The organism is Streptomyces sp. NPDC031474 (assembly GCF_055581185.1).
Genome location: NZ_JBVIJX010000004.1, coordinates 410,674 through 526,016, shown reverse-complemented (window position 1 = coordinate 526,016; position 115,343 = coordinate 410,674). Strand labels below are relative to the sequence as shown.

The window sequence follows — 115,343 nt, the reverse complement described above, 5'->3', positions numbered from 1 at the left end:
TCCCAGGTGACCGGGGAGACCTGCGGCAGCATGAACAGGACGGTGAGCACGGCCACCCACGCCACCGACACCACGCCGATGGCCTTCGACCAACGGCCCAGGTGCCATGGCCCGCGCTGGAAGGCCTCGCCCTTGCGGATGCGCAGCAGCGTCGGGATGACGTACGCGATGTAGAGGCCGATGACGGCGATGGAGGTGACGGCCGCGTACGCGGCCACGTTGATCAGGTACGGCAGGCCCAGGAGCAGTGCGCCGCCGGCCGCGAGCCAGACCGCCGCGACGGGCGTACGGGTGCGCGGGCTGACCGTGTGCCACAGGCGGGAGTACGGCAGTGCCCCGTCCCGGGAGAACGCGTAGATCATGCGGCTGTTGGCCGTCACCGACGCCATCCCGCAGAACAGCTGGGCGCCGATCACGACCAGCAACAGCAGCTTGCCGGCGGTCGCGCCGAGCGCGTCGAGCAGGATCTGGGCGGGCGGCGCGCCGGTCGGCGAGGTGAGGGCGGCGTCGTAGGACTGAATGGCGTACGTGAAGCCGAGCAGCAGGACGAAGCCGGCGATCCACGACGTCCAGATGGACCGCACGATCCCCTTCGGGCCCGCCGTCGACGCGTCGTGCGTCTCCTCCGTCATGTGGGCGGACGCGTCGTAGCCGGTGAAGGTGTACTGGGCCATCAGCAGGCCCAGCAGCACGACGTACACCCCGCTGCCCCAGCCGGTGTTGTTGACGAACTCTCCGAACACGAAGGACGTCGACTGGTGGGTGTCGGGGACGAACGCCAGCGCCCCGACGATGACGCCCACGCCCAGCACGTGCCACCACACGCTCACGCTGTTCAGCAACGCGACGATCCGCACGCCGAAGGTGTTGAGCAGGCCGTGCAGCAACAGGATGGCCACGAAGAGCAGGACCGTCCGGCCCGGGGTCACCTCGAAGTCGAACTGGAGGTTCAGGTACGCGCCGAGGAAGGACGCGGCCCCGAAGTCGATGCCGGCGGTCACCGCGACCTGCCCCAGCACGTTGAACCAGCCCGTGAACCAGGCCCAGGCCGCCGCCGATCGCGGGGGCGCCAGCCGGTGCGCCCAGAAGTACAGGCCCGCGGAGGTCGGATACGCCGAGCAGATCTCGGCCATCGACAGGCCCACGAACAGCGTCATCAGGCCGACGGCCACCCAGCCCCAGGTGATCACCGCCGGTCCGCCCGTGTTCATGCCGAACAGGTACAGCGTCAGGCAGCCCGAGAGGACCGAGATGATCGTGAAGGAGACCGCGTAGTTGGAGAACGCCGACATGCGGCGGGCAAGAACCTGCGTGTAACCGAGCTGGGCCAGCCGCTCTTCGTCCGACAGCCCACTCACTCTGGCGTCATCTGTCATGCCCCCAGCAATTCCCTCACCGGGGGCGTGACACACGTCACAACTTGGCTGAAAGAAGCGGTTAGAAGATTCCCTTGTAGTTCTGCCAGCCGGCGCCGATCTTGACCCGCGCTCCGAATGTGCCGGTTCCGGTGCCGGGAAGCCGGTACAGCCCGCCCGCGGTGTCCCGCGCGACGAGGTCCGCCTTCCCGTCCCCGGTGATGTCCCCGGCCCCGGCGACCGCGTTGTACGAAGCCCCCCAGTTCGCGAACAGCTTCACGCGCGCACCGAAGGTTCCCTTGCCGGTCCCGATGTAGCGGTACAGGTTGTTCGACTTGTCCTGGGCGATCAGGTCACCGATGCCGTCGCCGTTGAGGTCGCCCACGCCGACGATCTTCTTGTACGTCTTCCAGTCGTCGTAGAGCTTCACGGGGGCGGACAGTTTTCCGGCGGCCGTGCCCTTGTACATATAGACCTTGCCGGTCGACGGGTTGCGGGCGATCAAGTCGGGACGGCCGTCCATCGTGAGATCACCCGGCGAGGTCAGAACGTCGAACTGGGTCCAGCCGCTGGTCCCGACCGTCGTGTACGGCGCCGCGGGCGACAACGCGGCACCGCAGCCCGTCCGGTACAGCCGCAGCGCCCCGCTGCTGAGCCGCACGAGGGCGTCGTTGCAGCGGTCGCCGCTCAGATCGCCGATCGGCACCACCCTGATGTCCTTCGGCCAGCCCGCGCCGCTGGCCTGCCCCGAGAACGTGCCCTTGCCCGTGCCCTGTTGGTAGGTCAGGGTGCCCGGGTAGGGCATGGTGAGCAGGTCGCCGACGCCGTCCGGCTTGTTCCCCGGACCCACGTAGTCGTGGAACACGGCGCTGCCGCGCACACGTCTGACCGTGCCCTGCACCTTCAGGGGGCCGCCGACCCCGTCCGCCGGTGTGATCGACAGCGTCCAGTCGTACAGGCCGTTGGGAAGATCCGCCCCCGTCGAATCGACACCCGTCCAGTAGACGCCCAGGCTTCCTCGCACGGCGCCGCCGTCCGCGCCATCGACGCGCTTGCCGGTCGCCTTGTTGCGCACGGTCAGTTCCCAGTCGGCGGCCGGCTTCGACAACAGCACGGAGGTGAGGGTGTTCGCGGCGGGATCGATGCCGATCTCGGTGCTGCTGCGCGGCGCGTCCAGCAGGCCCAGCGGCTGCTGTGCCACGCCGGACGGCACGAGGTGCACCTGCTCCTTGATGTCCACGTAGGCCGCGTTCGCACCGGACTCGTCGACCGTCCAGCGCACGTCCCGCTGTGAGACCTCGGTGTCGGGCAGGTCCCCGATGACCCGGCTCTCGGCCGTACCGTCGGCGACCGTCGTCAGCGTCAGCTTCCCGGCCTGCTTGTCGTGGGTGACGACGTACCCGTCACCGAGCTCGGCCTCGTCGGCCGGCACCGGCACGGACTTCTTCTCCGTTCGGTCGTAGACGCCCGCCCGGCCCTCGCAGGTCCAGTACAACCAGCGGCCCAGCGCCTGGAGTTCGGTGGGAGCGCAGCCCGCGTCGGTGGCGAGGACCTCGGTCGTCCTCCTGGCCGTCAGGTCGTAGGCGGTGACACTGCCCGGGCTCGTGCCCGTGGTCCACAGGATGTTGCCGGAGAGGGCGGCCGGCCCGGGGGTGCGGGTGACGACGGGTGCAGGGTCGATGCTGTCGATCCGGTACACGTACTGCCCACCGGGTCCCGTGTAGAGCAGGTAGCGGCCCGAGACATCGGTGATCCGCCCTTCCTTGGGCAGCCCGGGGCGGCCCCAGACATCGTCCGCATCCGGCCCGTCGACCTCGATCGCATTGGTGGCCCCGTCGCGTGCGAGCCAAGCGATACGGCCGTCGGCCAGGCCCCGGACCTGGGCGCATGCGGCGTCGGCTGCGCAGTCGGCCATGGGGACGGTGGTGGTGAGCTTGCTGCCCTCGCCGAAGGTGGGGGTACCGGACGCGGCGACGGTCCGTACCCGGGCGGAACGCGCCGCGGTGCCGTAGTGCTCCAGAACGACGAGCCGCCCCTGGTCCAGGGACAGCCCCTGGATCGCCAACGGCGGTTTGGGCAGGGCCTTGACCGGCGTGACGACGGGCGGGCCACCGTCCGTGCCCGGGGTGAGGCGCTGGATGCCCCAGTCGTCGTCGCCCGTGCGGCCGATCTTCACGGCGGTGCCGTCGGGCCCGGCCGCGGTCCCGTACGCCGAGGACCGCAGCAGGGTCACCGGATCGCCGCCCGTGAGGGGCTGCGCGGTCGCCGAAGTGGTCCCGTTGACCAGCCAGTCGCCGACGACGGCCAGGTCCTGGGTGGCGTTCGGCCCGTCGCTGACGCCCTTGAGCCTCACCTCGACGGGGGCCGTCGATAGGTCACGCGGGAACACCAGGACCGATGCCTTGTCCTTGGCGGAGACGACGACATGTCCACCGCCCAGGCTCGTGCCGGTGTACCCGGTGGGAATCGGGCCGCTCCAGCCGCGCACCTCACCGGACGCACGGTCCACGGCGATCAGGCCGAACTGCGCGTCCACGGAGGCATGCAGGTACAGCGTCTGCGCGTCCACCGCCCCGCCCAACCCGAGGACGAGACCGGCCGGACCTCCCGTGATCATTCGGTCCACGGTGGTCCCGTCGGGCCCCGGCGTCAGCAGATGCACGTCACGGGTGACCGTACCGTCCTCGCCCAGCACGTTCTTGAAGGCCACCGTCAGGTTGTCGTAGGACGTGAGGTAACCCAACCCGTCCGGGACCTGGAGGCTCCGGGTGGAGCCGTCGGACGCGTCCCAGAAGTCGACCCGGCCATCGCTGTGGTGGTACGCCAGGACGTCGGTGCCGGTCGACATCCCCACCGTTCCCGCAGGCGCCGTCGGCACGGGCACCGACTCGCCGTCCGCGTAGCGCGTCCACAGCAGGCCGCCGGCGCCCTCCAGGCTGTGGAAGACCCCCTGTGCCCCGGCCCCGTCATGGCTGCCGTGGGTCGACGACGACTGGAGCGTCGCGGTCGTGTAGGTGTCCCGCGGTGTCGCCGGCACCACCGTCTCCTGCGGAGTGTCCGCGACCGCCGTCGACGGCAGCAACGGGGTCAGTCCTGCCGCCAGGACGGCGGAGGCGGCGACAAGACGCAGACGTGCGGAGCCATGGCGAGCCAAGAGAGTCCCTCCCCGGGAACAGGACGGAGACGGATCGGACGGCACGCCTCGCCGGCGTCCGCGGGCCCCCAGCCTTCACATCCGTCTCACAAGTCGGCTGATCCTACAGTCGCCCCGCAGCCTCGGAGAAAGGGGTTACCGGAGAAGCGAGAACGCCGTGGCCCCCACCGAAATTCGGTGGGGGCCACGGCGTTCACTCACATGGGCCGGCGACAGCCTTCGCGTCAGCCGTTGCGCTTCCAGCGGGGCTTGTCGTCGCGGCGGCCGGTCGTGCCGGAGCCGGTGCCGCGGTGGTCGTCACGGCGGCCGAACGGGCGGTCGTGGCCGCCGGAGCGGAAGCCCGGGCGGTCGTCGCGACGGTCACGGTTGAACGGACGGTCGCTGCCCCGGTGGGTGGACGGACGCTCGTCTCGACGGTCGCGGTTGAAGCCGCCCGACTGACGGTCGTCGCGGTTGAAGCCGCCCGACTGACGGTCATCGCGGCGGAACCCGCCGGAGGGACGCTCGTCACGACGGTCACGGTTGAAGCCGCCCGAGGGACGGTCGTCACGGCGGAAGCCACCGGAGGGACGCTCGTCACGACGCTCGTCGCGGCGGAACCCGCCCGCGGGACGCTCGTCACGACGCTCGAAGGAACGGCCACCACGGTCGTCACGACGGTCGCGGTTGAAGCCGCCCGACTGACGGTCGTCACGGTTGAAACCGCCACGGTCGTTGTCGCGGCGCTCGAACGAACGGCCACCACGGTCGTCGCGGCGGTCGTCACGGCGGAACCCACCACGGTCGTCACGACGGTCGCGGTTGAAGCCGCCCGACTGACGGTCGTCACGGTTGAAGCCGCCACGGTCGTTGTCGCGGCGCTCGAACGAACGGCCACCACGATCATCGCGGCGGTCGTCACGACGCTCGTAGTTGCCCCGCTCGTCACGACGCTGACGCGGCTGCTCGTACGCGGGACGCTCGGCGATCTGCTCGGAGACCACGGTCTCGGCCGGCGCCTCCGCCACGGTGTTCTGCTCCACGACCGCCTCGGCGGCCGCGACGACAGCCGCCTCCGGGTCCTCGCCGCGCTCACGCGCCACGCGGGCCACCAGACGGTCGGCCTCCTCACGCAGCTCGGTCGCCCGGCGCTGCGCGCGCTCCAGCTCCTTGGCGAGCTGGGAGACCTCACGCTCGGCCTGCTGCGCCGCGTTGCCCGCGGACTCGGCCTGGACCTCCGTCATCGACCGGGCGCCGGTGATCTCGGCGACCTCCGGGTCGAAGGCGGCGCCGCCCTGGATGATGTGACGCCCGGCGTCGACGCCCGCGTCCTCCATCAGCCGGAAGATCTGACGGCGCTGGTGCGGCAGCGAGAGCGACACGACCGTGCCGGTGCGGCCGGCCCGCGCCGTACGGCCCGCACGGTGCAGGTAGTCCTTGTGGTCGCCGGCCGGGTCCACGTTCAGGACCAGGTCGATGCCGTCGACGTGGATGCCGCGGGCGGCGACGTCGGTCGCGACGAGCGCGTTGACGTAGCCGTCCTTGAAGTCGGCCAGCGTGCGGGTGCGCGCGCCCTGGGTCATGCCGCCGTGCAGCGCGTCCGCCTTCACACCGGAGTCGCGCAGCTGCTCGGCGATACGGTCGGCGCCGAGCTGGGTGCGGACGAAGATGATCGTGCGGCCCTTGCGGGAGGCGATCGCGGCGGTGACCGGAGCCTTGTCCTTGGGCTTCACGATGAGGATGTGGTGCGACATGGTCGTGACGTTGCCCTGGGCGCTGTCGACCTCGTGCGTGACCGGGTTGCTCAGGTAGCGCTTGACCAGCGTGGAGATCTCGTTCTCCATCGTGGCCGAGAACAGCATGCGCTGGCCGCCGGCCGGAATCTGGTCGAGCAACTCGGTGACCTCGGGCAGGAAGCCCAGGTCGGACATCTGGTCGGCCTCGTCGAGGACGGCGATCTGCACGTTCTCGAGGGAGCAGGCGCCGCGGTTGATGATGTCGCGCAGCCGGCCCGGGGTGGCGACGAGGATGTCGACGCCACGCTCCAGGGCGTAGATCTGGTTGCTCATCGACGTACCGCCGCAGACGACCTTCATCTTCAGGCCGAGGACGTCGCCGTAGGGCTGCAGCGCGTCCGCGACCTGCATCGCCAGCTCACGCGTCGGCGTGAGGATGACGGCGCGCGGCTTGCGCTTCTCGGTGTGCCCGCCGGCCAGCGTGGCCAGGGTCGGCAGACCGAAGGAGAGGGTCTTGCCGGAGCCGGTGCGGCCACGGCCGAGGATGTCCTTGCCGGCCAGGGCGTCCGGGATGGTCGCGGCCTGGATCGGGAAGGGGGTGGTCACGCCGTTCTGCGCGAGCTTGCGCACGACGCCCTCGGGGAGCCCGAGGTCGGCGAAGGTCTGCCCGGAGGACGCGGCGGAGTCCTCGACCAAAGCCTGTGCGGCTTCGGTCTCGAAGACCGCGGTCTCGGTGAGCTCGATCGCCTCGTCGTTGCTCTCGGGCACGACGGCGTGATCAGTACTGGAAATGGACATGCGAATGCGAAACCTTCCGGAGTCTCGTCGGCACGCGCCCGTCAACTCCGTGTTCGCATTGCATTACGACCGCCTCTATGCGGTCCGCCACGGCTGGGGAGAGTACGCGCCACACGGCGCGCTCTGCGGTGGCGCCGGGCAAATGGGATCAAACGATCTACTACCATACGCACCCTTGGCTCCGAAGGCAAACTGAGCTCCATCACCGCAGCTCAGCAGCCACCCAGGCCCTGCACCCTGCCGTTCCGAGGCCCTGCCCCGAGCCGGCCTAAGGTCCTGTCCTGAATCGGCCAAGGGTCCTGTCCTAGGACGGCGAAACCGCCTCGGGAGCCGCTTCCGGCGCCGCCTCCGGCGCGGGCTCCCGCTCCGCCAGCTGCGGCGCCGGCCCCCCGCCGTCCTCGTGCGCCGAGGCCGACGGCTCGGCCACCGTCGGCTCCGGCGACGGCGGCGGAGGCGACGGCGAGGGCACGGGCGGCTCCGGGTCCGGCGAACGCGTGGGCGCCGTCGGCTGCGCCTTGGTCGGCGTCGCCGCCCCCGGCTTCTCACTCGGCCCCGGCCGCACCGCCCCCGCCGAGGCCGGTGCGCTCACACCCGCCGACGGCGCGGCCGAAGCGGACGCCGACGCGCTCGCCCCGCCCTTGTCGCCCTTCCCGTGCCCATGCCTGCCGCCACCGCCCGCCGCGCCCAGCCCGAACCCACCGCCCGCCCCCGCCGAACCCCCGTCCGGCGCGTGGCCGCCGTGCTGCCCCGCCGGATGCGAGGGCTTGACCCGGCCGCCCTCCTCGTCCCCCACGCTCATACAGCCGGCGGCCGCGGCGACGACCAGCGCCGTCACGGCCAGACGAACGGGTACGTACAAGGGGCGCACGGGGCCACCTCCGCGGCAGGCGTAAGAGTCGACGTGCCCAACTCCCGCCGCCCACAAGAAGACACGCGCGGGACACGCACCCCCTGCCGGACGGCTCAGCCGTAACCGAGAGCGTGCAGCCGAGCGTCGTCGATGCCGAAGTGATGGGCGATCTCGTGCACCACCGTCACCTCGGTCTCCGCGACGACCTCCTCCCGTGACGCGCACATCCGCAGCGTCGGCCCCCGGTAGATCGTGATCCGGTCCGGCAGCACCCCGGCGTACCACTCACCGCGATCCGTCAGCGGAGTGCCCTCGTACAGCCCGAGCAGCTCCGGATCCTCCGCCGGCGGCTCGTCCTCGACGAACACCGCGACGTTGTCCATCAGCCGCGTCAACTCCGGCGGAATCCGGTCCAGCGCCTCGGCGACCAGTTCCTCGAACTCCTCGCGCGTCATCTCCAGCACAGGCCCCATTGTCCGGTACGACCCCGCCGTGCGAAGAGCATGAACCGTCCGCATACCAGTGCCCGGACCGGGGCATACGGCACCAATGGCCCGCGTCCGCGTCCCCGCCGCAGCCCTGAACCGCCTCAAGCCCGCCCAGCGCAGGAACCGCAGGAACCGCAAGAACCGCAAGAACCCCGCTCTTGAACTCGCCGCCCGCCCCAACCCCTGGGCCCGCGCCCTCGGCCTGACCGGCGTCGTCCTCGTCGGGGCCTGGCTCGGCCTGCTGATCGTCGGCAACGTCCGCGTCCCCGTCGGGCCCATGAACACGACCATGACCCTGCGTCCGTCCGTGACCGGCGGCACGAAGATCAACGTCTCCCCGCTCGGCGCGCTCTCCCTGGACAGCCACCACGCCCCCGTGCGCCTCGACGTGAACGTCGACCAGCTCGACCCCGTGCGCTCCCAGGCCCTGGTCGACCACCCCGAGCGCCTCTCCGGCCTCCAGGACGAGGTGGCCCACGACGTCGAGCACGGCACCCTCGACCTCGCCGTCCGCTCCTGCGTCGCCGTCGTCTCCGGCGCCACCGCCCTCGGCCTCGCCGTCTACCGCCGCCCCCGCCGCGCCCTCGCCGCCGGCGGCCTCGCCTTCACCCTCCTGGCCGCCTCGGGCGCGACCGCGTACGCCACCTGGAACCCCAACTCCGTGCTGGAGCCGCGGTTCTCGGGCCTGCTGTCCTCAGCGCCCTCCCTCGTCGGCAACGCGCGCAGCATCGTCACCGAGTTCGACGTCTACCAGCAGGAACTCGCCCGCCTGGTCACCAACGTGACCAAGCTCTACGACGTCACCTCCACGCTCCCCGCCTACCAGCCGGACCCGACGACCGTGCGCGTCCTGCACGTCTCCGACATTCACCTCAACCCCGCGAGCTGGAAGATCATCGCTTCGCTCGTCGAGCAGTACAAGATCAACGTGATCGTCGACTCCGGCGACACCATGGACCACGGCACTGCCGCCGAGAACGGCTTCCTGGACCCCATCGCCACGCTGGGCGCGCCCTACGTCTGGGTCAGGGGCAACCACGACTCCCTCCTCACCCAGCGCTACCTCCAGCGCATGAAGAACGTGCACGTCCTCGACGACGGCCGCGCGGTCACCCTCGCCGGACTGCGCTTCGCCGGCATCGGCGACCCCCAGTTCACCCCCGACCGCTCCACCGTGCCGGGCGCGGACCAGACGCAGGAGGCGGCGGGCGCGCGCCTCGCCCAGGCTCTGCGCGCCCAGAAGGCCGTCGGCACCCCGGCCGACGTGGCCATCGCCCACGAGCCGTCCGCCGCCCGCGGCACGGACGGCGAGGTGCCCCTCGTCCTGGCCGGCCACCTCCACCACGAGCAGACGGAGGTCATGAAGAAGGGCACCCGGCTGCGCGTCGAGGGCTCGACCGGCGGCAGCGGCCTACGGGCCGTCGAGGGCAAGTACCCCGACCCCATCGAGGCGTCGATCCTCTACTTCGACCGCGACACCCGTCGTCTCCAGGCCTGGGACGAGATCAAACTCGGCGGCCTGGGCCTGACGACGGCCGAGGTCAGCCGCCACCTCCCGAAGGAGAACCAACCCGGCGCCGCCCCGTCCCCCAGCCCCTCTCCCACTCCGTCCCCCACCCCGCCCCTCACTCCGTCCGGAACTTCGCCCGCGACCGCGCCCGCAACGCCCTCCCGGACCCCCTCCAGGACGGCCCCGTAAACCGTTTTGGCGATACCCGCCGCCATCCCATATGCTCATGACGTCCCCGACGCGCTGAGAAGCGCCCAGGCGGGCCGATAGCCCTCATCGTCTAGCGGCCTAGGACGCCGCCCTTTCAAGGCGGTAGCACGGGTTCGAATCCCGTTGGGGGCACGCAACACCGTGTGCGACACTGTCGTACGCAACAGCTTGGTCCTGTGGAGCAGTTTGGAGTGCTCGCCACCCTGTCAAGGTGGAGGCCGCGGGTTCAAATCCCGTCAGGACCGCTGAGGTTTCACGTGAAACCTCGTGGCTGGGTAGCTCAGTTGGTACGAGCGATCGCCTGAAAAGCGATAGGTCGCCGGTTCGACCCCGGCCCCAGCCACAAGAACGAGAACCCCCTCCGGGAAACCGGAGGGGGTTTTCGGCGCTCCGCGTCAGGCGAGGCGGCCCCAAAAGCGCTCGCCCAGTCTTTCGCCAAGATGAGATCCTGGATCGCGTATGTCTACGCACCCCGCCCCCGGCGCCCCCGCTCCGGGTACTCCCGCCCTCGCCACTCCCGCCCTCGGCGCTCTCGCTCCCCGCCTGGCCGAGCTGTCCCTGCGCGACGCGCATCGGCTCGGGCGCAGGCTCGAAGGCGCGCGCCGGATCCGCAAGCCGGAGGCCCGTGCCGCCGTCCTCGCCGAGATCGAGGCGGAGGTCGCGCAGGTCGAGGAGCGGATGGCGATGCGGCGCGGCCGTGTGCCGGCCGTGTCGTATCCCGAGCAGCTTCCGGTCAGCCAGAAGAAGGACGAGATCGCGGCCGCCATCCGTGATCACCAGGTCGTGATCGTCGCCGGTGAGACCGGGTCCGGCAAGACGACCCAGATTCCGAAGATCTGTCTCGAGCTGGGGCGCGGCGTCCGCGGCATGATCGGGCACACCCAGCCCCGTCGTATCGCCGCCCGTACGGTCGCCGAGCGGGTCGCGGAGGAGCTCCGGACGCCACTTGGTGAGGCCGTCGGCTGGAAGGTGCGGTTCACCGACCAGGTGAACCCGGACGCCACCTTCGTGAAGCTGATGACGGACGGCATCCTCCTCGCGGAGATCCAGACCGACCGTGAGCTGCGCGCCTACGACACGATCATCATCGACGAGGCCCACGAGCGGTCCCTCAACATCGACTTCCTGCTGGGCTACCTCGCCCAGCTGCTGCCCCGCCGTCCGGATCTCAAGGTCATCATCACCTCCGCGACCATCGACCCGGAGCGTTTCTCCCGGCACTTCGGCGACGCCCCGATCGTCGAGGTCAGCGGGCGGACGTACCCGGTGGAGGTGCGTTACCGGCCGCTCCTCGAAGAGGACTCCGAGGACGCCGACCGCGACCAGATCACCGCCATCTGCGACGCGGTCGAGGAGCTCCAGGCCGAGGGGAAGGGCGACATCCTCGTCTTCCTCTCCGGTGAGCGGGAGATCCGCGACACCGCGGACGCACTGGAGAAGAAGAAATACCGGTTCACCGAAGTCCTGCCCCTCTACGCCCGGCTGTCGCATGCCGAGCAGCATCGGGTGTTCCAGCCGCACACGGGTCGCAGGATCGTGCTGGCGACGAACGTGGCCGAGACATCGCTGACCGTCCCGGGCATCAAGTACGTCATCGACCCCGGCTTCGCCCGCATCAGCCGCTACAGCCATCGCACCAAGGTCCAGCGGCTGCCGATCGAGCCGATCTCACAGGCCAGCGCCAACCAGCGCAAGGGCCGCTGCGGCCGTACCAGCGACGGCATCTGCATCCGCCTGTACGACGAGGACGACTTTCTGGCCCGTCCGGAGTTCACGGACGCGGAGATCCTCCGTACGAACCTGGCGAGCGTCATCCTGCAGATGACCGCGGCGGGCCTGGGCGAGATCGAGAAGTTCCCGTTCATCGACCCGCCGGACCACCGCAACATCCGCGACGGCGTTCAGCTGCTCCAGGAGCTGGGGGCGCTCGACCCGGCCCAGAAGGACCCGCGCAAGCGACTGACGCAGACCGGCCGCAAGCTGGCCCAGCTGCCCGTCGACCCCCGCCTGGCCCGGATGGTCCTGGAGGCCGACAAGAACGGCTGTGTGCGCGAGGTCATGGTCATAGCCGCCGCGCTGTCCATCCAGGATCCGCGCGAGCGCCCTGCCGACAAGCAGACCCAGGCCGACCAGCAGCACGCCCGCTTCAAGGACGAGACCAGCGACTTCCTCGCCTATCTCAACCTGTGGCGGTACGTCCGCGAACAGCAGAAGGAGCGCGGCTCCTCCTCCTTCCGACGTATGTGCAAGCAGGAGTACCTGAACTTCCTGCGCATCCGTGAGTGGCAGGACATCTACACGCAGCTGCGCACGGTCGCCAAGCAGATGGGGATCCATCTGAACGAGGACGACGCGGCCGAGCAGAACGTCCACGTCTCCCTCCTCGCCGGTCTGCTCTCGCACATCGGCATGAAGGACGTGAAGGACGGCAACAAGAACGAGTACCTGGGCGCGCGCAGCGCCAAGTTCGCGATCTTCCCGGGTTCGGCCCTGTTCAAGAAGCAGCCGCGCTTCGTGATGTCCGCCGAGTTGGTGGAGACGAGCCGGCTGTGGGCCCGCGTCAACGCGAAGATCGAGCCGGAGTGGGTCGAGCCGCTCGCCGGGCATCTCCTGAAGCGGACGTACAGCGAGCCGCGCTGGGAGAAGGACCAGGCGGCCGTGATGGCGGACGAGAAGGTCACGCTGTACGGCGTGCCGATCATCGCCCAGCGGAAGGTCAACTACGGCCGGATCGACCCGGAGACCTCACGCGAGCTGTTCATCCGCAACGCGCTGGTCGAGGGCGACTGGCGTACGCACCACAAGTTCTTCGCCGACAACCGCCGGCTCCTCAGCGAGGTCGAGGAGCTGGAGCACCGGGCCCGGCGCCGGGACATCGTCGTCGACGACGACACGCTGTTCGACTTCTACGAGCAGCGGGTGCCCGAACACGTGGTGTCCGGCGCGCACTTCGACTCGTGGTGGAAGCACAAGCGGCACGAGCAGCCCGACTTCCTGGACTTCGAGCGGGAGATGCTCATCCGGGAGTCGGCGGAGGCGGTCACGAAGGCCGACTATCCGGACTCGTGGCGGCAGGGTCCGTTGAAGTTCCGGGTCACGTACCAGTTCGAACCGGGCGCGGACGCCGACGGCGTGACGGTCCACATCCCGCTCCAGGTCCTCAACCAGGTGACGGGCGACGGTTTCGACTGGCAGATCCCCGGCCTGCGCGAGGAGGTCGTCACGGAGCTGATCCGTTCCCTCCCGAAGCCGATCCGCCGCAACTACGTGCCGGCGCCGAACTTCGCGCAGCGTTTCCTGGACCAGGCGGTGCCGCTCCAGGAGCCGCTCACCACGGCGATGGCCCGCGACCTGAAGCGCATGGTCGGCGTCCCGTTCGAGGCGGAGGACTTCGACTGGTCGCGGCTCCCGGACCATCTGAAGATCACCTTCCGGATCGTCGACGAGCGGCGCCGCAAGCTGGCCGAGGACAAGGACCTGGAGTCGTTGAAGCTCCGGCTGAAACCGAAGGCGAGGCAGGCGATCTCGCAGGCGGCCGCGGCCACCGCCGAACGGCAGGGCGGCGAGTCCCTGGAGCGTTCGGGCCTGACGGACTGGACGATCGGCGCGCTCACCCGCGTCTTCGAGACCCGTCGCGCCGGCCAGCCGGTGAAGGCGTACCCGGCGCTGGTGGACGACGGCGACACGGTCTCCGTACGCCTTTTCGACACGGAGGCGGAGCAGACGGAGGCGATGTGGAAGGGCACACGTCGGCTGATTCTGCGCAACATCCCGGTCAACCCGGCAAAGTTCGCATCCGAGAAGTTGACGAACGCCCAGAAGCTCGCGCTGTCCGCGAATCCGCACGGTTCCATCCAGGCGCTGTTCGACGACTGCGCGATGGCGGCCGCGGACCGGCTGATCGCCGACTTCGGCGGGCCGGCGTGGGACGAGGAGTCGTACCGGAAGCTGTACGACAAGGTGCGCGCGGAGATCGTCGACATGACGGTGCGGACGGTCGGGCAGGTGCAGCAGGTCCTGGCCGCCTGGCAGGCCTGTGAGCGCCGCTTGAAGGGCGTACGCAGCCCCGTGCTGCTGGCAAACCTGACGGACGTGCGCGGGCAGCTGGACGCCCTCGTGAAGCCCGGGTTCGTGACGTGGGCGGGCCTGCGCCGGCTCCCCGACCTGATGCGCTACCTGGTGGCCGTGGACCGGCGGCTGCAGCAGATGCCGACCGGCGTGCAGCGGGACACCAGCCGCATGGAGAAGGTCCACGAGATGCAGGACGAGTACGCCTGGCTGCTGGAACAGCTCCCGCAGGGCCGGCCGGTCCCCTCCTCGGTGCTGGACATCCGCTGGATGATCGAGGAGCTCCGGGTCAGCTACTTCGCCCACGCCCTGGGCACGGCGTACCCCGTCTCCGACAAGCGGATCGTGAAGGCGATCGACGCGGCGGCGCCGTGACGGCTCCTGTACTCAGGGTGAGTTCGACCAGCGGGCTCACCCTCCTGTACAGTCCTTCTCGCAGCGCAACGCAACATCAAGTGCCGCAAAACCTGGTCCTGTGGAGCAGTTTGGAGTGCTCGCCACCCTGTCAAGGTGGAGGCCGCGGGTTCAAATCCCGTCAGGACCGCAGTGAACGAGTGAACGAACGAGGCCCGCATCCCGCACCGGGAAGCGGGCCTTCTTCATACCCACGACGCACAACGAACGAGGCCCGCATCCCCACACCGGGAGGCGGGCCTTCTTCATACCCACGACCTGCACCGACCCGCCCGCCACCCTGACCGGAGTGACTCAGAGCCCGGATCTTCGGATTCGGGCTCTTCTGTGTCCCGGGACGCGCCCTTGACGGCGTCACATCGGGCCGGTACCCAGATCTCAGGGCCCGTTCCTGCGTGGCCCCCGTGGAGGTGGGGTATGGCGGCATCGGTCAGGCACGAGACGCGGGCGCTGCTCCGCGCGCATCTGTCGGCCGCGTCGACCTACGGGCATCTGACCCGCCACTGCCCGATCTGCCACCGCTTACAGCGGCTGGCGATGGACGGCGCCACACGGGGCGCACAGGCCCCCGAGGGAGCCGTCGAGGGGGAGAGCCCGTGGGAGAGCCCGTGGGAGAGCCCGTCCACAGCGTGACCGGCGCCGCGTGACCTACCGCCCGGCCCTGGTCCCGCCCAACCCCCCTTTAGCGCACATGAGTCAGAGGCAACAAGGCCCCTGGCATGTGACGGGTGTCACCGCATGAGTTTTGAAAACATGGGTTCTTACCCGTCTCCTACAACTGGTCAATTTTATATGTGCAATTGCACCACTCGGGAGGATGTCCGGAGGAAGTCCGAAGGATGCCCCCAGGAACCCTCCCAGAGCCTCCCCAGAGTCCGACAAGGTCGATCACAGAGTCACCTGATACGACCCGGCGAGGGGGCTCGAGCCGCCTCAAGCACACAAAAAAGATCGCGCTGGACCCGGCGGAGTCCAGCGCGATCGACGACGTTCCCAGTGGGCGAGGGGCCTGTTGGGGCAGGACCCACGTCGCTTGGAGCTGCGTTTCGGGCGTCCGAACAGGTTGGGGGACCTGACGTGTTGCCCGGTTATTCAGTTGTTCAGGCCTCGCTGCGCTGCTGCGGGATGCCCGCAAGCAGTGCGCGGACCTCGGCCTCGCGATAACGGCGGTGTCCGCCGAGCGTACGAATCGACGTGAGCTTGCCGGCCTTCGCCCACCGCGTGACCGTCTTCGGGTCCACGCGGAACATGGTGGCGACCTCAGCCGGGGTCAGCAGCGGCTCAGCATCAGGGGTGCGAGCGGTCATGAGCGGCCTCCTCGGGAGAACCGAACCTTCTCGGTTCTTTCCTCTAAATTCTGCACCTTGACCCGCGTTGCCCGAAATGGCGGACGCGAGTCGAGTCGGTTATAGGACGAACGGCTTGTCCTCGGCACTACAACTACACCATCTGTCCAGCCGCGTCGGCCAAACCGATGGAATTGCCCCCCAGGTGTTCATCGGCGACGGAAGCCGATGGACCATGCCATAGCGGACAGTCACGCCACTGTGACGATCAGTCACAGGGGCGATCAGGAGTCACGAGACCCCCCAAAGCGTGCAATGCTGAGATTTCCCCCCACAGTGGAGCATAAGTAGGCGGAGGAGCCCTCCCCGGACTCCTTGTCCTATTTTGGCACGAGGAGGGGCAAGCGGCGCAAGGGCCGTGTACGTGCGGTCCGTCACCCTTGCGACAAAAGCCCGGATCGGGACCTACGTCCCGTCAGTTCCGTGAAGTGCGGTTGACGGTACGCTGTCCGACCGCTCCCTGGCCGTGACGTACGTCACTTATGAAAGCGCTGTCTCAGCTGTCACATCGTCAGTTCACAGCGGCCGCAGGTCAAAGCGGAGGCCCAGCTCAGTTCGCGGAGCGTCGGTCCCGTACGGACCGCCATCGCTCCACGAGCCGCGCGTACGCCTCGCCGGCCGCCGCGCCGTCCCCCAGCCGCAGCGCCTCGATGCCCTCGGCCACGTCCTTCGCCGAGTGGTCGTCCTCCAGCTCGCCGGCCGGCAGCACGTGCACCAGACCGCCGTAATCCAATTCCACCAGCGAACGCGGGTGGAATTCCTCCAGCCAGCGCCCGACGTCCAGCAGGCCGTCGATCAGCGGCCCCTGGTCCATGGCGTCCTTCAGCGTGCGCAGCGACCGGGCCACCCTGCGGCGCGCCTGCACCATCGGCGTGCGGTAGCGCAGCACAGGGGCCACCTCCGCCGTCCCCTTGCCGTACTCCCGCTCCTCGTCGGAGACGAGGACGAACCAGTTGAGGGGCACCTGCCAGGCGGCCGTACGGATCCACGGGCGGGCGTCGGGGTTGCGTGCCAGCCACCGCTCGTGGTCCTTGGCCGCCTGCAGGCGGACGACCTCGGGGAGCGCGGCCTCCAGGACCGGCCGGGGCAGCTCCTCCGCCAGCTCGCCCAGCGCCAGCCAGCCGCGCAGCCGGGTGCGCCAGGGGCAGACGCAGAGCACGCCGTCCACCTCGGTCACGAACGCGTCGCCGCTCTCCTGCACCGGCACCGCGACCGGCGGGGTGGGCAGCAGGTCGGCCAGCGCGCGGCGCAGCTCGTCCTGGTAGGAGGGGAGCTCGGGGCGGCGGGCGTAGTTCGCCCAGTGGGTGCGTTCGGGCTCGGGGAAGGCGGCCAGCGGCTCGTACACGCGCAGATAGACCGCGTACGGAACGATCACCGAGGACACCTTGGGCACGCCTGCTCCCTCCCCCTTCGGCCGACAAGGAAACCCTGCGAATCGTCGCACGGCGGTATTCCGCGAGAAGGTGATCCCCGACACTGCGAGATCGGCGGGCCACGCAGGCTCTACGCTCGGACCACAGGCCCCGCCACCCTTACGGTGCCTTCGCCCCGACCGCCGCTAGTTACCCGGGAGTCACTACCGTGACCGACGTATCCGGCGCACCTGCTGACGTACTGCACACCCTGTTCCACTCGGATCAGGGGGGCCATGAGCAGGTCGTGCTCTGCCAGGACCGCGCCAGTGGCCTCAAGGCCGTCATCGCGCTCCACTCCACCGCTCTGGGCCCTGCCCTCGGCGGCACCCGTTTCTATCCGTACGCGACCGAGGCGGAGGCCGTCGCCGACGCCCTGAACCTCGCGCGCGGAATGTCGTACAAGAACGCCATGGCCGGTCTGGACCACGGCGGCGGCAAGGCCGTGATCATCGGCGACCCCGACACGATCAAGACCGAGGCGCTGCTGCTCGCGTACGGCCGTTTCGTGGCCTCGCTCGGCGGCCGGTACGTGACCGCCTGCGACGTCGGCACCTATGTGGCCGACATGGACGTCGTGGCGCGCGAGTGCCGCTGGACGACCGGCCGCTCGCCGGAGAACGGCGGCGCCGGCGACTCGTCCGTGCTGACGGCCTTCGGCGTCTACCAGGGCATGCGGGCCTCCGCCCAGCACCTGTGGGGCGACCCGTCGCTGCGGGGCCGCAAGGTCGGCATCGCGGGCGTCGGCAAGGTCGGCCACCATCTCGTGGAGCACCTGCGCGGCGAGGGCGCGGAGGTCGTGATCACGGACGTCCGCGCGGACGCCGTGCGCCGGATCCTCGACCGGCACCCGCAGGGGGTGACGGCGGTCGCCGACACCGCGGCGCTGATCCGCGTCGACGGGCTCGACATCTACGCGCCGTGCGCGCTCGGCGGGGCGCTCGACGACCTCTCGGTGCCGGTCCTGACCGCCCGGATCGTCTGCGGTGCGGCCAACAACCAGCTCGCCCACCCGGGCGTGGAGAAGGACCTCGCCGACCGCGGGATCCTCTACGCGCCGGACTACGTGGTGAACGCCGGCGGGGTCATCCAGGTCGCCGACGAGCTGCACGGGTTCGACTTCGAGCGGTGCAGGGCGAAGGCGGCGAAGATCTTCGATACAACGCTGGACATCTTCGCACGTGCGAAGGAGGACGGGATTCCGCCGGCCGCGGCGGCCGACCGGATCGCCGAGCAGCGGATGCACGAGGCGGCCCAGGCGCGCGGCTGGTGACGTTCCGCTAAGGGCTCCAGGGGGACCCGTCCGAGGGTTTCGGCGGTACCGGCCGGTGGAAAGTTGGAGAGAACTCTCACTCTTCCCGGCGGGTCGGCCGCCGATAAGTGGTTAAAATCGCCACTGACCAGCAAGGACGGGTCGCCTGAAAGGTGCTGTGCAGACGCGCGTGCTACGGGCGACGTACCGTACGGGCGTGGGCTCAGGTACCGTGGGAGCCCTACGACGGGCTCTCTGTGGAGAGACCGTCCTGGATCATGAACGCGTGTCAACCTGGGGCCGTCGAGCCCCGTCGTTGAGGGGGTCGAGCCATGGGGCGCGGCCGGGCCAAGGCCAAGCAAGCGAAGGTCGCCCGCCAGCTGAAGTACAACAGCGGCGGGACTGATCTCTCACGCCTGGCCGAAGAGCTGGGCGCATCGCCATCGAATATTCCGCCGAACGGTCAACCGTTCGAGGACGATGACGATGACGATGAGCAGGACGACGACCCGTACGCACGGTACGCCGAGCTGTACGGGGCGGACGACGACGAGGATGACGGCGAGGACTCCTCGCAACACCGTCGCGGCGCTTGACCTTGTACTGAGCACCCACCCGGTCGGTGGCTTCGGCCACCGACCGGGTCTTGTGCTGCCTACTCGGTCCATCCGCCTTTTAGGCCCACCCGGTCCGGCCGGTCCACCCGGTCCGGCCGGTCGGCTCAGCTCGCGTAGTCGCCGACCAGTTCGGCTCCCGTGGTGTGCGCGCCGCGCTCGGTGATCTCGCCTGCGATCCAGGCGTCGACCCCGCGGTCGGCCAGTGTGGCCAAAGCCACGTCCGCCGACTCCTCGGGCACGATCGCCATCATGCCGACGCCCATGTTCAGGGTCTTCTCCAGCTCCAGGCGTTCCACGGAGCCGGTCCTGCCGACGAGGTCGAAGATCGGGTCCGGGGTCCAGGTGGAGCGGTCCACGGTCGCGTGCAGCGCGTCCGGGATCACCCGGGCCAGGTTGGCCGCGAGGCCGCCGCCGGTGATGTGCGAGAAGGCGTGCACGTCCGTCGTGCGGGTGAGGGCCAGACAGTCCAGGGAGTAGATCTTGGTGGGCTCCAGGAGCTCCTCGCCGAGGGTGCGGCCCAGGTCGTCGATCCGCGCGTCGAGGGAGAGACCCGCCTGGTTCAGCAGGACATGCCGGACCAGGGAGTACCCGTTCGAGTGGAGACCGGAGGACGCCATGGCGATCACCGCGTCACCCGTGCGGATGCGATCCGGGCCGAGCAGCCGGTCGGCCTCCACGACGCCCGTACCGGCGCCGGCGACGTCGAAGTCGTCCTCGCCCAGGAGGCCGGGGTGCTCGGCCGTCTCGCCGCCGACCAGGGCGCAGCCGGCCAGCACACAGCCCTCGGCGATGCCCTTGACGATGGCGGCGACCCGTTCGGGGTGGACCTTGCCGACGCAGATGTAGTCGGTCATGAACAGCGGCTCCGCGCCGCACACCACGATGTCGTCCATGACCATGGCGACCAGGTCGTGGCCGATCGTGTCGTACACGCCGAGCTGCCGGGCGATGTCGACCTTGGTGCCGACGCCGTCGGTGGCGGAGGCGAGGAGCGGGCGCTCGAAGCGCTTGAGGGCGGAGGCGTCGAAGAGGCCGGCGAAGCCGCCGAGGCCGCCGAGGACCTCGGGGCGCTGCGTCTTCTTCACCCACTCCTTCATCAGCTCTACGGCGCGGTCGCCCGCTTCGATGTCGACGCCCGCGGCTGCGTAGCTGGCACCAGTTGTCTCAGACATGACGGTGAGAACTTTCGTGTCGTATGCAGTCGTCCTGCAGGTGATACGGGCTGCCTACGGGCGACGGATCGCGTCGGCCGCGGCCGTGGCTGCCGGACCGGCCGCCAGCTCGGTCTCCAGCAGCTGCTTGCCGAGCAGCTCCGGGTCCGGGAGCTCCATCGGGTACTCGCCGTCGAAGCAGGCGCGGCACAGGTTCGGCTTGGCGATGGTGGTCGCCTCGATCATGCCGTCGATGGAGATGTAGGCGAGGGAGTCGGCGCCGAGCGAGGTGCCGATCTCGTCGATCGTCATGCCGTTGGCGATGAGCTCCGCGCGGGTGGCGAAGTCGATGCCGAAGAAGCAGGGCCACTTCACGGGCGGCGAGGAGATCCGGATGTGGACCTCGGCCGCGCCCGCCTCACGGAGCATCCGCACCAGCGCCCGCTGGGTGTTGCCGCGGACGATCGAGTCGTCCACGACCACCAGGCGCTTGCCCTTGATGACTTCCTTCAGCGGGTTCAGCTTGAGGCGGATGCCGAGCTGGCGGATGGTCTGCGAGGGCTGGATGAAGGTCCGGCCGACGTAGGCGTTCTTCACCAGGCCCGCGCCGAAGGGGATGCCGGAGGCCTCCGCGTAGCCGATGGCGGCCGGGGTGCCGGACTCCGGGGTCGCTATGACCAGGTCGGCCTCGACGGGCGCTTCCTTGGCGAGCTTGCGGCCCATCTCCACGCGGGAGAGGTACACGTTGCGGCCGGCGATGTCGGTGTCCGGGCGGGCCAGGTACACATACTCGAAGACACAGCCCTTGGGCTTCGCGTCCGCGAAGCGGGAGGTGCGCAGGCCGTTCTCGTCGATGGCGATGAACTCGCCGGGCTCGATCTCGCGGACGTAGGCGGCGCCGCAGATGTCGAGGGCGGCGGACTCGGAGGCGACGACCCAGCCGCGCTCCAGGCGGCCGAGGACCAGCGGACGGATACCCTGCGGGTCACGGGCGGCGTAAAGGGTGTGCTCGTCCATGAAGACGAGCGAGAAGGCGCCCTTGACCTGCGGGAGGATCTGGTGGGCCGCTTCCTCGATGGTCAGCGGCTTGCCGTCGGCGTCCTCCTGGGCGGCCAGCAGGGCCGTCAGCAGGTCGGTGTCGTTGGTGGCCGCCACGCGAGGCGTACGGCCGCCCTCCTTCTTCGGGAGGTCGGCCACCATCTCGGCGAGCTGCGCCGTGTTGACCAGGTTGCCGTTGTGGCCGAGCGCGATCGAGCCGTGCGCGGTGGCACGGAACGTCGGCTGGGCGTTCTCCCACACGGAGGCGCCGGTGGTCGAGTAGCGGGCGTGTCCGACCGCGATATGACCCTGGAGCGAACCGAGCGAGGTCTCGTCGAAGACCTGGGAAACGAGCCCCATGTCCTTGAAGACGAGGATCTGGGAGCCGTTGCTGACCGCGATTCCCGCGGATTCCTGGCCTCGATGCTGGAGGGCGTAGAGCCCGAAGTAAGTGAGCTTGGCGACCTCTTCACCGGGAGCCCAGACTCCGAAGACGCCACAAGCGTCCTGGGGGCCTTTCTCGCCGGGGAGCAGATCATGACTGAGTCGACCGTCACCACGTGGCACGCCACCGAGTGTAGGCGAGGTCGTCCACTGGTCCGAATTGGGGATACTCGCCGGTAACTGGATCACTCAGGGGCGAACGCACCCATGATCGACTTGTTTGCGCAGGTCAGACGGCAGATCTGATGATCCAATGGGCGGTCGGGCGCCCCGCGCGGGCGATCCGGCGAAGTCCCGTTCCGGGTGCGCGAGTGAGGTGTCGCACATCGATGGGGCCGGTGGATGCGGGCCGGTCTCATTTCCTGGTCAGCCGGACCTGGTCGCCGTCGGCCGTGGCGAGGGTCAGCGTGGCGCCCTTGACCTCGGTGGTGAGCGCACCCTGACCGAGCGTGCCGGCCAGCGTGCGTTCGAAGGACATGGGCTGGTCCGTGCAGGCCATCCTGGTCGACCGGGAGTCGGTGAACCGGATGGTGTCGTCCCCGACGACGACCTTGGCGGTGAAGTTGTTGCAGCCGTAGTTGCCCGCCGCCTTGCCGTCCTCGATCTCGACGTGCGCCCCGCTGGGGGCACGGTGGGTGGCGCCGTCCACGGTGACGCTGTCGACGTTCCACCGCACCCCGGTGACGGGCTGTTCGGCGCTCACCGAGCCGCTGCCGGGCTGCCCGCCGTCCGCTTTCTCGCTTCCGCAGGCCGCGGCGAGCGGGACGAGGACGGCCACGGCCGTCACCATCATGCGCTGCTTGTGCCTATACGTGTACATGCTGATGTGACGGTCACCGGAGACGACCGGTTCCCCGCACGGCCTCAGTGGCGTCCCGCTACGACATCAGTGGCAGCAGCTCCGCGAGGTCCGCCCGCTCGCCGCTCGCGCCGACCTTCGCCTCCTCGACGGCGTCCTGCCAGGTCACCCGGCCGGTCGCCAGCCGGATCCAGGTCAGCGGGTCGGTCTCGACCACGTTGGGCGGGGTGCCCCGCGTGTGCCGCGGGCCCTGGACGCACTGCACGACGGCGTACGGCGGGACCCGCACCTCCGTCGCGCCGCCGGGCGCCTTGACGGCGAGGGCGTCGGCGAGGAGCCGGGTGGCGGCCGCGAGCGCCTGCCGGTCGTAGGGGATGTCCAGGCCGGGGACGGCGGCGTTGAGGTCGTCGGTGTGGACGACGAGTTCGACGGTGCGGGTGACGAGGTAGTCGGCGAGGGCGATGGCGCCGGTGCGGGCGGCGAGGAGGCGGTCGCCGGGGGCGGTGGCGAGGGCCTCGGTGAGCCGTTCCTCGGTGCGGGCGTAGAGGGCGTTCAGGGAGTTCTGGTCGGGGTGGGCGGCCGCGAGGTCCAGGGTGTCGCCGGAAATTCCGGAGGCTCGGACGGCGGTGGCGAACGGCCAGTCCAGGAGGGCGAGTTCGGCCTTCGGGGGTTCGGGCCGGTCGAGGTTGCGGCTGACGGTCTCCACCGCCATGGTGACGTGCGCGGCCAGGTCCCGGACGGTCCAGCCCGCCAGCCGCGTGGGCAGGGCGAGCTGCTCGGGGGTGAGCGTGGCCACGGCCCGCCGTACGTTCCCGAACTGCGCGGTGACCGCGGCGCGGATCTTGACGGGGTCGTAGGTGCGCGTGCGCTTCTTGGCCGGAGGCATGGCGGTGAGCCTAGCCAGTGCGTGCCGTTCCCTGCCCTGTCACTGTCCGGTGCCGGGGCATGCCTCAACCTGCGTCCCGGATCACCCGAGACGGTATGACGATCACACCGAAGGCCCCGCCGGTGGTGAACCGGCGAGGCCTTCGGCGTCGTACGACTGATTACTTGAGCAGCGCCGGGATGGTCTCCTCGTGGGCCGTGCGCAGTTCCTCGAGCGACAGCTCGAACTCGCCCTGGAGCTCGACCGTGTCACCGTCCACGACGCCGATGCGGGTGACGGGCAGGCCGCGCGCCTCGCACATGTCGTTGAAGCGGAGCTCCTCGGAGCGCGGCACGGCGACGACGGCGCGGCCGGCCGACTCGGAGAACAGGAGGGTGAAGGCGTCGAGCCCGTCCGGCACGACCAGGCGGGCGCCCTTGCCGCCGAGCAGCGCCGACTCCACGACCGCCTGGATCAGACCGCCGTCGGACAGGTCGTGCGCCGAGTCGATCATGCCGTCGCGGGAGGCGGAGATCAGGATCTCGCCGAGCAGCCGCTCCCGCTCCAGGTCGACCTTGGGAGGCAGGCCGCCGAGGTGGTCGTGGACGACCTGCGACCAGGCCGAGCCGCCGAACTCCTCACGCGTGTCACCGAGGAGGTAGAGCAGCTGGCCCTCCTCCTGGAAGGCGACGGGCGTGCGGCGCGCGACGTCGTCGATGACGCCCAGCACCGCGACCACGGGGGTCGGGTGGATGGCGACCTCGCCGGTCTGGTTGTAGAGCGAGACGTTGCCGCCGGTCACCGGGGTGCCGAGCTGCTGGCAGGCGTCGGCGAGTCCACGGATGGCCTCCGCGAACTGCCACATCACCGCCGGGTCCTCCGGCGAGCCGAAGTTCAGGCAGTCGGAGACGGCGAGGGGCTTGGCGCCGGTCGTCGCCACGTTCCGGTACGCCTCGGAGAGGGCCAGCTGCGCGCCCGCGTACGGGTCGAGCTTGGCGTACCGGCCGTTGCCGTCGGTCGCGATGGCGACGCCGAGGCCGGTCTTCTCGTCGATGCGGATCATGCCGGAGTCCTCGGGCTGGGCGAGGACGGTGTTGCCCTGTACGAAGTGGTCGTACTGGGACGTGATCCACTTCTTGGAGGCCTGGTTCGGGGAGGACACCAGCTTCAGGACCTGGTCCTTCAGCTCCTCGCCCGTCTGCGGCCGGGGCAGCTTGTTCGCGTCGTCGGCCTGCAGGGCGTCCTGCCAGTCCGGGCGGGCGTACGGCCGCTCGTAGACCGGGCCGTCGTGGGCGACGGTGCGCGGGTCGACGTCGACGATCTTGCCGCCGTGCCAGTAGATCTCCAGGCGGTCGCCGTCGGTCACCTCACCGATGACGGTGGCGATGACGTCCCACTTGTCGCAGATCTCGAGGAAGCGGTCGACCTTCTCCGGCTCGACGACCGCGCACATGCGTTCCTGCGACTCGCTCATGAGGATTTCCTCGGGCGAGAGCGTCGAGTCGCGCAGCGGTACGTCGTCCAGGGTCACGCGCATGCCGCCGGAGCCGTTCGAGGCGAGCTCGGACGTGGCGCAGGACAGACCGGCCGCGCCGAGGTCCTGGATGCCGACGACCAGCTTCTCGGCGAAGGCCTCCAGGGTGCACTCGATGAGGAGCTTCTCCTGGAAGGGGTCGCCGACCTGCACGGCCGGACGCTTCGACGGCTTGGCGTCGTCGAAGGTCTCGCTCGCCAGGATCGACGCGCCGCCGATGCCGTCGCCACCCGTACGGGCCCCGTACAGGATGACCTTGTTGCCCGCGCCGGACGCCTTCGCGAGGTGGATGTCCTCATGCCGCATCACACCGATGGCACCGGCGTTGACCAGCGGGTTTCCCTGGTAGCAGGCGTCGAAGACGACCTCGCCGCCGATGTTCGGCAGGCCCAGGCAGTTGCCGTAGCCGCCGATGCCTGCGACGACGCCCGGGAGGACGCGCTTGGTGTCGGGGTGGTCGGCCGCGCCGAAGCGCAGCGGGTCGACGACGGCGACCGGCCGCGCGCCCATCGCGATGATGTCGCGGACGATGCCGCCGACGCCGGTGGCCGCGCCCTGATAGGGCTCCACATACGACGGGTGGTTGTGCGACTCGACCTTGAAGGTGACCGCATAGCCCTGGCCGACGTCGACGACGCCCGCGTTCTCGCCGATGCCCACGAGCAGCGCATCGGACTGGGGAGCCTTCTCGCCGAACTGGCGGAGGTGCACCTTGGAGGACTTGTAGCTGCAGTGCTCGGACCACATGACGGAGTACATGGCGAGTTCGGCGCCGGTGGGCCGGCGGCCGAGGATCTCCACGACCCGCTCGTACTCGTCCTTCTTCAGGCCGAGTTCGGCCCAGGGCAGCTCGACGTCGGGGGTCTCGGCCGCGTGCTCGACCGTGTCCAGAGGCGTCCGGCTCATGCGTTGACCAGCTTCTTGAGGATCGAGGTGAAGAAGGGGAGACCGTCGGTGCGGCCCGACCCGACGAGCGGCTCCACGGCGTGCTCCGGGTGCGGCATGAGGCCTACGACGTTGCCGGCCTCGTTGGTGATGCCGGCGATGTCGCGGAGGCTGCCGTTGGGGTTACCCCGCTCATCGGCGACTCCGTCGCGGGCCAGGTACCGGAAGGCGACGCGGCCCTCGGCCTCGAGCTTGTCGAGGGTGTACTCGTCGGCGACGTACCGGCCGTCCATGTTCTTCAGCGGGATGTGGATCTCCTGGCCCGCCTCGTAGTCCACGGTCCAGGCGGTCTCCGCGTTCTCCACCCGCAGCTTCTGGTCGCGGCAGATGAAGTGGAGGTGGTCGTTGCCGAGCATCCCGCCGGGAAGCAGGTGGGCCTCGGTGAGGATCTGGAAGCCGTTGCAGATGCCCAGGACCGGGAGGCCGGCCTTCGCCTGCTCGATGACGGTCTCCATCACCGGCGAGAAGCGGGAGATGGCTCCGGCGCGCAGATAGTCGCCGTAGGAGAAACCGCCGGGCAGCACCACGGCATCGACCTGGTGGAGGTTCTTGTCCTTGTGCCAGAGCGCGACGGGTTCGGCGCCCGCGAGGCGGATCGCCCGCTGGGTGTCCCGGTCGTCGAGGCTTCCCGGGAAAGTGACGACGCCAATACGAGCGGTCACTTCGCGGCTCCCGCGACTGCTTCTTCCGACTCGACCTTGACCGTGAAGTCCTCGATCACGGTGTTGGCGAGGAAGGATTCCGCAAGATCGTGGATGCGGGCGAGGGCGGCTTCGTCGACGGGTCCGTCAACTTCCAGTTCGAATCGCTTTCCCTGACGTACGTCGGAGATGCCTTCGAAACCCAGCCGCGGCAGTGCGCGCTGCACCGCCTGGCCCTGGGGGTCGAGGATCTCCGGCTTGAGCATGACGTCGACTACGACGCGTGCCACTGGCACTCCCGGTGGTGTGGTGCTGAGCAGGTTCCTGCGGGTGTCTCCAACAGGTGTCTTCAGACTACCCGCACAAAATTTCTACGCGGGTAGAGTTGTAGGAAGCTACGTGACGGCCATCACGATCCCGCATCGGAGGGGGACGTTCACGAAAAGTTACTGGAAAGATCCCCGAACGGTCCCGGATACCTATTGCGCTCGGACACGCGGACAGATTTAGTCGGGCTTCACAATGCATTCCGCGCACTGTACAAATGAATTGGAAATAGCCGAGACTCGGCACTTCGCCGCAGCTGAGCTGTATGCGGTGCCGGACGAAGGGACCGATATTCGTGGCGCAGAAGGTCGTGGTCACTCTCTTTGACGACATCGACGGCTCGGAAGCGGCGGAAACGATCGCCTTCGGACTCGACGGCAAGTCGTACGAGATCGACCTGAATGAAGCCAATGCCAAGAAACTGCGTAAGGCGCTTGCGCCCTACGTGGAGGCCGGCCGCAAGCGGTCGAGGTCGGGCAGGGCGTACAAGCAGACGGAGGTCGCCCCCGACCCCGCGGCGGTCCGCGCCTGGGCCCAGGCCAACAAGATGGAGGTGCCGGCCCGAGGCCGTATCCCCAAGAAGGTCTACGAGGCCTTCGCCGACGCGCAGTGACGCCCGGCGGGTCGCGTCGCTCAACCGCACCCGCACCCGCATCAGCCGTGGGCCGACGGCCGGTCACCCGCCCCTCGAACGCACCGACTTGCGCTGCACCCCTCCCGGTCGGCTAGAGTCTGGAGCACGCCGCGGGGCGAGGCCGAAAAGGCCCAGCTCACGGAGTACATGCGGGTGTAGTTCAGTAGCAGAACATCCCCCTTCCAGGGGGAAGGCGCAGTGTGCAATTCCTGTCACCCGCTCTGCATCGCCGTCCGACCACTGTCGTGGATCGGGTAGGCTGGTGCTCGCGCCGATCAGTGAAAGCTGGTCGGAGGCAATGCGGACGTAGCTCAGTTGGTAGAGCGCAACCTTGCCAAGGTTGAGGTCGCGAGTTCGAGCCTCGTCGTCCGCTCTGAATCAAGCCCCCCGGCTTCCACCGGGGGGCTTTTTCGTGCGTGCATGCAGGCATGCGTGCGTGCGTCGCGAGCGATCGGCGGTGCGAGCGATCGACTGACATTTGTCATACGTAGTGGTGACACCTCGCACTGCTGACGGTCTCCGACCGCGGGGACGCTGGAGGCATGAACACGAACGAACACGTGATTGAGGTCACCGGCCTCCGGCGTGTCTACGGGGGCGGGTTCGAAGCGGTCCGCGGGATCTCCTTCCATGTCGAACGCGGTGAGATCTTCGCCCTGCTGGGCACCAACGGCGCCGGAAAGACATCGACCGTCGAGTTGCTGGAGGGCCTCGCGCGGCCCGACGGCGGGCGCATCTCCGTGCTTGGCCACGACCCGTACTTCGGGCGGGCCGCCGTACGGCCGCGCACCGGCGTGATGCTCCAGGAGGGTGGTTTCCCCTCCGAGCTGACCGTCGCCGAGACCGCGCGGATGTGGGCCGGCTGCGTGAGCGTTGCCCGCCCGGTCGGGGAGGCGCTGGCACTGGTCGGGCTCACCGGGCGGGCCGGCGTCCGGGTCAAGCAGCTGTCCGGAGGCGAGCGCCGACGCCTCGACCTCGCGCTCGCCGTCCTCGGCGAGCCCGAGGTGCTGTTCCTGGACGAGCCGACGACCGGCCTGGACGCCGAGGGCCGCCGCGACACCTGGGACCTGGTACGCGCCCTGCGCGACACCGGTACGACGGTGCTGCTGACCACCCACTACCTGGAGGAAGCGGAGCACCTCGCCGACCGCCTGGCCATCCTGCACCAGGGCCGCATCGCCGCCGCGGGGACACCCGCCGAGGTGACCGGCGCCCAGCCGTCCCGGATCACCTTCGAACTGCCCGAGGGGTACTTCATGGGCGACCTGCCGCCACTGGGTGAGCTGGGCGTGTGCGGTCACGAGAGCGAGGGCCGCGTCGTACGGCTGCGCACGCGGGAACTGCAGCGCGCGGCGACCGGCCTGCTGGTGTGGGCCGAGCGCGTCGGCGTCGAACTACGCCGGCTGGACGTGCGGTCGGCCTCGCTGGAGGAGGCGTTCCTGGGGATCGCCCGGGAGGCGTCGCACCGCGACGAGGCCGGCGAGACCAGCGAGACCGGCGGGACCGAGGAGGTCGCGGCATGAGCGGGGCGACGGTGAAGGACTCCGAGGGCGGGGGTGCGGCCGCCACCGGTACGGACGGGCGTACGGTCACCACTCCCGCGAGCCGGATGGCCGCCCTAGCGCGGGCCGAGCTGACGCTGCTCGGGCGCAGCAGGAGCACGATCATCGCGGCCGTGTTCATGCCGCTCCTGCTGCCGGTCGGCCTGGTGTCGGTCGTCAAGGACATGAATGTTCAGGACGTCGGGCTCAGCGTCGGGCTGGTGCTGCTGCCCACCGCGATCGGGTTCTCGCTGCTGTTCGGGGTGTACTCGGCGCTGGCCGCCATCTACACCGCCCGGCGCGAGGAGTTGGTGCTGAAGCGGCTGCGGACCGGCGAGCTGCGGGACGCCGAGATCCTCGGCGGGGCGGCGCTGCCGGTCCTCGCCACCGGGTTGGTGCAGTCCCTGGTGCTGGTGGCCGGTTCCACGGTCCTGCTCGACGTACCGGCCCCGAAAGCGCCCCATCTCGCCGTGCTGGGGCTGCTGTTGGGCCTGGTGATGTGCGCGGCGCTCGCGGCGGTCACGGCGACGATGACCCGGACCGTGGAGAGCGCACAGGTCACCACGATGCCGATGGTGCTCGTGTCGATGACCGGCTCCGGGGTGACCGTCCCCCTGGAACTGCTGCCCGACCGGCTCGCCTCCGTCTGCGAACTGCTGCCGCTGTCCCCGGTGATCACCCTGATCCGCGGCGGCTGGACCGGAAACCTGTCGGCGTACGAGGCCCTGGGCGCCCTCGCGACCGCGCTGGCCTGGACGGTGCCGGCGGTGTTTGCTGTACAGCGGTGGTTCCGGTGGGAGCCGAGGCGCTAGGCCGACAGGGCCTCAAGAGCAGACGGGGCCTGAAGGACAGACAGGGCCTGAGAGGCAGACAAGGCCTGAGGGGGCGGGGAACGGTGTTCGGCTGGATACGGGGGTGGCAGCGGCGCCATTGGCGGGAGCGCAGCAAGGCGGAGCGGGTCGAGCTGGTGACCGTGATCAGCTGGTACGGCACGATCTGGCTCTTCTCCGGGTCCTGGCTGGCGCTGCCGCTGGTGGGAGGGGTCGACCACCACCGGCCCGAGCCGCTGCTCGTCGGCGGGCTGCTGCTGCTCGTGGGCGCCCTGCAGTGCGTGGAGGCGAACCGGCTCACCCGGTCCGTGCTCGACCACTACCTGGGCCGCACCGAACTCCCGCCCCGCGCGCTGCGCCCCTCCGCCGTCCTGCTGGCCCTGGAACTGGCGCTGACCCTGGCGCTCGCCGTGCTGGGCGGCACCGAACCCGTGGCGATCAGGCTGTTCATCGGCGCCGCGCTGCTGCCCTTCGGGCTGCTGTACGGGCTCGTCATCCCGATGCGGATGTTCCTGCGCCGGTCCGCCGTCCTCGCCGTGGTGCTCATGGCCGCGTTCGCCTGGGCCGACCCGGACCCCGCCGGGATCGTGATGGTCGGGGCGCTGACCGCGTTCGGGACGCTCTTCTCGCTGCTCGCCTGCCGCTGCGGCGCCTGGACCCTGTCCGTGCTCTGGGAGGCGGAGCGGGGCCGCGAGGTCGAGGCCCGGCTCGCCGTCGCCGAGGAACGGCTGCGGTTCGGGCGTGACCTGCACGACGTGCTGGGCCGGAATCTGGCGGTGATCGCGCTGAAGAGCGAGCTGGCCGTGCAGCTGGCCCGGCGCGGACGGCCGGACGCCGTGGAGCAGATGATCGAGGTGCAGCGCATCGCGCAGGAGTCGCAGCGGGAGGTACGCGCTGTCGTACGGGGCTACCGTGAGGCCGACCTCGGAGTCGAACTCGCCGGAGCGCAGGGCGTGTTGACGGCGGCCGGGATCGCGTGCGAGGTGAGCGGGGAGACCGGCGGGCTGCCCGCCGAGGTACAGTCCGCGCTCGGCTGGGTGGTGCGGGAGACCACCACCAACGTGCTGCGGCACGGAGACGCCGGCCGTTGCTCGGTGGCGTTGCGCAGGACGGAAGGACATGTGGTGCTGACGGTGGAGAACGACGGTGCCGGGTCCCCCGCCGAAGGCGGCCGCGGGTCGGGACTCGCCGGACTGCGGGAACGGTTGCAGGGGGTCGACGGGACGCTGGAGTCCGGGCTCGTCCGAGCGGGCGTGTTCCGGGTGGTCGCGGAGGTACCGCTGAGCGGAAAGGCTGCTGTGAGAGAGGTCACTTCATGACGGTGCGGGTCCTGCTCGCCGACGACGAGCACCTCATCCGGGGCGCCCTGGCCGCGCTGCTCTCCCTGGAGGACGACCTGGTGATCGTCGCCGAGGCGGCCACCGGACCGGAGGCGCTGGCGATGGCGCGGGCGCACCGGCCCGACGTGGCCGTCCTGGATCTTCAGATGCCGGGCGCGGACGGTGTGAAGGTCGCCACATCCCTGCGCACCGAACTGCCCGACTGCCAGACACTGATCGTCACCAGCCACGGTCGGCCGGGACACCTCAAGCGGGCGCTTGCGGCGGGTGTACGCGGGTTCGTCCCGAAGACGGTGAGCGCGCAGCGGCTCGCGGAGATCATCCGCACCGTGCACGCCGGGAACCGTTACGTCGACCCGGAGTTGGCGGCCGACGCGATCGCCGCCGGGGACTCGCCGCTGACCTCGCGCGAGGCGGAGGTGCTCGAACTCGCCGCCGACGGGGCGCCCGTCGCGGAGATCGCCGAGCGGGCCGCGCTGTCGCAGGGGACGGTCCGCAACTATCTGTCGTCGGCCGTGTCCAAGCTCGGGGCGGAGAACCGGCACGCAGCGGTGCGGCTCGCTCGGGAGCGAGGTTGGGTATAGTTGGTCTCGCGCCACGGAACATGCACCGCGTTCATGGTGGCGCAGTGCGGACGTAGCTCAGTTGGTAGAGCGCAACCTTGCCAAGGTTGAGGTCGCCAGTTCGAACCTGGTCGTCCGCTCCAGCGCAAAGGCCCCGGTCATCGACCGGGGCCTTTCGCGTTGCGCGTGCGCCGGACGCGTCACGCCCAGCGGGTGCCCGTCAGGCGCTCGTAGGCCTCGACGTACTTCGCGCGGGTCGCGTCCACGATCTGCTGGGGAAGCGGCGGCGGGGGCTGCTCGCTCTTCCGGTCCCAGCCGGACTCGGCCGAGGTCAGCCAGTCGCGCACGAACTGCTTGTCGTACGAAGGCTGGGCGCGGCCGGGCTGCCACCGGTCGGCGGGCCAGAAGCGGGAGGAGTCCGGGGTGAGGACCTCGTCGGCGATGACCAGGGTCTCGCCCTCGTAGCCGAACTCGAACTTGGTGTCGGCGAGGATGATGCCCCGGTCGCGGGCGATGTCGCGGGCGCGGCCGTAGACGGCGAGGGTCGCCTGGCGGAGCTCGGCGGCGGTGTCGGCGCCGACCTGGCGGGCGACCTCCTCGTAGGACACGTTCTCGTCGTGCTCGCCGACGGCGGCCTTGGTGGCGGGGGTGAAGATCGGCGCGGGCAGTTCGCTGCCGTCGACCAGGCCCTCGGGCAGGGCGAGGCCGCAGACCGTGCGGGACTCCTTGTACTCGGCGAGACCCGAGCCGGTGAGATAGCCGCGGGCCACGCACTCGACCTGGACCATCCGCAGCGACTTGCAGATCAGGGTGCGGCCGGCCCAGTCGGCGGGCGCGCCGGCCGGCAGCTCCGTGCTCAGGACGTGGTTCGGGACCAGGTCGGCGAACTGGTCGAACCACCACAGGGAGAGCTGCGTGAGGACGCGCCCCTTGTCGGGGATCTCGGTCGGCAGCACCCAGTCGAAGGCGGACGTGCGGTCGCTGGCCACCATCACGAGATCGCCCGCCTCGTTCTGGTACAGCTCGCGCACCTTGCCGGTGTGCAGATGCACCAGGCCCGGCACCTGAAGGGGCTCGGGCTTTTCTACGAATCCGGACACGGTTCCTCCCCGTGGTTCTGTCCTAGTGGGTCGATTGTCCCGTACATCGGGATCGATCAAGGACAGCGGGTGGGGACAGCGGGTGAGGACAGCGGGTGGGGACAGCGGGTGGGGGGCGGACGGGCGTCAGTCGCGTTTGCAGATGCGGTCCAGGAGGTTGGCGGTGGCGCGCTGGACACGCGCGTCCACATGGCCGGGGCGGTCCAGGGCCGGGGACCAGGCGAAGGTTCCGGAAGCGAAGACCAAGGCGCCGGAGGGGGCGCGGTAGAGGGAGGTCTCCTGGTGACGCTGGACGCCCTCGGTGTCGGTGTACGGGGAGTGGGCGAGGAGGATGCGTTCCTCGTGGGGCGGGAGGGGCGTGCGCGGGAAGTAGCGGTCGGCCTCGCCCGCGACCAGGTCCTCGATGCCGTCGCCCTCTCCTGCGCCGGTCGCCTCCCACAGCCAGTGGTTCGCGTTGCGCACGATCAGCGGGTGCGGATCGGGCACCCGGCCCGCGTACTGGATGCCGACCAGTTGCTGCTCGGCGCGGTCGATCTCACGCCACAGGACAGGCTTGCCGGGCCCCTTGCGCTTGCGGCAGGTGAGCAGACGGCCGGGCACGCCGGACGGCGACGCCCCCAACTCCACCTGCCAGTACACGGAGTTCGCGGACAGGAACACCAGTGAGGTGCCGCTGTCGCGGGCCAGTTCCACGGTGCGACGCATGGGCGTCGACCAGTACTCGTCGTGGCCGGGGAAGACGAGGCCCCGGTAACGGGCGGGGTCGAGGTGACCGGCGTGCAGATCACGGGCGTCGGCGTAGGCGAGGTCGTAGCCGTAGCGCTCGGCCCAGCGGATGAAGTCGTAGGCGTGGCCGACATGGAGGGGGAGGCCGGCGCCCGCGTAGGGCCGGTCGAAGGAGACCGTGGTCGCGGCGTCGGCCTCGCCGAGGAGACGGCCCTTCTCGTCCCAGGCGTGGTAGAGGCTGGCGCCGGTGCGTCCGTCCTCCGGGTAAAGGTTGTAGGCCTGCCAGGTGACGTCGGGGAGGACCAGGAGCAGGTCGGCGGGGCGGTTGTCGCGGACCGTGAAGGGGACGTGGGAGCGGTAGCCGTCGACGGTGGTGAGGACGGCGACGTACGCGCCCACGTTCCAGTACGACGGCACCTGCAGGCGCCAGGAGAGCCACCAGTGGTGGCAGGAGACGGTGCGGTCCGCGGTCAGGGGCGGGGGCTGGACTATGCCGGAGAGGCGCGGGCTGGTGGTGATCTTGGCTGCGCCGTCGCCGTCGTAGTGGCCTATGCGGTAGATGTCGACGCTGAATTCCTGCGGCGGGTCGACCGTGATGTGGAAGTCGACGGCGTCGCCGGGGGCGACCGCGCCGGTGGAGACGAAGCCCTTGATCTGCCGTCGGACGTCGTCGGCGGAGCGGGGGCCGCCGGCGGCGTCCGCGCTGCGGGGGGCGGGGACACGGGGTGTCCCCCGGCGGGTGGGGGCGGCGGGGGCGGGGGTCTGGTCCACGTACCAGGGGACGACGTTTCCGGTGTCGTCGAAGTACGTCTCGCTGCCGCGCAGCCACGGGACGGGGCCCTGCCCGAAGGGGTCCGTCACGGCGTGGGCCAGCGCTCCCGACTCCCATCGGCGGATGCGCTCCGGTCCTGGTCCGGGTCCCATGGTGCTCCCCTCCCTTGTGCCCCCGTGATGGTTCGTGCGTACGTGGCGGCCGTGCGCGTTCGTCGGATGTCGCATGTCCTATGTCGCAAGCCCTTGCCATGGGCGCTATCGGTCCCAGCACATCACATAACGCGCGCAGACAGTCACGATTCGTTGCGAATTGGCCGAAAGTGGAATCCGGTGCTCCGATAGGTATCCGGCGGCTGAGGGGTGCGGGCCGAGGGGTGGGGGCGGGGGTTGGCGGGTGCCGGGTGGCGGCTGGCGGCTGGCGGCTGGCGGCTGGCGGCTGGCGGCGGAAGTCCGAGGCCCAGCCCCGCACGGGTGCCCGCGCCGGTGCCCGCGCCCGGATGCGCTCAGCCGAGCCGTACCGGCTTCTCCGGTCGTATGCCCAGCTCCACGAGCCAGGTGCGCAGGGGGGCCGCGTCGCCGTCCTCGACGAGGCTGAGGACGCGGGGGGTCAGGTCGGCGACGCGCCGGCCGTCGACCAGAAGGGTCGGGCCGTCGAGCCAGTCGAGGCCCGGCGTCGCGCCGACGGTGTCCATCGCGGCGCAGCAGACCATCGCCGTGACGTGGTCGGCGAGCAGCTCGCGGTCGGTGCGCGGGGGCTGGAGAGGGACCAGGGGGACGGCGTCGTCGTCCCAGAGGGCCATGTCCGGGCCCTGCCCGGGCAACGGGGAGCCGGCCGGAGCGGCCACTGCAGCCACCGCCTCCTCCCGCCCGACCTCGACCCCGAGCCGAGCGGCCAGAGCGGCGCTACGGGGGTTGGGGGGCGGGGGGTCCTCATTGTCGGGGGTGGGGATGGGGTGAGGAGCGGGGGCAGGAGCGGGGGCAGGGGCGGTGGGGGATTCGGCGGAGGCAGACGGGGAGGACATCCGTCCGGATTCGGCAGCCGAGGGCCGGCCCGGCGCCTCGGGCAGCGGCGCCACGTCCGCTCGGCCGGACCCACCCGCCGACGCGGGCCGGCCAACCGAGCCGGACCGGTCATCCGAGTCGGGGTGGTCGGCCGACGCGGGACCGCCCGCCGGATGGGCCGGGTCCGCCAGGTGAGGCGCGGCCGTTCGGTGGGCATCGCCCGCCGAGTCGGGGTGGTCGGCCGAGTCGGGGCGGTCAACCTGCTCAGAGTGGTTCGTCGACTGGGGCCGGCCCTCCGGCCTGGGCGGGTTCGGCGGCCGAGGGCGGCCCGTCTGGCGGAGCGGGTCCGTCTGGGCGGCCGGGTCCGGGGGGACAACCGTGTCCCTCGGACGCGGAGTGTCCGTCCGGGAGCCCGTGTCCGTCGGGTAACAGGTGTCCGTGGGAGGGTTCGCGCCCAACGGATGGACTGTGTCCGCGACGCGGGAATTGTCCGGCGGGCGGGAGTCGTCGGCGATCCGAGAGGCACCGGTGACCTGGGAGTTGTCCGGCAGGTGGATCCCGTCCGGCACCTGGACCCCGTCGGGCATATAGGCCCCGTCCGCCGCGCGGGGGCCATCCGCCGTACGGGGGCCATCCGCCGCGCGGGGCCTGTCCAGCGTGTGGGGCCCGTCCACTGTGTGGGTCCCATCCGCGCGGGCACCGTCCACCGTGCGGGACCCCTCCGCGCGGGCACCGTCCACCGTGCGGGGTCCGGGCTCTGTGCGGGGTCCGGGCTCGGGGTGGGGGTGGGGTGGTTGTTGGGAGGTGGTTGTTAGGTGGTCGAGGATGCGGGACAGGGTGGGGCCGTGGGGGTGGGTGACGGGGTCGGGGGTGCGGCGGACGCCGAGGGCGTCCAGGACGCGGTGGAGGCGGGCCGCGTCGGTGCGCCACTTGCGGTCGACGACCTCGTCCGGGTAGTCGTCCCAGGCCACCGGCGACCAGTCCGGGCCGGGGTCCGCGGGCCCGCCGTGGAAGAGGCGGGCGGCGAGCAGCGAGGCCGCCTCGTCGATGGTGCCGGGCTCTTCGAGCAGGTCGCAGGCGGGGCGCTCGCCGAGCCGGGAGGCGAAGCCTTCGGCCAGGCGGTCGCGCCGGGACAGCTCGGTGAGGGCGGCGACGACCCCCGCGTCCAGCCGGGAGGGCCAGCGGCCCATCCGCCAGGCGGGCAGCGCCACGCGCGTCAGAAGCCGGTCCCAGCCCGCGTACGCCAGCCCCACCTGCTCCTGGGCGACGATCCGCAGCCCGTAATCCACAGCCTGTGCACGCTCGGCCGCCGCGGCGGCCACGCCCCGCTCCATCTCGCCGGCGTGGACCTGGCAGCCGCGGAGCATCAGCCGCGCGACCCAGCCGATGCCCGAGCAGGCCGGCCGCAGGACGGGATACCGGTCGCCGCGGGAGGCGCAGCCGGCCACCGCGGCGTCCAGCCCGCGCACGAAGCGGCGGGCCGCGGCTATGTCGGGGTGCGCGGAGGGTCCCGTACCGGCGACGACGGGGGCGAGGACGGCGCGCAGCTCGCCGACGCGCATCCACCACAGGAACGGCGAGCCGATGACGAGGACGGGCGCCGCTGTCGTACGACGGTGGAGGGGGCCGTGGGGGCCGCCCGCGCCGGCTATCTCGTCGCGGTCGCGGGGCGGGGGCGGGCCGTGGGCCGGGTGGGTGCGGTCCTCCAGCCAGCTGTCGCAGTCCGGCGTGAGCGCTATCGCGGAGGGCGCCGGGACGTCGAGGCGGTCGGCGAGGTCACGCACCAGCCGGTACAGGTCGGGGGCCGACTCCTCGGCGATCGCGACCGTGGGACTGACGGCGGGCCGGGCCCGGGCCACGACCAGGGCGATGACACCGGCGGCCAGCAGCACGACGACCGCGACGACGACCACGGCCCAGCGTGCGGTGTCCCACCCCTGGCCCACAAGGTGCCCGGTGGAACCGCCCGCGAGCAGGATCACGGCGGCTGCCGCGGGCAGCAGCGCGACGGCGAGTGCCCGGCTGCGGATACGCAGCACGGCGAGCGCCCGGGCACGCGCGGCCTGCGCGCCCACCTCCACACCCATACCGGTCACGACCGGACCTCACCCCCTCCCTGCAGTCCTGTTTCCCCCGGCTGTCTTCGCAGTGCTCACTCCCCCACTGTGGCACCGCCCACTGACATCGCAATGCCGGTGGGCCAAGTGCCGGAACCTGTGCCGGGACGCTTGCGCCGCACCCTAGTTGGCACTCCGGCCCACGTCAGCCGGATAGCTCAGCGCTCACTCGATGGAATGCCTTTGGGGAAAGGTGGATGACGGTGGGCAACGATCAGGCCCCGGGTTTCAGGGGTCCTCCCTGCGGAGTTCCCTGAGGCCCGGGGCCTGGGACATACCTGCTGAGACGCGCGTCACGCGCCCGCCGGTCCGTGCGCTCGGACGCGTGTCACGCGTCCGCAGCCGCCTTCGCGGCGATGTCCGTACGGTGCTGGGAACCGTCGAGACCGATGCGCGCGACCGCCTTGTACGCGCGCTCGCGGGCCTCGGTGAGATCGGCGCCGGTCGCGGTGACGGACAGCACACGGCCACCGGCGCTGACGACCGTCCCGTCGTCGTCCTTCGTCCCGGCGTGCAGGACGTACGCGTGCGGGGCGTCCTCGGCGGCCACCTCGGCGAGGCCGGTGATCGGGTCGCCGGTGCGCGGGGTGCCGGGGTAGTTGTGCGAGGCGATGACGACGGTGACGGCCGCGTCGTCCCTCCAGCGCAGAGGCGGCAGGTCGGCGAGGTCGCCGGTGGCGGCGGCCTTCAGGACTCCGGCCAGCGGCGTCTTCAGGCGGGCCAGGACGACCTGCGTCTCGGGGTCGCCGAAGCGGGCGTTGAACTCGATGACCCGGACACCGCGGCTGGTGATCGCGAGGCCGGCGTAGAGCAGACCGGAGAACGGGGTGCCGCGGCGGCGCATCTCGTCGACGGTCGGCTGGAGAACGGTCTCAAGGACCTCCTCCACCAGCTTCGGGTCGGCCCAGGGCAGCGGCGAGTAGGCGCCCATGCCGCCCGTGTTCGGGCCCTCGTCGCCGTCGAGGGCGCGCTTGAAGTCCTGGGCGGGCTGCAGCGGGACGACGCTCTCGCCGTCGGTGATCGCGAAGAGGGAGACCTCCGGGCCGTCGAGGAACTCCTCGATGACGACGCTCCCCCGCTGCCTGGACGGCGCGGGAGGTACCCCCATGCAGGCGGCGGCGTGCGCCGTGGCGGTCTCCAGGTCGTCGGTGACGACGACGCCCTTGCCGGCGGCCAGACCGTCGTCCTTGACGACGTACGGCGCGCCGAAGGCGTCGAGGGCCTCGGCGACCTCCTCGGGGGTCGTACAGACGTAGGAGCGGGCGGTCGGCACACCGGCCCCGGCCATCACGTCCTTGGCGAACGCCTTGGAGCCCTCCAGCTGAGCGGCCTCCTTCGAGGGGCCGAACACCGGGATGCCCGCCTCGCGCACGGCGTCGGCGACCCCGGCCACCAGGGGCGCCTCCGGGCCTACGACGACCAGCTCGGCGCCGAGCTCGACGGCCAGCGCGGACACGGCCTCGCCGTCCAGGGCGTCGACCTGGTGCAGCTCGGCGACCTCGGCGATGCCGGCGTTGCCGGGGGCGCAGTGCAGCGCGGTGACGGCGGGGTCGAGGGACAGTGAGCGGCACAGGGCGTGTTCGCGGGCGCCGCTGCCGATGACGAGGACGTTCACGGGGTCAGCCTAACCGGCCGGGGCCGGGGCGTTTGTACGGGCTTCCGAAGGCCGGGGCGGGACGGCACTGTGCGTTCCTACAAACAACCCGTCGTGCTTTCCGCGCTCGCGCATCTCTCCGCGCTCGCACGTCTCTCTGCGCTCGCACGTCTCTCTGCGCTCGCACATCTCTTCGCGTTCTTCGCGCTATTCGTTGGTGAATTCCTCCACCACCGTCGCTCCCAGCTCCCGGACGATCAGTTCGTAGCCGGAGAGGGCCGACTCGTTGAGGTCCGGGTCGTCGTCCTCAGGGGTGTCGTCCTCGGGGGCCACCGGCTCGGGGGCGGAGGCCGCGGGGGCGGGCGCCGAAGCGGGTGCGTACTGGGCGGACGCGGCGGGAGTGGTCGGTGCCGGTGCCGGTGCCTGCGCGTGTGCCTGGGCCTGGGGCGCTGCCGTGTTCATGGCCGACGGGGCCGATGGGGCGGACGTACCGCCACCGCCGTAGCCGCCGGGACTGCCGTAGCCGCCGGGACTGCCGTAGCCACCGGCGTTGCCGGGACTGCCGTAGCCGCTCGGAGCGCCGCCGACACCGCCACCGGCGCCACTGCCTCCGCCGCCGAAACCGCCGGTCGGCGGGGGTGCCGAGCCACCCGACGGGTCGACGATCGCATCGATCTTCCACTGGACGCTGAACTGCTCGGTCAGCGCCTGTCGCAGCACGTCCTCGCTGCCGCTGCTCGCGAAGTTGTCGCGGGCGCCGGCGCTGGCGAAGCCGAGCTGGAGGGTCGTGCCGTCGAAGCCGGCGACGTGGGCGTTCTGGCTGAGCAGGATCCAGGTGAAGCGCCGACGGTTCTTGACCGCCTCCAGGATGTTCGGCCAGAGCATGCGGGGGTCGAGGCCGCCGGACGGAGGCGCATACGCGGCAGCGGGCGCAGGGGCGGACGCCGACGCGGGCGCGGGGGGTGCCGTCGGGGCGGAGGCCGGGGGTCCGGCGGGGGCGGGTGGCTGCGGGCGTCCGCCACCACCCGCGGGGGCGGCCGTCGGCCAGCCGCCGGGCCGACGGCCGCTGCCCGCCGCAGTGGGGGTGGGCCAAGCGCCGGGGGCGGGCTGGACGGGAGGCTCGTCAACGGGAGGGGCGGCAGGAGCGGGAGCGGGCATGGGAGTGGGAGTGGGAGTGGGAGCAGGCATGGGAGCGGGAGCGGGCGTCGGGGGGGCCGCGGGCCCGGCGGCCGGGGGCTGGCCCGGCGCGGGCCCGGCGGCGGCAGGCGCAGCCGCCTGCCCCGGAGCCTGTCCCTGTCCCTGTCCTTGCCCGGGTCCCTGCCCTCGTACCGCCGCGCGGGCCGCCGCGGCGCCGCCGCCGGGCGGGATGGACGCGCCCTCGCCCATGGCGGAGCCGCCGTGCGCCTCGGGGCCGGGCACGTACCCCATGGCAGGCATGGCGGGGGCCATCGTGGGGGCGCCCTGCACACCCATACCGCCACCGCCGCCCGGCGAGAAGTTCACGCCGCGCTCGATGCGGTCGAGGCGGGCCATGACGGACCGCTCGTCTCCATAGGCGGCGGGCAGCATCACGCGCGCGCAGATCAGTTCGAGCTGGAGGCGGGGCGACGTGGCGCCGCGCATCTCGGTGAGGCCCTCGTTGACGAGGTCGGCGGCACGGCTGAGTTCGGCGGCGCCGAAGACGCCGGCCTGGGCCTGCATGCGCTCGATGACGTCCACCGGGGCGTCGATCAGCCCCTTCTCCGCCGCATCCGGAACGGCGGCGAGGATCACGAGGTCGCGCAGCCGCTCCAGCAGGTCGGCGACGAAGCGGCGCGGGTCGTTGCCCCCCTCGATGATCCGGTCGACGACCTCGAAGGCGGCGGCGCCGTCACCGGTGGCGAAGGCCTCGACGACGGAGTCGAGCAGGGAGCCCTCGGTGTAGCCGAGCAGGGAGGTGGCCATGGCGTATGTCACACCCGCGTCGCCCGCACCGGCGAGGAGCTGGTCCATGACGGACATGGAGTCACGCACGGATCCCGCGCCGGAACGCACGACGAGCGGCAGGACGCCGTCCTCGATGGGAATGCCTTCCTTCTGGCACACCTCGCCGAGGTACTCCCGCAGCGTCCCCGGGGGCACGAGCCGGAACGGGTAGTGGTGGGTCCGTGACCGGATGGTGCCGATGACCTTCTCGGGCTCCGTGGTCGCGAAGATGAACTTCAGATGCTCCGGGGGCTCCTCGACGACCTTGAGGAGCGCGTTGAAACCGGCCGACGTGACCATGTGGGCCTCGTCGATGATGTAGATCTTGTAGCGGCTTCCGGCGGGCCCGAAGAAGGCCTTCTCCCGCAGGTCACGGGCGTCGTCCACACCACCGTGGGAGGCGGCGTCGATCTCGATGACGTCGATGGAGCCGGGCCCGTTGCGCGCGAGGTCACGGCAGGACTGGCACTCCCCGCACGGAGTCGGCGTGGGCCCCTGCTCGCAGTTCAGACACCTGGCCAGGATGCGCGCGCTGGTGGTCTTCCCGCACCCACGCGGCCCGCTGAACAGGTACGCGTGATTGACCCGGTTGTTCCGCAGCGCCTGCTGCAGCGGGTCGGTGACATGCTCCTGCCCGATGACCTCGGCGAACGACTCCGGGCGATAGCGGCGGTACAGCGCGAGAGACGACACGCATACGAGGTTATAGGCGACCACCGACATCGGGCCCCACGCACGATCCCGGGCCCCCTGGGCATCGCCAGGACGGTGAAACGCAAGCGCCCCCCACGCACCCGCCAGAGCCAACCTACCCTTGCTGCCTTCCGGCCCTGGGGGAGTTCAGTCAGATAGCGCCGCGTGAGGGGCTCCGCACAGGCTACAGGATCTGAGCGGGGGGAACGAGTTCGCGAGCACTCCTCAACGTCTTGTATTGTTTGCGGCGGAGGATTCGCCTAGAGGCCTAGGGCGCACGCTTGGAAAGCGTGTTGGGGGCAACCCCTCACGAGTTCGAATCTCGTATCCTCCGCAGCCGCCTGAACAGGCAAAACGAAGCGGCCCCGCTGATCACAGCGGGGCCGCTTCGTTGTTCACTCAGGCGCCGTTGTCCTGGTTTTTATCCACAGGGGGTGCTTCCGGGGCTCCCCAGATGGCATCGGCGATCATCCGGGCCGCCTCCTTGAGCATGGCGTCCGGCACGTGCAGGTACCTCGCCCGCATGCTCGCGGACGTGCCCGGCTCCCACCCCATGATCTGATCGATGACCTTGCCCCACGGGTCACGCCAATCTGGTAGGGGCATTCACACCAAGAGTATGGTGACTTGTATGGCAACCAAGAAAGTAACGGTGACGATCCCCGAAGATCTCCTGGACGAGATCCGCGCCGAGGCGGCTGAGCGGGGACTTTCGGCGTACGTCGCCGAAGCACTGCGATTCAAGCGCGATCGGGACCGACTGCTGGAACTGGTCGACTGGCTGCAGGAGGAACACGGCGCGGTCACCGACGACGAGCGCGCAGCAGCACTCTCGGAGCTGGAAGATCTCGACGCCGAGCACGAGCGTCGCCTCACCGCCGGAGGGCACAACGCCGGAGAGGCCGCGTGACCAAGCGAGCCAGAGATCACGGGCAGCGGCCACTGCGCGCCTTCGTACTCGACTGCGAAGCCCTGTCCCTCGCTGTGCGTGGCGACCGGAAGATGATCGCCTGGCTCGATCTCGCAGCACGGGGCGAAGCCGATGTGGTCACGTCGCCCATGACGCTGGTGGAGGCGTACGACGGCAGAACCACCGAGCAGCGCTGGGACTGGGTGCTCTCCCGGCTCAAAGTCGCCGACATCGGGAAGGACGAGGCCCGCCAGGCCCGCCGACTCCTGTCCGACGCCAAGCTTCACGGCCACAAGTACGCGATCGACGCGGTGCTCGCCATCATCGCCCGACAGCAGAAAGGGCAGGTCACCATCTTCACATCGGACGGGGACGACCTGGAGAAGCTGGTTCCGGAATCGATCGTCGTCAAGCGAGTATGACCGGCGCCCTGATCTCAGTTCTGGTCTCAGTTCTGGTCTCATTCGTCGCCGTCCGGCGCCGTCCACCATCCGTCCGATGGCCTTCTCCGCCCCAGGTCATAACGCACCCGTCCCGCCCCGCCCCCCAGACGAACATCTGGAAAGCGTGTCGTGTTGGGGGCAACCCCTCACGAGTTCGAATCTCGTATCCTCCGCCAGTGCCTCACCGGGCACGATGTCGAAGGGCCCCACCGTTCGCGGTGGGGCCCTTCGTCGTGCGTGGTCTCAGTCTTGCGGTAGACACGCCCGCTGGGAGGAACCTGCCCCGATGCGGCACCCGCCGACCTGGGAGGTGCGCCATTCTGGAAACCCGGCGCCAAGCCTCCCACCCCACTGCGACTCCCCGGTCTGACGAGGTGCACCCCCATGAAGTCCCGATCAACGCTGGCGACATGGCTGAGCAGCCTCGGCGGCTCTCGTCTGGCACGCGTGCTCGAAGCACGAAAGGACGCCATGTCCCTTCCGGAGCCGCGCTCGGTGGGGGAACTGGCGGATCGTCTTCAGCGCCCCGGATCGGTGGCACTGGCCCTGCCACGGCTCGCGCTGCCGCACCTCCAGGTGGCCGAGGCGCTGGCGGCGCTGGGTGCGCCCGCGTCGCGCGATGCCCTGGCGGAGCTGTTGGGGGCGACGGACGACGAAACCACCCGCGAACTGGACGTCGTGCTGGAAGCGCTGGCCGATCAGGCTCTGGTCTGGCCTGACGGCGTGGGGAAACTCCGCATGGCCGGACCACTGCGCCAGGCCTGGGACGCGCCCCTGGGACTGGATGCGCCGCTGGAGCGGCTGCTCGCGGGCGCGACCTCCGAGGACCTGCGCGGCATGCTGGCAGCCCTGGGCATCAAGCCGCCGGGCACCAAGCCGCAGCGTCTGGCCGCACTGGTGGCACATCACAGCGACCCGGAACAGGTCGTCCCACTGGTCGCGAAAGCTCCTGCGGCGGCCCGGAAGCTGCTCGAACGCCGCGCGGAGGGCGTGCCGGGGCAGCCGCAGTTCATCGTGTTCGGCGCTCCCCGCCCCGGCCTCGAACCGGGCGTCCGGTGGGCACTGGAGCGGGGACTCCTGATCCAGGATCGTCACGCCTACGGTCCGGCCCGTATGCCGGCCGAGGTGACGCTCTCGCTGCGCGGACCCGGCTGGCACGCCCCGTTCGCACCGGTCCCGCCTTCCGTGCGATCGGCGTCCGTCACCCCGGCCGAGGTGGACCACGAGGCGTCAGCCGCGGCCACGGCGTTCGCGTCCCGTGCCGTTTCGGTCCTGTCGGCCTGCTCGGGCACCGCGCCGACCCGACTGAAGTCCGGCGGGATCGGGGCGCGTGAACTGGCCCGCATCGGCAAGGCCGCGCAGGCCGACGACGCCGTCGTACGCCTTGCTCTTGAGACGGCGTACGCCGCCGGGCTCCTGGGCCGGGACGGCGACCGCGTGGCGCCCACCGAGGCGTACGACGCCTGGGCGGAGCAGGAACCCCCGGAGCAGTTCGCGGTACTGCTCGGGGCATGGCGGAACCTGCCGCTCACCCCGACCGAGTCGCGCGATGAGGACAACAAGGCGCTTCCCGCTCTCGCGGGAGCACCGCCCTGCAATGGCTGCGTGCAGGCTCGCCACGGGCTGTTGGCCGCAGCCGGACAGCTTCCGGCAGGGCAGGGCGCAACGGTCACCTCGGATCTGGGGCCCCTGATCACCTGGCACCGCCCGCTCACCCACTCATCGCCCGCGGACGGAACACCGTTCGCCGCCGTGATCCGTGAGGCCGAAATTCTCGGCGTGCTCGCTCGCGGCGCTCTGTCCGCCTTCGGTATCCATCTGCGGACCGGCGACACGGAGGCGCTGGACATGGAGTGCCGACGACTGCTGCCCTCGGCCACCGCGACGGCACGGATCGGCGCCGATCTCACCGCCGTCGTCACCGGCACACCGTCCGCGCGACTGGCCTCGCTCCTGAACGCCGTCGCCGACCGTGAGACCAGCGGCACGGCATCGGTGTGGCGGTTCAGCGCCGGCAGCATCCGCCGGGCACTGGACGCCGGCCGTCGCTGCGACGACATCACGGCCGACCTGGCCGCTGTCGCCGCCGGGCCCCTGCCGCAGCCGCTGTCCTACCTGATCGCCGACACCGCACGCGGCCACGGCCGTGTGCGCGTCACCCCCGCCGCCTGCGTCATCCACGGCGACGAACCCGCTCTCCTGGCCGAACTCGCCGCCCACCGCAAGCTCGCGGGGCTTGGGCTCCGGCAGTTGGCGCCTACGGTGCTGATCAGCCGCAGCCCGCTCGACACGACCCTCGCCACGCTCCGGGCCGAGGGATACGCCCCCGTCGCCGAGACGGCCGAGGGCACGGTACGGGTCGAGAAAACCCGGCCTCAGCGGGCCGCCGCGCAGGTGCCGGCTCCGCGCGGCACCGGCGCGAGGGACAGTGGCCGGATCGCTGCCACAGGCACGGCGAAGAAACCCGCCCCGGTCGACCCGAACTCCTTGGCGGCCCAGTTGCTGGCCGCCCCTGCGACGACTCCGGAACCCGCGCCGTTCGATGGAGGACCGCCCTTCGCCACGGACACCGAGGAGATCGTCGCGGGGTGGGCGAAGCACCTGCCGTACAGCGACGTCCGCCAGCTCGCCCACGCCATCGATGCCGGCGCACCCATCACCGTCGACTACGTCGCCGCCTCGGGGAACCGGACGGTACGCACCCTCAGCCGCCTCGAACTCGACCCGCCCTACCTCGAAGCCTGGTGCCACCTGCGAGAGGACGATCGCGTTTTCACCCTCTCCCGCATCCACGGCGTCATGAGCCCCGTGCTCGAATGAAGGAAAGATGGTATCGCCAGGGATAGTATCTCTGCCGATACTATCCCTAGCGGGAGGCTTGCCCATGCGTCGATTCATCGGGCGGGATCGCGAGCTGAACGTGCTCGGCACCGCCCTGCGGGCGGTCCACGACGCCGTCGGGTCGGCGAAACCGGGGCAATGCGTCCTCATGCGGGGAAGACGGCGGGTCGGCAAGTCCAGCCTCGTCGAGGAGTTCCTCCGGCGTTCTGAGACTGAGACGCCGTACCTCTTCTTCACCGCGGCGGGCGGCACGGCGGAGGACGAACTGACGGAGCTGCTCGACGCCGTCGCCAGATCCACCCTGCCGGAGCGGGGACTGTTCGCGGAGGAGACCCCGACGCAGTGGAACGCGGCGTTCAGGCTGCTCGCGGAGATGCTTCCCGACGACAGCCCGAGCGTGGTGGTCATCGACGAGGTTCCGTATCTCATGGACCGCATCGACGCCTTCGAGGGCATGCTCCAGCGGGCATGGGACCGGCTACTCAGCCGAAAGCCGGTACTTCTCCTCCTGGTCGGGTCCGATCTGTCGATGATGGAGGCGCTGAACAGCTACGACCGTCCTTTTCACCAGCGGGGGCGGGAAATGATCGTCGGGCCCCTGAACCCCGCCGACATCGGCGAGATGCTCGGCCTGTCTCCGGCGGCCGCGTTCGACGCCGCGCTGGTCACGGGGGGTCTCCCCCTGATCTGCGCGGAGTGGCGGGCCGGGGCCGACGTCTGGGAGTTCCTCCGCGACTCGCTGGACAACCCCATCTCGGCCCTGCTGGTCTCCGCCGAACGCTCACTGGCCGCGGAGTTCCCACCGCAGGCGATGAGCAGGGAGGTACTGCGGGCCATCGGATCCGGAGAGCGGACCTTCACCAACATCGCGCGCGCGGCCGGCGGCATCGCCCACACCACTCTCACCCGAGCCACAGACGTGCTGACCGAGAAACGGGTCGTGGCTGCCGAACTTCCCCTCTCCCTGAGGCCGTCGAAGGAACGCCGCTACCGGGTGGCAGACCCCTACCTGCGGTTCTGGCTCGCGTTTCTGGATCCGCACATGGCCGAGATCGAGCGGATGCGGGGGGATCTCACGCTGAGCCGCATCCAGGAGCAGTGGACGAGCTGGCGGGGCCGCGCTGTCGAGCCCCTCGTGCGGGAATCCCTCGCCCGTCTCCTGCCGGACGGGCTCCTGCCTGCCGCCCCGGCGATCGGCGGGTACTGGACCCGCAGCAACGACGTCGAAATCGACTTGGTGGGCGCCGACCGGCAACCGGTGGCCGAGCAGTTGCTCTTCCTCGGCTCGGTCAAGTGGCTGGAGAACTCCGCGTTCGACAGCCACGACCTGACCGCACTGCAGAAGCACCGGGCAGCGATCACCGACGAGCCGGTACCGCTCGTGGCGGTCTCCCGCAACGGGGTCGGTTGTTCCGGCCTTCAGGCGGTGTACGGCCCCGAGGAACTGCTCAACGCCTGGCGCAGGGCATGAGCAGGAACCGAGCGGTTGGTTGCAGTTCTGGTTGACCCCTCACGAGTTCGAATCTCGTATCCTCCGCCAGTGCCCTCACCGGGTAATACGTCGAAGGGCCCCACCGCGAGGTGGGGCCCTCCAGTACCGATTGCCGGTGGCGGCAAGGCGGGTTACGGCGCGTCGATCAGGTCCACCGGCGGGACCTTCACCGTGCGGGCGCCCTGGGCGCCGCCCAGGACGACCTTGCGCAGGGAGACGTTGTTCTTGGTGTTGGTCTCCTGCAGGCGGTTCGCCGGGTTGGCGATGACCTGGATGTAGTAGGTGCCGTTGGGCAGGTCGGTGATGTCGAAGGACTGGCCGGGACGGTACTGGGTGTACGTGTCACCGGAGCCGACATCGAGGACCTCGCGCACGGAGATGGAGTTCTGCTGGCCGCAGGCGGTCGACAGATCGGTGTTGTTCGGGTGCCAGTTGGCGTTCTTCACCGTGTAGTCGATCGCGTCCGTGTTGGCGAGGCAGAACGCCTCCTTGCCGCTCTTGACGATCTCGTGCTGGTCGGCGGCGAGCAGTCGGTAGCTGGCGAAGTCCGTGAAGTGCCAGTGCTCGTGGCCGACGCGCGGGTCCCACTCCATGGTGCCGGCGGGCGCGTAGCCGACCTGCTTGCCCTTGGCGTCGTAGAAGTACTGGTAGGAGTCCATCAGTTCGGCACCGGGCTTGCGGAAGCCGTCCACGACGAGGGGGGCCGGGCCGGCGTTCCAGACGTTGGCGCTGAAGGCGAGGTAGTCCTTGCCGGGGGCGTCGCCGTCCTCGCCGTCGGTGACCGCGATGTCCCAGGCGGGCAGCGAACGCAGGTCGGGCTTGGGCACGTTGGCGGGAGCGCCCGCCCGTCCGGTGGGCCGCTGGGCGGCGGCCTTCAGCGCCGGCGCGATCCGGGAGCCGTCGGTGTGACCGGCGCCGTCGCCCAGGTGGGTGAGACCGCGGGCCTCCAGGGCGTGGGAGAGCGCGGAGGGCGTGGGGGCGTCGGCGCCGCGGGGGCCGTAGTGATGACCGGCGGCCATGCCCGGCATACCCTCCATGCCCTTCATGCCCTCCATGCCGGCCATGTCGTGGGCGCCGTGGGAGGACATCGAGGAACGCAGGCCGACGCCTCCGCCGTCGCTCTCCTGACGTACCGTCACCTTGATGGTGGGCTGGTCGTTCGGGATGCCGAAGAGGTCCCGGTACTTCTTCGCGACCGACACCTTGGCCGTGTACTCGCCGACGGGCAGGTCCACCGGCGCGTCGTAGTCGACGGTGCTGGAGTTGGACGCCCAGCCCTTCTCGACGCCCCAGACGGAGCCGAGCGTGAAGGGGTTGGTGGAGCAGCTCTCCGGATAGTGCGAGGTGGCCGGGGCGTCCGGACGCAGTCGCCCGGAGGCGTTGTTGGGACAGAAGCTGCCCTGCGTCTTGCGCACCTCCACCCCGGCCGCGTTCTTGATGGAGACCTCAAGGAAGCCGGGCAGCCCGCTGAAGTCCTTGACGGTGCCCGCGGGCAGCGTCTTCGTCGTCGTCTTCGTCCCGTTGCGCAGGATCTGCTGGGCGACGACGGGGTCCTTGTACGACTTACGGGTCACCTTGAGCTCCAGCGGAGCGTTGTCGACGGTGACGTAGGTGCCGAGGTCGAGGTAGACCCCGGCACTCCCCCCCTCCCCGTCGTACCGGTCGAGGGTCACGGCCTTCGACGCGGCGATCAGCTTGAGCTTCGGCGTGCCGGGCGGGCTCGCCGTCGCGGCGCCGGCTCCGGGAGCGGCCCCGGCGACGGCGACGACGGTGAGCGCGGCCCCCGCGGCGAACGCCGCACGCTGGAGGCCCTTGCGATGGTGCTGTCTGGTCATCGGTTCCTCGTCTGCGAGTGCCCTGGTCAGGGGCATCGGACTGGACAGCCCACAGAACCGACCGCAGTTGCACGGACGCACCCCACACGTCCCGGCCGAAACCGTGAGCACCCTGTGAGACAGGTAAAGGCCGTATGTGGGTTGCCTGTTGAGGAGGAAAAGAGGAGGGAGGAAGGAAGGGAGGGAGGGAGGGAGGGAGGACGCTAGGGCGTCAGTGGTTGCGCAGATCGCGGATGAGCAGGTCGGCCGCCTCCAGCTTCCGCGCGCTGTCGGCCAGCGCGTGGGTGAGCTCGGCGATCTCCCGTGTCAGCGCCGTCCGTACGGCCTCCAGCTCCGCCTCGGCCCGCTCCCGCGCCCGCTCCTCGAACCGGCCCCATTCGTAGTTGGAGCGGTACTGCCAGGTGAGGATTTCCTTTTCCTCGTTGACCAGGTCCAGTTTCTCCGCCGTCATGTCGTGCAGTTGCTGGCGCAGTGCGACGACCTGGCCGTCCAGCATGTCGCGCTGCTGCTCCAGGTCCGCCAGTTGCTGCTTCAGCTCGGCGTTGTCGTTGCGCTCCTTCGCGAGCAACGCCTCGAGATCCCGGATTCCCGCCTTGACCTTGGACCGCTCGCCCAGGCGCTCACGGAATTCCTCCCGCGTCTGCTCCTCGAGCACCTCGATGTCCGCGATGATGGTCCGCAGGCCCTCTTTCGCGCCTTCCAGCTCGTGGCGGGGGGCGTCCTGGGCCGGGAGCTCGAAGTCGACGGGGAGGCGCGACGGCACCCGGTGCGCCTGCGGTTGCAGCTTCGGCTTCGGCTTCGAGTACGACTGTGGGTGCGGCTGAGGCTGCGTTTGCCTCTGCAGCCGCGACAGACGGGTCCATTCGTCGGACCACAGGGTCAGCCGTGGGTCGTCCAAGCTGATCTGCCGAGTTTCCTTGCCGTCGCCGTGGGCGACCAGAACGCGCACCAGTGCGATCAGGAATTCACGCTTCGGCAGCCGCATTCCGGTCAGCGCCTCACTGACGCCGCTTCTCGTCAGCTCGAAGGAATCCGCGCGTCTGACTATTTCCGTCAAACCGGGGCGACCGCAGGCGATATGAAGATCGCTGAGTTCCTGTGCGAAAGCCGCGAGCTCGTCGTCGAATGAACCGGTCACGTTCCCCCCTGCCGACGTGTGGCCCATGCTAGGACCCCGCTGTGCGACTCCGTACGGGTTCACGTGACTCCCTACGGGTTCACGCGACTCCGTACGGGTTCCGGGCGCCCCCGTGGTATCGGCCGGCGGGGGACGTGCGGCGAGGGAGGGAACGTGCGGTCAGTGCGGATCGCGCATCGGGGTCCGCATCAGGCTCAGCGGCCGTACCTGCCCTTCAGGTGGCGCCAGAAGTCGCGCAGCATCCACTTGTCGAAGTCGGTGATCTGGGTGGCGCTGCCCGCCTTCATCAGGAAGCAGCACTGGCCGGTGGGGGTCCAGTCGTAGAAGTCGTCCAGGCCGAAGGTGTGGCCGACTTCATGCAGGTAGATGTGGATGTTCTCCTGGTTGAGGGCGGACGTGAAGTACTCCTGGCCGACCCGCTGGCCCCAGTCGCCGCCGGCGCCGCCGCCGAAGCCCTTGGTGAGCCAGAGGGACTGGTCGTAGTGGCGGGCGGTGCCGCCGGGGCACTTGGAGTAGTTGCCGTCCTGGTGGAAGAAACGGCCGCAGTCGGGGGCGCACTGCGGGGCGCCGTCGCCGTCGAGGACGCCGGAGTAGATGTCGACGGAGTTGTCGGTCCACTGGAGGGTGGAGCGGTTCTTCACCGCCCAGCCGACGATGTTGACCGGAACGGTGGTGTACGGCCAGTTGTCGTAGGCCCGGCCGTTCTCCAGTTGCGCGGCCATCCACTTGGCGAACTGCTTCTTCAGGGCCGCGTGGATCTGGTCGCGCAGGGCGGTGCTGACGGGTGCGTCGGACTCCCAGCGGACGCAGTAGTTGATGCTGCCCCTGTTGGCCATGACCTGGTCCCAGCCGTAGTTGCGGAAGCCGTACAGGTCGGGGTAGGTCGTCGAGACGTGGTTCCAGACCTCGTTCAGCGGCTGCACGAGGTTGGCGGGCGGGTTCCACTCGTCGGCGGCCTCGGCGCGGGGGGCCGCGACGCCGGTCGCGTGGAAGAGGAGCGCGGCGAGCGCCGCGAGAACGGTGAGCAGTCGTGCGAGGGAACGCGCGGGGCGCCGCGCCGGATGCCGTGCCGGATGGCGGGCGGGGCGCCGTGCGGGGTGCCGTGCGGGATGGCTGCGCATGGTGAACTCCTCGTGTGGGGAACGGGATTCACGTACTCCGTGTGTCTGCGCTGCGTGCATCTGGGGGTTGCCGCGGCCCGGGAGAAGGTTGCCGGGCGGGCGAAAGTCGTTCGCCGTCCCCGGTCCGGGTGGTTCGTCGGTGAGTTCGGGGTGCGGGAGGGGGCGTGGCGTCATTCTGAGCCGGTGGTCCACCCCCTTCGGTTCTTCCGCGCCTTTCGATTCCTTCGCGTCCTTCGAGTCCTTCGCGTCCTGCGTGCTCTGCGCGCCCTTCGGGTGGCGCTCGGTCCGTTCCTCGCCGCCCTTCTTGTGCTCGTCGGGCCCGCCTGTGTTCCCGTGGGGAAGGGGGTCGGGGTGCCGGGTGGGGCGTTCGGGGCGTACGTGGGGTTCGACGGCGACGGGGTGCGGCGGATCGCGGGGTTGGACGAGTGGCTGGGGGCTGCGACGCCTCGGGTCGGGCACGCGTATCTGCCGGGGGACCGGTGGAGCAACATCGAGGGCGCGCCCGGCTATCTGGAGTACTGGGCGCAGTGGCGGAGGCAGCGCGCCGACCGGATGTTCGTGCTGAACGTGCCGATGCTGGAGCGGACCGAGGAGCGGGTGTCCGACGCGGTCGTGCGGGAGGAGCTGCGCAAGGGGGCCCGCGGCGACTACGACGGGCATTTCCGCGCGCTGGCACGGCGGCTCGTCGCGCTCGGGGTGCCCGATGCGGTGCTGGTGGTGGGGTGGGAGATGAACGGGATCACGTACACCCATCGGTGCGGGCCCGATCCGGCGGCCTGGCGGCGGTACTGGGCGCGGATCGTCGACGCCATGCGGTCCGTGGGCGGGGGGCGGCATCGGTTCCGGTTCGAGTTCACGCCCAGTCGGGGGCGGGACGCCGTGCCGTGGACCGCGTGCTATCCCGGCGACCGGTACGTCGACGTCGTCGGCATGGACGCCTACGACCAGCCCCACGGCATGTCCTTCGACGAGCAGATCACCGAGCCTTACGGCCTCGCCGCCCATGTGCTGTTCGCGCGGGCGCACGGCAAGCCGGTGTCGTATCCCGAGTGGGGGCTGTACCGCAACGGCGACGACCCCGAGTACGTACGCGGCATGCTCACCTGGTTCGCCGAGAACCGGCCGCTTTACCAGACCATCAGCGACTACTGCCCGCACGGTGTCTGGAGATGCGCCGAGAATCCGCGCTCGTCCGCCGTCTATCGCTCCCTGATGGGCTCCGCGACGGGCGGGGCGGCGGGCGGGGCGACGGGCGGGGCGGCGGGGCCGGGCGGGTGAAACCCGGCCGCTCTTCGGGCGTGGGGCCGCCCCGGCCGGCCCACCCGGGCCGATCATCACACGATGGGACGTGAACACCACGCGCGTCTGCGTGCCGCGACCGGGACGGCTGTCTTCCTCGCCCTCGCCCTCCTCCTGCTCGCCGCCATGCCCGCCGGAGCCGGAAGCGGAGGCGGAGGCGGCGGGGGCGGAAGCGGGGGCGGCGGGTGGGGCTCGGCCGCCGACCGTGCCGTCCGCGCGCACGAGGCGGCTCGCGAGCGGGTCGACCGGCTCCGGGAGGCCGACGCGCTCCCCACGCAGGTCAAGGGCGCCGAACGCCGTCGCAAGGCGCTGCGCGCCGGCCTGTGGGACATGCTGCGGGCGACGGCGAAGGAGTTCGGCGACCCGGTCGCCGTCGATCCCTCCGGGCGGGACGGCCACTGTCCCTTCGGCGACCCCAGCCGCGCACCCTCACCCGCCCCCTCGTCCGGGTCCTCGCCCGCCTCCGCCTCCGCCCCCTCCTCCGCGCAGCGTGTTCAGGACTGGACGGCCCCGACCCGCCGCTACTGGCTCTCCGCCGGGTTCGCCGCCAAGGGCTCCCGCTGGGCCCACCGTCACACCGGCCAGGACTTCGCCGTGGACTCCGGTACGCCCGTGTACGCCGTCGGCGCCGGCACCGTCCGCGCGACGACCTGCGGCGACGGCTTCGGCAACCAGGTCCTGATCCGGCACGGCGACGGCTACTTCACGCAGTACGCCCATCTGTCCCGCATCGACGTACGCAGGGGCGCGCGCGTGACGGCCGGCCAGCGGATCGGCCTCTCCGGCGCGTCCGGCAACGTCACCGGCCCGCACCTGCACTTCGAGGTGCGGATCACCCCCTACATCGGCTCCGCGGTACCGCCCCTGCCCTGGCTGCGCCGCAAGGCCGTGGACGTCGCCGCGGCCTCCGGGGCATCCGCCGCCCCCTGATCGTGGGCCGCCCCGCAGGCGCAGTCGCGCAGGTGCAACCGGCGCAGGTCCTGGACCAGGGCCACCGGATAGTCGTGCTGCCCCCACCGCTCCCGGTAGCCGTCCTCGCCGTACCGTGCGAGGACGGCCTCCGCCGCCTCCAGCACGGCGTGGGCGAACTCCGGGCGGGGCTGCGTGGAGCGCCAGACGACCGAGCCCGCGGAGTCGGGCAGGTCGAGGCTCACGGCCACGTCCGGGAAGCGGTACACGGTCACCTCCACGTCGTCCACGTCGTCCACCTCCTCGCTCCCGCCGCGGCTCAACACCCAGCGCAGTTCCGCCGGTTCGTCGTCGAAGAAGAAGCGGATCTGCCGCGCCGGCCCGTACAGCCCGCTCGCGGCCGCCACCAGGTCGGCCAGTGCGTCCGTGAGGTAACCGCAGACGAGGCCGACGTCCTGTCCATCGGCGGCCGACAACCGGCAGCGCGCCCAGCCGTGCCCCGTCAGTTCCCAGTCGATGATCACCGGCTCATGCTACGGACGGGGCGGCCAGCGCCCAGATCACGAACACGGCGATGGCGATCTGGACGAGCGCCCAGACCGGCGCGTACGGCAGGAACAGGAACTGCAGGATCAGGCTCAGGGAGGCCAGCACGATGCCGCTGATCCGCGCCCACTCGGCGCTCTCGGCCCCCTTGAGCAGCCCCCAGCCGGTCACCGCCGCCACCACGCCCACGATCAGCAGGACCCAGCCCCAGCCGGTCAGGTTCATCTCGTAGACGTAGTCGCCGACGCGGGCGTAGACGTCGTCGTCGGAGATCGCGGCGATGCCCTGGAAGACGGCGAGGATCCCGCTCACGAACATGAGCACGCCCGCGAAGAGGACCCCTCCGGCGGCCGGTCCGACGCGGGCCGCCGGCGGCGGGGTCCGGCCGGGCGTGCCGGTGCCCTGGTGGGACGGGTCCCAGACCGGGGGCGCGTGCGAGTGCGACGGCGACGGGTTGGAGTGGGTCTGGTCGCTCATGGCGCTGCCCGTTTCTGTAGACGGCTGTATGAAGCGGTGCGACAGCGTCGTGACGGCTGCTCTTCTGTCCTTTGTCTGTCCTTTGTCGACCTTCTGTCCAGGTGGGGGCGGTCACCACGGGGGTGCGCCGGACGGGTGAGCCGGCATGCGGACGGGGCCGGGGGCACCTTCACTGGAGGAGCCCGGGAAACCATCACAGGAGGCACGATGCCGCGTATCAAGGGCGTGCTGTCGCTGACGGCGGCGGCGATCTGCTGCGCCTTCGCCCTCACCGGCTGCTCGGACGACAACACCCCCTCGTCGGTGTCGTCGGCGTTCGCGTCGGCGACGGCGGAGGTGGGCCGCCAGCTCGACGAGATCAAGGGCGGCGCGGACGTCAAGGGCGATGTGAAGCTCGGCACGCCGGGCACCGACGGCGACCGCAGCACGGTCGAGGTCACCGTCGTCAACAGCGCCGACTCGACGAAGTCCTTCGCCGTCCAGGTCGACTTCAGCGACTCCGCGGGCAACCGGCTCGACACGGTCCTCGTCACCGTCTCGGACGTCCCGGCCGGCAAGACCGGCAAGGCCACCGCCCGCAGCAACCGCACACTCTCCGGCACCGTGAAGGCGAAAACGGCCCGTGCGGTGCGGTACTGAGGCCGACGGGGGCTGCGCCGATGTCGACGGGGCCGGGGGCTCAGGCCATCCAGAAGAAGACGGCCGTCATCCGCTTCTCCTCCAGCGTCGTGCCGGAGTAACCGGTCGCGCTGTGGATGAGGTTGGCGTTGTAGAGGAGCAGCCGGTTGTACTTGTGGGGCACGCGTACGTCCTCCTCGAAGGCGTCCGGCGCGACGAACCGTGTGCCGAGGGCTTCGACGAGGTTGTTGTGCGGGGCCTGGACGACGTTGCCGCCGAGCCGCCCGCCGGGCAGGGCCTGCCGGTAGAAGCTGGTCCCGCAGTCCTTGGGCACGGCCGGATTGAGGTACAGCACGGCGGCGTACCGGCACAGCGCACGCGAGTCGGAGTGCGGCCGGGGCGAACTCTCCCCCTCGCCGACCACCTGGATGCAGTTGTGGTTGAGGGTGCCACCGCCGGGCGCCTGCTGCACCCACAGCTTCTGCGCCCCCGTCGACTTCCTCACCAGCCGCTCCACGCGCCCCAGTTCGCCCGGCTCCAGCCCCGGCATGGTGCGCAGTCCGGGCCAGCTCTCCGAGGTGTACGGGTACCCCTTGACCCAGTCGTCCTTGGCGAGACAGCGCTCGCGGATGCCCGCGATGTCTGCCTCGGGGAAGACGTCGTCGATCACCCAGTAGTCGCGGCCCTTGGTGGGCTTGCGGTAGGGCAGGACGGGGAGTGGACGCATGGCGGCAGCCCTGGCGGGCTGGTGGGGCCGCTGTGGCATGGACATGCGGCGAATCTAGGTCGAGGGTGCACCAGGACTCGCCCACGAGCCCGTCCGGAATGCCCCGCGAAGCGGTCAAGACTGCGTCAACCCCGGCAAAGCGGGGCCGGACGCCGGGCGAGCACGAAGGGCCCGTCCTCCTCGACCCCTCAATCGGACGGGCCCTTCGTTCTCGTAGTCAGCGAAGGTCAGCGGAGGAAGATGACCGAGCGCAGCTTGAGGCGGTCCGTGGCGGGACGGCCGTGCGGGCGCAGCATCCAGGAGTCACCCGAGCAGTCGGGCTCGGTGAACACGATCGCGGTTTCGTCGGTGTCGTTGTGCGGGGCGAAGGCGGGCTCGGAGGCGTCCGGGTCCGCGACTTCGGGGAGCGTCACGCACTCACCGGTGGCCGGGTCGTGGAGGGCGACCGAGATCGGTTCCCCGTTCAGGCCGACGACCTGGTACCCGAAGTCGCCGGTCGCGGCGTGGGCGGGGGCGGCGAGGGCGGCCGTGAGCGCGAGGGCGCCGCAGACGGCGGCGACGGAGTGCCGAAGACGCACGAGGTTTCTCATTTCGTGAGGAGAGGCAGTTTCACCTGCACCTTCGCCTCCGACGACAGCCAGTACGCGTCGATCAGAAGCGGGAAGGTTTCTCTGTCATCCGTTCGGACCAACGCCTCTACGCCGCGCTCAGTTCACACCACACGAGCTTGCCCCGATGCCCCATCCGGGACAGCGGCTGCCAGTGCCAGAGGTCCGAACAGGCCCGCACGAGTGGGCGAATCCGACGCCCGCACTGCCGTCCTCACCGTCACTCCAACCCCCCTCGCACACTTTCTTCACTGCATACGCACAGAAACTCCCGGAATTGTGGCCTCCACCACAGCGCACCCAGGGCGCGCCTGCTGAAGTGACCGGATGATCGGTCCCCTGCTGCGCCTCCTGCCGTTCTGGGTGCGCGAGCCCCTGCTCACGGCCTTCGGCGTCCTCTTCAGCGGCTTCCTCTTCTACGCCGCCGTCCGGGACGACGAGTGGAAGATGGCCGCCCTCGGCGCCGCCGTCGTCCTGTTCACCGCGATCCGCATCCACACCATGAACCGCGCCCTGCGGGCCCGCCGTCTGCTCAAGGACGCCGAGGGCGCATAGAACCCGTGGCAGGAGCCCGGGTGTTGGGTCCTGGTTCGTGCGCTACAGGCCGCGGTACGGCCATGCGGGCCGGCGTGCGGCGCGATTACGAGCCCCCGGCCCGCCTAGATCCATGGGGCCGTCCAGGTCCTCGGGCGGATCGCCACCATCGTCCCGAGGCCACGGGCCACCGGGTCCGTACAACTCCGAGTCCAGGTCTTCCGCAGGGGGCACGCACGGCTCCTCCGCGCAGGATCCGGGCCCGGCAAGCGACTCGGGTCCGGGGCCGCTCAGGAGAACTGCGACCAGCTCGTCCGGTACGACCAGCTCGTCCGGCGGAGGCAGGCACTCCGTCGTGAGCGCCTCGATGCCGGCCATGCACTCGGTGAACCGCTTGACGTTCGTCGCGTACTGCGCGTCGCCGAGGATCTCCGTGATGTCTCCAAAGATCATCAGGAAGGACGGGTGCAGGAGGTAGCGCGCCGCTTTGACGACGACCGCCCGCTTCTCGTCATCCGCCGACGCGTCCTTCAGTATTCGGAACCCCCAGTCGGCCCCGTCGTCGGACGCGACCAGTTGCAGTGTGCCGAGTCCGTCCAGGAACTCCTCCACGAGGCGCTCCCCGTCGTGAGGCTGATCCTCCGCCCCCTGCACCTTGTGGAGGATCACCTTCAAGTCGGATTCGATCCAGTTGTGCGCCCGGACGAACAAGGCTGCCTCCGCCACGAGGCGGGCCAGCTCCTTCTTGTCGGCAAGCGTCGGGGCGTCAGGCTGCAGCAGACCGGGGGAGCCCGTCATCTCCCCGAAATCCAGGAGCAGTTCGGCCAGCACCACCTCGGCCTGCGCTTCCCCGTCAGGACCGTGCAGTACCGCCTGCGCCACCCTGGCCGTACGCAGCGTGTGCCGGGCCGCATTGTCCAGTTGCAGCCGCGTCATGGGCCTGGGCGCATCCGTATCCGGCTCGGTCAAGTCCCCCACCACCTTTGCCGTATGAATCCATACAAGGTAATGAAGGTCAGACATGTCCGCCAGACCGCGCAATCCGGCCGGCCGGCGTCAGTGCCGGCGCTTTACTTCGGACGGCACTGCATTCGCTCACGCGACGACTCGCCATGAGGTTTTCCCAGCAATACCTCGTCCCCGACCGACACCTTTCCCTCGCGCCGTACCTCGAAGTACGCGCCGAAGACGACTCCGCCGTCGGCCGCGCGGCGGTAGTCCGCGAGGGTGCGGAGGGGTTCTGGGCCCGCGCGGCGGGCGGTGGTCTGGTCGATCATGGTGACCGCGCAGCGGATCGTGTTTTCGGTGAAGGTCAGTTCGGTGGCCGCGATGGACAGGCTCGTCGCGCTGTTCTCCGTGTGCGGGGTGGGCCAGCCGTCCACCACCAGGTTGGGGCGGAAGCGGCTCATGGGGACGGGGGCGGCTCCGCGTTCGGTGATGCGGCGGTTCAGGGCGTCCAGGCTGGAGAGCGAGACCACGTGCAGGCGGTTGCTGTTGCCTGCCGGGGAGCGGACCAGGGTGCTCGGGGCGCCGAGTACGTCGGTCAGCCAGGCGTCCACCTCCCCACCCTCCTCCGAATCCTCCGCCGCCGCCTTTACCGGGGGTATGCCCGGTGCCTTCAGGGTCAGTTCGCCTGTTTCCGTCAACTCTGGGGTGATCAAGGCTAGTTGTGGGTCTCCCCACTGCCAGCGCAGGTCGCCGTTCGCGTCGGCTATCGCGTAGGTGCGGTCGTGCGGCAGGCCGTTGCGCGTCAGGGTCGCCGCCGTGAGGGCCGTCCCCGCGCAGCCCTTCACGGGGTAGTACGTGATGCCCACCAGCCTCGCTTCCATCCCCCACGCCCTCTCGTCACGCCGTCTCGAACCCTGCCAGGTCGTCGTCAGCGAAATTTTTGCCGGGCCGGATGAGTCCGAACCGGCTCGTGTTCGTATTTCTCTCTGTCCGACCCGCCAAGTGACGCACACCGACGACACATCGACGGCACTTCGGCGGCTTCCCCGACCGGGCAGGAGGAACGGTGCAACTTTCGCGGAACGCGATGGGAACTCTCTTCGTGGGCGGCGCGTTGACACTGACGCTCGGCGCTCTCGCGTACCCATCGATGCTCGGCCTGGACACGGTGTCCACGTCGACCGACCGGATCATCGCCAACACCCAGTGGGGGCCGTTGACGGAAGGCGACCGGTCCTTCGTGGTGGCAGTGCGGGCAGCCGGTCTGTGGGAGTACCCGGTGGGGCAGATCGGTCTGCAGAAGGGGCAGAGCAAGGGCGTTCTCACCGCCAGTCAGCACCTGATCGACGGGCACGCGGCGCTGGACGAGACCTGCCGCAAGATCGCGCCGATGCTGAACATCACGATCCCCAACGTGGCCAGTCCGCAGCAGGAGGGCTTCGTCAACACCCTCAAGGCGGACCAGGGCAAGCAGTTCGACATCGACTTCGCCAACATCCTGCGCATGACGCACGGTTCGATCTTCAACACCGTGGCGAAGATCCGCTCGACGACGAAGAACACGCTGGTGCGCGCCCTGGCCGACCAGGCCAACGACACCGTCCTGGACCACATCACGGTGATGGAGAAGACCGGCCTGGTCGACTTCGACACCACGCTGTTCAACCAGACGACCCCGCCGAAGCTGCCCAAGTCGGACATGACCCCGCCGGTCCCGCCGGCCGGTCAGCCGCTGATCGTGCTCACCCCGCCGCCGAACGCCACCTCCACGCCCGTGGACATCGGCGCCGCGGTGGGAGGCAACGGCACCAACCAGTAGCCGCCCGGGCATCGGCCCACGCGTGCACGGCGGAGCGGGCCGGCCGACGCAAGGTCGGCCGGCCCGCTCCTGTGCTGTTCGGGGTCATGTTCGGGGTTACTTGCCCCGGTAGGCGTTGTGGATCGTCTGGGTGAGGGTGTTGCCCTGCTTGTCGACCACGGTGGCGAGCAGCGAGACGCTCTGGCCGGCCGCGGGGTTGCGGACGAAGATCCCGAGCTTGCCGACCGGCGTCTTCTTCCAGGTCGTGCCGTCGTAACTGACCTCGACGGTGAGCGACTTGAGGTTCGCGCCCGCTGCCGCGCCGACCACCGTCACCGGCACCCGGGTGACCACCCCGGCAGGGACCGTCGAGTCGCCGTCGAGGTGCGGGGTGAATCGGACGACCGAGATCGGCAGTGCCTGCTCCGCCGCGGTGTGGGCGGAGGCGAAGGTCCAGGTCGCCTCGACCTCGGTGGGCGCGGCGGCGGGAGCGCCGCGGGAGGCCGTGGCCGTGAGCTTGAAGTCGCCGGACTCCGCCGGCACGGTGACATCGCTCCAGCAGCTCAGGGCGCCCGATTGGGAAGCGACCTCGGTCCCGTCCCGGTACAGCGCGGATTTGCCGGTGTCGTCGGTGCCGTAGCTCCAGTTGCCCTTGCCGTCCCTGAGGAGGCTGACGCAGCCCGTGATCGTGTCGCCGTTGCGCGTGACGCCCTCGCCCTCGCGCGTCTCCAGCGTGGGGCCGACGATCCCGACGCCCAGGTCACGGCGGTAGGACTGGCCGGCTTCGTAGCGCTGGATGCCCGTGCCGTGCGACAGCTCCGGGTAGCTCCCGGTGTCGTCGTACTGGTCCAGCCCGATGAACCAGTCGGCGCTCGCCTCCGTCGTCGCGTACGTCGTCGTCGCCACGGGCAGCGGACGCATGAGGCCCGGGCTGAAGATGGAGCCGAAGGAGTCCTTGAGGATCGGTCGGGCGGTGAGCATCCCCTGCTTTCCGGGGACCGTGGCCCCCAGCCGGCTGTCGATCTTCGCCAGATCCGCCGGTTTCGCATGCCGTTCGAAGCCCGTGGCCAGCCGGGTCACCTTGCCGCCGTAGGCGAGGCGGTACTCCTTCGTGCCGTTGACGTCGAACGCGTCGAAGCCCTGGAACAGGGTGCCCTCGGCCGCGAAGTCGGGGCCGAGCTGTGCGGTGCGGATGGTCGAGAAGTCGGTGCCGGCCATGCCGTTCGAGAAGCCGAAATCAGGGGTGTTGAGCTCGGTGTACACATCGGCGGCCTGGCGTTTCGCGGCCGGATCGGGACCGGTGATGTCGATCGGCTTCGCGGTGCGCGCGTCGAGCGTGACCGTCGTGTCCTTCGTGACCTCGAAGTGGGGTGCCGTGATCTGGCTCCGGACGCCGTCCGGGTCGTCCGAGCCGTAGATCATCGCGTCGAGGTAGTAGTCCCCCTTCGGAACACGCACCGTGTAGGAGCCGTTCGAGGGGTCCCCCGCGTAGTTGTCACCGGCGACGCCGAGACCGGAGAGCAGGTAGAGGTCGGGCCAGACGACGTGCGTGGCCGGCTCGCCGTCGGCGCCGAGGTGGCGGACCGTCACCTCGTACGTCTCGACCTCGCGCTCGACGGCCGCCGTCGTCCTGACGGTCTGGGCCGCACTGGTGGCCGTCACGATCGCCGTGTACACGCCGTTGACGTCGCCGCCCGGCCGGGTGTCGGCCGTCAGGGCGACCGTGGCCGTCCCGTTCGCCGGGACCGTCAGCCGCTGCGCGCCGAGCGCGAACATGTCGGCCGGCGCGGCCTTTCCGTCGGGTCCCGTCGCGGCCACCGACAGATCGAAGGTGACCGGCTCGCTGCCGAGGTTGCGGTAGGTGACTTGCTGGGTGACCGGCTTGTCGTCCGCGTGCGGGTAGGACTGCCGGGCGAACGCCACCGACGAGGGCTCGGCGACCACCGTCTGCCCGATCGCCGCGGCGACGTCCACGCGACCGCCGCCCTCCGCGAGCGCGCCCGCGCCGGACGGCCGGGCAGCGGCGACGAGCGCCGCCTTCAGCCGTGCGCCCGTCCAGTCGGGATGCTCCTGCTTGAGCAGCGCCGCCGCGCCCGCGACATGCGGGGTGGCCATCGACGTGCCCGAGAGCGTGGTGTATCCGGGCGGCTGCTCGCCGTACCGTCCGGTGAGCACGCTGCCGGAGGGGACGGCGGCCGTGATGGCCACGCCGGGCGCCGTGATGTCCGGCTTGATCACCGTGCCGTCGGCGGCCGGACCGCGGCTGGAGAACGGGGCGACGGCGTCGCTGCCGTCGACCGCTCCCACCGACAGCGCCTGCTCGGCGCTCCCCGGCGAGTCGATGGTGCCCGCGTCCGGGCCGTTGTTGCCGGAGGCGGCGACGAAGAGGATGCCTCGCTCGGCCGAGAGCCGGTTGACGGCCTCTTCCACCAGGTCGACGCCGGGCATGTCCCGGTGTCCCAGGCTGAGGTTGACGATGTCGGCGTGCTGGTCGGCCGCCCATTCCATGCCGGCGATGACGGCGGAGTCGCTGCCGTACCCGTCGTCGTCGAGCACCTTCGCGTCGAGGATGCGCGCGCCGGGGGCGACGCCCTCGTACGTTCCGCCGGACTTCGCTCCCGTGCCGGCCGCGATGGACGCCGCATGGGTGCCGTGGCCGAAGCGGTCCTCGGTGTCGGGCGAATCGGAGAAGTTCTGCTCGGCCTCCTGCCGGCCCTGCAGGTCGGGGTGCGTCTCGTCGACTCCGGTGTCCAGGACCGCGATCCGCACGCCCGTGCCGTCGTAGCCGGCCTGCCGTGCGGCGGGCACGCCGATCTGCGCCATGCTCTTGTCGAGGCTCGCCCGGCGCATGCCGTCGAGGGAGATCCGGCGCAGCCCGGGGTCGGCGGTGCGCTGTCCGGCGAGAGCCTTGCCGGCCGGGCGGGTCAGGGTCTCCCAGACGTCCTGCGCGGACGCGTCGGACACGGTGACGGCCTCGGCGTCGATCGACGGGAGGGAGCGGCGCACCTTGGCCCCGTCGTCCTCCCGCAGCTCGGACTTCAGGCTCCGGGCCGCCTTCAGCGGGGCGCTGCCCGCGACGCCGTCGCGGTAGCTGACGATCAGCCCGGTGCCCGACTTGTGGTGCTTGCGGTACGCGGCGGCGTTGAGCTCCTTGAGGTCGAACAACCGCTCGTCGACCTGGCCCTTGTCGATGAGCGGCTGGGCGTCGAGCGGGAGGACCAGGGTGTGGTCCTTGGTCCGCTCGATCCGCACGGATATGTGCTCGCGCCCCTTGCCGGGCACGATCCGCACGGGCTGCCCCGCCGCGCTCACGCCGACCCGGTCGCCCGTGATCAGGGTGATCCAGTGGGACACGGGGGCGTCGGCCTTCCCGAGGCCCGGGGGCGACGGGGCGGCGGGCGACGTACCGCCGGGCGAGGCGCCGGCGGTCGGTAAGGCCGACCACGGGGTCGCGGCGGCGGTGGCCGGAAGTGCGGTGACCACTCCCGCGGCCAGCACGAGCGCCGCTGCCATGACGACCCGGCCGGGTCCGTTGAGTCTCTTGCGCAACTGTCCTCCCCAGAGAGGCATTCGGGCACACGAGGACACATGTGCCTCCACTGGGGACCGACGAGGTGGCCGTAGCGGAATGTTTCACTTCCAGTTCGCGGAACGCGGGCGGGACCGGCCCGGGGGCGGGACCCGTTCCTAGGCCAGCCAGGCCGTCGTGTCCGGGGCGAGTCGTCCGTCGCCGGCCAGCGGTGCGCTGCTCAGCAGCACCTCCCCGGGCGGCAACGGCACCGGCGTGTCCGACAGGTTCGTCACGCAGCGCCAGCCGTCGCAGCGCGCGAAGGACAGCACGCCCGGCGGGGTTTCGAGCGCCCAGGTGAGTTCCTCGCCCTCCAGCAGCTTGCGGCGCAGCCGCAGGGCCGTGCGGTAGAGCTCCAGCGTGGAGCCCTCCACGCCGTCCTGCGCCTGGACGGCGTACCGCGCGAAGTACGGCGGCTGCGGCAGCCACGCGCCGGCCGCGCCGAAGCCGTACGACGGCCCCGTCGTCGTCCACGGCAGCGGCACCCGGCACCCGTCGCGGCCCTTGCTCGCGCGGCCCGTCTGCTCCCACAGCGGATCCTGGAGCACCTCCACGGGCAGGTCGGCGACCTCGGGCAGGCCCAACTCCTCGCCCTGGTAGACGTACGACGAACCCGGCAGCGCCAGCATCAGCAGCGTCGCCGCGCGGGCCCGGCGCAGGCCGGCCGGCTCGTCGACGTGCGGGGCGCGGCCGTCGGAGAGGAGCCAGGCGTTCTGGTCCGTGCCCGGCGGGAGCATGAGGCGGGAGGCGTGCCGGACGACGTCGTGATTGGACAGGACCCAGGTCGCCGAGGCGCCGACGGCCCGGGCGGTGGCGAGGGAGTCGGCGATGACCGCCCGGATCTGTTCGGCATTCCAACTCGCCTGTAGATACTCGAAGTTGAAGGCCTGGTTGAGTTCGTCCGGGCGGGCGTACAGGGCGCGGCGGGCGCCCGGGACCCAGGCCTCGGCGACGGCGGTGCGGGGCGGGGTGTAGGAGTCGAGGACGCGGCGCCAGTCACGGTAGATCTCATGGACCTCGTCGCGGTCGTAGAAGGGGTGGGTGCCGGGCGGGAGGTGTACGAGGGCCTGCTCGCCGCTGAGTTCGGGGTCGCCCAGGTCGCGCAGGGGGTCGGCGAGATCCTTGGCGAGGGCGTGGGCGACGTCGACGCGGAAGCCGTCGACGCCCCGGTCGGACCAGAAACGCAGTGTGGTGCGGAAGTCCTCGCGGACCTCCTCGTGGTCCCAGTTGAGGTCGGGCTGCTCGCGGGTGAAGAGGTGCAGGTACCACTGGCCGTCGGGGACGCGCTGCCAGGCGCTGCCGCCGAAGACCGACTGCCAGTCGGTGGGCGGCAGTTCACCGCTCGGGCCGCGTCCGTCCCGGAAGACGTAGCGGTCGCGGGCCGGGGAGCCGGGGCCGGCGGCCAGCGCCTCCCGGAACCAGACGTGCTGGTGGGAGGTGTGGTTCGGGACGAGGTCGACGATCACCTTCAGGCCGAGCCGGTGGGCCTCGGCGGCGAGGGCGTCGAAGTCGGCGAGAGTGCCCAGCCGCGGATCGACGTCCCGGTAGTCGGCGACGTCGTAGCCGCCGTCGGCCAGTTCGGACGGATAGAACGGGGAGAGCCAGAGGGCGTCCACGCCGAGGGCGGCCAGGTGGGGCAGCCGGTCGGTGACACCGCGCAGGTCACCGAGGCCGTCGCCGTCGGCGTCGGCGAAGCTGCGCGGATAGACCTGGTAGACGACGGCCTGACGCCACCAGTCGGGATTGTGGGAGGAGAAGTCGGTCATGGGGAGATGACTGTCCAAATTGCCGGGAAGGCGAACGCCCGGACCGTTCGGAACAGATCATTCCGTACGCGGGGAAATTGTGACGGATATTTGAACTCCACTGTGTTTGGAGCAGGTTGACAGCGATCTGGCGTCCACACGACGATGGGGCCACACCGTGGCGCCCGTGACCGACGGGCCCCGTGTTTCTTCTGATCTGACCAATCGGATCCGACCGACCAGCCCTGGCACTCGCCAAGATGGGAACCACATGTCCATAGCGAGACGTGTCACCGTACGCCGCCTGCTGGGGACGGGCGCCGCTTCGCTCACCCTGTGCGCCGCCTCCGTCGCCGCCGCCTCCGGGGCCTTCGCCGGCACCGGGGCGCCCGGCGGCGACGGCTGGAAGTCCGGCGGCCAGTACCAGCCGGGTACCGGCGCGGGCACCGAGACAGGCACCGACCGCTGCCAGTTCTCGCTCGACGGCACGAAGTTCTTCGACTCCGTCCGCGTCGACGACCAGAATCTCAAGCCCAGCAAGGACGGCAAGGTCCACATCACGGTCCGCGCCGCCGGCGACGCCTCCACCTGCACCGCCTCCCTCGCCTCCTACCTCGCCCACGGCGCCAGCTTCAAGACCTCCGGCGAGCAGGTCTTCGTCGACTTCGACAGCGTGACGGTCAAGCCGGGGCAGACCGACACCCTCGACATCGCCGTGCCCGACGCCGGCTGCTACGCGCAGATCGACCTCTACCGGGGCGCGGTCAAGTTCGACGGCAAGCTCGACGCGAAGGACGGCTTCGTCCACGGGGACCTGCCCAAGGGGCCGGACCGCCCGGTCATCAAGGACAAGCTGATCGCGGCCTGGAACGGCGGCACGAAGGACTGCACGGTCACCGAGCAGCCGCCGTCGTCCCCGCCGGCCGGCGGTGGCGGAACGCCGTCGACGCCGTCCTCCCCGTCGCCTTCGCAGCCGACGCAGCCGTCGCCGTCGGCGTCCACGAGCACGTCCGCGTCGCCGTCGCCGTCCGCGTCGGAGTCGGAGTCGGGCACGCCGTCGCCGTCCGCGTCCGCCTCCGAGTCGACCGCCCCGCCGGCGGCCACGCCGAACGGCGGCGGCGGCGACCTCGCGGAGACCGGCGCCAGCAGCAACACTCCGTTGATCGCGGGTGGGGCCGCCGCCCTGCTGGCGGGCGGCGCGGCCATCGTCGTCGCGACCCGCCGCCGGAAGGCGACGCGCGCCTGACGGGCACGTCGGGGGTCTGGGGGCTCTGCCGCCAGACCCCCGACGGGCTGGGACACCGGCCCGGCGCTACGGTTGCCGCATGAGGGACACTCATGGCATTCCGGGCGGGCCGAAAGACGTCGTCGAGGCCGCGTTCCGGCACTACAGGGCCCAGGACCGCGACGCGGCCCTGACGCTGTACGCCGACGACTTCACCTTCACCAGCCCCCGGGACGACCACATCGACAAGGCGGCGTTCTTCGAGCGCTGCTTCCCGACGGCCCACCTGATGACGGAGCAGCGACTGCTGCACATCACCCCGGCGGACTCCGAACTCGTCTTCGCGTACTACGAGTACCGGCTCACCACGGGCGCCAGACACCGCAACGTCGAGGCGATCACCGTCCGGGACGGCCTCATCCGGGAGGTGCAGGTCTTCTTCGGCGGCCGCGTGTGAGCCGATCAACCGGCATCAGGCCCAGGACCTGCCCTGGGGCCCTGGCCTAGGGCCCCTCGACCGTCGTCAGCCACAGCTTCACGTAGCGTTCCACGTCCACGTCCAACGCCACGTCCACGAGGGCCTGTTCGCGGACGCCACCGTGGATCTCGGCCTCGCCGGGGCGCGGGCGGCGGTCGACGATCGTCTGGCCGCGGGACGGGCCGGGGGCGAGGGAGACCTCGACCGGGAGGAGCTCGGTGGTCAGGCCCGCCGGGTCGGCCACCGCGCAGACCGCGCCCGCGTCGCCGAGGCCGCCGGTGGGGGTGGGGTCGCCGGAGGTGGCCGGGTCACGGTGGGCGAGGAGTTCGCCGGCGAGGCGCAGGCGGGGCTCTCCGCTCGCCCGCAGCCGTGCCACGTCCGCCGCCGGGACCAGGACCCGCTTGAAGACGTCCAGGCCGTACATCGTGATCGGCACCCCGGCGGTGAGCAGGACCGCCGCCGCCTCCGGGTCGTGCCACACGTTGAACTCCGCGACCGGCGTGGCGTTCCCGGTCGTCACCGCGCCGCCCATGAACACGATCCGCTCGATGTTGCGGACCACCTCCGGGTGCGTGCGCAGAAGCAGCGCGATGTTCGTCAGCGGCGCGGTGGGGATCAGGGTCACCGGGCGCGGGGAGGCGAGGATCTCGCGGCGCAGCAACGTCACCGCGTCGACGTCCACCGGCCTGCGGGTGGGCGCGGGCAGGCCCAGGTCGCCCATGCCGTCCTCACCGTGCACATGCCGGGCCACGCGGACCGGTTCGATCAGCGGGCGCTCGGCGCCCCGGGCGACCGGGATGTCCCCGGCGCCCGCGTGCTCCAGCACGGTCAGCGTGTTGCGGACGACGCCGTCCACGTCCGTGTTGCCGGCGACACAGGTCACCGCCCGCACGTCCAGGCCGGGATGGCGGACGGCGAACAGCAGGGCGAGGGCGTCGTCGACACCCGTGTCGCAGTCGATGATCACGGGAATGGGCTGCTCGGTCACCTGATACTCCTTCCGCACCACGGTCGTTCCCGACCCTATGCGGGCGCGTCCCCTTCCCACACCCCGGCACCGCGGGCCGCTGCCCGTCGCTGACGCCGAGCCCCGCAAGCCGGCCACCCGCCCCCGGCCACCCACGCCCGCCACCCGCCCGCAGCAACGCCGGTAACCCGTACGGCCCGCCGCGCTGGTCGCGCCGTGGCGGCGGTGTTGCCTTGAAGGGAGGCACCCCCGCACTTCCGCACCCCCGCGCCCCGGCATCCCCGCGCGTACTCCTGGAGGCACCCCCGATGACCCGTCGTACCCGTCGCCGTACCCGTGGTCGCACCGCCCTGGCCTCCACCCTTCTCCTCGGCACCGTCGCCGCCGTCGCCGCCGGCTGCGCCACCCTCGGTCTGGAGCACCCGCCGACCGCCGCACCCGCCGTCCCCACCGTCGAGCGGACGTCGGCCAAGCCCACCGCGCCGGCCACCGCCCCCGGCCTCACCGAGGCGCAGGCGCACGCCGCCCTCATCACCGACACCGATCTCGGCGCGCCCTGGATCCCCACGCGCGGCGCGGCCACCTGGCGGGACGGGATGCTCAAGGCGACCACCTCCACCCCCGCCTGCCAGAAGCTCCTGGACGCCCTCTACACCGACGAACTGCTCGGCGGCCCCGCCCGCGCGGTCGTCGGACTCGACGACCCCGACACCGCGGCCCAGCTCCGCTACCAGCTCACGGGCAACAGCCCGGCGGCCGTGGACCGCACGCTGGCCTGGCTGAAGACGATGCCGCGGACGTGCGCCCGGTTCGCGGCCAAGGCCACCGGCGACACCGTGCTGGACGTGCAGGTCTCCGAGCTGGCGCTGCCGAAGGTGGGCGACGTCCGCCAGGGCCTGCGCGTGACCCTGACGGTCTGGGCGACGGCCGAGGAGAACCCCGGCGGCGATCCGACCGTCCTCACCCTGGACGTGGCCGCCGTCCGCGCCGGCGAGGACGCCTTCGCCCTCACCAACGGCGGCCTCGCCGACGCCCCGAACGCGGCGACCCAGGCGGCCGTCCAGCTCGGCGTACGGCGGCTGGCGGACGTCAGGAAGCAAGGAAAGGTGCAGGTCTGAGGAACGGGAAACGTGCAGGTCCAGGAGACGGGCAGGTCAGGAGACGGGCAGGTCCAGGAGACGGGCGCCTATGACGACCGCGGCTCAGACGGTCGAGTCGTCGTCGAAGCGGGTCCGCTGGGCGACCACCTCGTGGGCCAGCTCCAGCACCGACCGGCCCTTCGCGAAGGCCTGGCCCCGCAGCCGTGCCAGCGCCTCGTCCGCGCCGACGCCGAGCTGGGCCATCACCATGCCGACGGCCCGGTACACCTCGCCGTGGTCGGTGGCCAGCGGACTCAGCCAGAAGCCCGCGCTGTCGGCACCGTCCCCACCGTCCCCACCGTCCGAGCCGTCCGCTCCGCCTTCGCCGCCCTCGCCGCCGCTCCGCCCGGCCCTCGGCAGGGCCACCAGCGCCGCCGTCACCACGTCCGCCACCATCCGCGCCGTGCGGACCTCGTCCCCGGCTAGCTCGCCGGGGACGTCCCGGTACAGGTCGAGGGTGCCCACGCACACCGCGCGGTCGCCCAGGGGCAGCGCGTACACCGACCGCACCCCGGCGGCAGCCGCCTGCTGGGCGTACACCGGCCAGCGGACGGCGTCCCGGTCCGAGGTCAGGTCCGGGGCGACGACCACCGAACCGGTCTCCGCGGCCTCCAGACAGGGGCCGTCCCCGAGGCTCACCTGCATCTCCATCACATACGCGGCCCGTCCGCCGCTCGCCCCCAGCGGTACGGGCATCCCGTCGCCGACCAGCGACACGCTCGCGCCGCTCACCGGCAGCAACTTCAGCACCGCGTCGCACAGCCGCTGCGGCACGTCCTGCGGACCGGCCCCGCGCAGCTCCAGGGAGATGACGTCGGCGACCCGTTCCCGCTCCTGGTCGCCCACGGCCATCGCCTCCGTCCACGGGCCCGCTCACATCCTGTGGCCGCCGGGTACCCCCCGCCCACCGGGGAAACCGGTATCCGCCACGGCTTCTACGGCTTCTCGTACGGGTCCACGGGCTGCTTCACCTGCGCGACCGTGACCGCGTCCAGCACCGGCGGTCAGGACTCGGTCATGCCCCGCCGCGTCGTCTACGCCGGCTCGCCGGCCCACCTCGTGGCCATGTCACAGACCCTCGCCGCCGAACTGGAGGACACCGGCGTCCAGGTCCAGGTGCTGTGCCCCGGCGTCGTCACCGCCGGGCTGCGCGGCCTCGAACGGACAGAGCCCCGAACTCGCCTCCCGCTACCGGGCCCGCTGACCGCGTTGTCGTGCCGGCGTGTCCTTCTCGGCTGAGCGTCCTGCGGGCAACGGACCCGCGTGAGATCATCCGTTGATGAGCAGCGACCTGGAGATAAGCGCTCTGGCGATCAACGTCACGGTCCCACAGGAGCTCCGCTGGACGGACACCCGACGCGGTGAGACGTTCACGCTGACCACGCTCAACGTCCGGCTCCTCCCGGATGGTCGCCTCGCCGCGAAGGCCTACGGCCGGCCGGTCAGCGGCGGTCGGGGCGCATACGTCTCGTTCCCCGTCCCCGACGAACCCGAGCTGACGGCCCTGGTCGCCGAAGCGGCCGACCGCGCCGGGGGGTTGTGGGCCGCCCATCGCGGTCTCGGCTAGCCCGTCCGCCTACGACGCGTTCGTGTGCAGCGCTGCGATGAGGCGGTCGAGGTCTCCGCGTGCCGTGTACGTGCGGATCGGGTCGATGTAGTCGCGCGACTCGATGATCCGGCCGTCCCGGACGCGCATGACGAACACGCAGGGCACCTTGGCCGTGGAGTCGTCCGGCTGTGTGAACTCATAGGCGAACTCGGCGACGATCACCTCGGGGTCGGCGGTCTCGTGGACGACGACGTCGACGACCCGTCTCTTCGGGAGGGACGCCCGAGCCTCGGGCGGCACCGTGAAGTGCTCCTGGAGCGCGCGCCGGCTCGTCAACGGCTCGGACTCCGGCGTCGCCATCGGGTGGCGGACGTCGGTGACCTCGCCGTACAGGTCGGGCAGATCGTCGAACTCTCCCCCGGCGACCCCATGGACAAGCCGGAGAAACACCTCGCGCGGACTCGGACCCACGAAACCTCCCATGTGATCGCATGTAACAGGTACAGACGGCTACAGCGGTGGTTGCGCCGGGGCCGGGCCCAGGGTCGTCGTGCCCGGGGCCGTGCGGTGGCTGAGGCCGGTGCGGTAGGCGTCCAGGGCGGCCTCGACGCGGCCCGTGCGGCGCAGCAGGTCGCCGAGCAGGCGGCACAGGTCGGCCAGGTCGCCTGCCGCGCCCGCGCGCTCCAGGAGGCTGAGCGCCCGCACATAGTGCTCCTCCGCGGCGTCCGTGTCCCGCGTGTCCTCGGCGATGATGCCGAGCAGTCGGTGCGCTCCCGCGGCGTGCACCGCGCCGCGCTCCGGCGACAGTTCCCCGAGGACGTCGTGCAGCAGCGCCGCGGCCTCCTGCGACCTGCCCCTGCGGTGCAGGACGTCGGCCAGTTCGACGGCGACCTGGCTGCTGTAGAGGGCGGCGCGCTGTGCCGACAGCATGGCCTGGGCCGCCTTCAACTCGCCTTCCGCGCGCTCCAGTTCGCCGTTCTGCGCGTAGACGTAGCCGCGCATCCAGTGGCAGTTGGCCAGCTCGGTACGGAGCTGGAGCTGACGGTAGAGCTCGGCGGCCTTGGCCAGTGAGGCGTCGGCCTCCGTGAGGCGGCCCTCGGCGAGGAGGGTGCGGGCCACGGACCGGTGCATACGGGCGACCAGGGCGGGGTCGCCGACCTGGGGCGCGAGGGCGAGAGCGAACTCGGCGGCCTGCGCGGCGCGGGCCTGCGCGCCCATGTCCATGTACGGGCCGATGACGGAGGCGTAGAGCAGCAGCAGCGCGTCGGGGTCGTGCAGGCCGCCTCGGTTGAGCTCGTCGAGGGTGGACTCCAACAGGTAGACCGCGTAACGGAGTTCACCGGCGAGGTAGTGCGCGACGGCGCGTCCGCGCAGGGCGGGGACGCGGGCGGGCAGCGGGGCGTCGGCGAGCGCGCCCTCGGCCCGCTCGAAGAAGCGGCGGGCGGCGTCCAGGTCGCCCGTGTCGATCCCGCACTCCCCGAGCCCGAGCAGCGCGGTGGCCTGCTCCTCGGCGAGCCCGTGCTCCTCCGCCTCCGCGAGCAGGTCCGTGTACTGCCGGGCCGCGTCCTCGGCGTCCCCGGTGGCCAGCGCCCGCTGGGCCTCGGTGAGCCGGAGCCGCAGATCGGTGACCAGGCGGGCGGGCCGGCCGGTGGCCAGCTCCTCGAAGTCGACGCCGAGCCGTTCGGCGACGTGCTTGAGCGCCTCGTCGGAGGGCCGCACACGGCCGGCCTCCAGCGTGGAGATGTAGGCAGGGGTGTACGTCGGCTCGGCCAACTGCCGCTGTGTCAGCCCTTGTTCGATGCGCAGCCGCTGCACCCGGCGCCCGACGACCTCGGGCTCGTCCCGCTCTGCCACGCCCCGGCTCCCCCAACTCTCCTTGACCCTCTTGCCGTTGGACTATCTCAGCCCCTAGGTTAAACAGCGAGTTAAGCACGCTTAATAGCTGGCTGACGTGAGTTTCGCAGTCGCCGACGTTGCGAGGTCGCCGTGCCCGGAAGCACATCCGCACGCCCTTCCGTGCCCTATGTCAGGGCCGTAGCGGCCGCCCTGCTGACCATCGCGGCGCTGATCACCGCGGCCAACGTGGGCCCGGCCGGAGCCGCCGGCACCACACCGACGTCCCCGAAGGTGTCCGGCGAGCGGGTGCCCGAGAAGGAAAGGGTGTCCGGCGCGGGCGGGTCCGGGGCGAGCGTGTCCGGGGCGGACGGGACGCTTCCGGTGTCGGGGGGCTCGCGGAGCTGACCGCCGCGCAGGGCGGCCGTCAGCCCTCGCACACGTTCCGGTACGGCACACCGGGCGCGTAGGTCCGCCACTGGGCCCGTGTCAGCCCGGCCCCCGAGGTCCGTGCGCACACCGTCTCGACCGCCCGCGCCGGATCGATCGGGTACCGCTGCAACGGCACGTGCACGCTGCCCGCGTACACCGTGCGGCCGTCGGCGCTGAAGGCGACCGTGTCGATCTCCTCGCCGGACGTCGTCAGGGGAGAGCCCAGCGGCTCCTGGGTGGCGATGTCCCACAGCTGCAGGCTGCCGGCCTCGCCGCCGACCGCGAGCGTCTTGCCGTCGGCGCTGATCGCGAGGGCGCTGACCGCTTCCGAGGTGTCGCCGAAGACCCCGTCGCCGATGTCGTCCGGCAGGACGCGGAAGACGTTGCGCAGGACGCCGACGCGTTGCCGCAGCCGGCCGTCCCACAGAGCGACCCGTCCCGTCTGGTCGCCCGCCGCCAGCAGCGAGCCGTCCAAGGCGAAGGCCAGGGCGCCGATCCCGTCGCCCTGGACGAGGGCCCGGCCGCTGACCCGGCCCGCGGGCAGGGCGGCGATCCGGTTGTCGCCGACCAGGATCCGGCCGTCGGGGCGGGCGGCCAGGTGGCTGCTGGACAGCGTGAGCAGGACCGCCGTTCTGCGGCCCCTGGCCGTGTCCCACGTCTCGTTGACGAGCGTGCCGACGCCCCCGGTGCCGATGATGGTGAGGCTGGAACGGGTCAGGTGGAGGGTGCGGGCGTCCGGGCCGAGAGCGATGGTGACCACCGCCCCGGTCGAGGTCTTCGTGGCCAGGTCCACAGTCGTGCGGGTGCGGCCCCGGGTGACGTCCCAGATCGTCAGGGGCTGCCGGGACGTCTCACTGCTGGGGGCCGAGACGCCGTACGCGAGCGCCTTGCTGTCGGGGCTGAACGCCAGCAGCGCGGAGGTGTCCTCCGGGGACACGGGGGAGGAGGGGTCGGTGGAGACGGGCAGCCGCGGGGAGGGCAGCGTGCGCAGGAGACGTCCGTCCCCGGTGTCGCGCAGTTCGACGCGGTAGTGGTCGCCGGTGCGGCTCGCGGTGGCGAGGGTGCGGCCGTCCGGGCTGAGCAGCACCTGATCCAACGGGGTGTTCTGCCAGGCGGAGGTGACGGCCGCCGAGACGTCCAGGGTGTGCACCGTGCCGCCCTCCAGGTAGCGCAGCAGCGGGCGCGAGGCGTCCCAGGCCAGGCCGCCGTACAGGTGCTGGTTGTTCAGGAAGTGCCGGAACACCGGGGCCTCGACGCCCGGCCGCCACACCCTGACCTCCTGCGCGTCGGCGGTCGCCAGGAACCTGCCGTCCGCGCTGAAGGAGACGTACGACACCGCGGCGTCGGAGAGGTCGGCCAGCTGGTTCCCGGACCGCAGGTCCCAGACGAGCACCCGGGTCGGGGTCACCGCGGCGAGCTGCTGCCGGCCGCCGAGCACCAGCGTCGAGCGCTGGTCGCCGCAGATCGCGGCCGTACGCTCCCAGCGGCCGTGCACCGCGCGCTGCGTGCGCAGGTCCCGTACCCGCAGCGGGCCGTCCCCGTTCGGGCAGGCCGCGACCACGGAGCCGTCCGGGCTCGCCGCCACCACGGAGCCGTCCGGGCTCGCCGCCACCGCCGCCGAGTCCTTCGCCTGCGTCCGGAACAGCAGCCTGCCGTCCGCGACCGAGCGCACCTGCACATCGGGGTCGTCGGTGTGGGACACGAGGTAGCTGCTCCCGGAGAAATCCACCGTGGACGACTGTGGCAGCGGGTCGCCGCGCCACCGCCCGGCGACCGTGTCCCACAGCCGCACCCCGTCGTCCCCGAGGAGCGCGAGCAGCCGCCCGTCGGGGCTCGCCGCCTGCACCTGACGGTACTGCGGCAGCCGTCCGGACGTGATCCGCCGGTGCCGGGCCACGTCCCAGGTCCGCCACTCGCGTCCCTGGGCGCTGAGCAACGTCCGCCCGGAGTCCGTCAGATAGCGCGAGAGGCCGTCGCCCGACGCCGGGTCGCCGAAGGCGTCCAGCTCCGACTGGCCGAGCGAGCCCAGCAGCGCGCCGCGGGTCTCCGGCAGACGGGCCACCCGCCAGGCGGCGGCGCCGAGGAGCTGTGCGGTGCGCGGGTCGGTGGTGCGCAGGCTGTCCGCGACGGAGGCGAGACGGCGGGCCGCGTCCTCGGTGGCGCGCCGCTCGTTGTCCCGCCGCTGGGTCCAGGCGGCGAGGCCCGCCACCAGCGCCACCACGAGGACGGCCGACAGCACGCCCAGCGCGGTCCGCGCCCGGCGTGCGGAGCGGGCGGCGGCCCGGCGTTCCGCCTCGCGGGCCGCGAACGCGGCGATCAGGAACTCCCGTTCCGTCGCGGTCAGCGCCGGGTCCTGCCCGGGGTCCGGGAAGTGCTCCTCGGCGTGGTCGAGCCGGACGCCCCGGTACAGGGCGCCGGGGTCGCGGTCGTGCTCCAGCCAGGTGCGGGCCGCCTCGGTCAGGGCCCGGTGCCGGCGCAGGCGTTCGCGGTCCTGGTCGACCCAGCGCCGCAGCCGGGGCCAGCAGGTGATCAGCGCCTCGTGGGCGAGATGGACGCCCACCTCGTCGGCGGTCACCAGCCGGGCGCGGGCCAGCCGCTCCACCACCACCGGGACGTCGGGGTCGGCCCACTCGTCCAGTTCGCCGCGGGTGAGGGGGCGGCGGGTGTCGGGGGCGTCCCGGCCCGGCTCGACCATCCGCAGCAGCAGCTGCCGTGCGGCGCGCCGACGGGACGTGGTCAGCTGCCCGTACACGTCCTCGGCGCTGGCCGCGATCGCGCCGCGCACCCCGCCCGCCGCCTCGTACGCGGCCAGCGTCAGCATGCGGCCCTTGCGCCGCCGCCAGGTCTCCAGCAGGGCGTGCGACAGCATCGGCAGCCCGCCGGGCTGGTCGAGGACCTCCTCGACGATCTTCGCGGTCAGCTCCCGCTCCACCAGGTGCCCGACCGCCTGCGCCGGTTTGACCACCGCGTCCCGCAGTTCGTCGGCGGTCATCGCGCCGACCAGGAGTCCGGAGTCGTTCAGGGCGTCCGCCAGGCCGCGGTGCTCGGCGCAGCGGGCGTAGAAGTCGGCGCGTACGGCGATGAGGACCTTCAGCCGGCTGTCCGGGTCGCGGGCGGCGAGCAGCAGGTCGAGGAAGCGGGCGCGTTCGGCGCGGTCCCGGCAGAGGGTGAAGACCTCCTCGAACTGGTCGACCACCACCCAGCTCTCCGGCTCCCCCTCGGCGGGCGTGAGCAGATGGCCGTACGTCTGCGCGGGCCGGTCCCCCGGGGTGAGGACGCGCAGCACCGCCGGTCGCCCGCGGGCCGCGATCTCGTCCCTGAGCCGGGGGATGAGCCCGGCCCTGAGCAGGGACGACTTGCCGCTGCCGGACGCGCCGAACAACACCGCGAACCTGTGATCGCGCATAAGCCGGTTCAGCTGCTCGGCCAGCCGGTCCCGGCCGAAGAACAGCTCGCGGTCGTCCGGCTCGAAGCGGGTCAGCCCCCGGTACGGCGGCGACACGTCGTCGTCCGCTTCGCGCGTCGTTCCCGCCTCCTCGGCCTCGGCCTCCTTCCAGCGGGTCTCCCACTCCCCGACGTCCGCCCCGCACGCGCACACGTACCCGCGGACCACGGCCAGGGACGGCAAGCGCTCTCCCGCGGCGGCCTGGGACAGGGTGGTCGCGGAGAAGCCCGCCGTCTTCGCCATCGCGCGGTACGAGGGGCTGCCGGCCTCCTTGCGCAGCTCGCGCAGTTGATGGGCGAGGCGCTGGACAGGGCCGGCCTGCGGGTCCACCGGTCTCTCGGGACGTCCCATGCGCTCGTACCTCCGTACACCTGGCGAAAGCGACATCGAGCGCCACGACCATACGAGTCGTCGGGCAACGGGCAGGTTGACATCAGATGTCGGAGGGGTGACGTGGTGCGGGTCACTGTCACCCGGGCGGAGACGAAGTCGCCGGCGGGACGATGCCCGTCGGCGGCTCACAGGTTCTCGTGATCAGTTCGGCGAAAAGCCCACGCGAGTTCGTAGAAAAGCCTTTCTCCAGCGCTTTCGGACTGCCAGTCTTCGGGCGCCTGGATGTCATGTTCAGGTCGAACCCCCGTCGACTGGAGCCCCCCGTGCCCCACCGCCTCGCCCGAGCCGCCGCCGTCGCCGGCAGCGCCGCCGCCCTCGCCGTCGGCCTGACCGGCAGCGCCTCCGCCGGCGTGCTGCAGAACCTGCCCGAGAACGCGACCGCGTTCCAGAAGAACTTCGAGCCGGTCTACGACTACGACTCGGACAGCTGCTACCCGGCCGCCGCGATCGACCCGAGCGGCAACCTCAACGGCGGCCTCAAGCCGACCGGCCCCATCACCGGCGAATGCCGCAGCGGCCACCTCGGCAAGGCCAACACCTACTCGCGGGCCAAGTGCAACAACGGCTGGTGCGGGATCGTCTACGCCAGCTACTTCGAGAAGGACGAGGCCTCCCCGGGCATCGGCCACCGCCACGACTGGGAGTGCATGGTCGTCTGGGTCAAGCAGGGCGCGGACACCCCGTCCTACCTGTCCGCCTCCGCGCACGGCGGCTTCAGCACCCACCCGATCGCCGACGTCCCGATGAGCGGGCAGCGCGTCGAGGCCGTCTACCACAAGGACGGCGCGTCCACCCACGCCTTCCGCTTCGCCAAGTGGGGCGAGACGCCGGAGAACGACACCGGCGCCTGGCACCAGGAGAACCTGATCACCTGGGACAACATGGCGACCGGCCTGCGCGACAAGCTGAACGCCTCCGACTGGGGCGACGCGAACCTCCCCCTCCAGGACTCCAAGTTCGCCGACCACCTCAACAAGGCCAAGCCGAGCGGCATCACGTTCGACCCCTATGCCTGAGACACCGCTACGCCTGAGACACCGCCAGGCCTGAGCCACCGCAGAAACTCTGATCACCCTGACAGACATTGATTGCCCTGCTGGGGAGGGCTGTCAATCAACTCTCCCGTTGCGAATCTCGGTGTCGTCACGCCGGATCCCCTGGTGTGCGACGGACCCCACTTCGCAACGGGAGAGACCAAGCATGTCCAAGGCCCCCAAGAAGAAGACAACGATGTCCCGGCTCGGCAAGGTCGCCGTGGTCGCGGGCAGCGTCGCCGCCCTCGCCGTCGGTCTGGCGGGCAGCGCCGACGCCGCCATCCTGAAGCCGCTGACGCAGAAGGCCGGCACCTTCGAGCTCAAGTACATGCCGGAGTTCGACTACGACTCCGACAGCTGCTTCCCCGCCGCCGCCGTCGACGCGAGCGGACACCTCAACGGCGGCCTGAAGAACAGCGGGTCGATCACCGGCGGCTGCCGGACGAACCACCTCGGCAAGGCCAACACGTACACGCAGTCATGGTGCAAGAACGGCTGGTGCGCCTACATCTACGCCCTGTACTTCGAGAAGGACCAGACCCTGAACGGCGCCGACGCCTTCGGTCACCGCAACGACTGGGAGAACGTCATCGTCTTCCAGAAGCAGGGCGAGGAGAAGCCCCGCTACATCGCCGCCTCCCGGCACCACGGCTACAGCACCCACGCGGTCAAGGACGTGCCGATGGACGGCAACCACGTCCAGATCGTCTACCACAAGGACGGGGCGGGCACGCACGCCTTCCGCTTCGCCAAGTGGGGCGAGCGGCCGCAGGCCTGGGGCAACGGCGGCTGGGACAAGCCGGCCCTGGTCGACATCCACCAGATGGACGACACCCCGCGCAACGCCCTGTGGAACTCCAAGTGGGGCAAGGCCAACTTCCCGCTGACCGGCAACTTCCAGGACAACATCAACAAGGCCCGCCCGTCCGAGGTCCCCGCCTTCTGACGCCGGGCCCCGCAGCCGCGGCCGCCGACGCACACTTCCCCTCGCGTCGGCGGCCGCTTCCCGTCGCCGGGACGACTCACCTCACCCGTGGGTCTGCAACTGCCGCAACTGCTGCTGGACGTGGTCCAGCGCACCCTCCCGCCGACCGGGCACCCGGGCCCGCAGCTCAGCGAGGGCGGGCCCCAGCTCACGGGCGCGATCCGCGGCGCCGATCCGCCCCCACTGGTGGTGCGCCCGGTCCACGGCCGCCTCCACGGCAGGTGCGTCGACCGGCTGCCCGGCCTCCAGCCGAGCCACGGCCACCGCCATCCACGTACGGCAACTGCGCTCGGCGTCCCCCGCGAACATCGCCAGATCCGCCCGCACCTCGGCCCAGTGCAACGCCTCCTGCGACCCGCCTCCGTGCTCGGCGACGGCGGCCTGCTCCCACCGCGCGGCGATCGCATCGGCGTCGACGTGCCGCCCGGCCTGAACAGCGGCGGAGATACGGGCGTGCGGATCACCCTCCGGCCCGTCCGGGGGAGTGTGAGGGCGAGGCCCTCCGGGCCTAAGCGGCGGGTCGGGGACGGAAGCCCCCGGGGGACGGGGCCGGGCAAAGGCGGCAGGTGCGGCCGGTGCGACGGGGGCAGCGGGGGCAGCGGGGGCAGCGGGGGCGAACAACACCAGGTCGCCGGTTTCGCCCTCGCCTCCGATTCGGGACAGGGCCATCTGGTGCAGTTGGTCCAGCTCAGGCCGTCCGCCGCTGCGCAGTATCGTCGCGACGGCCTTCATGTAGGACGGAGCGGCGACAGTCCGCCGGCCCCGGGCGGGCGGCTGTGCCACCCGCCCGTACAAGGCGACCCCGACGCCGCAGTCCAGCACGTTCCCGCGCAGCCACTCCCACACCTCCGCGTCCGCCCGCAGATCGAGCACGACCGTCGTCGTCCCGGCCGCCCGCAACCGCAGCTCCTCCCGCAACCAGTGCCACGGCAACGCCGTGTACCGCACGGTCGAGGGCGTCGTACGGGCCAGCGCCAGATGCGGCAGCCGCTGCCGCCGGTCGAGTTGCAGCTGCCCGGCGACGAACAACGTCAGCGGCCCGGGCGCGGCCGCGGCGGCCCGCAGCCGCGTCAGCACGGCCTGCGGCTCCAGCGGATCGGCGAGCTCGACGACGTTCGCGGTGTCGGTGCCGGCCAGCACCGAGGGCGGCACGGCCGCCAGCACGGGGAGCACGGAGGCCGCGTCCACCAGACACCCCTTGCCCGCGGGCGCGGCCGCCAGCAGCAGCACGGTTCCGGGCATGGTCCCCTCCTGCACGGTCCCCACCCCTCCCCTCCCCTGTCGATCACGTACCTCAGCACCGTAACCGCTGCTGCTGCGAAGGGGAGCCTCAAGAGGCGCTTCCTGAGACTCTCCGCACATTGCGTGTCACAACCCTCTGCATCCGACTTGCCACCGTCCCCGCCCAGGTGTGCCCTGGAAGGCAGGGGCGAGGAGAGAGAGGAGTCCTCTCATGGCTCATGCGGCACCCGCGTCAAGCATGCGAACGACCACCGGGACAAGAACGCCGGACGTCTTCGGCGAACGCACCCACCGGATCGCCCAGTGGGCGGTCCCCGGCACGCTCGGACTCGTCTACGGCTACTGGGTCGCGGCCAACAACCGCTCGGGCGGCCCGATCACCGGCTGGAACGTGCTGCTCGGCTTCGTGAGCGCGATCGTGTTCGCGGGGCTGTACATGGGCATCCACGCCCTGGCCCCGCACATGCGGCGCGAACTGCACGCCCTGCTGTGGACGGCGTTCGCGGGCTGCGCCTTCGGTTTCCTGTACAGCGAGACCGGCGCGAGCGTCCTGCGCTCGACGGGCATGGCGGTGGCGGTCTCGGTGTTCGTCTTCGCGACGCTGTTCTACCGCTACTACACGCGCGAGGACGCGGAGGGACACCGCATCCGCTGACGCACCGGCAAGAGGGACACACAAGCAAGAGGGACACACAAGAAGGACGTCAGGAGAAGGACGTCAGGGGACCCACAAGAGCCCCGGCATGGTGGCCGGGGCTCTTGCGTTCCCTCATCCCTCCACTCACCGGCCGACCGGGCTCCAGTCCCGGTCACCCGACGAGGTCCAACCCCCGTGCACCTGTGCGGCCTCCGTCTCTCCACAACCAGGAAACACCCGTTCGGGTGATCCCTCCACCGGAGGAACCGAGGGCCCGGCCACTCATCTGGGCCCGGCCACTCATGTGGCCCAGCCCCGCTCGCGCGCCCCGTGCCCACCCCGTTGCCTGGTGTCGTGTCCCGAAGCCTGCGGACCGCCGCCTCGGCCGTCCTGATCGCCCTGTCCTGCCTCCTCGCGCCGTTCGGCACGCTGGCGGCCTGGGCGGCGTACGACCTGACGGACACCGGCCGGTACGTCACCACGATGGGGCCGCTGGCCTCCGATCCCGCCGTGCGCGACGCGGTCGTGGACACGCTGGGCGACGGCGTGGCCCGCGAGGCCGGCGTCGAGGACGGCCCGGACCGGCTGTTCATCCGCGACGCCGTGCGCTCCTTCACCGAGACCCGCGCCTACCGCACCGCGTGGGACGCCGGCAACGAGGCCGCGCACACGGCGGTGATGAGGGCGCTGAACGACGACGGCGCCGACCGCGACACCCACGCGGTGACCATGGACCTCGCGGCCGTGACGACCCCCCTCAAGCGTCAACTCACCGCAGAACACGTGCCGTTCGCCGACAGCGTCCCCGTGGAGCACACCCGTGTCGCGCTCCTTGCGCCCGACGAACTGGTCGCACTCCGGAAGGGCTACCACGTGCTCGACGTAGCCGGTTTCTGGCTGCCGCTGGCGGCCGTCGTGTTCGCGGTGGCCGGCATCGCCGTGGCGGCCGTCCGCCGTCGGGCGATCACGGCGACGGCCCTCGGCACGGCCCTGGGCGGCGCGTTCCTGGGTCTGGCCGTCGCCATCGGCCGGCACCTCACCCTCGCCGGCCTTCCCGACGCCGCCCACCGCCCGGCCGCGGCCGCCGTCTACGACGCCCTCACCGCCACCCTGCGCGCGGCCTCCTGGATCCTGCTCGCCGTGGGCCTGACCGTGGCGGCGGCGACCTGGCTCACCCACCCGCACTCGCCGTTGGCCCGGCGGCTGCGACGCCGGCGAGGACCCTCAGCGCCCACGTCAACTCCCCCTCCGGAGCCGACGCGAGTCCGAGCCTGACCCCGTCCGGGGTGCGATACGGGTCGACGGCGAAAGCGGTCCCCGGCGTGACGGCGATGCCGTGCGCGGCGGCAGCGGCCGTGAAGGTGTCGGCACGCCAGCGCGCGGGCAGCTCCCACCAGGCGAGACAGGCGCGAACAGGCGCGCGGGTCGGTCCGCGCCGTGAACCCCGCGAACCGCCCCTCCCGCTCCGTTCCAGGACGACGCGGGGAGGGGGTGGACGAGGGCAGGGTCCACGACGCGTCGACCCGGGTCAGGAAAGCCGTCGAACGAGCAAGATGGGGCGGAATGGCGGAGGGGCGGGATGGGGCGCAGTGGAGGGGGAGCGGGATGGGGCGGTATCCGGTGCGCCGGGCCGTGGGGACTCCGTCTGCGCGACGGCTCCGGCCCCGGGCCCGGCTGTTCGGTGTCCGGTGCGCGGGGTTGCTGCTGGCGGGGGTGAGCCCGGTCGTCGGGTGTCGGGTCGTCGGCGCCGACGCGGTCACGCCCGTGCCGCAGGTGCTGGCGTTCCTGCCGTGGCTGCTCCTGCCCGCCGGGATCGGGATCGCGCTGTCCCTTCTCGCCCGGTGGTGGCCGGGGCTGATCTGGGGAGTCGTCGTCGCCGGGCTGCTCACCTGGTTCGTCCAGCCGTACGGGGAGGGGGACGAGCCGAAGGGCGCGGTCGTCGCCGAGCTGCGGGTGCTGACGTCGAACGTCGAGTTCGGGTGGGCGACCGACGCGCTCGTCCCCGTGGTCCGGCGGGAACGGCCGGACATCGTGTTCGTCGAGGAGTGCGAGTACGTCTGTCAGGCGGCCGTGCGCAGGGAACTCGGGGGTGAGTACCCGTATCGGCGGGCCGTGCCGGGGGAGTCCTCCGTGGGGTCGGTCGTCCTCAGCCGGTATCCGCTGCGGGCCGCGGCCACCGTGCCCGGCAGCATGGGCATGCCGGGGGCCGTCGCCGACGTCCACGGGCATGCCGTACGGCTCCAGCTCGCGCACCCCAAGCCGCCGCTGCCCCGCCAGGTGTCCCTGTGGAAGCGGGAACTGGGGCGACTGCGCGACTTCGCCGCCCGGTACCGGGACACCGGTCCGCTCGTCCTCGCCGGGGATTTCAACGCCTCCCAGGACCACGCCGCCTTCCGCCGCATCCTCGACACCGGGCTGCGCGACGCGGCCCGCCTCGCCGGGGACGCCCGCGAGCCCAGCTGGCCGAGCAGCACCGCACCCGCCTTCGGCACGCAGATCGACCATGTGCTCGTGTCGAAGGAGTTCGCGGCGAACAGCGCCCGTTTTCTTCGCCTCGACGGCACCGACCACCGCGCGCTGCTCGTGAACCTCACCCTCCACCAGGGATGACGGACCACGGGGGTGCTCATAATGAGGCCATGTCCCGCGAGTTCCCCATCGGCCTCACCCCTCCCGACTGGCTGGTGCGGAACCTTCGGCCGCAGCAGGCGCCCGTCAGCCGGCCCGCCGTCGCCCGCGCCGCGCTCGCCATGACGCTGCCCCTGGTGATCGGTCTCGCGGCGGGACAGCCCGCGTACGGCGCGCTCGCCTCCATGGGAGCCCTGTCCGGCGTCATCGGCGACACCGCCGACGCCTACCGGATGCGGATCCTCAACATCGCGATCCCGCAGCTGTTCGGGGCCGTCGGCATCACCCTGGGCAGCGCCGTGTACGGGCACGGGTGGGCGGCGGTCGCCGTCGTCACCGGCGTGGCGCTGGTCTCCGGGATGATCTCGACGATCGGGGCCGTGGCGTCCGTCGCCGGGCTGCTGCTCCTGCTCAACTCCGTCGTGGGCGCCGGGCTGCCGATGCCGGGCCAGTGGTGGCTGGCGCCCGTCCTGATGACCGGCGGCGGGCTGCTCGTGCTCCTCCTCGCCCTGCTGGCCTGGCCGCTGCGCTCCGGGGTGCCGGAGCGCACCGCGGTCGCCGCCGCCTATCGCACGGTCGCCGACCTGCTGGCCGCCTGCGGCAGCGACGTCCCCGGCGAGTACGAGGACGCCCGGCACACCGTCACCCAGTCCCTGAACCAGTCCTACGACCTCGTCCTCGCCCGCCGCACCCGGCAGCACGGGCAGAATCCCGAACTGACCCGGCTGATCGCCCAGTTGAACGCCGTCACCCCGGTGGTGGAGGCGGCCCCCGCCGCCCATCTGAACGGCCGCCCGCTGCCGGCGGAGGTCCCCGAGGCCGTACGCCACCTCGCGCGGGCCGTGGGGACCGGCTTCACCGGCCCCATAGACCTCCACCTGCCCGCCCCCGGGTCGGAGACCGCGCGCGCCGTCGATCACGCCCTGCGCCACGCCGCCGAGGTGGTCGCGGCTCCCGACATCGACCCGCGGGGCTTCGACGACCGCCTCGGCCGTCCGGCGGCCCTGCGCGTGCGCGCCGCCCGCGCGGCCCGTGACGTCACCCTCTCCGCCGGCTCCTGGCGCTACGGCCTGCGCCTCGCCCTGTGCATCGGACTCGCCCAGGTCCTCGTCTCGACCGTCCCCGTGGCCCGCTCCTACTGGGTGGCCCTGACCATCACGTTCGTCATGAAACCCGACTTCGGTTCCGTGTTCTCCCGGGCCCTGCTGCGCGCCCTGGGGACGGTCGCCGGGCTGGTCGTCGCGGCGGCGGTGCTGTCGCAGGTGCCGAGAGGCTGGTGGGACGTCCCGGCGATGCTGCTGCTCGCCCCGCTGATCCCCGCCCTGACCCCCCGCGGATACGGCTACCAGACGGCGGCCATCACACCCGTGATCCTGCTCCTCTCCGACATCCTGAACCACCAGGGCACGGGCCTGCTGCTGCCCCGCCTGGTGGACTCGCTGATCGGCTGCGCGATCGCGCTGGTGGCGGGCTATCTGCTGTGGCCGGAGAGCTGGCACACCCGGGTCGGCGACCGCCTCGCCGACACGGTCGCGGACACCGCCCGCTACGTCGACGCCGCCTTCGGCCCGGACGTCCTCCCGGCCGCCCGCGCCCGCATGCGCCGCCGCCTCTACCGCGACCTGTCCGTCATCCGCACCGAGTTCCAGCGCGCCCTGACCGAGCCCCCGCCCACCGGCCGCCGGGCCGCCGCCTGGTGGCCGCTGGTCGTCGCCGTGGAACGCATCGTGGACGCGACGACGGCGGCCCGGGTCCGTGTGAAACACGGAGCCGAACCGCCGTCGGAGCCGGAGGTCGGTCAGGTCACGCGGCAACTGCGGGAACTCGCCGAGGGCCTGCGCGACACGGAGGTCCTGTACCCCGTCCGCACAGACCTGACCGGCCCGCCCGGCAGCGTCCTGGAACCCCTGCGCCAGGAGGTCGCCGCGGCACGGGCGATCACCTCACCGCAGCGGACCTGACGAGCGCTGCCAGGGCGTGTTTCGCCCTAGGACCTGTCCTAGACGCCGATGTCGTCGCCGTCCGCGCGCCACACGGCCACCACCGACGGGCGGACGATCTTCCCCGCGCCGTCCGGCCAGGTGCTCGCCGGCTTCTCCACCGAGGCCCCGTCGGCCTCGCCCGGGTGCTGCACCGCGACCAGCACCCGCCGGTCCTGGATGACCGGACCGCAGGTCTCCGCACCGGTCGGCACGGTCAGGAACTGCTTCAGCTCACCGCGCCGCGAACCGCGCGTGGCGACGCCGAACAGTCCGTCGTGCGAGCCCAGCTGACTGCCGTCGGTGGAGATCCACAGGTTGCCGTGCGGGTCGAAGGCCACGTTGTCCGGGCAGGAGATGGGGCTGACGTCGTCCTTGGGGAAGCCCGCGAAGTACGTCGCCGGGTCGTCGGGGTCGCCGGCGACGAGGAACAGCGACCAGGCGAACGTGGTGCTCTCCGGGCGGCCGCGGCGTTCGGTCAGCTCCAGGATGTGCCCGTGCTTGTTGGCGTTGCGCGGGTTGGCCTCGTCGGCCTTGGCGTTCGCGCCGACACCGCGGTTGGTGTTGTTGGTGAGGACGACGTACACCTTGCCGGTGACCGGCGAGGGCTGGATGTCCTCGGGCCGGTCCATCTTCGTCGCGCCGACCTTGTCACCGGCGAGGCGGGTGAAGACGAACACCTCCTCGGCGCTCATCCCCTCGACATGCGAGACGGCCCCCTTGGCGGTGGCGGTGGCCAGCGGGATCCACTCGCCGCTGCCGTCGAACTCACCGTCGGCGGGCAGCTTGCCGGTGCCGTCGATCTCGACGGCGGGGGAGTCGCCGGTGAGACGGGCGACGTACAGCGTGCCCTCGTCGAGCAGGGACAGGTTGTGCTCGCGCACGGCCCGGCTCGACCCCTTCTTCATGCGCTTGCTGCCGACGAACTTGTAGAAGTAGTCGAACCGCTCGTCGTCCCCGGTGTAGACGACGGGCCGCCCGTCGTCCGTGAGCCGCACGGTCGCCGCCTCGTGCTTGAAGCGTCCGAGGGCGGTGTGCTTGCGGGGCGTCGACGTCGGGTCGTACGGGTCGAACTCGACGACGTACCCGAACCGGTGCACCTCGTTCGGCTCCTGAGCGACGTCGAAACGCTTGTCGAAACGTTCCCACTTGCGCTCGGTCGCGCCGGTGCCGATCCCGTACCGCTTGTCGGTGGCGCGGCTGCTGTTGGCGAAGTACTGGTTGAAGTTCTCCTCGCCGTGCAGCGTCGTGCCCCAGGGGGTGGTGCCGCCGGAGCAGTTGTTGAGCGTGCCGAGGACCTTGGTGCCGGTCGGGTCGACGGACGTCCTGAGCAGGTCCGACCCGGCGGCGGGGCCGGTGAGCCGGAACTCGGTGGTGGCGGTGACGCGCCGGTTCAGGTGGTGGCGGGGGACGGCGGTCAGCTTCCCGGTCCGCCGGTCCTCCTCCACCACGACGGCCGTCAGACCGTGCGCCGCCCAGGCGACCTCGACCTGCTGCCGGGTGGGGTTGGCGGGGTCGTAGCCGCGGAACATCAGGATTTCGTTGGTGTACTCGTGGTTGGCGACGAGCAGCTGCCGGTCGCACTCACCGGGCAGGGGCAGCAGCGCCAGGAAGTCGTTGTTGTACCCGAACTGTCCGGCCTGGGCCGCGGCGGTCTGCTTCTCCGGGTCGAAGGCGGGGGCCCCGCGCAGAATGGGCTCGCCCCAACGGATGACGACGTTCTGCCGGTACCCGTCGGGGACGGTGACCGCGTCGGCGGTGTTCGGCGCGACGGCGGTGAAGCGAAGCCCGCGAGCGCTCTTGCCGGAAGGCTTTCCGGCAGGCTTTCCGGGATGCCTGCCGGACGTCGTCGCCTCCGCGCCCGGCGTGGCGGCGGCGGCCGGCAGCGCGCCGGCGACACCGGCCGTCCCGGCGGCGGCCGCGACGGTGACGACCGCCGCGGTGCGCATCATGGCACGGCGGCCGAGCGCCCCGACGATGACATCGCCGACGTATGCGTTGTCGCTGGTGTTGGGCACCTCGTGGAAGCAGGCGTCACCACACCGGAAACGGCAGGTCATGGCGGATCGCCCGCCGGGATGCGAGCCGGACGGAGTCCCGATGATCGGCAGTAGCTTGCGCACCTTTACTCTCCCCTTGCGTACCCTTGGTATCAGCTTGACCGTAGGGGTACGCATGTGCGGATGCGCTGCTGCGGGATGAACGGAAAGTGAATCCCCGGCTGCCAGAAGGGTGTTGGACTTGCGCGGAGGGGGTGCCGAGGCGGTATTGACACACCCGGATTCCTTGCACTCACCCCTGCCCAAGATCACCACCCGGGGCCGCTAACCTTACGTGTCCGTCCTGGCCAGGGATTGACGGGCTTCAACTCACGCGAAGGGTTGCGCACATGGGCATTCTCACTCTCCTGCGGAACGCGTTCGGACGGTCACGCAAGGAGCGGGCCGCCGAGGCGGAGGGTGCGGAACAGGTTCCTTCGCAGGAACAGACCGCTTCCGAGGAGCGGGACCAGCAGTCGAACAGCACCGACCTCACGACGGCACCGTCGGCGACGACATCGACGACGGTGCCGACGTCCACGACGCCGACGCCGGAACCGACGGTCCCGTCCCCCTCCCCCGAACCCACCCCGAGGCCCACCCCGACGGCCCAGGTCCCGGAACCCCGCCCGGCAACCAACGACGAGCACGACCTCGTCGCAGCAGCCTTCGACAACGTAACGGTCCCCAAGCCGACAAGGTCCACAGAATCCGCCCCACCGTCTCCGGCGGAAGAGCCGGCGACCGCGGACGCGGAGACGAAGGCTGAGGCGGAGACCCCCTCCGAGCCAGAAGCCGAAGCTGAGGCCGAGGTGACGACTGAGGCGACTGAGGCGACTGAGGCAGAGGGCACGGCTGAGACCGACGCCGAGAAGGACGAGCCGACGCCGGCGGCAGAGGCGGTAACAGCCAAGCCCACAGTGGACGAGCCGGCGGCCGAGGCCGAGGCGGAGCCCACGGCGGACGTCGCGGCCGAGCCGGAGCAGCTCGCAGCCGCGAAGGCGACGGAACCGGAGACCGAGGCCACGGCCGAGGAGCCCGAGCCGGTCGCAGCCGCGAAGGCGACGGAACCGGAGACCCAGGCCACGGCCGAGGAACCCGAGCCGGAAACCGTCCCGGAAACGGACTCGAAGCCGAACGCAGAGGCGACGCCCGAGCCCGCCGCAGAGCAGCCCACACCGGAAGCAGCGACGGAGACCGCCCCGAAGACCGAGGCGGAGGAAGCCGCGCCCGAAACGGCCGCCCAGCCCGAGCCGGTCGCAGCCGCAACGGCGGCGGAGCCGGAGACCGAGGCCACAGCCGAGGAGCCCGAGCCGGTCTCAGCCGCGACGGCGACGGACCCGGAGCCCGCGACCACGGCCGAGGAACCCGAGCCGGAAACGGCGACGGACACCGCCCCGAACCCCGACACCGAGCCGGAGCCGGTCGCAGCCGAGGCGGAGGGCGAGGTCAAGGCGGAGCCGTCCGGGCTCGTGCCTGTGGCCGCTGCGGAGTCGGGTGGGCCCGCGGTCGCCGACGGTGAGGACGCCCCGCAGGGGGTCGCCGACGGTGAGGACGCCCCGCAGGGGGCCCTTGCCGTCGCGGGTGAGGGGACGGCGGGAGAAGGCGGAGCCGGCCTCGGCGGTCAGGCCCCGCAGGGCCTCGCCACCGCCTACCAGGCAGCCGCCACCGCCCTGGAGGCAACCCACCTCACCGGCACCCGAGCGAAGCTCTACCTCGTACTGGACCGCTCCGCGAGCATGCGCCCGTACTACAAGGACGGCTCCGCCCAGGCCCTCGCCGAGCAGACCCTCGCCCTCGCCGCCCACCTCGACCCCGAGGACACGAAGGTCCCCGTCGTCTTCTTCTCCACGGAAGTCGACGGCACCGCCGACCTCACCCTCACCGACCACGAGAACAAGATCGACGACGTCCACGCCGGCCTCGGCCGCATGGGCCGTACCAGCTATCACGTCGCCGTCGAAGCCGTCCTCGCCCTGCACGAGAAGTCGTCCGACCCGACCGCCCCCGCCCTGGTGGTGTTCCAGACGGACGGCGCGCCGGACGCGAAGACCCCCGCCACCCAGTCCCTCACGGAGGCGGCGAAGAACCACCCCGCCGTCTTCTTCTCCTTCGTCGCCTTCGGTGACCCGGAGAACAAGGCGTTCGACTACCTCCGCAAGCTGAAGCTGGCCAACACGTCCCACTTCCTGGCCGGCGAGACCCCGCGCGAGCTCACGGACGCGGAGGTCTACGAGGGCATCCTGGCGACCTGGCGTCCCTGACCTCGTAGATCACCCGGGCCGCCCCTTCCCACCCCTTAAAACGGGAGGCGGGCGGCCCACCCATGTCGGCTACGATTTCAAGTTCAAGGCTCACAAGAACAGCACCGCACGACACACCGCCGCACGACCGACCTGGGAGCAGCCCCCGATGGCTCGACACCTCATCACCAGCGCCCTTCCGTACATCAACGGAATCAAGCACCTGGGCAACATGGTGGGGTCCATGCTCCCGGCGGACGTGTACTCCCGCTACCTCCGCCAGCGCGGCCACGACGTCCTGTACATCTGCGCGACCGACGAGCACGGCACCCCCGCCGAGCTGGCCGCGAAGGAGCAGGGCCTCCCCGTGGCGGAGTTCTGCGCGCAGGCGCACGACGCGCAGAAGGCCGTCTACGACGGCTTCGCGCTCGCCTTCGACTACTTCGGCCGGAGTTCCTCCCCGCAGAACGTCGAGATCACCCAGCACTTCGCCCGCCGCCTCAACGAGAACGGCTTCATCGAGGAGCGGGCGATCCGCCAGGTGTACTCCCCGACCGACGGCCGTTTCCTCCCGGACCGCTACGTCGAGGGCACCTGCCCCCACTGCGGCTACGACAAGGCCCGCGGCGACCAGTGCGAGAACTGCACCCGTGTCCTGGACCCGACCGACCTGATCAACCCGCGCTCCGCGATCTCCGGCTCCACCGACCTCGAGGTCCGTGAGACCAAGCACCTCTTCCTCCTCCAGTCGAAGCTTCAGCACGAGGTCGAGGAGTGGGTCTCCCGCCATGAGGCGGACTGGCCGCAGCTGGCCTCCTCCATCGCCCGCAAGTGGCTGACCGAGGGCCTGCACGACCGCGCCATCACCCGCGACCTCGACTGGGGCGTCCCGGTCCCGGCCGACACCTGGCCGGAGCTGGCGGCCGAGGGCAAGGTCTTCTACGTCTGGTTCGACGCCCCGATCGAGTACATCGGCGCGACGAAGGAGTGGTCGGACCTCGACCCGGCCGGCCGTGACTGGAAGTCCTGGTGGTACGAGGCGGACTCCGGCGAGAACCCCGTCCGCTACACGGAGTTCATGGCCAAGGACAACGTCCCGTTCCACACGGTGATGTTCCCGGCCACCGAGCTGGGCGTGCGCGAGCCGTGGAAGAAGGTCGACTACGTCAAGGCCTTCAACTGGCTGACGTACTACGGCGGCAAGTTCTCCACGTCCCAGAAGCGCGGCGTCTTCACCGACCAGGCCCTGGACATCCTCCCGGCCGACTACTGGCGCTACTTCCTGATCGCCAACGCCCCCGAGTCGGACGACTCGTCCTTCACCTGGGAACACTTCACCGCCACGGTGAACAAGGACCTCGCCGACACCCTCGGCAACTTCGTCAACCGCGTCCTGTCCTTCTCCAAGAAGCGCTTCGGCGAGGAGGTCCCGGCGGGCAGCGCGGCCGGCGAGGCGGAGACCAAGCTCGGCGAGCAGATCGCGGAGCTGCTGGCCGAGTACGAGTCGCAGATGGAGGCGCTCCAGTTCCGCAAGGCGGCCGCCGCCCTGCGCGCGCTGTGGTCCGCGGGCAACTCCTACCTGGAGGAGAAGGCCCCCTGGCTGGAGATCAAGACGGACAAGGACGGCGCGGCCCTCACCCTGCGCACGGCGATGAACCTGATCCACCTCTACGCGGTGGTCTCGGAGCCCTTCATCCCGTCGAGCGCGAAGACCATGCGCGAGGCGTTCTCGCTGTCCGACGACACCGCGACCTGGGTCACGCCGGACGAGGCGAAGGCCCTCGCCACCGTCCCCGCCGGCACCCCCTTCACCGTCCCGCCGGTCCTCTTCGCCAAGCTCACGGACGAGGACCTTCAGGCCTACAAGGAGCGCTTCGGCGGCACCGAGGGCTGACGACGGCCCGGGCCGACGACCCGGGCCGACGATTCCTCCTGATGCGCGCCGCGCCGGCACCGCGGGCGCGGCGCGCATAAAGGAGAAGATGTAGAGGAAAACGCGAAGGGCTTCCCCCCGCTTCGGCATGTATTCGCCAAGCCGTATGGTTTCCGCCATGGAGGTCCCCGAGGTCATTCCGATCGCCTACCAGCCGAAGCACCGCACCGAGTCCATCGGACGGTACGCGGACGGCCAGTTCCTCGCGTCGGTCACATACGCCTTCCCCCAGGGTTTCCGCCTCGACGACGGCTGGGAAGAGCACAAACGCCTCTACACCGTGCTGCACACCTTCGACGCCGAGGGTTACTACCGCGCCTCGGACATCTGGTGCGCCGGCACCTGGGCGGCGCAGCAGCGCGCCCCGCACGGCGAGGACTCCGTCCTCACCCGCGCCCGCGTCCGCCTGGCGACCCTGCTGCGCAGCCTGCCCCGCCGCTCCTACACGGACATCGCGATCCGCCCCTTCCAACTCACCTACGAGAACGTCCTGTTCGGCCTGGTGATCAGGAAGGACGAGGACGAGGACGGCACCCCCGAAACCTGGGCGGAGCTCTACCCGGACCGCCTCGCCTTCGCCGAACCGTGGGACGGCACGTACGACACCTGACGGGCGGGCGCCTGTCGGAAAACCCGGGCCTCACTGCGCACGCCATGGGCATACTCCACCTGGCACTTGTTCGAGGCAGTGGTCGGGGGGCGGGCGAACGCGGTGGACTTGACGTCCTGGGCTGACTGGATACGCGCCTTCCTGGGTGCGACGGTGGCGTACGCCATGACGATGGGGGTGTGGCGGCTGGTCGCGAGGGCGGCCGCCTTCCGCGATCCGCACCGGCACACGGGACGCCGGATGGCGCTCGTGCCGCGCCCGGCCGTCCGGCCGCACACACAGGACCTCCGTCGTCGGCTACGCGGCGCTCTGGCGGTGCGCCGCTATCTGGGGGCGCCCGCCGCGCCACCGTCCGACCGGCTGCTGCGCCCTCTGGTGGAGGCGGACCGCTCGGCACGCGTCCTGGCGGCGGGCCGCAGGGTGTGGAGCCTGGCGGTACCGATCGCCCTCGCCCTGTGCGGCTCCGTGCTCGGGGCCTGGCTGATCGTCAGCGAGTACTTCTACGACGGTCCGGTCATGGAACTGCTGCCGGACGTCTACTCCTCCTTGGACCAGCTTCTCGGCGGGGACGGCTGGTACGACCAGGGCAGCGACTACTGCGCCTCCTGGTCCCTGCTGACCGGCTGCGAGGCGGACGCCGGGCCCTGGTGGAACGGCGTCGAGGCGGGGCCGCTCTTCGGGTTCGCCCTGGCGCTGCCCGTGGCGGCGTGGCGCCTACGGCGGGCGGCGCTGCGGAGTTTCGCCCTCTGGGCACGGCAGGAGCCGCCCCTGTTGGCCTGCCTGGACGCGCTGACCGCCTGCCGCGACGTGCTGCGGGCGACGGTGGCGCCCCCGGCAGCGACCGTCCTCGATCTGCGCGTGGCCGAACTCCGCGCCGCGCTCAGGGACTTCGCCCAGGACGGTCTGCCCATCGACGGGGACCGGCGGGCCGAACTGGAGGCGCACACCGGGCGCGTGGCCGCGACCCTGGCGGAGGCGTCGGGGCAGGTCCTGCGCGACGGGACCACGGCGCTGGCCGCGCTCACCGGTCTGCTGGCCACCGTTCAGGACCGGCTGCACGCCGGCCGGTGGTTCGTCCTGCTGGAACCCGCCCAACTCCCCCCCGCGCCCACGCCCCCGCCCGGGCCGGGCCCGGCGCCCGCGTCGGCAGCCGCCCCCGGCGGCGAGGGGACCCGCTGGCAGCGCTACATGTGGGTCGCCACGGCGATGCCGACGGTTCCGGCCGTGCTGGCGCTCGTCTTCACCGCCGTGACGATCACCCAGGCCGACGAGACCCTCGGTCTCACCAGGCGCGAGCAGGTGGCCACCACCTACAGCGACACCGTGGACAGCCTGGGAGACGACTCGATGGATGTCAGGATCAGCAGCATCTACGCCCTGCAGCGCATCATGCGGGATTCGCCGAGCGAACAGCCCGCGATCGTCAAGATACTGGGCGCCTACGTCAGGCAGCATGCGAAGATGCCCGCCCAGAAGACCGCGGACCGGCTGCGCAAGGACCCGAAGACCCGTCCTACCGAGGACGTGGCGGCCGCCCTCGAGGTGCTGGGGTCGCGCACACAGGTGGTGGACGGGGAGTCCTACGTCAACCTGCGCGAGACCTTCCTGGTGGGCGCCGACCTCGCCAGTCTGGACTTCACGAATGCGGACATGCGAGACGCCGATCTGAGCCGGGCCGATCTGCGCGAAGGCGTCTTCGACACCGTCTGGTTCGACAAGGCCAGGATGGAGGGGGCCATGTTGAGTTCCGCCACGTTCCTCAACGCTCAGTTCACCGAGACCGACCTCACCGGCGCCTGGCTGGACGGCGCACAGCTCATCGGCGCGCAACTGACCGGCGCCGACCTGACCGGCGCGCAGGCGATGCCTGCGGACAACGGAGCCATCACCCAGTTCGACGAGGCCGACCTGACCGGCGCGAACCTGTCGCGGGCGGACCTGACGAGCGCGTCCCTGACAGGCGCCGACCTCAGGAAGGACGACACCCATCCGGCGGCGATCGTCACGGGCACGAATTTCACCGCCGCCGACCTCACCAGGGCGCACCTCGAAGGCGTCGACCGGCGTGCCGCCGACTGGACGGACGCCGTTCTGCCCTGACACGGGTGAGGGGCCCGGACCTGGGCGTGAGGGGCCCACGTAGGTCCGGGCCCCTCGCTTCGAACCCTTAGGACAGCACGCCCGCGCCCGTCGTCGTCGCCAGCGAGGTCGGCAGGTTCTTGGCCGAGGTCTCCAGGCCCGCCGTCAGAGTCGGCGTCCAGTTGACGCTCGTCTTGAGGTCCTTGGACGAGGCGGCGTTGTACGCGGCGACGAGGTCGCACACCGTGCCGTTGACGAGGTTGCCGCTGCCCTTGACCGAGCCGGTGCCGTCGCCGCTGAGCAGCTTGGCGACCTTGCCGCCCGTCGGCAGCCTCCAGTAGTTGTCCTCCGCGACGACCTGGGCCTTGGCGCGGGAGTTGATGCTGTACTGCGTCGCGTAGCCGTTGAGGGTCGTGACGTCGTAGAAGTTGTTGTAGACGTGGACCTGGCCGACACGGGCCAGCGGGGCGCGCTGGACGATGCCCTTCCAGATGTTGTGGTGGATGGACACGCGCAGCTTGCCGGCGGGCTCGCTGTCGCTGCTGCCGATGAGCATCGTCTTGTCGTGGTTGGTGAACTGGTTGCGGGACACCGTCACCAGGTCGGAGCTCTTGGTGATGTCGAGAGCGCCGTCGTGGATCTGGTACTCGCGGCCGTAGTACTTCGGGTTGACGCTGTCGAAGTGGGCGGCGTCGGTGAACGTGTTGTGGTCGGCCCAGACGTGGGTCGCGCCGCGCAGGGTGACGGAGTCGTAGTTGGAGTTCCAGTTGCCCTTGTCGCCGTCGGTCGGGTCCCACTGCGGGAAGCAGTCCTCGGTGGCGGAGAAGTTCAGGTTGCGGACGATGACGTTGTCCACCTTCTGGATCTGGAGCATGCCGCCGGAGATGCCCGCCTTGGTGCCGGGGACGCCGACGATCGTCGTACGGGCGGGAACCTTGAAGACGACGTTCTTCGCCTGCTTGGTCTGCGCGGCGACGCGGGCCTTCTCCTGGGTTCCGGAGGGCAGCTTCGACCGGCCGTAGGTGGCGGGGTCGTACGCCTTGAGGTACGAGGAGAGGGAGTAACCGGTTCCTGCCGCGTAGCTCGCGCAGGTCAGCTTCTTGCCGGCGTCGTCGGTGTTGGCGTCGATCGTGCCCTTGATCTTGATGATCCGGGGGGCGGTGTCGGACACCGACCCCAGCGCCTTCACCAGCTGGGCGCGGGTGGAGACGGTGAAGGTGTGCGCGGCGTCGGCCTTGGAGCCACCGGTCGTGCCCGTGCCGGAGGAGGCCCAGCCGTCCTTGGCGGCGAGCGTCTGGTGGTACAGGTCGACGGTCCCGGCGTTGGCGTTCATCACGACGACGCCCGCGCCGACGCCCGCGGCCACGACGGCAGCGGAGACGACGAGGGTGCGGCGCGAGCGGAGGGACCGGCGGTGGGAGGGAGCTGCCACGGGAGATCCTTACGGGGGAGGAGCGGGCTTACGCCCTATCAGTGGTCGCCGCCGTGTGAAGAGTTGCCGCTCGTTGAGGATTTTTTCTCCAGCCCCGTCCGTCACCCGAACAAACGTCTTCACGATTCCCCCACCTGCCCCTTAAGGTGCCGCGAGGGGGGCAAACGCCGCCCATGGGGATGAATTTTGGGGGACTGTCCATGGCGCTCTTCGGGAACGCGCATCCGATCGACAGCGGTCAGGCGCAGCAGGACTATGCGCGTCTGCTGGGCCAGGGCGAGCACGTACAGGCCGCCTACCTGCTGATCCGCGACACCATCATGTTCACGGACCGGCGTCTGATCCTGGTCGACAAGCAGGGGATCACCGGCAAGAAGACGGAGTACCACTCCATTCCGTACCGCAGCATCACCCACTTCGCGGTGGAGACCGCCGGCACCTTCGACCTGGACGCGGAGCTGAAGATCTGGGTCTCCGGCTCGTCCGTGCCGATCGAGAAGACGTTCACGAAGGGCGTGGACATCTACGAGGTGCAGGCGATCCTGACGCAGTTCGTGGCGAAGTAGCGCCGCTTCACGGCCAAGCGACGCCGCTCCGTGGCGAAGTAACACCGCCGGGGGCTGCTACGACTACGGGGTGGACCTTCTCCAACCCCATCTGCGGCTCCTCGCCGAGGTTTTCGACGCGGCCACGCCCACGGCCTCGTGGGCGCTGGCCGGCGGTTACGCCCTCCAGGCGCACGGGCTGCTCCAACGCCCGCACGGCAACGTGGACTTGGCGACGGAGAGCGCGGAGCCGATGCCCCACCTCGCCGAGACGCTGAGCGCCGCGCTCACCTCCGGGGGCCGTCACGAGGTGACACTCCAGGACACGGACCTCCTGTTCGCACACCTGTCCGTACGGGACCGTACCGGCGACACGATCCTCCATCTGGCCCTGCACAAGGAAACCTTTTGGAGCCCGCCCGTCCCGACGTCGTACGGGCCCGCGCTCTGCCTCCAGGACGCGGTGGGCACGAAGATCCGGGCGCTGTACGACCGCGGGCTGGCGGTCGACCTGATCGACGCGCGGGCCGCGGCCGCCCGCTTCACCCACCCCGACCTGGAGGAACTGGCCCGCCGTCATGCCCGCGACGACTTCGACCTGCCCACCTTCCAGACCCGGCTGGAGGGCACCGACCACTACCCGGACACCGCGTTCACGGAGTACGGCCTGACGGAACCCGACATCGCCGAGCTGCGGGCGTGGGCCCAGTCCTGGTCGACGGACATCGCGGAACGCCTGCTGGAGGAGGGGGCGTCACCGGACGAGTGAGCCGACAGCGAAGACCGACTCCGCTTCAGTGGCGGGGCCGGAGTCGGTCCCCAATGCCGCGCGCCGCCCGAAGATGCTCCACCCCCTCCTTCGCCACCCGGGCGGCCTCCCCGTACTCCCCTGCCGTACGGGCGGCAGCCAGCAACGCCCGGGCCTCCCGATGGCACTCCGCCGGGTGAGTCATTGAACGGCCCGGACGTGTGGTGACCTGCCGTCAAACTACGGGTGAGCAGGGCGTGTTGGGGAGCAGACGCATTGGGGGTGCGCCGGCATGCGGATCGGCATCATGGGGGGAACGTTCGATCCGATACACCACGCCCATCTCCACAACGCCGCCATGGCCGCCGCCGCGTGCGGCCTCGACCACGTCGTGTTGGTGCCCACCGGCGAGCCCTGTCACAAGGATCCGCGCGGGGTGTCGCCGTCCGCCGACCGGTTCACGATGACGGAGATCGCCTGCCGGCCCGACCCGCTGCTCTCCGTCAGCCGGGTGGAGGTCGACCGGCCAGGGCCGAGTTACACCGTGCCCACGCTCCGGGAGCTGCGCCGCACGCCCGGGCCCGCCGCCGAGCTGTTCCTCATCGTCGGAACCGACACCGCCGAGGGGATCACACAGTGGTACGAGGCCGAGGCGATACCCCGGCTGGCCCGGCTGGTCGTCGTCGGACGGGCCGACCACGTGCCGGACCCCGCCCGGCTGCCCCGCTCCGGGACGTACGATCCCGTTCCCGCGTCACCGTGGCGGATCTCCTCCACCCAGATACGCGCCCGCGTACGTGCCGGCCGCCCCGTCCGCTACCTGGTCCCGGACGGCGTCGCCGCGTACATCGCCGAACGCGGCCTCTACGTCGGCCGGCCCGGCGGCTGAGCCGGTGCCGCCGGTTTCGCCGGTGCCGCCGGTTTCGCCGGTTCCGTCAGGCCCGCGTCGGAGTCGGTGACCGCCCCGCGAAACGGCCGGAACTCTTCGTCACCGCAGCCGACGAGGTGCTGCGCCGCACCTCCGCCCGCATCGTCGTCACCCGGCACTTCCGCGCCACCGCACCGGGCGGCGCGGCCCTGCGGGAGCTCGGCCGCCGACATCCCGGCCGGGTCACACTGGGCGAGGACCTCCCCCTCGACGACTACTACCGCACCCTGTGGCGGTCCGACATCCAGGTCAGCACCGCCCTCCACGAGAGCCTCGGCGTGGCCACCCTGAAGGCCATGGCCACCGGAAACTGCCCGCTCCTGCCCGCGACCGGCGCCTATCCCGAGATCGCGGCCGGCGATCCCGACGTGCTCTACGACCGCCCCGAGGATGTCGCCGACCGGCTGTGCGCCCTCGTCACCGCCCCCGCCCGACGCCGACGCACCGCCCACCGCCACAGCGCGCGGACGCGTGCGACCTACGCGCCGGAGCGGGTGGCGGGGGCGGTGCGACAGGCGCTGGAGGAGGTAGTGGCATGAGCTACACCGACGTCACGACGCGACACCGAAGGGGACTCCGACGCGGAAGCCGACGCGCTGGGCTGTGGCGGCGCGCCCTGGCCGTCCTCCGTCGCCTCCGGGCCGACGCCGACCGTGATCGAGGCGTGTTACACCGGCCAGTTCTTCTTAAGGTCAGCCGGTAGCAGACCTCGCCGTCGGTACCGGCCGTACCCGCCGTACCCGCCGATGCGTCCGTACCGGCCGGAGCCGGTCTAAGAAAGTGGCCCGGAACCGACGTCGGTTCCGGGCCACTCTCCCATTCAGCTTCAGCTACGCGGCGACTGCTTGCCCGCTACTTCGGCTGCGGCTTGCGCACCGACAGGTGCAGCTCCCTCAGCCGGGCCTCCTCCAGCTCCGTCGGCGCGCCCATCATCAGGTCCTGGGCGTTGCCGTTGAGCGGGAAGGAGATCGTCTCGCGGATGTTCGGCTCGTCCGCGAGCAGCATGACGATGCGGTCGACGCCCGGCGCGATGCCGCCGTGCGGCGGGGCGCCGAAGCGGAAGGCGCGCAGCATGCCGGCGAACTTCTCCTCGACGGTCTCCCGGTCGTAGCCCGCGATCTCGAACGCCTTGAGCATGATCTCCGGCTCGTGGTTCCGGATCGCGCCGGAGGACAGCTCGACGCCGTTGCAGACGATGTCGTACTGCCAGCCCAGGATGTCCAGCGGGTCCTGGGTCTCCAGGGCCTCCAGCCCGCCCTGCGGCATCGAGAACGGGTTGTGCGAGAAGTCGATCGCGCCGGTCTCCTCGTCCTTCTCGTACATCGGGAAGTCGACGATCCAGCAGAAGCGGAAGACGCCCTCTTCGAAGTGTCCGGCGCGCTTGGCGGCCTCGACCCGCACCGCGCCCATGATCTTCGAGACCTCGTCGAACTCGCCCGCACCGAAGAACACCGCGTGGCCGGCGGCCAGCGACAGGCGCTTGGTCAGCTCGGCGACGTTCTCCTCGGTCAGGAACTTCGCGATCGGGCCGGTCAGCGAGCCGTCCTCGGCGACGCGCACCCAGGCCAGGCCCTTCGCGCCCTGCGAGACCGCGAAGTCACCGAGCTGGTCGAAGAACTTCCGGGGCTGCGCGGAGACGTCCGGCACGGGCAGCGCGCGCACGTGCTTGCCGGCGAAGGCCTTGAACTCCGAGCCCTCGAAGATGTCGGTGATGTCGACGAGCTCCAGCTGGGCACGCAGGTCCGGCTTGTCGGAGCCGTACTTCAGCATCGACTCGCGGAACGGGATCCGCGGGAACGGCGAGGTGACGTGACGGCCGTTGCCGAACTCCTCGAACAGCTCCGTCATGAGCTTCTCGATCGGCTGGAAGACGTCCTCCTGCTCGACGAAGCTCATCTCGACGTCGAGCTGGTAGAACTCGCCCGGCGAACGGTCCGCACGCGCGTCCTCGTCACGGAAACAGGGGGCGATCTGGAAGTAGCGGTCGAAGCCCGAGATCATCAGCAGCTGCTTGAACTGCTGCGGCGCCTGGGGGAGGGCGTAGAACTTGCCCGGGTTCAGCCGGGACGGCACGACGAAGTCACGCGCGCCCTCGGGGGAGGTCGCGGACAGGATCGGCGTCGCCATCTCGTTGAAGCCCAGCGCCGTCATCTTGTGCCGGATGGCCGAGATGACCGCCGTCCGCAGCATGATGTTGCGGTGCATGCGCTCACGGCGCAGGTCCAGGAAGCGGTACTCCAGACGCCGCTCCTCGTTGACCCCGTCCTCGGTGTTGATCGTGAACGGCAGCGGGGCGGCGGCGCCCAGCAGCTCGACCTCGCCGACCTCGACCTCGACCTCACCGGTCGGCAGGTCCGCGTTGACGTTCTCCGTGCCGCGCGAGACGACCTTGCCGTCGACGCGGACCGTCGACTCCTTGGTCAGCTTGTCGAGAGCCTCGTACGCGGGCGTGCCCGGACGGGCCACGAGCTGCGTGATGCCGTAGTGGTCGCGCAGATCGATGAAGAGAATGCCGCCCAGGTCGCGCCGATTGTGCAGCCAGCCGCTCAGCCGGACGTCGGTGCCGACGTCAGAGGCGCGGAGCTCGCCGCAGGTGTGGGACCTGTACCGATGCATCGTCGTTCATCCAGTCTTCGCGGATCGGGGGCACGTTTCACGTGAAACAGAGCACGTTAACAGGGCACGTTTCACGTGAAACAACCCCCAGGGTACCGGGCAGTCACTGATCACCTCCCCTCAATACAGGTGCGGCGATCAGTGGCACTTGTCGATCGCTTGTTCTTAAAGTGGGGCAATGCGCACTGGCGAGCCTCTGCCCGCCGTGGGGGAGGTCCTGGCCTCCCTCGCGACCGGCCTGTGGCACTGGAGCACCGCCACCGGACTGGTCACGGTCGATGCCGAGGCAGCCCGGCTGCTCGGGCTGCCCGCCGAGGAGACGGTCCTCACCGAGGCCCAGACCCGGGCCCGGCTGCACCCCGTGGACTGGAACGAGATCACCGGAGTGATCCCGCTCGCGGTCGCCGAGGGCACCCTCGCCGAGGTGCGCATCCGGATCATGGACGAACGGGGGCGGGTCGTCCGGGTCGTCCGCAGCCGGTCCAAGCCGTCCTTCGACCGGGCCAAGAAGGCGTACGAGCTGATCGGCACCCTCCAGGAGGTCACCGAGCCCCGCCCGGGCACCCCCGCCGGGCGTACCGCCGTCACCGGTGACTGGCGGCGGGCGCGGGAGGCGTTCCTGCTGGACGCGGGCCGGGCGCTGGCGGAGGCACGGTCCACCGAGGAGGTCCTCAGGGTCGCGGCGGGCCTGTCGATGCCGGGATTCTCACCGGACGGGCTGGCCGTCTTCGGCGTCACGGGCGACCGGCTGACGATCATCGGCCACCACGGGCAGCAGCCCGGCGACGAGGGTCCCTTCGCCCAGATGTCCATCCATACGGACTATCCGGCCGCCGAGGTCGTGCGCACCGGCCGGGCCGTGTATCTGTCCTCCCCCGAGCGGTACAAGGAGCGCTACCCGCTCACCTGGCCGCTGGCCTCCCACTTCGGCCGCCAGTCGTGGGCGTTCCTGCCGCTGACGGTGGCCGGCCGCACGATGGGCGCCTGGATGGCCGGCTTCGCCTACCCGGTGGCGTTCACGCCCGACGAGCGGTCCGTGCTCACGACGGTCGCGCGGATGCTCGCCCAGGCGCTGACCCGGGCGGGCGCGGCGGAGACCCAGCGCGAGCTGACCGACGGCCTGCAACGCTCCATGCTCCCGACCCTCGGCCCCGAGATACCCGGCATGACCCTCGCCGCCCGCTACATACCGACCGGCGGCGGCCTCCAGGTCGGCGGCGACTGGTACGACATGATCCCGCTGCCCGGCGGCACCCCCTCCGGAGGAGGCAGATTCGCGCTGGTCATAGGGGACGTCCAGGGCCACGACGTCCGCGCGGCGGGCCTCATGGGCCAGCTGCGCATCGCGCTGCGGGCGTACGCGTCCGAGGGGCACCGCCCCGATGCCGTCCTCTCCCGTGCCTCCGGCTTCTTCCACGGCATCAACCACGCCGCGGACGGCGAGAACGGCAAGGACGGCGAGGACGGCGAGGACGGCGACGGTGCCGGTCTGCGCTTCGCGACCTGCCTGTACATCGAGGTGGACCCGGAGACCGGCGTCCTGGAGGCGGCGCGGGCCGGCCATCTGGACCCGGCGATCCGGATGGCCGACGGCACGGTCCTGGTCCGCGCCACGGCCGGCGGACTCCCGCTCGGCATCGATCCGGACGCCGACTACCCCACCACCCGGCTCGCCCTGGAACCCGGCGAGGTGCTGATGCTGTGCACCGACGGCCTGCTGGAGACCGGCGGGCACGACCTCGACACGGGCTGGCGGCGCATCCGCAAGACCCTGGAGGCGCATGAGGGGGATCCGGAGGAGCTGGCCGACGCACTGGTCCAGGCGGTGCACGGACCCTCCTCCCACCACACCACGGGTCCCCTGGCGGACCGCCGCGAGGACGACATCGCCCTCCTGCTCCTGTGCCGCCAGGGCGAGGACGGCAGCGGCCCGGGTTTCTCGGCTGCTTCGGTCCCGGTCCGGCGGCCCGTGCGCCGCTCGATGCTGACGGTCGCGCAGGCCGAGCCCGAGCGGATCGCCGTGGCCCGGCAGCAGCTGCGCGAGCTGCTGCACGACTGGGCCTGCGCGGACCAGGTCGACTCGGCGGTCCTGCTCGTCTCCGAGACCCTGACCAACGTCCTCGTCCACACCGACGCCGACGCGCTGCTCGTCGCCGAGGTCAGCGGCGCGCCGGGCGAGCGTCGGCTCCGCATCGAGGTCGCCGACACCAGCGACGACCTCCCCCACAAGCGCCGTCCCGGCGAACTGGCCTCCTCGGGCCGCGGCCTGGTCCTCATCGAACTGCTCGCGGACACGTGGGGCGTGGCGCCGAGGGGCGAGGGCAAGAGCATCTGGTTCGAAATCTACGAGCCCGACGACTCAGGGGATTCAGGCCGACCGGGCTGATCGGGCTGATCGGGCGGCCCGTAACGCTCACGCAGCTCGTACGCCACCCCGAAGGCGGCAGCCGTGACCGGCACGGCGAGGAGCATGCCCAGCACGCCCGCCACCGAGGCCCCGGCGGTGATGGCGACCATCACCGCCGCCGGGTGCATCTGCACGGTCCGGCTCTGGATCACCGGCTGCAGCACATGCCCCTCCAGCACCTGCACGGCGAGCACCACCCCGAGCGCCCACAGCGCGATGACGAACCCTCGGTCGGCAAGCGCGACCAGCACGGCGACGGCACCGGAGATGAAGGCGCCGAGATAGGGGATGTACGCGCCGACGAAGACAAGCGCACCGAGCCCGACGGCACCCGGCACATCGAGGACGAGCAGCCCGACAGTGATGCACACGGCGTCGATGAAGGCGATGAAGGTGGTCCCCCGCATGAACCCCTCTACGGCCCGGAAGGCCCGCCGGGCGATGGCCTCCAGGACGTCGGCACTCCCGCCGGGGGCGACGGAACGCAGCACGCCGACGAACCGATGCGAGTCCCGCAGAAAGAAGAAGACGAGGAACAGGGCAAGCACAGCAAGGGCGATGCTCTCCCCCACGACGCTCACCCCGCTGATGACATTGGACGCGGCCGTCCCGCCGAACTTGGTCAGCAGCTCCTTGGCGTTGGAGGCGAGATCGTCGAGCGAGGTCCCGGCAGCACCGAACCGCCGGGCGAGATCCTGCCCCGCGTCCTTCAACGAGGCGACGATCTGATCCCCGGTGTCGACCAGGGCAGCGACGACGATATAGACAGCCCCGCCCACCACACCGACCACGGCGACACAGGTGAGCCCGGCCGCCACCGCCCGAGCCACCCCCACCTTGACCAACTGCCGATACAGCGGCCCGAGCAGTGCGGTCCCGAGCAACGCGAGCAACACGGGCGTGACGGCTGCCCGCAGTTCCGAACAGAGCCGGATCCCCACGTACCCGACGCCGGAAACAAGCAGGACAACGGCACACCAGGCGGCCAGCCTACGAACGGGGACGGGGAGCAGGTGCACGGCTCCAGCGGATCACGGGGTCAGAAAGCTGTCCTGCGGGAAGCACCCACCCGGGTGACGGTTCGTCACCTTGGCGAAGATTCAATGCACTCACCCCTAAAGGTGAACATCCTTGCTGTGGACACCTGTTGCTCCCGTATATGCCTAATGTCCGGGACGGAGGTGATGCTCGATGTACGAGCAGAACAACACACCGCCGCCGGACCGGTCGGCGGCACAGCAGCAGGACGCGATCGACATCAACGATTTCGTGTTCGCGGCCACGGGCGCGCGGGTGCGAAGGCTGACCATGCCGGACGGCACACACTGGTTCCCGGCCGTCGACGTGTGCAAGAACCTGGGCTACGCACATGTCGGTTCCACTCTGCGCAACGTGGCCGACGCGATCAACTTCGACAGTGCCGAGAGGGTGCTCCAGAGGCACCGTCTCGACATTCCCGCAGGTCGGGAGTGGCGACGAGACATGAATCTCGTCAATCTCCAAGGACTGATCCGCTTGGTCAACGGCTGCACCAAGCCGGAGGCCCAACCCTTCAAGACGTGGGTCTCCGAAGTCATCGCCACCGTCCAGCGCGACGGCTCCTACTCCCTCGAACCGGCCCCGTTGCAGCCCGCTCCCACCGGCGGCATGGCCTACGTCATGCCCCAGCAGGTCACCGACGCCCTGGTCGCACTCGAACAGCGCAGCATCCGGACGGACGAGCTGCTGCGGCAGATCAACGACAGCCAGAAGGTGATGGTCGAGGTACTGAAGGACATGGCCCAGACCCTCCGTCGCCCCTCCGACCGCGCCCGCACCGTCCAAGCACCGGAGTTGACGCCCGAGCAGCTCCTGACCAACTGGAAGACCAGGAACCTCGTCGTCACCGAGGACATCCACACGGTGGCCGCCCACCTGGCCCCGGCATTGCTGCACGGCGGCGCCGACTACAGCGTGGAAGAGATCGCCGTCTGCACCGGGCTGACGCCCGACCGCGTGCAGGACTCCCTGGAGCTGCTGGCCGAGCACGGGTGCGTGCGGCAGGTGGGCCGCGCTCCGGACGGCGCGGCGTTCTACGTGCTGCCGTAACCCGGTAGCACCGACACCGACACCGACACAAGACAGGCCCGAAGTCGCAATCCAAAGTTGCGGCTTCGGGCCTGCTCTTAAGCTACCGGAACTCAGGCGGTCTGCGGGCCGCCCTCCGTCATTCCGTGCACCGCCGGGATCGTGCCCAGTCGGCCCTTCTGGAAGTCCTCGAACGCCTGCTGAAGCTCGTCCCTGGTGTTCATCACGAACGGGCCGTAGTGGGCCATCGGCTCACGGATGGGCTGCCCGCCCAGGAGCACGACCTCCAGGTCCGGGGTGTGGGAGTCCTGCTTCTCGTCCGCGCGGACGGTCAGCGAACCGCCGGCGCCGAAGACCGCGGTCTGACCCAGATGGATCGGACGGCGCTCGGCACCGACCGAGCCCTTGCCCGCCAGGACGTACGCGAGGCCGTTGAAGTCCTCCCGCCACGGCAGCGTGACCTCCGCGCCCGGCGCCACCGTCGCGTGGATCATCGTGATCGGCGTGTGCGTGATACCGGGACCGGCGTGCCCGTCCAGCTCACCGGCGATGACCCGCAGGAGCGCGCCGCCGTCGGGGGTGGTGAGCAGCTGGACGTTGCCGCCGCGAATGTCCTGGTAGCGCGGCGCCATCATCTTGTCCTTCGCCGGCAGGTTCACCCACAGCTGGAGACCGTGGAAGAGACCGCCGGACATGACGAGCGACTCCGGCGGCGCCTCGATGTGGAGGAGGCCCGAGCCGGCCGTCATCCACTGGGTGTCGCCGTTGGTGATGGTGCCGCCGCCGCCCTGGCTGTCCTGGTGGTCGAAGATGCCGTCGATGATGTAGGTGACGGTCTCGAAGCCGCGGTGCGGATGCCAGGGCGTGCCCTTCGGCTCGCCCGGCGCGTACTCCACCTCGCCCATCTGGTCCATCATGATGAACGGGTCGAGGTGGCGGTAGTTGATCCCGGCGAACGCGCGGCGCACCGGGAAGCCCTCGCCCTCGAATCCGCTGGGCGCGGTCGTGACGGTGAGCACGGGACGTGCCACCGCGTCCGCCGCTGCGGTGACGCGGGGCAGGGTCAGCGGGTTGTCGATGGTCACTGCGGGCATGTCCGACCTCCTAGGGCGACGTGCGTCCGAGTTTAGTTGAGCGTTGAACTTTCTGCCACCCAGAACGACGAAAGCCCGGAGGACATTCCCTCCGGGCTCCGCCGTGGTTCACGTGGGCCAAGCGCCGTCGTTCACGTGGGCCAAGCGCCGTGGTTCGCCTCGGCCGGGCGCCGAGATTCACGGCCGCCCGGCCGACTCCCTCGGCCGCTCAGCCGTACATCCGCCGCATCGCGAACTCCACCATCTGCTCGACCGCCTTCGCGTCGAACACCATCCGGTGCTCGCCCTCCATGTCGAGGACGAACCCGTAGCCGGTGGGCAGCAGGTCGATCACCTCGGCGCCGGTGATCACGAAGTACTTGGACTCCTTGCCCGCGTACCGGCGCAGCTCCTTGAGGGAGGTGAACATCGGGATCACCGGCTGCTGGGTGTTGTGCAGCGCGAGGAAACCGGGGTTGTCGCCGCGCGGGCAGTAGACCTTGGAGGTCGCGAAGACCTGCTGGAAGTCCTCGGCGGCGAGCTGCCCGGTGGTGAAGGCCCGCACCGCGTCCGCGAGGGAGGGCGGGGACGGCTCCGGATAGAGCGGCGGCTGCTGGCCGTACCCGCCGTGGCCGCCGGGCATCTGCTGCTGCGGCGGGGCGTACTGCTGCTGCGCAGCACCGCCGTCCATGGGCTGGCCGTATCCGTACATGGGCGCAAGCGTACCGAGACGGGCTGCGCGGCGAAGGGGCGGGCGATTTATCTATCGGTCGATACGAAAATGCCACTACGGTGTTTCGGTACCGGTTGCCGCACGCGCCCGGGGACCGCACGCCTTCTCCGGTAGACCCTTCTCACACTTGGGCGAGTAGGGGTTGCGACTTATTACCGACGGGTAGCATCATCGTAGGTGCTTGCTACTTGTTGGTATGTGAACTAGCGCGAGGTCCAGTCCCTCGCCGAATCTCTCTACGGAGCCGTCGCCATGGGGCACTACAAGTCGAATCTCCGCGACATCGAGTTCAACCTCTTCGAGGTGCTCGGGCGCGACAAGCTGTACGGCACCGGCCCGTTCGAGGAGATGGACACCGAGACCGCGAAGAGCATCCTCGAGGAGCTGACCCGCCTCGCGGAGAACGAGCTGGCGGAGTCCTTCGCCGACGCCGACCGCAACCCGCCGGTCTTCGACCCGGAGACCAACACCGCGCCGGTTCCCGCATCCTTCAAGAAGAGCTACAAGGCCTTCATGGACTCCGAGTACTGGCGGCTCGGCCTGCCCGAGGAGATCGGCGGCACCACCTCCCCGCGCTCCCTGATCTGGGCGTACGCGGAGCTGCTGCTCGGCTCGAACCCGGCCGTGTGGATGTACGCCTCCGGCCCGGCGTTCGCCGGCATCCTCTACGACGAGGGCAACGACGTACAGAAGAAGATCGCCCAGCTCGCCGTCGAGAAGACCTGGGGCTCCACCATGGTCCTCACCGAGCCGGACGCCGGCTCGGACGTGGGCGCCGGCCGCACCAAGGCCGTCCAGCAGGAGGACGGCTCCTGGCACATCGAGGGCGTGAAGCGGTTCATCACGTCCGGTGAGCACGACATGGAGGAGAACATCCTCCACTACGTCCTCGCCCGCCCGGAGGGCCACGGCCCCGGCACCAAGGGCCTGTCCCTCTTCCTCGTCCCGAAGTACCTCTTCGACTTCGAGACCGGCGAGCTGGGCGAGCGCAACGGCGTGTACGCGACGAACGTCGAGCACAAGATGGGCCTCAAGGCGTCCAACACCTGCGAGATGACCTTCGGCGACCAGCACCCCGCCAAGGGCTGGCTGATCGGCGACAAGCACGACGGCATCCGCCAGATGTTCCGCATCATCGAGTTCGCCCGCATGATGGTCGGCACGAAGGCGATCTCCACGCTGTCGACGGGCTACCTGAACGCGCTGGAGTACGCCAAGGAGCGCGTCCAGGGTCCCGACCTGGCGAACTTCATGGACAAGTCCGCGCCCAAGGTCACCATCACCCACCACCCGGACGTGCGCCGCTCGCTGATGACGCAGAAGGCGTACGCGGAGGGCATGCGCGCGCTGGTCCTCTACACGGCCTCCGTCCAGGACGAGATCCAGGTCAAGGAGGCGGCGGGCGAGGACACCAAGGCGCTGGAGGCCCTGAACGACCTGCTCCTGCCGATCGTCAAGGGCTACGGCTCCGAGAAGGGCTACGAGCAGCTCGCCCAGTCGCTGCAGACCTTCGGCGGCTCCGGCTTCCTGCAGGAGTACCCGATCGAGCAGTACATCCGCGACGCCAAGATCGACACCCTGTACGAGGGCACCACCGCGATCCAGGGCCAGGACTTCTTCTTCCGGAAGATCGTCCGCAACCAGGGCGCGGCGCTGAACTCCCTCGCCGAGGACATCAAGAAGTTCCTCGCACTCGGCACCGGCGGCGAGGAGCTGGCGGGCGCCCGCGAGCACCTGGCGAAGGCGGCCGTCGAGCTGGAGGCCATCGTCGGCCTGATGCTGACCGACCTCGCGGCCACCGAGCAGGACGTCAAGAACATCTACAAGGTGGGCCTGAACACCAGCCGCCTGCTGCTGGCCTCAGGTGACGTGGTCGTCGGCTACCTGCTGCTGAAGGGCGCCGCGGTCGCCGCCGAGAAGCTGGAGACGGCCACGGCCAAGGACCGGGCGTTCTACACCGGCAAGATCGCGGCGGCGAAGTTCTTCGCGGCGAACGTCCTGCCGGGCGTCACGCTGGCCCGCAAGATCGCCGCGGACGTCGAGCTGGACCTGATGGAACTGGACGAGGCCGCCTTCTAGGACCCGGCACTCCACATTGTCCTCACGAGGGCCCGCTCCCATCGCCGGGAGCGGGCTTTCGTACGTCGTTAAGGTGAACCCCATGAGCGAACCCTCCCGCTTCGACCGCGGCCACACCGACGACCTCATGACGTTCCTGACGGCGAGCCCATCGCCGTACCACGCCGTGGCGAACGCGGCGGAGCGGCTGGAGAAGGCCGGATTCCGGCAGGTCTCGGAGACGGACGCCTGGGAAGGGACCAGCGGCGGCAAGTACGTGCTGCGCGGGGGCGCGATCGTGGCCTGGTACGTCCCCGAGGGCGCCACGCCGCACACGCCGTTCCGGATCGTCGGCGCGCACACCGACTCCCCGAACCTGCGCGTCAAGCCGCGGCCCGACACCGGCGCGCACGGCTGGCGCCAGGTGGCCGTGGAGATCTACGGCGGTCCGCTGCTCAACTCCTGGCTCGACCGCGACCTGGGCCTGGCCGGCCGGCTGACCCTGCGGGACGGTTCGACGCGCCTGGTCGACGTCGGCCGCCCGCTGCTGCGCGTCCCCCAACTCGCCATCCACCTCGACCGTTCGGTCACCGCCGATGGCCTCAAGCTCGACAAGCAGCGCCATCTCCAGCCCGTCTGGGGCCTGGGCAACGACATGCGCGACGGCGACCTCATCGCCTTCCTGGAGGAGGAGGCCGGGCTGGCCGCCGGCCAGGTCACCGGCTGGGACCTGATGACGCACTCCGTGGAGCCGCCCGCCTACCTGGGCCGCGACCAGGAGCTGCTGGCCGGACCGCGCATGGACAACCTGCTGTCCGTGCACGCCGGGACGGCGGCCCTGACGGCCGTGGCGACCGGCGGGGAGAAGCTGCCGTACATCCCGGTCCTGGCCGCCTTCGACCACGAGGAGAACGGCTCGCAGTCCGACACCGGCGCGGACGGACCGCTGCTGGGCAGCGTGCTGGAACGTTCGGTCTTCGCGCGCGGAGGGTCGTACGAGGACCGGGCGAGAGCCTTCGCGGGCACCGTCTGTCTGTCCTCCGACACCGGGCATGCCGTCCACCCCAACTACGGGGAGCGGCACGACCCGACGCACCACCCGCGGGTCAACGGCGGGCCGATCCTCAAGGTCAACGTCAACAACCGCTACGCCACGGACGGCACGGGCCGGGCGATCTTCGCCGCCGCCTGCGAGAAGGCGGACGTCCCGTTCCAGTCGTTCGTGTCCAACAACTCCATGCCCTGCGGCACGACCATCGGCCCGATCACCGCAGCGCGGCACGGCATCCGCACGGTCGACATCGGCGTGGCCATCCTGTCGATGCACAGCGCCCGGGAACTGTGCGGCGACGCCGACCCGTACCTGCTGGCCAACGCGCTGGCAGCGTTCCTGGAAGGGTAGTTGAGGAACGGTTCGGGGGTACTTCGCGCCGAGGGGGGTACCCGGCCGCCGGAGCCGGACCGACCGGTACTCCTGACAGGGAGGCGACATCATGGGCCTCGGCGGGTGCATCATCCTCATCGCCGTGGGAGCCATCCTCACGTTCGCGACCGACTGGGACATGCAGGGAGTCAACCTCGACCTGGTCGGCGTCATCCTGATGATCGTGGGCCTGATCGGCGTGACGACCTTCAGCAGCATCGCCCGGCGCCGCCGGGTGATGGTGCCTCCCCCGACCACGGTGGTCGAGACGGAGCGGCGCCACCACGACGGATACAGCGACGGCTACGGCGTCTGACAAACCTGACGGCCTGACACTCACGGACCTGCCGAACTGACGGACCGGCAGATCGGACATCTTGAACATTCCGTAACACTGCATGCCTTGCGGTCTTGTGTGAATATCGTGAAAGATCGGGACTCTTGAGGCCCGAGGGGTGGAGTCACCCGGCCCTCACCACCAGCACTTCGGGGGGCCTCCACCGTGCTCGAACTCGCGGCACTCCACGACCCACAGCGGCACGGCGCGCGTCGGCATGCCGCGCGCCGCGCCCATGCCGCCCCCGAGGAACCAGCCGGCCGACCGCGCCTCGCGGTGCTGACACCGGCCCACAACGAAGCGGACCGCATAGCCGCCGCCGTCGCGACGGCCCGCGGCGCGCAGGTCTTCCACACCCACGAAAACACGCACAAGAAGGCCGGCGCCCTCAACCAGGCCATCGCCTGGATACTGCCCCACCTGGACGACCGGGACCTGCTCCTCGTCCAGGACGCCGACACCGTCCTCAACCCGTGGTTCGCCGAGACCGCCCTCGCCACCTTCAACCGCAAGGTCGGCGCCGTCGGCGGCGTCTTCTACGGCGAGCAGGGCGGTGGCTTCCTCGGTCTGCTCCAGCGCATGGAGTTCCACCGTTACGCCTGGGAGCTGGAACGCACCGGCGGCAAGGCACAGGTCCTCACCGGCACCGGCACCATGTTCCGTGCCCGCGTGCTGCGCGAGGTGCGCGCCGCCCGCCGCGCCGGTGTCATCGGCGGCGGCACCGCCTACTACAGCCTCGCCTCGCTCACCGAGGACGACGAGATGACCAAGGCGGTCAAGACCCTCGGCTAGCGCGCCATGTCCCCGGCCGGCTGCGAGGTCACCACCGAGGTCATGCCCACCCTGGGCAAGCTGTGGCACCAACGTCTGCGCTGGCAGCGCGGCGCCCTGGAGAACCTGCGCGACTACGGCTGGACCCGGGTCACCACCCGCTACTTCCTCCAGCAGTTCCTGATGGGCTTCGGCGCGCTGTCGTTCCTCGTCTACCTCGCCTATATGACGACGTACTCGACGCTGTACGGCTGGCCCGGGTTCTCGCCGTTCTGGACCGCGATCGGCCTGATCTTCGTGGTCGAGAAGACCGTCTCCGTGCGCCGCGCCGGACCCAGGGCCGTCCTGGTCGCGGCGCTGATGGTCCCGGAGATGCTCTACGACCTCTTCCAGCATGCCGTCTACTTCTCCTCGCTGTGGGGGCTGTTGCGCCGCAGCGAGGAGAAGTGGGTGGCCACCTAGCGGGCCCCGCGAGCGGCCCCACCCCGAACCGCCCCCCACACCACGCACCAACCCTCCCCTCCTAGGAGAAGCACGATGTACGGAAGAGTGATCGGCGCCGGTACCACCGGCGCGGGCGGCGCCACCCTGGCCGCCACCGGCCTGTGGCTGAACAGCATGGCGCTGCTGGTCACCGCGACCACGCTGGTGGCGGCGGGCATGGCCCTGTACAAGCTGGCGCCGCGCCCGCGCCGCCGCTGAGACCGAGGCTCCCCGGGTCCCCGGGTCACCTGGCCCCCGGTTACCGGCCACCGGGCTACCGGAGATCCATCGGACAGGACCAACGGCGGCCGGTCCGCCCCGCCCTCGGTGAGGCGGACCGGAACGCCCCGGTCCTGCCGGTGGAGGGCAGGCGGGCCATGGCCTGTTTCGAAAGTCCCGTCCGCGCCCCGAACGCCCTGCTCACGGCCGTGAGAGAAGCCGCTCGGCCCCACCCCGTCGGCCTAGCGGCGGCGTTTCGGACCGGCCACCGGGGAAGCTGTACCGGCATGAGATTCCTCGTGCGCGACCGGCTCCTCGGCATCGGTGACGACTACTGGATCGAGGACGACCGGGGCAACAAGGTGTACCTCGTCGACGGCAAGGCGATGCGGCTGCGGGACACGTTCGAACTGAAGGACACCCGCGGTCAGGTCCTGATCGACATCCACCAGAAGATGTTCGCCCTGCGGGACACGATGGTGATCGAGCGGGGCGGTGAGCCGCTCGCGACGGTCCGGCGCAAACGGCTGTCCCTGCTGCGCAACCACTACCGGGTGGGTCTGGCGGACGGCCGCACCGAACTCGACGTCAGCGGGAAGATCCTGGACCGGGAGTTCGCGGTCGAGTACGACGGTGAGCTGCTCGCCGTCGTCTCCCGGCGCTGGCTGCACGTGCGGGAGACCTACGGCGTCGACGTCGTACGGGAGGACGCGGACCCGGCGCTGCTGATCGCGGTGGCGGTGTGCGTGATCCACCTCGCCGACAAGGAGCGGGAGGACGACTGACAGGGGAGCTGCCGACGGGTCAACGGGCCGGGGGGCGCAGGCCCAGCACCCGGTCCTTCAGGGCCGGGAACTGTTCCCGGGTCGTGGCGACGCGGGACGGGTCGAAGTCGACCGTCAGGATCTCCTCGCCCGCGCCCGCCTCCGCCAGCACCTCGCCCCAGGGATCGACCACGATCGAGTGACCTGCCTGGGGAACTCCGGCGTGCGTCCCGGCCGTTCCACAGGCGAGCACGAACGCCTGGTTCTCGACCGCCCGCGCCTGAGCCAGCAGCGTCCAGTGCGCCCTGCGGCGCTCGGGCCAGCCCGCGCAGACGACGAAGGTCTCGGCGCCGACGTCCACGAGACCGCGGAACAGTTCGGGGAAACGGAGGTCGTAGCAGGTGGCGATGCCGACGGTCGTCTCGGGGAGGCGGACCGTCGTCAGCTCCTCGCCCGCGCCCATCAGCACGGCCTCGCCCTTGTCGAAGCCGAAGCGGTGGATCTTGCGGTAGGCGGCGGCGAGCTCACCGGAGGGGGAGAAGACGAGAGACGTGTTGTAGAGGGGGCCCTCAGGGTCCCGCTCGGGAATCGAGCCCGCGTGCAGCCACACGCCCGCGTCGCTCGCGGCCTTGGCCATCGCCTCGTACGTCGGCCCGTCCAGGGGCTCGGCCTCGCCGCCGAAGTCCTCATAGGCGAACGCCCCGGTCGTCCACAGTTCCGGCAGCACCACCAGGTCGGCCGCACCGGCCTGTTCCCGTACGAGAGCGGCGACCCGCAGCCGCCGCGATTCGACCGATTCGCCCTCTTCTACGGCGATCTGGATCAGAGAGGCGCGCACACTACCACCGTCCTGGCATTCGAGTCGTCCACACGGGCCTACGATCGTCACACGAAAGCACTGCCGGGGTGCCTCACAGCAGCGTAACTTAGCGTTCCGAAACACCGCCGACAGCAGCCACCTCCCGCTGGCAACGCCGCCACAGCCCACCCGAGTACCGACCGCCGAGGGGTCCCGTTCCGTGAGTCTGCATCCCACCCTCCAGCCCTACGCCGACGCCTGGACCCACTCCATCGAAGCGATATCCGAGCTGGTGCAGCCGCTGGTGGAGGCGGACTGGAACCGCAGGACGCCCTGCCCGGGCTGGTCGGTGCGCGACGTCGTCTCGCACGTCATCGGCCTGGACTGCGAGATGTACGGCGACCCGCGCCCCATCCACACCCTCCCGCGCGACCTGTTCCACGTCACCAACGACTTCCAGCGCTACATGGAGATGCAGGTCGACGTCCGCCGCCACCACACGGCGCCGGAGATGACGTCCGAGCTGGAGTACACGGTGATCCGGCGCAACCGGCAGCTGCGCAACGAGTCACGGCAGCCCGACACGGTGGTGCGCGGCCCGCTCAGCACCGAGCTCACCCTGGAGGAGTCGATGCGCAGCCACGCGTTCAACGTGTGGGTGCACGAGCAGGACCTGCGCGCCGCCCTCGGCCGCCCCGGCAACCTCGACTCCCCCGGCGCGCACATCGCCCGTGACGAGCTGCTCGCCGCCCTCCCTGCGGTCGTCGCCGAGAAGGCCGACGCACCGCGCAGCTCGGCGGTCGTCTTCGACGTGCACGGCCCGATCGAGTTCCTGCGCACGATCCGCGTCGACATCCAGGGCCGCGGCACCCTGGAGACGGCGCCCGCACTCGGCCCGGCCGCCGCCTTCACCCTCGACTGGGAGACGTATGTGCGGCTGGCCTGCGGTCGGGTGACGCCGGAGGCGGTCTCGGACCGGGTGAAGGCGGAGGGCGAGCCGGAGCTGACGGCGGCGATCCTGCGGAACTTCGCGGTGACCAGGTAGCGCTGCAGCAGCGCTCGGCGTCGGCGGGCCGTGGAGGCCGGCGGGTCCGGCGGGTCCGGCAACGGGACGGGCCCGCCGTGTGGATCACGACGGGCCCGTACGGAGCGGAGCGCAGTGGGCGTCGGCCCGGACCTCAGCCGAGCCTGGCGAAGCCGTAGTTCAGCAGCTTCGTCGCGTCGGCGGCGCGCACCGTCGCGTTGGTGGAGGCCAGCACCGTGCCCACGACGGTCTTGCCGTTACGGGTGGCGGCGAAGACGAGGCAGTACTTCGCCTCCGGGCCGGAGCCCGTCTTCACGCCGATGGTGCCGCTGTAGCTGCTCAGCAGCGTGTTGGTGTTGGTCCAGGCCGCCATGGTGCGGGTGGAGCCGGTCTTGGTGATGGTCTTGGCGGTGTAGGACTTCGTCTTGACGACCGCGCGGAAGTTCGCGCTCTTCAGCGAGTTGCTGGCGAGCTTCGTCAGGTCCTTGGCCGTCGAGTAGTTCGACCCGTTGCCGATGCCGTCGAACGAGTCGAAGTGCGTGTTCGTCATGCCGAGCGTCTTCGCCTTGCTGTTCATCTTGGCGATGAAGTTCTTGACGCGGGCGGCGCGCGTCGTGCCCGTGCCGAACTTGTCGGCCAGCGCGTACGCGGCGTCGCAGCCGGACGGCAGCATCAGC

General features: G+C 70.9%; 91 protein-coding genes, 8 tRNA genes, 1 other RNA gene and 3 pseudogenes (2 of these 103 only partly in view). 55 read left to right on the top strand and 48 right to left on the bottom strand.

Going from position 1 to position 115,343, the window contains the following annotated elements:
• From ACZ5SK_RS10605 to ACZ5SK_RS10585, 5 genes are all read right to left on the bottom strand, one after another.
• Positions 1-1,376, bottom strand: partial view of an amino acid permease gene (locus ACZ5SK_RS10605; protein WP_468575774.1) — the 5' portion only. 148 nt of this gene lie to the left of the window's left edge; the window shows 1,376 of its 1,524 coding nt (coding positions 1-1,376); the start codon lies at positions 1,374-1,376; the stop codon falls past the left edge of the window.
• 61 nt (positions 1,377-1,437) lie between these two features.
• Entirely contained in the window at positions 1,438-4,509 is a 3,072-nt protein-coding gene (locus ACZ5SK_RS10600) for an FG-GAP repeat domain-containing protein (RefSeq protein ID WP_468575772.1), read from the bottom strand.
• Between the two features lie 224 nt (positions 4,510-4,733).
• Positions 4,734-7,022: a DEAD/DEAH box helicase gene (locus ACZ5SK_RS10595; protein ID WP_334578800.1), complete on the bottom strand. Its 2,289-nt coding sequence runs from the start codon at positions 7,020-7,022 to the stop codon at positions 4,734-4,736.
• Positions 7,023-7,326: 304 nt separating this feature from the next.
• Complete coding sequence (locus tag ACZ5SK_RS10590; RefSeq protein ID WP_361706136.1) at positions 7,327-7,890, bottom strand: hypothetical protein; 564 nt, start codon at positions 7,888-7,890, stop codon at positions 7,327-7,329.
• A gap of 95 nt (positions 7,891-7,985) precedes the next feature.
• Positions 7,986-8,336 (bottom strand): metallopeptidase family protein, encoded by a 351-nt coding sequence (locus ACZ5SK_RS10585; protein ID WP_319344080.1) that lies wholly within the window; start codon positions 8,334-8,336, stop codon positions 7,986-7,988.
• Between the two features lie 85 nt (positions 8,337-8,421).
• Between ACZ5SK_RS10585 and ACZ5SK_RS10580 the strand changes: the two genes are divergently transcribed.
• From ACZ5SK_RS10580 to ACZ5SK_RS10550, 7 genes are all read left to right on the top strand, one after another.
• Complete coding sequence (locus ACZ5SK_RS10580; RefSeq protein WP_457495643.1) at positions 8,422-10,059, top strand: metallophosphoesterase family protein; 1,638 nt, start codon at positions 8,422-8,424, stop codon at positions 10,057-10,059.
• An 80-nt stretch (positions 10,060-10,139) separates the two neighbouring features.
• Positions 10,140-10,212 (top strand) — tRNA-Glu (locus tag ACZ5SK_RS10575).
• A 38-nt stretch (positions 10,213-10,250) separates the two neighbouring features.
• Positions 10,251-10,325: transfer RNA gene (locus ACZ5SK_RS10570), tRNA-Asp, on the top strand.
• Positions 10,326-10,349: 24 nt separating this feature from the next.
• Positions 10,350-10,423 (top strand) — tRNA-Phe (locus tag ACZ5SK_RS10565).
• A 116-nt stretch (positions 10,424-10,539) separates the two neighbouring features.
• Entirely contained in the window at positions 10,540-14,523 is a 3,984-nt protein-coding gene (gene hrpA, locus ACZ5SK_RS10560; protein ID WP_334578797.1) for an ATP-dependent RNA helicase HrpA, read from the top strand.
• 94 nt (positions 14,524-14,617) lie between these two features.
• Positions 14,618-14,692 (top strand) — tRNA-Asp (locus ACZ5SK_RS10555).
• A gap of 287 nt (positions 14,693-14,979) precedes the next feature.
• Positions 14,980-15,195, top strand: a complete 216-nt coding sequence (locus ACZ5SK_RS10550) for a DUF6274 family protein (RefSeq protein WP_334578796.1) — start codon at positions 14,980-14,982, stop codon at positions 15,193-15,195.
• Positions 15,196-15,662: 467 nt separating this feature from the next.
• Here the strand turns inward: ACZ5SK_RS10550 and bldC are convergent, their stop codons facing one another.
• Positions 15,663-15,869, bottom strand: coding sequence for a developmental transcriptional regulator BldC (bldC, locus tag ACZ5SK_RS10545; protein ID WP_003949541.1), 207 nt, complete (start codon positions 15,867-15,869; stop codon positions 15,663-15,665).
• Positions 15,870-16,458: 589 nt separating this feature from the next.
• Positions 16,459-17,301: a DUF8083 family protein gene (locus ACZ5SK_RS10540; RefSeq protein ID WP_334578795.1), complete on the bottom strand. Its 843-nt coding sequence runs from the start codon at positions 17,299-17,301 to the stop codon at positions 16,459-16,461.
• 188 nt (positions 17,302-17,489) lie between these two features.
• Between ACZ5SK_RS10540 and ACZ5SK_RS10535 the strand changes: the two genes are divergently transcribed.
• Positions 17,490-18,593, top strand: coding sequence for a Leu/Phe/Val dehydrogenase (locus ACZ5SK_RS10535; protein WP_334578794.1), 1,104 nt, complete (start codon positions 17,490-17,492; stop codon positions 18,591-18,593).
• A 311-nt stretch (positions 18,594-18,904) separates the two neighbouring features.
• Positions 18,905-19,168, top strand: coding sequence for a DUF3073 domain-containing protein (locus ACZ5SK_RS10530; RefSeq protein ID WP_319344069.1), 264 nt, complete (start codon positions 18,905-18,907; stop codon positions 19,166-19,168).
• A 125-nt stretch (positions 19,169-19,293) separates the two neighbouring features.
• Here the strand turns inward: ACZ5SK_RS10530 and purM are convergent, their stop codons facing one another.
• The 7 genes from purM to purS all read right to left on the bottom strand — a co-directional run bounded on the left by purM (position 19,294) and on the right by purS (position 26,896).
• Positions 19,294-20,361, bottom strand: coding sequence for a phosphoribosylformylglycinamidine cyclo-ligase (gene purM, locus ACZ5SK_RS10525; RefSeq protein WP_334578793.1), 1,068 nt, complete (start codon positions 20,359-20,361; stop codon positions 19,294-19,296).
• Between the two features lie 54 nt (positions 20,362-20,415).
• The gene (purF, locus tag ACZ5SK_RS10520; protein WP_079661329.1) at positions 20,416-21,945 is read right to left on the bottom strand and encodes an amidophosphoribosyltransferase; all 1,530 of its coding nucleotides are present in this window, start codon (positions 21,943-21,945) and stop codon (positions 20,416-20,418) included.
• A gap of 232 nt (positions 21,946-22,177) precedes the next feature.
• Positions 22,178-22,642, bottom strand: a complete 465-nt coding sequence (locus ACZ5SK_RS10515) for an META domain-containing protein (protein WP_334578792.1) — start codon at positions 22,640-22,642, stop codon at positions 22,178-22,180.
• A 58-nt stretch (positions 22,643-22,700) separates the two neighbouring features.
• Entirely contained in the window at positions 22,701-23,507 is an 807-nt protein-coding gene (locus ACZ5SK_RS10510) for a maleylpyruvate isomerase family mycothiol-dependent enzyme (protein WP_334578791.1), read from the bottom strand.
• A 160-nt stretch (positions 23,508-23,667) separates the two neighbouring features.
• A complete protein-coding gene (gene purL / locus ACZ5SK_RS10505; protein WP_334578790.1) occupies positions 23,668-25,926 on the bottom strand; it encodes a phosphoribosylformylglycinamidine synthase subunit PurL in 2,259 nt (752 codons plus the stop codon).
• The gene (gene purQ, locus ACZ5SK_RS10500) at positions 25,923-26,627 is read right to left on the bottom strand and encodes a phosphoribosylformylglycinamidine synthase subunit PurQ (protein WP_319344061.1); all 705 of its coding nucleotides are present in this window, start codon (positions 26,625-26,627) and stop codon (positions 25,923-25,925) included. Before purQ ends, purL begins: the two co-directional genes overlap by 4 nt.
• Entirely contained in the window at positions 26,624-26,896 is a 273-nt protein-coding gene (gene purS, locus ACZ5SK_RS10495) for a phosphoribosylformylglycinamidine synthase subunit PurS (protein ID WP_020131278.1), read from the bottom strand. Before purS ends, purQ begins: the two co-directional genes overlap by 4 nt.
• A 332-nt stretch (positions 26,897-27,228) precedes the next feature.
• Between purS and ACZ5SK_RS10490 the strand changes: the two genes are divergently transcribed.
• From ACZ5SK_RS10490 to ACZ5SK_RS10455, 8 genes are all read left to right on the top strand, one after another.
• Positions 27,229-27,546, top strand: a complete 318-nt coding sequence (locus ACZ5SK_RS10490; RefSeq protein ID WP_319344059.1) for a histone-like nucleoid-structuring protein Lsr2 — start codon at positions 27,229-27,231, stop codon at positions 27,544-27,546.
• 170 nt (positions 27,547-27,716) lie between these two features.
• Positions 27,717-27,788: transfer RNA gene (locus ACZ5SK_RS10485), tRNA-Gly, on the top strand.
• A gap of 79 nt (positions 27,789-27,867) precedes the next feature.
• A tRNA-Gly gene (locus tag ACZ5SK_RS10480) sits at positions 27,868-27,940 on the top strand.
• A gap of 169 nt (positions 27,941-28,109) precedes the next feature.
• A complete protein-coding gene (locus ACZ5SK_RS10475) occupies positions 28,110-29,090 on the top strand; it encodes an ABC transporter ATP-binding protein (protein ID WP_468417838.1) in 981 nt (326 codons plus the stop codon).
• Positions 29,091-29,176: 86 nt separating this feature from the next.
• Positions 29,177-29,920: an ABC transporter permease gene (locus ACZ5SK_RS10470; protein WP_334581270.1), complete on the top strand. Its 744-nt coding sequence runs from the start codon at positions 29,177-29,179 to the stop codon at positions 29,918-29,920.
• A gap of 83 nt (positions 29,921-30,003) precedes the next feature.
• Positions 30,004-31,257: a sensor histidine kinase gene (locus tag ACZ5SK_RS10465; RefSeq protein ID WP_334578788.1), complete on the top strand. Its 1,254-nt coding sequence runs from the start codon at positions 30,004-30,006 to the stop codon at positions 31,255-31,257.
• Complete coding sequence (locus ACZ5SK_RS10460; protein ID WP_334578787.1) at positions 31,254-31,862, top strand: response regulator transcription factor; 609 nt, start codon at positions 31,254-31,256, stop codon at positions 31,860-31,862. Before ACZ5SK_RS10465 ends, ACZ5SK_RS10460 begins: the two co-directional genes overlap by 4 nt.
• Before the next feature lie 46 nt (positions 31,863-31,908).
• A tRNA-Gly gene (locus ACZ5SK_RS10455) sits at positions 31,909-31,984 on the top strand.
• 57 nt (positions 31,985-32,041) lie between these two features.
• Here the strand turns inward: ACZ5SK_RS10455 and ACZ5SK_RS10450 are convergent.
• The 6 genes from ACZ5SK_RS10450 to ffs all read right to left on the bottom strand — a co-directional run bounded on the left by ACZ5SK_RS10450 (position 32,042) and on the right by ffs (position 41,990).
• Positions 32,042-32,941: a phosphoribosylaminoimidazolesuccinocarboxamide synthase gene (locus ACZ5SK_RS10450; RefSeq protein WP_334578786.1), complete on the bottom strand. Its 900-nt coding sequence runs from the start codon at positions 32,939-32,941 to the stop codon at positions 32,042-32,044.
• 126 nt (positions 32,942-33,067) lie between these two features.
• Positions 33,068-34,591 carry a N,N-dimethylformamidase beta subunit family domain-containing protein gene (locus ACZ5SK_RS10445; RefSeq protein ID WP_334578785.1) on the bottom strand — a complete coding sequence of 508 codons (1,524 nt, stop codon included), beginning with the start codon at positions 34,589-34,591 and terminating at the stop codon, positions 33,068-33,070.
• Positions 34,592-34,944: 353 nt separating this feature from the next.
• Positions 34,945-37,530 (bottom strand): M48 family metalloprotease, encoded by a 2,586-nt coding sequence (locus ACZ5SK_RS10440; RefSeq protein WP_468575801.1) that lies wholly within the window; start codon positions 37,528-37,530, stop codon positions 34,945-34,947.
• Between the two features lie 358 nt (positions 37,531-37,888).
• Complete coding sequence (purD, locus tag ACZ5SK_RS10435; protein ID WP_334578783.1) at positions 37,889-39,175, bottom strand: phosphoribosylamine--glycine ligase; 1,287 nt, start codon at positions 39,173-39,175, stop codon at positions 37,889-37,891.
• Positions 39,176-39,361: 186 nt separating this feature from the next.
• Complete coding sequence (locus ACZ5SK_RS10430; protein WP_468575767.1) at positions 39,362-41,812, bottom strand: DNA polymerase III subunit gamma and tau; 2,451 nt, start codon at positions 41,810-41,812, stop codon at positions 39,362-39,364.
• 79 nt (positions 41,813-41,891) lie between these two features.
• Positions 41,892-41,990: signal recognition particle sRNA small type (gene ffs, locus ACZ5SK_RS10425), an RNA gene on the bottom strand.
• Between the two features lie 71 nt (positions 41,991-42,061).
• On the opposite strand from ffs, the gene ACZ5SK_RS10420 reads away from it, so the two are divergent.
• Positions 42,062-42,146, top strand: a tRNA-Ser gene (locus tag ACZ5SK_RS10420).
• 65 nt (positions 42,147-42,211) lie between these two features.
• Here the strand turns inward: ACZ5SK_RS10420 and ACZ5SK_RS10415 are convergent.
• Positions 42,212-42,385 (bottom strand): annotated as a pseudogene (locus tag ACZ5SK_RS10415) (site-specific integrase); the annotation flags it as partial.
• Between the two features lie 58 nt (positions 42,386-42,443).
• Here ACZ5SK_RS10415 and ACZ5SK_RS10410 point away from each other — a divergent pair.
• The 4 genes from ACZ5SK_RS10410 to ACZ5SK_RS10395 all read left to right on the top strand — a co-directional run bounded on the left by ACZ5SK_RS10410 (position 42,444) and on the right by ACZ5SK_RS10395 (position 47,477).
• A complete protein-coding gene (locus ACZ5SK_RS10410) occupies positions 42,444-42,722 on the top strand; it encodes a ribbon-helix-helix domain-containing protein (RefSeq protein ID WP_334578781.1) in 279 nt (92 codons plus the stop codon).
• The gene (locus ACZ5SK_RS10405; protein WP_334578780.1) at positions 42,719-43,144 is read left to right on the top strand and encodes a hypothetical protein; all 426 of its coding nucleotides are present in this window, start codon (positions 42,719-42,721) and stop codon (positions 43,142-43,144) included. Before ACZ5SK_RS10410 ends, ACZ5SK_RS10405 begins: the two co-directional genes overlap by 4 nt.
• A 405-nt stretch (positions 43,145-43,549) precedes the next feature.
• Positions 43,550-45,985 carry a helicase C-terminal domain-containing protein gene (locus tag ACZ5SK_RS10400; protein WP_457494589.1) on the top strand — a complete coding sequence of 812 codons (2,436 nt, stop codon included), beginning with the start codon at positions 43,550-43,552 and terminating at the stop codon, positions 45,983-45,985.
• Between the two features lie 64 nt (positions 45,986-46,049).
• On the top strand, positions 46,050-47,477 hold the full coding sequence (locus ACZ5SK_RS10395; protein ID WP_468157945.1) for an ATP-binding protein: 1,428 nt from the start codon (positions 46,050-46,052) through the stop codon (positions 47,475-47,477).
• Positions 47,478-47,629: 152 nt separating this feature from the next.
• Here ACZ5SK_RS10395 and ACZ5SK_RS10390 read toward each other — a convergent pair whose 3' ends face one another.
• The 3 genes from ACZ5SK_RS10390 to ACZ5SK_RS10380 form a co-directional block, all read right to left on the bottom strand.
• Positions 47,630-49,333: a lysyl oxidase family protein gene (locus ACZ5SK_RS10390; protein ID WP_334578777.1), complete on the bottom strand. Its 1,704-nt coding sequence runs from the start codon at positions 49,331-49,333 to the stop codon at positions 47,630-47,632.
• A gap of 211 nt (positions 49,334-49,544) precedes the next feature.
• Entirely contained in the window at positions 49,545-50,471 is a 927-nt protein-coding gene (locus ACZ5SK_RS10385) for a hypothetical protein (RefSeq protein ID WP_468575764.1), read from the bottom strand.
• Positions 50,472-50,665: 194 nt separating this feature from the next.
• On the bottom strand, positions 50,666-51,592 hold the full coding sequence (locus ACZ5SK_RS10380) for a hypothetical protein (RefSeq protein ID WP_334578775.1): 927 nt from the start codon (positions 51,590-51,592) through the stop codon (positions 50,666-50,668).
• Between the two features lie 351 nt (positions 51,593-51,943).
• Here ACZ5SK_RS10380 and ACZ5SK_RS10375 point away from each other — a divergent pair, with 351 nt between their 5' ends.
• Both ACZ5SK_RS10375 and ACZ5SK_RS10370 read left to right on the top strand, forming a co-directional pair.
• Positions 51,944-52,870, top strand: coding sequence for a glycoside hydrolase family 26 protein (locus ACZ5SK_RS10375; protein ID WP_361706170.1), 927 nt, complete (start codon positions 51,944-51,946; stop codon positions 52,868-52,870).
• A gap of 63 nt (positions 52,871-52,933) precedes the next feature.
• A complete protein-coding gene (locus tag ACZ5SK_RS10370) occupies positions 52,934-53,821 on the top strand; it encodes a M23 family metallopeptidase (RefSeq protein WP_468575762.1) in 888 nt (295 codons plus the stop codon).
• Here ACZ5SK_RS10370 and ACZ5SK_RS10365 read toward each other — a convergent pair.
• Together ACZ5SK_RS10365 and ACZ5SK_RS10360 are read right to left on the bottom strand one after the other, a co-directional pair.
• Positions 53,731-54,324 carry a hypothetical protein gene (locus tag ACZ5SK_RS10365; protein ID WP_334578772.1) on the bottom strand — a complete coding sequence of 198 codons (594 nt, stop codon included), beginning with the start codon at positions 54,322-54,324 and terminating at the stop codon, positions 53,731-53,733. The genes ACZ5SK_RS10370 and ACZ5SK_RS10365 overlap by 91 nt on opposite strands.
• A 4-nt stretch (positions 54,325-54,328) precedes the next feature.
• Positions 54,329-54,823 (bottom strand): DUF7144 family membrane protein, encoded by a 495-nt coding sequence (locus tag ACZ5SK_RS10360; RefSeq protein WP_361706179.1) that lies wholly within the window; start codon positions 54,821-54,823, stop codon positions 54,329-54,331.
• A gap of 207 nt (positions 54,824-55,030) precedes the next feature.
• On the opposite strand from ACZ5SK_RS10360, the gene ACZ5SK_RS10355 reads away from it, so the two are divergent.
• Positions 55,031-55,462: an FxLYD domain-containing protein gene (locus ACZ5SK_RS10355; protein WP_334578770.1), complete on the top strand. Its 432-nt coding sequence runs from the start codon at positions 55,031-55,033 to the stop codon at positions 55,460-55,462.
• A 40-nt stretch (positions 55,463-55,502) separates the two neighbouring features.
• On the opposite strand, the gene ACZ5SK_RS10350 is transcribed toward ACZ5SK_RS10355, so the two are convergent.
• Positions 55,503-56,213 (bottom strand): DUF6445 family protein, encoded by a 711-nt coding sequence (locus ACZ5SK_RS10350; protein WP_334578769.1) that lies wholly within the window; start codon positions 56,211-56,213, stop codon positions 55,503-55,505.
• 182 nt (positions 56,214-56,395) lie between these two features.
• The gene (locus ACZ5SK_RS10345) at positions 56,396-56,746 is read right to left on the bottom strand and encodes a hypothetical protein (protein ID WP_334578768.1); all 351 of its coding nucleotides are present in this window, start codon (positions 56,744-56,746) and stop codon (positions 56,396-56,398) included.
• Positions 56,747-57,103: 357 nt separating this feature from the next.
• On the opposite strand from ACZ5SK_RS10345, the gene ACZ5SK_RS10340 reads away from it, so the two are divergent.
• A complete protein-coding gene (locus ACZ5SK_RS10340; protein ID WP_079661063.1) occupies positions 57,104-57,331 on the top strand; it encodes a hypothetical protein in 228 nt (75 codons plus the stop codon).
• A 42-nt stretch (positions 57,332-57,373) separates the two neighbouring features.
• On the opposite strand, the gene ACZ5SK_RS10335 is transcribed toward ACZ5SK_RS10340, so the two are convergent.
• Together ACZ5SK_RS10335 and ACZ5SK_RS10330 are read right to left on the bottom strand one after the other, a co-directional pair.
• Positions 57,374-58,279 carry a hypothetical protein gene (locus tag ACZ5SK_RS10335; RefSeq protein WP_468417821.1) on the bottom strand — a complete coding sequence of 302 codons (906 nt, stop codon included), beginning with the start codon at positions 58,277-58,279 and terminating at the stop codon, positions 57,374-57,376.
• A 101-nt stretch (positions 58,280-58,380) separates the two neighbouring features.
• On the bottom strand, positions 58,381-59,139 hold the full coding sequence (locus ACZ5SK_RS10330; protein ID WP_457494597.1) for an MOSC domain-containing protein: 759 nt from the start codon (positions 59,137-59,139) through the stop codon (positions 58,381-58,383).
• 221 nt (positions 59,140-59,360) lie between these two features.
• Here ACZ5SK_RS10330 and ACZ5SK_RS10325 point away from each other — a divergent pair, with 221 nt between their 5' ends.
• Complete coding sequence (locus tag ACZ5SK_RS10325) at positions 59,361-60,077, top strand: DUF4142 domain-containing protein (protein WP_334581269.1); 717 nt, start codon at positions 59,361-59,363, stop codon at positions 60,075-60,077.
• A gap of 96 nt (positions 60,078-60,173) precedes the next feature.
• On the opposite strand, the gene ACZ5SK_RS10320 is transcribed toward ACZ5SK_RS10325, so the two are convergent.
• Positions 60,174-63,605 (bottom strand): S8 family peptidase, encoded by a 3,432-nt coding sequence (locus tag ACZ5SK_RS10320; RefSeq protein WP_468575757.1) that lies wholly within the window; start codon positions 63,603-63,605, stop codon positions 60,174-60,176.
• 138 nt (positions 63,606-63,743) lie between these two features.
• Positions 63,744-65,390 carry a glycoside hydrolase family 13 protein gene (locus tag ACZ5SK_RS10315; protein WP_457494599.1) on the bottom strand — a complete coding sequence of 549 codons (1,647 nt, stop codon included), beginning with the start codon at positions 65,388-65,390 and terminating at the stop codon, positions 63,744-63,746.
• Between the two features lie 250 nt (positions 65,391-65,640).
• Between ACZ5SK_RS10315 and ACZ5SK_RS10310 the strand changes: the two genes are divergently transcribed.
• Together ACZ5SK_RS10310 and ACZ5SK_RS10305 are read left to right on the top strand one after the other, a co-directional pair.
• A complete protein-coding gene (locus ACZ5SK_RS10310) occupies positions 65,641-66,615 on the top strand; it encodes an LAETG motif-containing sortase-dependent surface protein (RefSeq protein ID WP_334578763.1) in 975 nt (324 codons plus the stop codon).
• Between the two features lie 79 nt (positions 66,616-66,694).
• Entirely contained in the window at positions 66,695-67,051 is a 357-nt protein-coding gene (locus tag ACZ5SK_RS10305; protein WP_457494600.1) for a nuclear transport factor 2 family protein, read from the top strand.
• Between the two features lie 46 nt (positions 67,052-67,097).
• Here the strand turns inward: ACZ5SK_RS10305 and ACZ5SK_RS10300 are convergent, their stop codons facing one another.
• Positions 67,098-68,060 (bottom strand): nucleoside hydrolase, encoded by a 963-nt coding sequence (locus ACZ5SK_RS10300; RefSeq protein WP_334578761.1) that lies wholly within the window; start codon positions 68,058-68,060, stop codon positions 67,098-67,100.
• 287 nt (positions 68,061-68,347) lie between these two features.
• Here ACZ5SK_RS10300 and ACZ5SK_RS10295 point away from each other — a divergent pair, with 287 nt between their 5' ends.
• Positions 68,348-69,157 carry a hypothetical protein gene (locus tag ACZ5SK_RS10295; protein ID WP_334578760.1) on the top strand — a complete coding sequence of 270 codons (810 nt, stop codon included), beginning with the start codon at positions 68,348-68,350 and terminating at the stop codon, positions 69,155-69,157.
• Between the two features lie 84 nt (positions 69,158-69,241).
• Here the strand turns inward: ACZ5SK_RS10295 and ACZ5SK_RS10290 are convergent, their stop codons facing one another.
• On the bottom strand, positions 69,242-70,030 hold the full coding sequence (locus ACZ5SK_RS10290) for a GAF and ANTAR domain-containing protein (protein WP_361706195.1): 789 nt from the start codon (positions 70,028-70,030) through the stop codon (positions 69,242-69,244).
• Between the two features lie 30 nt (positions 70,031-70,060).
• Between ACZ5SK_RS10290 and ACZ5SK_RS10285 the strand changes: the two genes are divergently transcribed.
• Both ACZ5SK_RS10285 and ACZ5SK_RS10280 read left to right on the top strand, forming a co-directional pair.
• On the top strand, positions 70,061-70,417 hold the full coding sequence (locus ACZ5SK_RS10285) for an SDR family NAD(P)-dependent oxidoreductase (protein WP_361706199.1): 357 nt from the start codon (positions 70,061-70,063) through the stop codon (positions 70,415-70,417).
• A gap of 40 nt (positions 70,418-70,457) precedes the next feature.
• Positions 70,458-70,745, top strand: coding sequence for a hypothetical protein (locus ACZ5SK_RS10280; protein WP_334578757.1), 288 nt, complete (start codon positions 70,458-70,460; stop codon positions 70,743-70,745).
• A gap of 9 nt (positions 70,746-70,754) precedes the next feature.
• Here ACZ5SK_RS10280 and ACZ5SK_RS10275 read toward each other — a convergent pair whose 3' ends face one another.
• The 4 genes from ACZ5SK_RS10275 to ACZ5SK_RS10260 all read right to left on the bottom strand — a co-directional run bounded on the left by ACZ5SK_RS10275 (position 70,755) and on the right by ACZ5SK_RS10260 (position 76,788).
• Positions 70,755-71,198 (bottom strand): nuclear transport factor 2 family protein, encoded by a 444-nt coding sequence (locus ACZ5SK_RS10275; RefSeq protein ID WP_361706202.1) that lies wholly within the window; start codon positions 71,196-71,198, stop codon positions 70,755-70,757.
• Between the two features lie 39 nt (positions 71,199-71,237).
• Positions 71,238-72,581, bottom strand: a complete 1,344-nt coding sequence (locus ACZ5SK_RS10270) for a helix-turn-helix domain-containing protein (protein ID WP_334578755.1) — start codon at positions 72,579-72,581, stop codon at positions 71,238-71,240.
• Positions 72,582-72,748: 167 nt separating this feature from the next.
• The gene (locus ACZ5SK_RS10265) at positions 72,749-73,000 is read right to left on the bottom strand and encodes a hypothetical protein (RefSeq protein ID WP_334578754.1); all 252 of its coding nucleotides are present in this window, start codon (positions 72,998-73,000) and stop codon (positions 72,749-72,751) included.
• On the bottom strand, positions 72,988-76,788 hold the full coding sequence (locus ACZ5SK_RS10260; RefSeq protein ID WP_468575754.1) for an nSTAND1 domain-containing NTPase: 3,801 nt from the start codon (positions 76,786-76,788) through the stop codon (positions 72,988-72,990). The genes ACZ5SK_RS10265 and ACZ5SK_RS10260 overlap by 13 nt, the downstream gene beginning before the upstream one ends.
• Positions 76,789-77,057: 269 nt before the next feature.
• Between ACZ5SK_RS10260 and ACZ5SK_RS10255 the strand changes: the two genes are divergently transcribed.
• Both ACZ5SK_RS10255 and ACZ5SK_RS10250 read left to right on the top strand, forming a co-directional pair.
• Positions 77,058-77,846, top strand: coding sequence for an NPP1 family protein (locus tag ACZ5SK_RS10255; protein WP_334578752.1), 789 nt, complete (start codon positions 77,058-77,060; stop codon positions 77,844-77,846).
• 184 nt (positions 77,847-78,030) lie between these two features.
• Positions 78,031-78,810: an NPP1 family protein gene (locus ACZ5SK_RS10250; RefSeq protein WP_361706210.1), complete on the top strand. Its 780-nt coding sequence runs from the start codon at positions 78,031-78,033 to the stop codon at positions 78,808-78,810.
• Between the two features lie 81 nt (positions 78,811-78,891).
• On the opposite strand, the gene ACZ5SK_RS10245 is transcribed toward ACZ5SK_RS10250, so the two are convergent.
• A complete protein-coding gene (locus ACZ5SK_RS10245; protein WP_468575752.1) occupies positions 78,892-80,091 on the bottom strand; it encodes a hypothetical protein in 1,200 nt (399 codons plus the stop codon).
• 211 nt (positions 80,092-80,302) lie between these two features.
• Between ACZ5SK_RS10245 and ACZ5SK_RS10240 the strand changes: the two genes are divergently transcribed.
• Together ACZ5SK_RS10240 and ACZ5SK_RS10235 are read left to right on the top strand one after the other, a co-directional pair.
• Positions 80,303-80,746 (top strand): hypothetical protein, encoded by a 444-nt coding sequence (locus tag ACZ5SK_RS10240; RefSeq protein ID WP_443041263.1) that lies wholly within the window; start codon positions 80,303-80,305, stop codon positions 80,744-80,746.
• A 336-nt stretch (positions 80,747-81,082) separates the two neighbouring features.
• Positions 81,083-82,003: a hypothetical protein gene (locus ACZ5SK_RS10235; RefSeq protein ID WP_334578748.1), complete on the top strand. Its 921-nt coding sequence runs from the start codon at positions 81,083-81,085 to the stop codon at positions 82,001-82,003.
• Here the strand turns inward: ACZ5SK_RS10235 and ACZ5SK_RS10230 are convergent.
• Positions 81,900-82,151: pseudogene (locus ACZ5SK_RS10230) on the bottom strand (PLP-dependent aminotransferase family protein); the annotation flags it as partial. The gene ACZ5SK_RS10235 and the pseudogene ACZ5SK_RS10230 overlap by 104 nt on opposite strands.
• Positions 82,152-82,333: 182 nt before the next feature.
• Between ACZ5SK_RS10230 and ACZ5SK_RS10225 the strand changes: the two are divergent.
• Entirely contained in the window at positions 82,334-83,338 is a 1,005-nt protein-coding gene (locus tag ACZ5SK_RS10225; protein ID WP_334578747.1) for an endonuclease/exonuclease/phosphatase family protein, read from the top strand.
• A 29-nt stretch (positions 83,339-83,367) separates the two neighbouring features.
• Positions 83,368-85,317 carry an FUSC family protein gene (locus ACZ5SK_RS10220; RefSeq protein WP_334578746.1) on the top strand — a complete coding sequence of 650 codons (1,950 nt, stop codon included), beginning with the start codon at positions 83,368-83,370 and terminating at the stop codon, positions 85,315-85,317.
• 38 nt (positions 85,318-85,355) lie between these two features.
• Here the strand turns inward: ACZ5SK_RS10220 and ACZ5SK_RS10215 are convergent, their stop codons facing one another.
• Positions 85,356-87,458, bottom strand: a complete 2,103-nt coding sequence (locus ACZ5SK_RS10215; protein ID WP_468157965.1) for a PhoX family protein — start codon at positions 87,456-87,458, stop codon at positions 85,356-85,358.
• Positions 87,459-87,724: 266 nt separating this feature from the next.
• On the opposite strand from ACZ5SK_RS10215, the gene ACZ5SK_RS10210 reads away from it, so the two are divergent.
• The 4 genes from ACZ5SK_RS10210 to ACZ5SK_RS10195 all read left to right on the top strand — a co-directional run bounded on the left by ACZ5SK_RS10210 (position 87,725) and on the right by ACZ5SK_RS10195 (position 94,260).
• The gene (locus ACZ5SK_RS10210; RefSeq protein WP_468575749.1) at positions 87,725-89,638 is read left to right on the top strand and encodes a VWA domain-containing protein; all 1,914 of its coding nucleotides are present in this window, start codon (positions 87,725-87,727) and stop codon (positions 89,636-89,638) included.
• Between the two features lie 148 nt (positions 89,639-89,786).
• Positions 89,787-91,511: a methionine--tRNA ligase gene (gene metG / locus ACZ5SK_RS10205; protein WP_334578743.1), complete on the top strand. Its 1,725-nt coding sequence runs from the start codon at positions 89,787-89,789 to the stop codon at positions 91,509-91,511.
• Positions 91,512-91,668: 157 nt separating this feature from the next.
• Entirely contained in the window at positions 91,669-92,160 is a 492-nt protein-coding gene (locus ACZ5SK_RS10200; RefSeq protein WP_361706226.1) for a hypothetical protein, read from the top strand.
• A gap of 108 nt (positions 92,161-92,268) precedes the next feature.
• Entirely contained in the window at positions 92,269-94,260 is a 1,992-nt protein-coding gene (locus tag ACZ5SK_RS10195; RefSeq protein WP_361706229.1) for a pentapeptide repeat-containing protein, read from the top strand.
• A gap of 67 nt (positions 94,261-94,327) precedes the next feature.
• On the opposite strand, the gene ACZ5SK_RS10190 is transcribed toward ACZ5SK_RS10195, so the two are convergent.
• Positions 94,328-95,671 (bottom strand): pectate lyase family protein, encoded by a 1,344-nt coding sequence (locus tag ACZ5SK_RS10190; protein WP_457494607.1) that lies wholly within the window; start codon positions 95,669-95,671, stop codon positions 94,328-94,330.
• A gap of 200 nt (positions 95,672-95,871) precedes the next feature.
• Here ACZ5SK_RS10190 and ACZ5SK_RS10185 point away from each other — a divergent pair, with 200 nt between their 5' ends.
• From ACZ5SK_RS10185 to ACZ5SK_RS10170, 4 genes are all read left to right on the top strand, one after another.
• Positions 95,872-96,237 carry a PH domain-containing protein gene (locus tag ACZ5SK_RS10185; RefSeq protein WP_319676688.1) on the top strand — a complete coding sequence of 122 codons (366 nt, stop codon included), beginning with the start codon at positions 95,872-95,874 and terminating at the stop codon, positions 96,235-96,237.
• Between the two features lie 70 nt (positions 96,238-96,307).
• The gene (locus tag ACZ5SK_RS10180; protein WP_468575746.1) at positions 96,308-96,985 is read left to right on the top strand and encodes a hypothetical protein; all 678 of its coding nucleotides are present in this window, start codon (positions 96,308-96,310) and stop codon (positions 96,983-96,985) included.
• A gap of 271 nt (positions 96,986-97,256) precedes the next feature.
• Positions 97,257-97,853, top strand: a complete 597-nt coding sequence (gene nadD, locus ACZ5SK_RS10175) for a nicotinate-nucleotide adenylyltransferase (RefSeq protein ID WP_468575745.1) — start codon at positions 97,257-97,259, stop codon at positions 97,851-97,853.
• Positions 97,854-97,969: 116 nt separating this feature from the next.
• Positions 97,970-98,431, top strand: a complete 462-nt coding sequence (locus tag ACZ5SK_RS10170) for a glycosyltransferase family protein (protein WP_468575744.1) — start codon at positions 97,970-97,972, stop codon at positions 98,429-98,431.
• A 313-nt stretch (positions 98,432-98,744) separates the two neighbouring features.
• Here ACZ5SK_RS10170 and aspS read toward each other — a convergent pair whose 3' ends face one another.
• Positions 98,745-100,508: an aspartate--tRNA ligase gene (aspS, locus tag ACZ5SK_RS10165; RefSeq protein WP_079661094.1), complete on the bottom strand. Its 1,764-nt coding sequence runs from the start codon at positions 100,506-100,508 to the stop codon at positions 98,745-98,747.
• A 178-nt stretch (positions 100,509-100,686) separates the two neighbouring features.
• Here aspS and ACZ5SK_RS10160 point away from each other — a divergent pair, with 178 nt between their 5' ends.
• A complete protein-coding gene (locus tag ACZ5SK_RS10160) occupies positions 100,687-102,894 on the top strand; it encodes an ATP-binding SpoIIE family protein phosphatase (protein ID WP_334578737.1) in 2,208 nt (735 codons plus the stop codon).
• Here the strand turns inward: ACZ5SK_RS10160 and ACZ5SK_RS10155 are convergent.
• The gene (locus ACZ5SK_RS10155; RefSeq protein WP_334578736.1) at positions 102,852-103,934 is read right to left on the bottom strand and encodes an AI-2E family transporter; all 1,083 of its coding nucleotides are present in this window, start codon (positions 103,932-103,934) and stop codon (positions 102,852-102,854) included. The two genes, ACZ5SK_RS10160 and ACZ5SK_RS10155, sit on opposite strands and share 43 nt — an antisense overlap.
• A gap of 172 nt (positions 103,935-104,106) precedes the next feature.
• Between ACZ5SK_RS10155 and ACZ5SK_RS10150 the strand changes: the two genes are divergently transcribed.
• Entirely contained in the window at positions 104,107-105,003 is an 897-nt protein-coding gene (locus tag ACZ5SK_RS10150) for a BRO-N domain-containing protein (protein WP_361706245.1), read from the top strand.
• Positions 105,004-105,095: 92 nt separating this feature from the next.
• On the opposite strand, the gene ACZ5SK_RS10145 is transcribed toward ACZ5SK_RS10150, so the two are convergent.
• Entirely contained in the window at positions 105,096-106,076 is a 981-nt protein-coding gene (locus ACZ5SK_RS10145; RefSeq protein WP_334578734.1) for a pirin family protein, read from the bottom strand.
• A gap of 208 nt (positions 106,077-106,284) precedes the next feature.
• On the bottom strand, positions 106,285-106,767 hold the full coding sequence (locus tag ACZ5SK_RS10140) for an SseB family protein (RefSeq protein ID WP_319337746.1): 483 nt from the start codon (positions 106,765-106,767) through the stop codon (positions 106,285-106,287).
• Between the two features lie 273 nt (positions 106,768-107,040).
• Here ACZ5SK_RS10140 and ACZ5SK_RS10135 point away from each other — a divergent pair, with 273 nt between their 5' ends.
• The 6 genes and pseudogenes from ACZ5SK_RS10135 (at position 107,041) to ACZ5SK_RS10110 (ending at position 112,864) form a co-directional block, all read left to right on the top strand.
• Positions 107,041-108,867 carry an acyl-CoA dehydrogenase gene (locus tag ACZ5SK_RS10135; RefSeq protein WP_334578733.1) on the top strand — a complete coding sequence of 609 codons (1,827 nt, stop codon included), beginning with the start codon at positions 107,041-107,043 and terminating at the stop codon, positions 108,865-108,867.
• A gap of 82 nt (positions 108,868-108,949) precedes the next feature.
• Positions 108,950-110,248 carry a M18 family aminopeptidase gene (locus tag ACZ5SK_RS10130; RefSeq protein ID WP_334578732.1) on the top strand — a complete coding sequence of 433 codons (1,299 nt, stop codon included), beginning with the start codon at positions 108,950-108,952 and terminating at the stop codon, positions 110,246-110,248.
• A 91-nt stretch (positions 110,249-110,339) separates the two neighbouring features.
• Positions 110,340-110,585 (top strand): DUF6458 family protein, encoded by a 246-nt coding sequence (locus ACZ5SK_RS10125; RefSeq protein WP_334578731.1) that lies wholly within the window; start codon positions 110,340-110,342, stop codon positions 110,583-110,585.
• A 297-nt stretch (positions 110,586-110,882) separates the two neighbouring features.
• Positions 110,883-111,839 (top strand): annotated as a pseudogene (locus ACZ5SK_RS10120) (glycosyltransferase family 2 protein).
• Between the two features lie 75 nt (positions 111,840-111,914).
• On the top strand, positions 111,915-112,079 hold the full coding sequence (locus ACZ5SK_RS10115; protein WP_334578730.1) for a hypothetical protein: 165 nt from the start codon (positions 111,915-111,917) through the stop codon (positions 112,077-112,079).
• Between the two features lie 287 nt (positions 112,080-112,366).
• A complete protein-coding gene (locus ACZ5SK_RS10110; RefSeq protein WP_334578729.1) occupies positions 112,367-112,864 on the top strand; it encodes an LURP-one-related/scramblase family protein in 498 nt (165 codons plus the stop codon).
• A 19-nt stretch (positions 112,865-112,883) separates the two neighbouring features.
• On the opposite strand, the gene ACZ5SK_RS10105 is transcribed toward ACZ5SK_RS10110, so the two are convergent.
• Positions 112,884-113,681 (bottom strand): carbon-nitrogen family hydrolase, encoded by a 798-nt coding sequence (locus ACZ5SK_RS10105; RefSeq protein ID WP_334578728.1) that lies wholly within the window; start codon positions 113,679-113,681, stop codon positions 112,884-112,886.
• A 181-nt stretch (positions 113,682-113,862) separates the two neighbouring features.
• Here ACZ5SK_RS10105 and ACZ5SK_RS10100 point away from each other — a divergent pair, with 181 nt between their 5' ends.
• Positions 113,863-114,687, top strand: a complete 825-nt coding sequence (locus ACZ5SK_RS10100; RefSeq protein ID WP_334578727.1) for a maleylpyruvate isomerase family mycothiol-dependent enzyme — start codon at positions 113,863-113,865, stop codon at positions 114,685-114,687.
• 133 nt (positions 114,688-114,820) lie between these two features.
• On the opposite strand, the gene ACZ5SK_RS10095 is transcribed toward ACZ5SK_RS10100, so the two are convergent.
• On the bottom strand, positions 114,821-115,343 hold the 3' portion of the coding sequence (locus ACZ5SK_RS10095) for a D-alanyl-D-alanine carboxypeptidase family protein (RefSeq protein WP_334578726.1). Its footprint extends 380 nt past the window's final position; only the last 523 of its 903 coding nucleotides appear in the window; its start codon lies beyond the right edge, outside the window — the gene reads right to left on this strand; its stop codon occupies positions 114,821-114,823.

Bases quoted from the DNA above. Each gene is read 5' to 3' on its own strand.
- ACZ5SK_RS10370 (WP_468575762.1), top strand. From the start codon at position 52,934: ATGGGACGTGAACACCACGCGCGTCTGCGTGCCGCGACCGGGACGGCT.
- bldC (WP_003949541.1), bottom strand. From the start codon at position 15,869: ATGACCGCTCGCACCCCTGATGCTGAGCCGCTGCTGACCCCGGCTGAG.
- ACZ5SK_RS10305 (WP_457494600.1), top strand. From the start codon at position 66,695: ATGAGGGACACTCATGGCATTCCGGGCGGGCCGAAAGACGTCGTCGAG.
- ACZ5SK_RS10295 (WP_334578760.1), top strand. From the start codon at position 68,348: ATGACCCGTCGTACCCGTCGCCGTACCCGTGGTCGCACCGCCCTGGCC.
- ACZ5SK_RS10595 (WP_334578800.1), bottom strand. From the start codon at position 7,022: ATGTCCATTTCCAGTACTGATCACGCCGTCGTGCCCGAGAGCAACGAC.
- ACZ5SK_RS10255 (WP_334578752.1), top strand. From the start codon at position 77,058: ATGTTCAGGTCGAACCCCCGTCGACTGGAGCCCCCCGTGCCCCACCGC.
- ACZ5SK_RS10460 (WP_334578787.1), top strand. From the start codon at position 31,254: ATGACGGTGCGGGTCCTGCTCGCCGACGACGAGCACCTCATCCGGGGC.
- nadD (WP_468575745.1), top strand. From the start codon at position 97,257: ATGCGGATCGGCATCATGGGGGGAACGTTCGATCCGATACACCACGCC.
- ACZ5SK_RS10440 (WP_468575801.1), bottom strand. From the start codon at position 37,530: ATGGGTGTGGAGGTGGGCGCGCAGGCCGCGCGTGCCCGGGCGCTCGCC.
- ACZ5SK_RS10530 (WP_319344069.1), top strand. From the start codon at position 18,905: ATGGGGCGCGGCCGGGCCAAGGCCAAGCAAGCGAAGGTCGCCCGCCAG.
- ACZ5SK_RS10110 (WP_334578729.1), top strand. From the start codon at position 112,367: ATGAGATTCCTCGTGCGCGACCGGCTCCTCGGCATCGGTGACGACTAC.
- ACZ5SK_RS10140 (WP_319337746.1), bottom strand. From the start codon at position 106,767: ATGTACGGATACGGCCAGCCCATGGACGGCGGTGCTGCGCAGCAGCAG.
- ACZ5SK_RS10290 (WP_361706195.1), bottom strand. From the start codon at position 70,030: ATGGCCGTGGGCGACCAGGAGCGGGAACGGGTCGCCGACGTCATCTCC.
- ACZ5SK_RS10510 (WP_334578791.1), bottom strand. From the start codon at position 23,507: ATGCCTCCGGCCAAGAAGCGCACGCGCACCTACGACCCCGTCAAGATC.
- ACZ5SK_RS10315 (WP_457494599.1), bottom strand. From the start codon at position 65,390: ATGACCGACTTCTCCTCCCACAATCCCGACTGGTGGCGTCAGGCCGTC.
- purL (WP_334578790.1), bottom strand. From the start codon at position 25,926: ATGAGCCGGACGCCTCTGGACACGGTCGAGCACGCGGCCGAGACCCCC.
- ACZ5SK_RS10185 (WP_319676688.1), top strand. From the start codon at position 95,872: ATGGCGCTCTTCGGGAACGCGCATCCGATCGACAGCGGTCAGGCGCAG.
- ACZ5SK_RS10225 (WP_334578747.1), top strand. From the start codon at position 82,334: ATGGGGCGGTATCCGGTGCGCCGGGCCGTGGGGACTCCGTCTGCGCGA.
- ACZ5SK_RS10350 (WP_334578769.1), bottom strand. From the start codon at position 56,213: ATGTCCATGCCACAGCGGCCCCACCAGCCCGCCAGGGCTGCCGCCATG.
- ACZ5SK_RS10135 (WP_334578733.1), top strand. From the start codon at position 107,041: ATGGGGCACTACAAGTCGAATCTCCGCGACATCGAGTTCAACCTCTTC.
- ACZ5SK_RS10160 (WP_334578737.1), top strand. From the start codon at position 100,687: ATGCGCACTGGCGAGCCTCTGCCCGCCGTGGGGGAGGTCCTGGCCTCC.
- ACZ5SK_RS10515 (WP_334578792.1), bottom strand. From the start codon at position 22,642: ATGTACACGTATAGGCACAAGCAGCGCATGATGGTGACGGCCGTGGCC.
- ACZ5SK_RS10355 (WP_334578770.1), top strand. From the start codon at position 55,031: ATGCCGCGTATCAAGGGCGTGCTGTCGCTGACGGCGGCGGCGATCTGC.
- ACZ5SK_RS10395 (WP_468157945.1), top strand. From the start codon at position 46,050: ATGCGTCGATTCATCGGGCGGGATCGCGAGCTGAACGTGCTCGGCACC.
- ACZ5SK_RS10115 (WP_334578730.1), top strand. From the start codon at position 111,915: ATGTACGGAAGAGTGATCGGCGCCGGTACCACCGGCGCGGGCGGCGCC.
- ACZ5SK_RS10445 (WP_334578785.1), bottom strand. From the start codon at position 34,591: ATGGGACCCGGACCAGGACCGGAGCGCATCCGCCGATGGGAGTCGGGA.
- hrpA (WP_334578797.1), top strand. From the start codon at position 10,540: ATGTCTACGCACCCCGCCCCCGGCGCCCCCGCTCCGGGTACTCCCGCC.
- ACZ5SK_RS10380 (WP_334578775.1), bottom strand. From the start codon at position 51,592: ATGCGCAGCCATCCCGCACGGCACCCCGCACGGCGCCCCGCCCGCCAT.
- ACZ5SK_RS10200 (WP_361706226.1), top strand. From the start codon at position 91,669: ATGGAGGTCCCCGAGGTCATTCCGATCGCCTACCAGCCGAAGCACCGC.
- ACZ5SK_RS10245 (WP_468575752.1), bottom strand. From the start codon at position 80,091: ATGCCCGGAACCGTGCTGCTGCTGGCGGCCGCGCCCGCGGGCAAGGGG.
- ACZ5SK_RS10145 (WP_334578734.1), bottom strand. From the start codon at position 106,076: ATGCCCGCAGTGACCATCGACAACCCGCTGACCCTGCCCCGCGTCACC.
- ACZ5SK_RS10470 (WP_334581270.1), top strand. From the start codon at position 29,177: ATGGCCGCCCTAGCGCGGGCCGAGCTGACGCTGCTCGGGCGCAGCAGG.
- ACZ5SK_RS10475 (WP_468417838.1), top strand. From the start codon at position 28,110: ATGAACACGAACGAACACGTGATTGAGGTCACCGGCCTCCGGCGTGTC.
- ACZ5SK_RS10400 (WP_457494589.1), top strand. From the start codon at position 43,550: ATGAAGTCCCGATCAACGCTGGCGACATGGCTGAGCAGCCTCGGCGGC.
- ACZ5SK_RS10220 (WP_334578746.1), top strand. From the start codon at position 83,368: ATGTCCCGCGAGTTCCCCATCGGCCTCACCCCTCCCGACTGGCTGGTG.
- purM (WP_334578793.1), bottom strand. From the start codon at position 20,361: ATGTCTGAGACAACTGGTGCCAGCTACGCAGCCGCGGGCGTCGACATC.
- ACZ5SK_RS10310 (WP_334578763.1), top strand. From the start codon at position 65,641: ATGTCCATAGCGAGACGTGTCACCGTACGCCGCCTGCTGGGGACGGGC.
- ACZ5SK_RS10210 (WP_468575749.1), top strand. From the start codon at position 87,725: ATGGGCATTCTCACTCTCCTGCGGAACGCGTTCGGACGGTCACGCAAG.
- ACZ5SK_RS10125 (WP_334578731.1), top strand. From the start codon at position 110,340: ATGGGCCTCGGCGGGTGCATCATCCTCATCGCCGTGGGAGCCATCCTC.
- ACZ5SK_RS10250 (WP_361706210.1), top strand. From the start codon at position 78,031: ATGTCCAAGGCCCCCAAGAAGAAGACAACGATGTCCCGGCTCGGCAAG.
- ACZ5SK_RS10360 (WP_361706179.1), bottom strand. From the start codon at position 54,823: ATGAGCGACCAGACCCACTCCAACCCGTCGCCGTCGCACTCGCACGCG.
- metG (WP_334578743.1), top strand. From the start codon at position 89,787: ATGGCTCGACACCTCATCACCAGCGCCCTTCCGTACATCAACGGAATC.
- ACZ5SK_RS10340 (WP_079661063.1), top strand. From the start codon at position 57,104: ATGATCGGTCCCCTGCTGCGCCTCCTGCCGTTCTGGGTGCGCGAGCCC.
- ACZ5SK_RS10330 (WP_457494597.1), bottom strand. From the start codon at position 59,139: ATGGAAGCGAGGCTGGTGGGCATCACGTACTACCCCGTGAAGGGCTGC.
- ACZ5SK_RS10280 (WP_334578757.1), top strand. From the start codon at position 70,458: ATGAGCAGCGACCTGGAGATAAGCGCTCTGGCGATCAACGTCACGGTC.
- ACZ5SK_RS10240 (WP_443041263.1), top strand. From the start codon at position 80,303: ATGGCTCATGCGGCACCCGCGTCAAGCATGCGAACGACCACCGGGACA.
- ACZ5SK_RS10130 (WP_334578732.1), top strand. From the start codon at position 108,950: ATGAGCGAACCCTCCCGCTTCGACCGCGGCCACACCGACGACCTCATG.
- ACZ5SK_RS10410 (WP_334578781.1), top strand. From the start codon at position 42,444: ATGGCAACCAAGAAAGTAACGGTGACGATCCCCGAAGATCTCCTGGAC.
- ACZ5SK_RS10150 (WP_361706245.1), top strand. From the start codon at position 104,107: ATGTACGAGCAGAACAACACACCGCCGCCGGACCGGTCGGCGGCACAG.
- ACZ5SK_RS10260 (WP_468575754.1), bottom strand. From the start codon at position 76,788: ATGGGACGTCCCGAGAGACCGGTGGACCCGCAGGCCGGCCCTGTCCAG.
- ACZ5SK_RS10550 (WP_334578796.1), top strand. From the start codon at position 14,980: ATGGCGGCATCGGTCAGGCACGAGACGCGGGCGCTGCTCCGCGCGCAT.
- ACZ5SK_RS10580 (WP_457495643.1), top strand. From the start codon at position 8,422: ATGGCCCGCGTCCGCGTCCCCGCCGCAGCCCTGAACCGCCTCAAGCCC.
- aspS (WP_079661094.1), bottom strand. From the start codon at position 100,508: ATGCATCGGTACAGGTCCCACACCTGCGGCGAGCTCCGCGCCTCTGAC.
- ACZ5SK_RS10390 (WP_334578777.1), bottom strand. From the start codon at position 49,333: ATGACCAGACAGCACCATCGCAAGGGCCTCCAGCGTGCGGCGTTCGCC.